Genomic DNA, 112,721 nt, shown 5'->3' with positions numbered 1-112,721 from the left:
CATTGATTGATGTACCTAGAATGATGTTAACATCGCCTGTAGCAGCATTTGCTACGATATCTGAAGCATCTTGAGCTTCAAATAAAGTCATGTCTAATCCACCAGTGATGTTAAGCAAGACTTGCTCAGCTCCATCGATTGATGTTTCAAGAAGTGGAGAAGAAATAGCTTTCTTCGTCGCTTCGATCACACGTTCTTCACCGCTTGCTACACCGATACCCATTAACGCTGTTCCTTGGTTTTCCATAACAGTTTTCACATCAGCAAAGTCAAGGTTAACGTAACCTGGGGCTGTAATCAAATCTGAGATCCCTTGAACCCCTTGACGTAATACATTATCAGCTTCACGGAAAGCTTCTAACATTGGTGTTTTCTTGTCAACTACTTCAAGAAGACGGTTGTTTGAGATAATCAATAATGTATCGACATTTTCTTTCAAACGTGCGATACCTTCAGCAGCAAATCTGCCACGTTTTGGTCCTTCAAAAGTGAATGGTCGAGTTACGACACCGACAGTTAAAGCACCAAGTTCTTTAGCAATTCCTGCTACGATTGGAGCAGCACCTGTACCAGTTCCGCCTCCCATACCTGCAGTAATGAAAATCATGTCAGCGCCATCTAAGGCTTCGCGTAAAGCTTGTTCACTTTCTTCGGCAGCTTTTTGACCAACTTCTGGTTGAGAGCCTGCACCTAGTCCGCGTGTATATTTAGGTCCTAATTGGATAACTGTTTCAGCTTTTGAATTTTTCAATGCTTGGACATCTGTGTTGGCAGTGATGAACTCAACACCTTTTACATTTTCTTCAATCATACGGTTAACAGCATTTCCACCGCCGCCACCGACACCGATGACTTTGATTACTGCGCCGTCATTGATATTATTATCAATTGAGAATTCCATATTTTATTCCTCCCAGGATGAATTAATCAAAAATTTTTGAAAAGAAACCTTTAATTTTAGTTGTTACATCTTCGTCTGATTTCTTTTGTTCAGGTTCGTCGTAGACCGTTTCTTCTGGAACATCATAGCTATCATTATCATATGATGTCACTTCTTGTTCTACAGTTGTGTGATGCGCGACCACTGTTTCACCTGTCACAGCAATTTTAGCCAATTGATAGACTTCACTCAAGTTAGCTGAGTAATCCACGATGCTGATTACATTAGTAAAGACTGGATTACGAAGTCCCATTTGGTTAGGTACATATAGCTTAACATTCACACCAAAAATCTCTTGTGCCAGATCAACAACACCTGGAAGGCTTGCAGCACCACCAGTTAGTACGATACCACCAGGTAACTCTAGTGCTTCGATTTGGTCTAACGCTTCTTTGGCTTTATTGAAAATCTGTTCCATACGGGCTGAAATCACTTCTGATAAATAGCGTTCATCCACTTTGACAGGTTCAGATTGACCGATCACATCTACTGGAAACTCTTCATTTGCAGAAGTACGTTCTGGATAAGCATCCCCATAATTGATTTTTAACGCTTCAGCATTATTGAATGACGTATTCAACACAATCGAGATATCTTTTGTGACGAACTCGCCACCTTCTTGATCTAGACTAGTGAACTTCAATTGTTTGTCATGCATAACAGCTGTTGTCGTTTGTCCACCGCCCATATCAATCACGATCGTTCCAAAATCTTTTTCTCCATCTGAAAGGATTGTTTCTGTTAAAGCTAATAGTGTAATGACTAATTCATTGACAACCAATCCTGCATTTTCTACACATTTACGGATATTATGAACAATCGTCTTTGGCCCAGTAAATAACAAGCCATACATTTCTAATCTGACACCGATCATTCCACGAGGATCTTTGATTCCTTCGAATCCATCAACGGTAAAGTCTTGTGGCAAAATTGATACGATTTGACGTTCAGGAGGAATTGAACGAACAAGGGCAGCTGAAGCCACGTTTCTGACATCTTCATCGGTGATTTCTTTCGAATCCCCGTTTACTGCAATCATTCCTTGGCAATTTTCCACTTCAAGCAAGTTTGCTGGTAGACCAACACTAACCCCTTTGATCTGTATTCCTGCTTTTTCTTCTGCTTGTCTTACTGCTCGTTGTATCGCTTGGACCGTTTTATCGATATCAACGATAATGCCGCGGTTAATCCCTTCTGATTTTGCGTTTCCTACTCCAATAATATTCATTTGGCTGTCGATATATTCAGCCACGACAACTTTGACAGATGTCGTTCCAATATCAAGGCCTACATACATTCCTGTTTTTGCCATGAACGGGATTCCCTCCTACTTACTATTCCATATACAAGCGAACAACTAACGTCCGTTTTTAAATATACTTTAATAGATATATTCACTGCCTTCAATTCTACCATAAATTACCGGTTTTTAGAAAGTAGATTATCACTTTTTAAAGCTGTTTTATTAATTTTCGGTTAAATCTGAAGACGATGAACTTGAATTGTCATCGATTTGGCTAGATTCACTTGTATTCTCTGACTGACCTGCTTGATTTGACTCAACTGATTCCGAAGATTGGTCTGACTGATCACTTGATGCTCCCGATTGTCCTGTGAGATTTTCGGTAGAACTTGTCTGCACAGATGAATCTGTTGCTCCGCCATTCTCCTTCTTGCTTTCACTGTAAGGATAAGAGAAAATCCCTACCTCCATATCAATGACGCCCTTTTCCTTCATCTCTTTAGCGACTTGTGGATAATATTTCATTTGACTGGCTAGATTTTGAATATTGACGATCACTTGGTTCCCATCATTCATATTTAGTTGGATCAAATTTTTATTGCTCTCTTTTGGTGTATATTTGATTTCTGAAATTGCTTTTTGTAATTCTGAAGTTAATTGATTATATTCTTTAACCAATTGACTAATTTTGGCGTTATCTGTGAAATTCTCTAGAATTGGTAAATTCTTAGTCGGATTTGCTACTTTTTCCTTTAAGACTTTCCCATTTTCGATTACTGGAAAATATTCGCCGTCCTTCATCACTAAAGCAATCTCTTTGTATTCTTTGATAGCCAACTCAAAAGTATTGATTGACTTAAAATGCAATTGTGCGCTCTCTACTCTTGGTTGTTCTTTTTTCAAAGTATCAAGATATTGGTTTTTATGGAAATACTGACTCCAAACATTTCCATCAATTGCCAAATGAGAGTCGGCAATGGCTGTTTGACTCGTAATCATTTGGTTCCCTGAAACTGTTATCCCTTGCAGTCGACTATAAGGGGAAACATAATAAATCAAAAAAATCAGTGGGATCGTTAGGATTGAAATAATAAAAGTCAGTCTTCGATAAAGAACTTTATTTCGTTGATTTTTCAGATTCGGTAGCCGATTTAAAAAAGAGCCATTATAAGGACTACCAATTTTTGGTTGTTCAATTTTTTCAAATGACTCAGAGTCTCCTTTTTTCATTGGATCAGAAGCGGTTGCTTCTTGCTTCTCACCTTCCGCTGAGTCTGCTTCTTTAGTAGCGGAAGTGGATGCTGCCGGCTCATTTGTATTTTCATTTTTTTCTTCTTTTTGCTCTTCTTTTTGTTCTTCCTTTTTTTCGTGTTCTGCCAAATATTTCCGGTTGGCCTTTTGCCAAGGAGTTAGATTTTGTTCACCCTCAGATTCATTTGGCAGCTTGTCTGGCTTTTTTTTCTTACTCACTAAGACCACACCACCTTTATTTTTGAATTAATGATTTTACTAGCTCGTACATTCTTTCTGATGCGTCTGGGATTCCTTGCTGTTTAGAAGCTAAAGACATTTGTTTTTGTAATTGATCATTGGTCATGATCTCTTCAATCGCTTGTTTTAGGGAACGTCCATCTAATTCGTCATCTTTGATCATCTTCGCTGCATTGTTTTTGACTAAGCTCATTGCATTTTTTGTCTGATGGTCATTCGTCACATAAGGACTTGGAATTAGAATAGCTGGCAAGCCTAAAGCTGTTAATTCAGCAATCGAAGTCGCACCTGCTCTACCAACCAATAGATCGCTTGATGCCATTACTTCTGCCATTTTATTGATATAAGGCTGTATGCTGACATTGGCACAAGCAGGAACTTTCGTTTGGATATCTTTATAATAGCGTTCGCCTGAGGCATAGAGAACCTGGTATTCCTGATCGAACGACATTAAAAATTCTGTCACTGCCTGATTGATTTTTAAAGCCCCTTGACTACCACCAAAAATCAAGACTGTTTTTTTCTCTGGATCAAGACCATAAGTGGCTAAAATTCTCGATTTATCCATATCCGCCACTTCTTGCGCCCGAGGATTACCGATCAAAGACGATTTTTCTGCAGGAAAAAATGGAGCAGCATCTTCAAAAGAAAGTGCGATTCGATCCACATAGCGACTTAAAAATTTATTGGTGATGCCAGGCACACTATTTTGTTCATGGATGATCGTAGGAATCGCTAACTTAGATGCCGCATAGACTACTGCACCCGACACGTAGCCCCCAGTCCCAATCACCACATCTGGTTTAAATTCTTTTAAAATTTTTTTTGCTTCTCGAATACTTTTTAAAAAAAGTTGGATAGTCTTCAGATTATGTAGCGAAAGTTTCCGCTGAAATCCTTGTATTTCTAGCGTACGAAAAGGCATCCCGGTCTCAGGAACAATCTTATTTTCTAAGCCTCTTTGCGCTCCAACGTACATAAACTCAGTATTCGGCTCTTTTGTTTTTACATAATTGACGAAGGCTAGTGCTGGATAAATATGCCCGCCAGTTCCGCCACCAGTAACCAAAATTTTCATTCATTCTCGCTCGTTTCTACTTTTGTATAGTTAGTTTATTGACAGCTTCCATAAATCGTTCGCCTCTAATTTCAAAATTAGGGTATTGATCCCAACTTGCATTTGCTGGTGACAATAAGATCGAATCACCCTCTTCACTCAATTCAAGGGCGATCGGTACAGCGGCTTCTGCGTTTTCAGCTGTCTTGATCACAGGGATACCTGCTTTCTTGCCCGCATCTGCTAATCTATTTTGAGTTTCCCCAAAAGTGATCAACGCTTTGATGCCTTTTAAAGCTGGTATCAACTCATCAAATGAATTTCCCCGATCCAGACCTCCAGCGATTAATACTAATTGATCTAACTGAAAACCACTTAATGCCATTTTAGTAGCTAAAATATTAGTTGCTTTTGAATCGTTATAAAACTTCCTTCCTTGGAATTCCCCCACATACTGTGTACGATGCGGTACTCCATGGAAATGGTGTAAAGCATTTTTGATCGCTTCATTTGAGATACCATATAATTTAGCAACTGAGATGGCAGCTAGTGCGTTCTCAACATTGTGTGAACCAGGAACACCCAATTCTGTAATATCCATGATTTTTTCTTGGTTATAGTAGATACTGCCATCTAAAGAATAGGCACCTTTAGGTAGTTTTTGTTCCGTGGCAAAAGGTAACACCGTTGCTTTAGTCTTTTTACTGAGTTCTCTTAGCTCTTCTTGATTCCAATTCAAGATCAAATAATCTTTCTCTGTCATATTCTGTTGTAAATGCCATTTTGCTTTTACATATTCTTTTCTCGTTTTGTGGTAATCGATATGAGCCTCATAAATATTGGTTACTACTGCTACATGGGGACGAAAATCAGTGATTCCCATCAATTGGAAACTAGATAGTTCCATAACGATTTTATCGTCAGCTGTTGCTTCTTGCGCCACACTACTAGCTGGATAACCGATATTCCCGGCTAGGCGAGCTGTTCCTGGCAAATCACCAGCATTCAATAACAAGCCTGTCATAGTTGTTGTTGTTGTTTTACCATTTGTTCCTGTAATCCCAATAATCGGACATTCCGCTACCTCGTAAGCTAATTCCACTTCCGTAATTACCGGAATACCCAGTTCTTGTGCTTTTTGAACAAATGGATGACTATACGGAATCCCCGGATTTTTCACCATCAAAGAAAATTCTTCATCCAATAATTCAATCGGATGGCTTCCAGCAATCACTTTGACTCCCAGTGATAGCAACTCTTGTGCTTCTGGATTTTCATCAAACGGCTTTCCGTCATTAACAGTGACAAGTGCGCCCAACTCATGTAACAGTTTGGCCGCACTAAATCCACTTTTCGCTAATCCAAGAACAAGGACTTTTTTGTTTTCATATGTTGAAATTTTTTTCATTTCCTGTCATCTCCTACCAAATGAACCATAGTGTTATTAAAGAAGTTACAATACTTACTAACCAAAAAATGATGTCGATCTTCCATTCCGACCAACCACACATTTCAAAATGATGATGGATAGGAGACATTTTGAAGATACGTTTTCCTGTTAATTTGAAAGAAGTAACTTGAAGCATCACACTTGCTGTCTCCATAACATAAATCAAACCAACTAATAACAATGTCCACTCTTGGTTTAGCATAATAGAAATTGCTGCCAATAATCCACCTAATGCCAGAGAACCAACATCGCCCATGAATATTTTGGCTGGTTTACGATTATAAGCAAAAAAGCCAAGTAACCCACCAAGCACACTTAAACAAATAACTAAGACATCATATTGTTGTTGATGCCAAGCAATGATCCCGTACGTTGCAAAAGAGATCGTTCCTAGTCCAGCAACTAATCCGTCAATCCCATCTGTCAGATTAACCGCGTTTGAAAAACCAACAAGCCAGAAAATAGCAAATACCCCATAGAATAGTCCAAGTGGCAACTCTATTCCAAAGAAATTTAACGTACCAGGATAGCCTTCTGAACGATAGACAAGATAAAAAATGATCCCGCCAATGATCTGCCCTAGCAGTTTTTGTTTAGAGTTTAGCCCCATGTTTCGTTTTTTAAAGATTTTAATGAAATCATCTAAAAATCCGATCACACCATATAAAGCTAAAACAAATAGTAGGATGAAAAGAGTAGGCGTCAACTGATTTTGCCAAGCGCCAACCCAAATTCCGGTTAATATTGCTGCAACTAAAAACACCAATCCACCCATCGTTGGAGTTCCGGCTTTTACATTATGCCATTTTGGTCCTTCTTCACGAATCGCCTGCCCTTGTTTTTTCATTTGAAAATACCCAATAAATAGTGGCATTGCTGCAATAGTCATTGCACAACTACTAACGATAGGAATCAATGCTTGTGTCCACTCCATACTCTTTTTCTCTCCCAATTCTATTCTTATTCTTCTAATGTAAAACTTAATTTTTTATCAGTGATTTTTTCATAGGGTGCTAAACTTTGCTCCTTACAGTAACCATCGCCATGGAAGGTGACTTCAACCCCTAAGATTTTCCCTAACTTCATAATATCTGCTTTGGACCAATCGGTGACATCAGGCATTAGTTTTTCTCCGCCTGTATACAAGATCAGTTTTTCGCCAGAAATCAATTGATCACCATTTGCAGTAGATTGTTTCTTCACTTTTTTCCCATCACCAACAACGATAGGTTGCAATCCACTTTTCTGTGCATCTGCTGCGGCAACGTCAGCACTTAGATTACGGTAATCTGCTACAGTGATTTTTTCTGTTTTTGCTTCTGGTGAATTTTCTTCTTCACTTTCTTGGAAGTCCATCGCACGTTTCATCAATGGATTAGCGATTTTAGCTAAAGCCATTCGATCGTAAGTCTTAGGATGTTTCATCGTAATGTATAAAACATACTCTGGATCTTCAGATGGAACCATTTCGACGATGGAATATAAGTATGCTGTATCACCAGTTTGGTACCCACCTTTATCAGAAGCAATCTGTGCCGTACCAGTTTTAGCTGAAACATTATAACCCGGCACACTATATACCCCATATGCACTACCATAATTTTCGCTTTCAACTACGTCACGCATATATTCTCGTACTTTTTCGGTCGTTTCTTTTGAAAATGGTTGCCCTAATACTTCCGTTTGCGTTGTACGCTCTTCATTCGTTGCAGGATCTACAACTTTACTGATGTAGCGTGGTTGGATCATCGTTCCATTATTTGCGACGGAAGTGAAAGCTTTCATCATTTGGAAATTTGTAACACCAATCGCTTGCCCATAAGAACTCATTGCGCGGTCAACGATATTTTCTGTTGGCAAAGCACCATTTACTTCATCATCTAGACCTGAATGAGTACTTTGACCAAAACCTAATTTTTGTAGGTAGTTGTACCAAGTACCGCCCATTCGTTGCTCCAGCATTACCATCCCAACATTACTTGACCAAGATAACGCTTGTCGCATCGTAAGAACTCCTTTTGCTCCAAAATCGTGGTCGTTGATCGTCGCGTCAGCAACTTTTATTTTCCCAGATTGGTACGTTTCATTCTCATTGAATTTTCCTTCTTGGATCGCTGCTGCAGTCGTGAAGACTTTCATAGTTGAACCAGGCTCATAGCTATCTTGCACTAAGAAATTACGCCAAACAGCATCCTTGCCGGTTAAACCTTCCATCGTTTCAGGATTAAAAGTAGGTCGTTGACCCATTGCTAGAATTTCTCCAGTTTTCGCTTTCATCAACATGGCTGTTAATTCTTCTGGTTGGTATTCTTCATTCACTTGATCCATAAGCGTTTCAAGGTAACTTTGTAAACGACTATCCAACGTCGTATAGATATCTTGTCCGTCAACTGCTTTCACTTCTTCTGCCACTGTTCCTGGTAGAGGATTTTGGTAGTTGTCTTTTTGGTAAACGATCTTCCCATTTTTACCACTTAAAATATCATTATAAGCAGCTTCTAGTCCGAGCTTTCCAACTAAGCCATTTTCATTTTTATCTGGAACAGCATAGCCGATAAAGTGGGAAGCAAATTCGCCGTTAGGATACATCCGTGCGGGATGATCTTCAAAATACAGACCGACTACTCCTGCTTTCTTCATATCGTCTTCTATATTCTGTTTGGTCTCTTGACTGATATTTTTTCCATAAGAACCAAATTCAACTTGATATAGATTATTTTTGGCGCCATCTTTTAAGATTTGTAAGGCATCGTTCTTTTCTATAGAGAGATTTTTATTTAGTATCTCGGCGATTTTGTCAAAGTTCTTTTCTTCGGCATACAATTTTTTGTCACCAGAAGTATAAGTTTTTGAAAGGATTGCTTTGATTGAGTAAGAAGTGGCATCTTCTGCCAAAGCGACCCCATTCCGATCATAGATCGTTCCTCGTTTTGCTTTTACGACCTCGCTCCCTTTGTAAAGTTGTTCGGTCTTTTCTGCCAAAGAGGTTCCTGCCACGTGACCACCGATCACGATATAAGAAAAACGAACGGCAAATAAAAAGAACAATCCAATACTCGTAGCAAATAAAATGATACCTACTTTTTTGCGATTGTTCGTCGGATTTAGATTTTTCTTTTCCATAAACCGCCGGAATTTATTTTTAAGACTCATTTACTTCACTTTCCTTAAATTGTCGTCATTGATTGACAACCCTTTTTCTTCTGCGATTTTTTTGATTCGTTCAGTACGTGATAATTCATTTTTTTCCTGTACTAAACTAGTTTTTTCTTGGTTTTTTTGAGTGATCTCTGTTTGAATCGTTGTGATTGCTTTTTCGACACCACTAATATTTGTTCGTAACATGACTGTTAAGACACATAGTGCGATCACTGAAAAAATAATACTTACTACTGCTAATTTTTCTAAAACAGAAATATGTTTTAGGCGTTTAGCCGGTGATTGAGGGCGTACGATTTCTTGATTTGAATCTGGCAATTGTTGTTCTGGTTGATCAACCACTTCTGGTAAATCATATGGATATTCTTGGACTTTTTTTAATTCTGCCATTACGCTACTCCTCTTTCACTCGTATTTTTTCAGCAATCCGTAATTTTGCACTACGTGATCGATTATTTTCACTTAGTTCTTCTTCTGATGGAAGAATCGGTTTTCGATTAATCAACTTCAGCTCTGGCTGAAATTCTTCAGGAACAACCGGTAATCCGGGTGGTAAATCTTGAACGGTACTGTATTCTTTGAACATACTTTTGACAATTCGATCTTCTAATGAATGGAAGGTGATCACACTGATTCTTCCATTGATTTTTAATAGCCGAATCGCCTGTTCTAATGAGGCTTCTTCTGCACCTAATTCATCATTTACTGCAATTCTTATTGCTTGGAAAATTCGTTTAGCTGGGTGTCCACCTTTTCTTCTTGCTGGTGCAGGAATCACATCTTTAATGATTTCTACTAATTCACCAGTTGTTTGGATCGGATGGATTTTTCTTACTCGTTCAATTTCTCGAGCAATTTGTTTAGAAAATTTTTCTTCGCCATAACGAAAGAAGATTTTTACTAATTCATTATAGGAATACTCATTAACAACGTCATACGCTGACAGAGGTGCTGATTGATCCATACGCATATCCAAAGGAGCATCCTGATGATAACTAAAACCTCGTTCAGCTTCATCTAATTGTGGAGAAGATACGCCTAAATCATACAAAATACCATCGACTTGAGGAACATGCTCTTTTATCTTTGCTTCTAATTCACGAAAATTCGCTTTGATAAAAGTAACCATACCTTTTTCAATGTATGGGGCTAACCGTACTTTTGCATGATCAATGGCTTTTTGATCCTGATCGAATGCATAAAGGTGCCCGTTTGTATTTAATTGGCTCAAAAGATATTCACTATGTCCGGCACCGCCTAGTGTACAGTCTACATAAATGCCATCTGGTTTGATGTTCAAGCCATCTACCGTTTCTTTCAACATGACTGTATAGTGTTGAAATGTCTCAGTCATTAGTCAGCCTCTTCCTATTCTTATAGTCCAAAATCAATCATATTTTCAGCAATTTCATCAAAGTTTTCTGCTGCCACTTCAGAAAATTCTTGCCATCGTGCCTCATCCCAAATCTCGATTCGATTGGATACACCAATGACAACACATTCTTTCGTTAAAGCAGCGTAGTTTCTTAATGTACTGGGAATGTTGATCCGTCCTTGTTTATCTAATTCACATTCAGTGGCCGCCGAGTAAAAAAAACGCACAAAAGTTCGAGCATCTTTTTTCGCTAAAGGCATGTCGTTCAGTTTTGTTTCTAAATTCGCCCACTCTTTCATTGGATAGCCAAAAAGACAGCCATCTAATCCACGCGTGAGAACGAATTGTTCACCTAACTCTTCACGAAGTTTTGAAGGTACGATCATACGACCTTTTGTATCAATATTATGCCGAAATTCGCCCATGAACATTGAAACTACCCCCATCTCTCCACTAACTAAAATTAGTCTACCACAATCCCCCACTTTCTACCACCTTTTATGGGAAATCAGAGAATAACTTTTTTATTAGTAAAAAAAATTTTAAGAATCAAGCTGTAAAAAGTCTTTAAAAAGTCTTTTTACAGCTTGATTGGCTTTTTATCAAAGATACGAGAGAAGATTTAAGACGATTAAAACGACATAAAAACCACTTGTTAACAAGAAAGCTAAGCGCCAAGTCATTTTAAGATAACGTGAATAGATAATTTCATCATAGTAATACGCCTGGAATACAGCGATACAAATCGCCATCAACAAAAGTGAAATCATAAAGAAAGGCAAGAAGGAAACTGTCGCAGAATTGCGTGACAATGCATGCATCCCTCCCCATAAAAAAGGAACGGCAAGATCAGGCGCTTTGATTTTAAAACGACGATCTAATGAAAAAATTTTCACTAAAAAATTACAGCCAAACAACACGATGGCTGGAAAGATATACCAAAATAAAACAAGTGGCGTAAAAGTGCCCATCTAACAAAACTCCCTTTCATAGTTGGTTCAAGTATACCTGATGTATTTTACACAACTATTTCATTTATTTTAAATTTATAAAGTTTTCTACTATTTTTACTTCTTAGATAAAAATCTAATCCAAATTGTATGAGTCCACTCCTTTAATACTACCTTTTTCCTGTTCCTAGCCAATCCCATTTTCCAAGCTCTTTCACTGTGTTCTATTCTGATATTCGTTATAATAGATGAAAGAGCGTATTAGGAGGTTCAAAAATGATCAAGTATTTTTCTATCGAGGATCGACAATTGGTCAATACTCAAAAAGAAACAGCAGAGACGATTTGGTATTGCGTCGAACGTCCGAGTGAAGATGAAATCCAGCAAATCACACACCAATTTCAAATTCCGTCTGATTACATTACTTCTATTTTAGACGATGCTGAAAATTCACGAGAAGAAGAATTTAATCAGACCAAATTAACAAAACCAGCGTTATTATTATTGCAATACCCGTTTCCAAAAACAAGCCCAAGCGGCTATTTTCAAGTAGATACTTACCCTTTTTCTATTATTGTGACACCTAAAAAAAAGCTTATCACAATTACGAATCATGAACCACTCTTTTTGAAAAAAGTATTTAGTCAAGCTTTTGCTGAAAATGATTTACCAGCCAACTTAAATATCTTCATGCAATTATTGTGGCAAATTACTTTTTCTTACAATACTTATCTCAGCACCTTACAATCACAATGCGATGTCTTGGAAAAACAATTGCGTGTCTCAACAGAAAATAGTCAACTTTATCAAATCATGGATATCCAAAAAAGCTTGGTTTATTTCAAAGAAGCAACAACGGCTAACTTGACCACTTTAAAAACCTTAGTAAAAAACAAAACGATTCAAGAAAACCACGCTTTAAAAAATCATCTCCATGATGTGATTATTGAAACCGAACAATCACGCACTACCGCTCGAATTCAATTAAAACTAGTTGAACAAATGAATCAAACCTTTTCAGCGATTGTTTCTAATAATCTAAACAATATTATGAAAATTTTAACTTCTCTAACGATCATCTTGACGATCCCGACCATCATTGGTAGTCTATATGGAATGAATATCAAGCTTCCTATTGCAGGAAGGGACGATGCGTTTTTATGGATTATTCTACTGATGATTTTTATCAGTATCGCTACTGCTTATTATTTAAAAAAGGGAAAGTTTTTGTAACCGTCCCCTTGTGAAGAAAAGTAAAAGGAGTTAAACTAAAGACAACTAAAAAATTTCGAGGTAAAAATTATGCGCGAGAATAAACAAACAAGTACTTTTTCAAAAATCACTAAATTCGTTGTTTGGACCATGTTGATCTTAACGATTGGTTCAGTTGTCTTGACTGCAGTTATGAGTGTCATGTAAGAATGGCTTAAAAACCAACAAGTCCCGCACTTCCCAAAAAGAAGTGCGGGACTTGTTTTTTTACCTTGCTAGGAAAGAATGTTCGCTTGCTAATGGTTCGTTTTTTATAAGAAAGCCAAGTGTCGTTTTAGTTGCTGCCATACAAGTGGCATCTCTGAGTCAAATAACTGTTCATTCTAAGAATCCTCTTCTCTTAGACTGCTCAGGCTTCTACCTATTTTTCTATTTACTTGCTAAGCGTAATAATTCTTTGGCATGCTCGACTGTTAGTGGGGTAATTTCACTTCCAGCTAACATTCGGGCAATTTCGGTTTCTCGTTGTGTGGGTTGTAGTTCGGTAACCGATGTTTGGGTACGCCCATCAATGACTTCTTTTTGAATATAGTATTGAAAATCGGCAACTGCAGCGACTTGCGGTAGATGGGTAATACACAAAACTTGTGAGTGACATGAGATCTGTGAGATCTTATCTGCAATCGCTTGGGCAACTCGGCCGCTTACTCCTGTATCCACTTCATCAAAAATGATACTAGTCACACCTTGTTCTGAAGAAAAAATAGTTTTTAACGCCAACAACATACGTGATAGTTCCCCACCCGAGGCAACTTTTACTAATGGCTTCAATGGCTCTCCAGGATTTGTGGTTATGTAAAATTCCACTTGGTCCAATCCATTAGCATCTAATTGTCCATTTTTTTCAGATGAAAAACGGACTTCAAACTCCGTGTTTTCCATATATAGACTTTTTAATTCCGTTAAGATTGATTTTTCTAGTTCTTTAGCGATTTTTTTTCTTGTTTTATGCAGTGCTAATGCTTGTTCTTGCAAGAACGTTTCTTTTTTAGTTAATTCCAGTTGCATTTTTTCTAGTTGACCTTCTGAGAAATCAGAAGAATCCAGTTCTTTAGTGATTTCTTCGTAATAATCAAGGATTGCTTCCACTGACTCCCCATATTTGCGTTTCAACTGACGAATCAATTCAAGCCGTTGATTGACTTCTTCTAATCGGTTTTCATCCAATTCCAACAGATCGATTTGGCGACTCATGTCACCAATGGCATCTTGAAGTAAATAATAAGCACTTTGAACATTCTCAACGATTGCTTCATATTCATTATCTAGATGAGCAATGCTTTGTAGTTCAGAAACAGCTAAACCAACGTTATCCACACTACTGGGTTCTCCCGCACTCAATGCACTATAACCACTAGCAAAACTATCCACGATCTTTTGATAATTGCTTAATTTTTCTCTTTCCTCGCTTAACTGTTCCTCTTCGCCAACTTGTAAATCAGCTGCTGCGATTTCTTCTTGTTGAAAATGAAGCATGTCGATCCGTTGAACAAATGATTTTTCATTTTGTTGGACTTTCCGCATTTTTCGTTCGAGCTCACGATAGATAGCATACTCTTTTTGATATTTTTTCTTTTGTTGTTGAAAAGTACGATCACCAAAACGATCCAATAAATTTAAATGGGCTTCTGGTTGTAATAGCTCCTGGTGTTCATTTTGTCCTTGAATATCAACTAGATAACTTCCGATCCTTCTAAGGTTTGCCAGCGTAACAATATGTCCATTGACTCGGCAGACATTTTTACCCGTTAATGCCATATCACGACGAACAATCAAGTTATCACCATCTGATTCGATGCCAAGTTCTTCCATCAATTCAGTAAATCCTTCTTGACTTGGCCATTCAAACAACCCTTCTAAGATACACTTATCGGCTCCTTGGCGAATATAATCACTGGAGCCTCTACCACCAGCCAGTAATCCAAGGGCATCAATGATAATCGATTTACCTGCCCCGGTCTCGCCAGTTAGAGCTGTCATTCCTTTATGGAAAGACAAATGCAATTCCGGAATAATCGCAAAATTAGTAATACTGATCTCTTGTAACAAGGCAACCACTCCTCAACTCAAAGGTAATGTAAAAAATCCATTTTCAATGCAACTGCATCTTCTTCTGTTCGTGTGATCATCAACACATTATCGTCATCATTAATGATGGAAAACAATTCTTTTTTATATCGTTTATCAATTAAATTAGCCGCAGCAGAAGCGTTGCCTGGTAAAGTTTTTAAAATGACAAATTTTTCCATTTGATCAACAGCCACAAATGCATCTTTCAATAACTTTTCTAATTTCGTACTAACGTCTTCAGTAGTTTCTGCAGGAAGACTATAGCGATAACCTCCATCAGCTGCAGGAACTTTGATGAGTTTAAGTTCTTTGATATCTCTGGAAATCGTTGCCTGCGTCACTGAAATCCCTTTGTTTTTCAGGATCTCCACAAATTCTTCTTGTTTTCTGATATCATTTTCATTTAGTAGCCGGGTAATCAAACGATGCCGATCTTTTTTTCGCATACGTTCTTCGCTCCTTTACGTATTCTTCCTTACTATGATAGCTTATTTCAAACGCTTAATAAAGAAGAATCCGCTGTCTTCTTTATTGCTTGCCCGACATTATTTGTGGTTAAACTGGTTGTGGGCTTCTTGGACGATCTTTTCGGGCGCCACATCTGGAGATAACGTTCCTTGATCAGAAACTTTTTTCAAATGGGCTAAAAATTCAATGTTCCCCTCTCCACCGGTTATTGGCGAATAACTTAAATCTAATACATCATACCCATGCATCGCAGCAAAGTGTAAAATATCCTCAATCACTTGTACATGTGTTTGAGGGTCACGAACGATCCCATTCTTGCCAACTGCTTCTTTCCCCGCTTCAAATTGTGGTTTGATCAAAGCAATCACTTCGCCACCGTCAACTAAAATTTCGTGTAATGGCACTAACATCAAACGTAAAGAAATGAATGATACATCGATGACGGCAATCTCTGGGGTTCCTTCTTGAAAATCTTCTGGTTTGGCATAACGAAAATTCGCTCTTTCCATTACTACAACTCGTTCATCTTGTCTGATTTTCCAAGCTAATTGATTATACCCAACATCCAGAGCATAACTCATTTTTGCACCATTTTGTAAAGCCGCATCGGTAAAACCACCCGTTGATGCTCCAATATCCAATAATATTTTTCCTTCTACAGATAAATCAAAGACCTTTAGTGCCTTTTCTAATTTCAATCCTCCACGAGAAACATAAGGTAATTTTTTGCCTTTGATCTGTAATTCACTACTTACAGGGATTTTTTCCCCTGGCTTATCGAAACGTTCATTTTTTTCGTTATAGATCAAACCAGCCATAACTGAACGTTTGGCTTGCTCTCTCGTTTCAAACAAGCCTTGCTTGACTGCTAAAACGTCTACGCGTTCTTTTTCCATTTTTTTCTCCATTTCTATACACTGAATTGCTGAACTAATTGACGTAAAAGTTGTCCATCGAATGAACATACCGTTTGTTCTAACTGATCAATCATTCGATTCGCCGCATCAATCTCATTTTCAAGTGCGCTTTTTGTTTCTTCGATACCTAATAAACCTGGATAAGTCGTTTTTTCCATTTTAGCATCTTTACCAGCTGTTTTACCTAATACTTCAGTCGTGCTAACCACATCGAGCAGATCATCACGAATTTGAAAAGCAAGGCCTAGATGACTGGCTAATTTTTGTAGGCTAGCTAAAACTTCCTCCGGTTGGTTTGCTAATACTCCTCCCGCTAATAAAGCGTAGTGCATCAAGCGACCAGTTTTTCTTTCGTGGATAAACATTAATTCCTCTAATGTTAATTGTTTTGTTTCTCCCTCGATATCCGCTGCTTGACCAGCAACCATCCCTTGGGTTCCCGCATTGATTGCTAATTGTTGCAGCAGTAAAAGTTTTGGTGAGTTCGCTAAATGAGCCATACTGATGAGTTGAAAGGCACCTGTCAATAACCCATCTCCTGCTAAAATAGCCAGTGCTTCCCCGTAGATTTTATGGTTTGTTGGTTTCCCGCGGCGTAGATCATCATTGTCCATTGCCGGAAGATCATCGTGAATCAACGAATACGTGTGGATCATTTCCAAAGCAGCTGCTACTTGATAAGTTGTTGTATTGATCGATTCGCCAAACGCAGCTACTGTACTCAGTAAAAGCAAAGGACGAATCCGTTTGCCTCCAGCGCGAACGGAATAAAGCATACTTTCTTTCAACTGTTCATCAGAAGTGTAGTCATTTAGAAAAGAAACAATTTCTTCTTCTACAGAAGATAGATGGATCGTTGAAAAATCAGCCAACTTCATTATGCTTCCTCATTTCCTTCAAAAGTAACTTCTTCATTTGCCTCTGACATCATTTTCGTCAAGGTTTTTTCAGCTTTAGTTAAAGTATCTTGGCAATGCTTACTTAATTCCATTCCTCGTTTAAAAGCATCTAAAGCAGATTCTAAAGGTACATCACCTTGTTCTAATTCCATGACAATTTTTTCTAATTCTTGTAATGATTCCTCAAATGTCGGATTTTCCATATTGATCATTCTCCTTCTTCTACTTCTTGTACCGTAGCATTCACTTGTCCGTCTTGGTAATGGATCGTGATCGTATCCTCAGGCTTCATCTCTGTCACACTTTTCACGACACGACCTTCGATTGTTGTGTAATTGTATCCTCGCCCCATGATTTTCAACGGACTAAGCAAATCTAATGATTGAATCGCTTGTTGGAAACGTTGCTGCTGGCTCTGCATATATTGTTCCATTTTTTCAGCTAACCGCTTCTCTAAGTAGTCTGTTTCTTGCTTGGCAGATTTCACTCGATAAGTCGGTGCAACTTGTGCCAACTGATGGTTCAAGCGAACCGTTTGTTTTTCTTTCAAATGATAAATTTGTTGTGTCGCTTGGAACAAGCGCTGTTTGAACTGATCAAGCTTAATTGTTTGTCCTTCATACAGACGTTCCGGTTGACGGAAAACATATGATTGTTTTGCTCGTTCAAAACGTTCTTGTTTGCGTTGAATTTGACGCAAAAAGGCCTGTTCAAGCCTTGCTTGCCGTTCTTTCAGCTTCAATAATACTTCAGATAAAACAGGAACAGCTAATTCAGCTGCCGCCGTCGGTGTGGCTGCTCGTACATCTGCTGCTAAATCAGCAATAGTAGTATCCGTCTCATGCCCAACTGAAGAAATCACAGGTGTTCGTGCCTCAAAAATGGCACGTGCTACTCTTTCTTCATTAAATGGCCACAAGTCTTCAATCGATCCGCCGCCACGTCCAATGATCATCGTGTCGAAATCTCCCAATTCTTCAACACGACGGATATTTTCAACGATATTGTCAGCTGCTTGATTTCCTTGCACCACCGTTGGGAATAGGACGAGTTGGGCGATGGGGTAACGTCTTTTGACAGTTGTGATGATATCTCGGATAACTGCACCGCTTGGACTGGTCAAAACTGCAATTCTTTTTGGAAAACGTGGAAGAGCTTGCTTATGTTCCGGCTTAAAAAGACCTTCTTTTCGCAATTTTTCTTTTCGTTCTTCTAATTCTTGATATAGCGCTCCTACACCATCAGGTTCCATGTGTTCAACGTAAATCTGATAAGAACCAGAAGCTTCATAAAGAGAAATCCGTCCGACAACTAATACTTTCATCCCTTCTTTAGGTTGAAAACGTAATTTTTGAAATGCACCTTTGAACATGATTGCTGAGATTTTCGCATGGTCATCTTTTAAACTAAAATATTGATGTGCATTTGCTCTCAAACGAAAATTCGAGATTTCACCTGTTAAATAGACCCTTTCAAGATAAGGGTCTACATCAAATTTCCTTTTTAAATACTTGGTTAATGTGGTTACTGTTAAATATTCTTGTGTCATCTACTCACCTGCTTCAGCAGCCAGCACGGTTTGATACATCAGCATCGTAATCGTCATAGGTCCTACTCCTTTAGGGACTGGAGTGATATAGCTTGCTAAAGGTTCTACTTCATCAAATTTTACATCACCGATCAATTTCCCATGCTCATCACGATTCATACCAACATCGATCACCACTGCGCCTGGTTTGATAAATTCCTTAGTAACAAAATGGCCTCGCCCAATCGCTACGACTAAAATATCAGCTTCTTTTGCAAGTTCAGCAAGGTTAGCCGTTTTTGAATGAGCAATCGTTACTGTAGCATCTGCCATCAATAATAATTGTGCCATTGGTTTCCCTACAATATTGCTACGTCCGATTACCAGCGCCCGCTTCCCTGCCAAATCGATATCATAAGCTGCGAACATTTTCATGATGCCATATGGCGTACAAGGAATCTTATCCGGGTTACCAGCTAATAATCGTCCTAAATTCATTGGATGAAAACCATCTACATCTTTTTTAGGATCAATTGCTAATAAGACTTTTTCTTCATCAATGTGTTTCGGCAATGGCAACTGAACAAGAATCCCGTGAAAATTTGGGTCTTGATTATATTTTTCGATTTCAGCTAACAACGTTTCTTCAGAGATCGTGCTTGGGTAACGTTCAACTTTTGAATGGATCCCGATTGATTTTGCGGAACGTTCTTTATTACGTACATAAACCTGACTGGCTGGATTTTCTCCTACTAATAAAACGACCAATCCGGGGGAGATCGATTTTGTTTTTAATTCGCTCACTTTTATCGCAATCTCTGCTTGCATTTTTTCAGCTAGTTCTTTTCCATTAATCAATTCTGCCATACGATCACTCCCAGATTTTTTTGTGCTTTCATTCTACCATAGATAAACAAGCTTTTAGAACCCGTTTCCTTGTTTTCATAGAAAAAAGCTGGGACTATGCCCCAGCTTCAATCTCTTTTAAAACATTAGATAATACACCGTTGACAAACTTACGTGATTGATCATCACTAAAAGTTTTGGCTAATTCAATGGCTTCATTCAATGCGACTGCGGATGGTACATCTTCAATGTACTTCATTTCAAAGATGGCGATACGCAAGATGATCAAATCCATCTTAGAGATACGATTGATGCGCCAGTTTCCTTTGAGGTGCTTCTCAATGGTTTGGTCTAATTCGCCTTTTTTCGCACACACACCGCCAACCAATGTATCTAAATAAACAGGAACAAACTCTGACTCCTCTTCATTGATCATTTCTTTGTGATCCAATTCAATTGCATGGAAAATTGCGTCTTCTTTGGTCAAATCAGCATTAAAATCTAATGGAAATAATGCTTGTAAAGCCATTTCACGAATTTCGTGTCTTGATAATTCTTTATTCATTTTCTTCCTCTTCGTCTTCAAAAAGTTCTTCAATTGCTGGTTGTTCTAGTTTTTCCGGTACGACTGCTACCACATGAACATTGACTTCTGCTAAAGCAATGTCTGTCATGAAAAGAACTTGCTGATTCACGCGTTCTTGCATTTCCATCGCTACTCTGGGAACAGAAACCCCATATTCTAAATAGCAATAAAGATCTACTTTTAACCCATCTTCATCATTTACTAAATAGACCCCTTTACCATGCGCTGCACGCCCTAATAATTCCGTTACGTTGCTGGCAAATGTTCCACGCATCCCATAAACGCCTTCTACTTTTGAAGCAGCGATACCAATAATCACTTCAATGACTTCTGGCGCAATGACAATTTCACCAAGCTCTTGAGTCGCATTCAAAATTAAATTTTTGTCCTCTGCCATTTTATCTATTCCTCCTTTTGCCTCTACACAGATTGTTGCCTACGAATGAACCGTTCTTTCACTTATTCTTCATTCGAAACGTATAAAGGTAAACTGTTCACTTGCCTATTTGAGAGTCTTTTTCTCAAACAAATTACGCTTTGTTTTCAAAGCTTGCTGTCTTCTATAGTGTATCATTAAATCAAGTGATTTTCTATAACAAAGTCTGAGTGAATGATGCTTTAGGCTACGCTCATCATAAAATAATCAACTCTTTTGGTGAATGCGTCAACACGCGATTTCCATCAGAAGTAATCAATAAATCATCTTCGATTCTAACGCCACCGATACCTGGTAAGTAAATGCCTGGTTCGTCGGTAATAATATTTCCTGGAACAAATTGTTTCTCAGCTCGAACTGAAACATTGGGTCCTTCATGGATCTCTAAGCCAATTCCATGTCCTGTTGAGTGTCCAAAAGCTTCGCCATAACCATGTTTCGTAATGTAATCTCTAGCTACAGCATCTAGTTGCTTACCGGTAACTCCTGGTTTAGCTACTTCCAGAACTGCTAGTTGGGCTTCAAGAACGATTTGATAAATTTCTTTTAATTGTTCTCCTGGGTCACCAATCGCAAATGTTCGTGTCATATCAGAAACATAACCTTCATAGTAGCATCCAAAATCTATTGTGATCAAATCGCCTTGTTCAATGATTTTTTTGCTAGCAACTCCATGTGGCATAGCTGAGCGTAAACCACTAGCAACGATTGTTTCAAAAGAAACACCTGACGCTCCAAGTGAACGCATATAAAAATCTAATTGGTTGGCAACTTCGATCTCTGTCATTCCCGGTTGAATCATCTTGAGAATATGGTCATATGCCAAATCTGCAATACTACAAGCTTTTTCAATAATCGCAATTTCTTCTTCGTCTTTGATTTCTCGAAGTTCTTCAATCATGCCCGAAATAGGAATCAGTTGCGCATCAATGATCTCTTCTAATACCGAATATTCTAAGAAGGAAACAGTTGTTTCTTCAAAACCAAGTTCACGTAGTCCTTCTTTTTGAACTAAGTCAGCTACTTCTTCAAAAATCGGTCCTACATTTTTGATGATCTCAAATCCTTGAGCTTGAGCTGCTGCTTGCTCGGTATAACGAAAGTCAGTAATAAAAAAGGCTTTTTCCAATGTGATGACCGCTAAGCCTGTCGTACCAGTAAAATTAGTCAAGTAACGAAGATTGTATGGACTAGTGATCAAAAATGAATCTAAATTTTCTTCTTGCATCTTTTTACGCAATTTTTCTACTCGTAGCATCATAAATGAAATTCCTTCTTTCTTTGCTCTCTTTTTTCTATTATAGCAAATTTTCTTTCTGACACAGCAGATAAAACAAATTTTCTTAATAAACTTAGTAAAACAAAAATAGTTAAGACAAATCAGTTTCAGATCTGCCTTAACTATTTACTTCTATCTGCAAAACTATTGGCTAAGCGTTAATCTATTTGATTATGATCGTTTCCCAAAAAAGAATGAAACAACTGCCACTAAAATAACTGCGCCTAAAATTGATGGAATAAGTGCCATACCAGCTGCATGTGGTCCCCAGTTACCAAAAATTGCTTGACCGATACTTGAACCAATCAATCCAGCAATGATATTTGTGATACAACCCATAGAATTTCCTTTACTGGTAATTGCTCCAGCAATGGCTCCGATGACTGCACCAACGATTAAAGTCCATATCCAACCCATACTAATAACCTCCTTCTTTACAGTTTCATTCTAGCATAGGAAAATTATTAGGAGCAAATGATTGAACCAGCGTTGAAGCTGACCTAGATAATGACACCGCACACAAAAGAAAAAGCGAAACACAAAACAAAACACGAATGACATGCTGCGAAGAGCATCCATTCGTGTTTTTCTACTTGCGTTTGAAGATACTTTTGACACCACGTTTCACTACATCAAAAAAGCTCAAGGATTGAACCATACGACTAGGATCTACGTATTTTCTGATAGCGCGAAGTACTTTTTTGGGTTCTTTAGAAGAAAATGTATATGTACCATTTTTCTTTGTTTGAATGGCATAGCGCGGAATCCATTTTCCTTTGAACATAACGGATGCGATGACGTAATCAATCTCTTCCCAAGGGATTTGAACAAATTTCCGAGTGTCTCTTGCATGATAAAATTCGAATCCTCGGTCTCCAATCATGATTTTCCCATAATCAGTCAAACCAGTAAACGCAGTGGCATCAATTACCAAATCAACTTTTGTATTGATTGATTGAACCATTTAATCACTCCTATTATTTTATCTATCTAGTATACTATCGTTTCAATGTTGAAATCTCAAGCAGCATCCACTTTTTGATAAAAAAAGCTCGGGGCTACGCCCGAGCTAGATTCTTATTATAAAAGACCAACAACATGGCCAACTACACCGACAACAAATAGACCTAAGATAATGACAATTGGAGAAACTTTTTTCTTCAATAACCACATGCATAGTAATGTCAATGCTAAAGCAGCTAACCCTGGGATCAATTGATCTAAGTTATCTTGTAAAGTTGTTACTTTTTCAGGACTAAGTGCTAGACCACTGTTTACTTGTTCAAAAGCACTCTTGATTCCTTCGCCACCAGCAGGTAATTTATCCCACTCAATGTAAGCACCTTTATCTAACTTAACAGTTGATACAACTGGCAAGAATTTAATCGATACCCACCGCTGTACTAAGGCGGCTAATACGAACATCCCTAAGATAGATGCACCTTTTGTTACGTCTTGCAATAATCCACCAGATAAATCATCTGTGATTTTAGAACCAGCTTTATAACCAAATTCTTGTGTATACCACATGAATGACCAACGAATAATGTTCCAACCTAAGAAGAAGATGATTGGTCCAAGAATATTACCACCCATTGCTAGAGAAGCACCAAGAGCTCCTAACATCGGACGAACAGTAAACCAGAATACTGGGTCACCAACACCAGCAAGAGGTCCCATCATACCAACTTTAACCCCTTGGATCGCTACATCGTCAACAGGAGCGCCATTTGCGCGTTCTTCTTCTAATGCTAGCGTAACACCCAAGATAGGTGAAGCAATATATGGATGTGTGTTGAAAAATTCTAAGTGACGTTTAAGAGCTGCTGTGCGCTCTTCTTTCGTTTTGTATAATTTTTTGATTGCTGGGATCATTGAGAAAGCCCAACCACCATTTTGCATACGTTCATAGTTCCATGAACCTTGAATGAAGGTAGAACGCCATGCAACAGCTAAACGGTCTCTTTTAGATAAAGTAATTTTTTCTTCTGCCATTTTTATTTTCCTCCTTCAAGATTAATAGTCATTCAAAATGTCGCCTAGAGGGTCACCTGAGTTGCTTCCTCCGCCACCATTTGAAGAGCCTCCCATTTTAGAAAGGTTCAAGTAGATAAGAGCTAAAGCAACACCTAAAGCACCTAGGGCAATCAATGTTAATTGAGTAATTGCAGCTACAACAAAACCGATAACGAAGAATGGCCATACTTCTTTAGTTGCCATCATGTTGATTACTAATGCGTAACCTACAGCAACAACCATTCCCCCACCAATAGCCATACCGTCTGTTAACCATGCAGGCATTGATTCTAAGAAAGATTGAACAGTTTGAGCTGGGATGAATAATAATGCTCCAGCAGGAATTGCAATACGGATACCTTGTAAACATACTGCAATGATGTGCCACATTTCAACTTTGCGGATGTTACCTTCTTCAGCAGCAGCATCCATCAAGTGAACGATAGGAACAGCGATTGTACGTACGATCATTGTTAAGAACAAACCAGCAACAGCAAGTGGTACTGCGATAGCAATAGCTGATGGAACGCCTCGAACACCTTGACCACCTAATACTAAAATAATTGCAGATGCAACTGATGCCAATGCAGCATCTGGTGCTACAGCAGCTCCGATATTTGCCCAGCCAAGAGCGATCATTTGAAGAGTACCACCTAATACGATACCTGCTTCAAGGTTACCTGTTACTAAACCTATTAATGTACATGCCACTAGAGGTTGATGAAATTGGAATTCATCCAGAATCCCTTCCATCCCTGCTAGAAAGGCAACGAATACGACTAAAATCATTGAAATAATAGACATGATAAGCCTCCTATAAATATTAGTTTTTTGAATTATGCTTTAGATAATTCAGACTTAGCTTTTTTAAGAATTTCGTCCATATTGTCGCGAGAGTCATTTGGTACTTTACGTACATCAAATTTAACTCCTTTGCTTTCTAGTTTTTCAAATGCCTCTACGTCTTCAGGGCCCATTGATAAAACTTTACTTACGACAACTTTCCCAACTGAGTGGGCCATTGAACCTACGTTTAATTCTTGGATGTCAACGCCGCCTTCAACAGCTGTCAACACGTCTTCAGGATTTTCAAACAATAGCAAAGCTTTTGTATTCCCAAATCTTGGATCTTTAGCAACTTCGATCATTTTAGAAATTGGGATAACGTTTGCTTTAACCCCTGGAGGAGCAGCTTGTTCGATCAATTTCTTACGTAAATCATCTTTTGATACAGCATCTGAAACAACGATGATCCGATTTGGTTGAACAGCTTTTGTCCATGCAGTAGCAACTTGACCATGTAATAAACGTGAGTCAACACGTGCTAAAACATATTTAATCTTACCGTCGCCAACTACTGTTCCTTCGGGTAATGCACCTTTAGGTTGTCCATCAGAAACTTCTGCTTTTGGTGCTTCTTGTGGTTCAAGCTCTTCTGGCTTCACTTTCACACCATCTTTTGCTGTTTCAATGATATGTGCTGCAATTTCTTGAGCAGATTCCATTGAAAAACGTGACGCATAAGCTTCGATCAACATAGGCAAGTTCAAACCACTAACAATTGCCCATTTGTCTTTGTGTTCTTCAAACAATGTGTTTGATTGATTGAACGGTGTTCCGCCCCATAAATCAACTAAGAACAATACTTCGTCTTGATTATCAAAAGAAGCAACAGCCTCTTCTAATTTGGCTCTCAAGTCATCTGGACCTTCGCTTGGTTTTAAAATGACTGCTTTGACGTTTTCTTGTTCGCCAAAAATCATTGAACCTGATTGCAAGATACCTTCAGCAAATTGTCCATGACTTGCAAGGATAATCCCTACCATATTTATACCTCCTACTTCTTTTTGTTGTAACAAATCAAATATTAAAATAATTGCTAACCATTACAACAGATGAATTTGACCATTTTCCAACAACAATATTATGCCTTTTTGGCTTTTGCTAGTAATTCCATCAAAAGGATCTTTCTATCTGCGGGTACTTTGCGAATTTCTAATTCTACACCTTGCTGATTCAAGAATTGGAACGATGCAATATCTTTATGGTCGACTGACACAAAATTTGTAATCATCGTCTTCCCCTCAGAAAAACTCATCCCACCGATATTCAATGAATCCAGCTGTACACCACTTAAGACAATTTTCTCAACGTCTTGAGGATTAGTGAATAAAAGCATCACTTTCGTCGTTGCTAGTAAACCGCTTTGATAAACTTGAATCATTTTTTTCACCGTGATCACATTTGCGATGATTCCCGGTGGAGCAGCTTCTTTTAAAAGAAACTTTCTCAATTTATCTTGGGCTACTAAATCACTAATAACAATGATGCGTTCCACGCCGGTCAATTTTGACCAGACCGTTGCAACTTGTCCATGGATCAAACGATCATCTATACGCGCTAACCGAATATCCATCAGCAAATCTCCTTTTGTTAAACTACTTCACAGAAACCCCTCTCATTTTCTGTGTGTATAACCATCTATTGGCACATTTATATAAAAGCAAGAACCGTGCCAACTTTTTATCAATACACTAAAGGGTTTTAAGGCGTTTCGAAGCAATACACAAAAAAGATACACTAACAACAGTGTATCTTTTTTGTGTATTTTTCATTTAGTGTATTCATTTTTTGCCAATTCATTACGAATCAGCTTTAATGAATAATAAACTTCAGATGAAGGTGTTTCAAATCTGATGGTCTTTTCCAACGGGGATAACAATTGTTGGATAGACGAAAACAATGGATCTTCCATCGCTTTTTCCAGTTCGTCTGATTCAACATTCAATGGCTCGTTTAATAAAATCCGTTCAATCATCCCCACTGTGTGTAAAACTAAATTGATTTTAAAACTATATCCATGATTCTCAATCGATAGCTTCTCAGACACTTGATCACTAAAATTCCATAAAGGATCAATCAATTTGGTTCCATTGATAAATGTAAAATTTTGTTCAATAAATTTCACACAAGTCTGTTTTGCAGTTTCTTCACTCAATGGCACTTCTTCTGTTTCATCTAATTCTGCCTCAAGTAATAATTGATCTAAAATCAACTCGATATTTTGATCGATAAACCGCTCCAATGGAATAAATGGCGCAGCAATCTGCGGATCTGTAATTCCAGTAGTCGCAATGACTTGGTAATTTTCGATTAATTTAGGCAATTCTTTTTCCAATTCTAAAACAGAGAGTGCCAAAACAGTCAACTCGACATCTTGCCGTTTACTTACAGAACGTTCGATCAATTCTTTGATTCGTTGTGCGGTTCCTTCACCAGATGCACAAATAGCTAAGATGGCTTTTTTTCTGAGAGCGGTCGGTTCAGGTGTTTTTTCCATCGAAATTTCTGCATAACCACGGAAATTTTTCAAGGAATCGTATAACATATCTAAATCCGTACCTAACACAGAAACTTTGCGAACCGTCTCTAATACCAAAGAGGTCGTCACCATGTCAACTGTCCGCACAGGAATTCCTGTATCTCGCTGAATCTGAGAATTAAATGAAGCAAGCGAACCCATATCCACTAATAAGATCGTTCCACTGCCTTCATCCACCTCTTGCACCATTCGTTCGATCCGACTAAGCGCCGTTTTAGGATCCATATCCAATGGCATATCGACCGCTCGTACATTGTCTGCATCTAATAATTGTTGGACCACTTGAACCATGCTGCTTGCTGTACTATTACCATGTGCTGCCACGACTACCCCAATACGACCGCTTGCTTGATTTGCCCTTAGCGACACAAGCAAGACAGTGAGATAGTAATCTTCGCTATCTGGAATCGTTACTTGGAAATACTCCTCAATATACTTTCTAACTTCTTTCGCTACTTCATATTCCACTGGAAAATCAATTGCCATTTCACGTATATTATCATTCGTATGGCGCTCTTCACCGATATTGATTCTTTTTAAAAAAGAACTGATATGCAGACTCATTGCGTAGATAAAATTTTGCTGAAACTCATATGGCAAGGCATTTTTTACCATTATATATATTTGATTGGTGACTTCGATGATTTTAGGATCAACAAACTCAGCTAGTTTGTTATCGGCATTGAACGAGAATCCATGATCCTTGTAAAAAGATTTCAAATGGATGTTGATATCCGTTGAAATAAAATGATTGATGGCTTCTTGATCTAATCCGTCAGACTTTAATAGTGCTGCTTTGTCCCCAATAATGTCATAAAGATTATAGGGTAGTTCATAAGAATCAGATTGAATCTTCATGATTGTGTCGTTAGGATACACCGTAATTTTGGGCTCCAATAGCTTCGATAGTTCGGACATCGCTACTCGATTACTTGCTAATTGGATCAATCCACTTCTAATCCCTTCCGTCAAATCATCGATCGTAATCGAGATTTCTGGAGAATTGATATGATTTAAAAAACCACGAGCGCAAATCAATTGGATATTCGATTTCAACTGACCGATGTTCCCATAGGTTACACTACCGATCAACGCTTTAACAACATCTTCAGTTAGCGAAATTTGCCGTTGGATACGGTTGGCTTCATGGGCGATCATAATTTTAACCAGGTCGATTTTTTCATTTGCAGGGCGTTTTTCAAAAGATGGCAACTTGATATTGATCGGTATTCTCCGAACAAAGGTCTCTAATAGAGAAGAACCAGGGTCCTCAGTTGTTGCACCCACGATCCGAACATTTGCTTCATGAGATTTTGTTGTTTCTCCTAATCGACTATAGGTACCATGATCCATGAAGTAAAAGATCATTTCTTGCCCTTCAGGTGGTAACCGGTGAATTTCATCTAGGAACAACATTCCTCCATCTGCTTGGTCAATGATTCCGGTTTTTTCCTCTTCTGCTCCAGTAAAAGCACCTTTGACATACCCAAACAAGTGACTCATCAATAATTCCGGGTTATTAGCGTAGTCGGCACAGTTAAAGACGATCAACTCGTTGTCTTCACTAATGACGTGATTGGCTTTGGCAAAATGAAACATCGCATGTGCAAAGTAGGTTTTCCCCGATCCAGTTGGTCCAGTGATCAAACAATTCAGACCTCTCGGCGGATATAAAATGGCGGCTTTCGCTTGCTCAACCGAGTTTTTCATACTCCCATTTGCACCAATGATCTTAGCAAAAATATCTTTCGTATCAATCTGAATCCTTGCTTTTTCTACTGGTACTCTTTCTTCTTTATAGCTTATGACATGTTTGGCGGTCGGTTGTTCATAGGCAACATTTTTTTGATATATGTAACGTACAGGTCGTCCATCGGTTTTCAACAATTTTCCTTCACGTACCAACTGATTCAAATCTTTACTACTATTGGTCCGTTGGATTCCTAAAACCTCAGCTATCTCTTTCGTTGTGACCCCTTGATCATATTCAATCGGTTTTAGATGAGCCGTTTTTTCTTTGACATACGTATAAATTCGATCAATGCGCTTCGCCATTTGGTTTCGCCCCTTTTTCATTAACTGGCTTCAAAACATAATACTATAAATTTAATTCCATTTCGTCAACTATTTACAGTAAATATCTCTTATTAAAAGAAGTATTGACTGGATCAGCTACTCTTTGTCTCATTAGAATTATCCAAAAACGTCCCCTTCAACTTAAAGCTTTTCTTTAAAATAATCGGATCGAAGTGCTTGCGCCGATAAACCATTTTATCTATTGTAATGAAACACAGACAAAAAAAGCTCTCCTCTTAATCAACAAGAGAGAACTTTTTTCATTGAGTTTAGTTCATTGTTTATTCAATTTATTCTGTTTATTGAGTGCTCGGATAAACAATCACTTCCAATTCAATATTTTCTAGTGAACTTTTATTAACTCCGATCGTATAACCTAAACACTTGTCTTCTATAATAATACGCTCATCATACCATCTAATTATTCTTCATTTTTACTATCAAGTATGGTCAAAGTACGGTCATAAAAAAAGCTTTTAAAATACCCATTTCCTTTTACCAAATTATCTGTTTTTTCAGGAACATTAAAATAGAGAATTTTGTTTAACGGCTTATGAACCCACTCCATTCTGCACAAAAAGAAAATACATATAGTTACTATTAGAATCGTAATACTCTGCGGTACACCAAAACTTTTAATAAACAAATCCAAATGAAGTTTATCATTCACTATTCTGACGATAGGTATATGCAACATATATATGATCAAGGATAATTCTCCAAAACTCGTAATAAACAGTCGTTTATTACTTATCAAAGCAACCAAACTACTGATTATAAGGAAGACTGCAATATAGTAAATAAATCGGAAAAAACCACCATAAAGACCTACTAATTCGCTTACATTCGCATAAGCATTTCTACCGGTCAAAAATCCCATCGTCAGTGAGGTGCCATATAACTTAAAATAAACGACAAAAAAACTTCCTGACAAAAGGAACAACGCGCACAACTTGATCTTAAAATTGTTTAGATAATTTGACATTTTTTGATAATCAATTAAGTATCCAGCATAAAAAAATGGAAAGAAAGTTAAGATTCTTGAAGAACATAGAAAATCTCCCAAATTTGCATCATATCCTGCCAAACAACCAATTACAACAGCTATGCCTAGCACCCAGTATTTGTCATATCCATCAATAACCATGCTGATTAATTGAAAAGCAAAAATAGCAAAACAATACCACGGCAGTCCGCTTTCTGTTAAAAAGGAAAAGCTTAAAGAACCTGAAGAGAGAAAAGTGCTAATCAAAAATATAATTTTTAAAATGAAAAACCATTTGAGATATCTAAAACTTTTACGGAAATCCTTGTTACGAATTGTATTCTTGCTGAATAGACCAGAAACAAAGATGAATGCTGGCATATGAAACATATATATCCAATAGTTAATTTTCATTAACAAGTCGCTCTTTTGATTCGCCCGATCAATTAAATGACCTACTACAACCAGGAAAATTAATAAAGCCTTTAAATTGTCCCATTTATACAAACGCTTTGAAACGTTATTTAAATTCATTTTTTCATTCATCACTCCTTTTTAAATCCCAGTATACAATACAACATTCATAAATAGTAGTGATTTTTTCCACTCATATATTGTTATACTTCAAACGAGAAACGTTTTTTATTTTTTTCAAACCGATCATTTAGAATGACGTTCGTTTTTTAATATGTAATTTCCATTTTAACTAATGATAAGCACAGGATTTTGAATAAAAAAGTAAAGAATGGTATTGATTTTTATGTTTAAGCACCTTTTTTGTCAACCGTTTTCATTAAAAGTCATAAAAAAAGCTCTATCCTTTACGTAATAAGGGATAGAGCTAACTGTTCATTAAGCTTCTTGAGCTACTGGATAAACAGACACTTGTTTTTTGTCGCGGCCTTTACGTTCGAAACGTACTACTCCGTCAACTTTAGCAAATAAAGTGTCGTCTCCACCAATACCCACGTTCACACCTGGATAAATTTTTGTACCGCGTTGACGGTAAAGAATTGATCCACCTGTAACTGTTTGTCCGTCAGCGCGTTTAGCACCTAGACGTTTTGATTCTGAGTCGCGTCCGTTAGATGTAGAACCGCCACCTTTTTTGTGGGCAAAGAATTGTAGATTCATTGATAACAACATGGTCTGCACCTCCTATTTATCATTAATTGTTTTAATTTGGATATATTCTGAATTTTCAGCTTCTATCGATTGTAATCCCAACAAGAGATTTTCTAATAGAATCTCGGCAATATTGTTTTGCTCTTGTGTCAATCCTGAAGTGACTTCGGTATATAAATAACCGCCCTCTTCTTCATTCATTTCGACAATTGGTTCAAAACCAGCTAATGAGGCAATCCCATTGACAGTACTGATCGCTAATGCAGAAACTCCTGCACAGACGATATCACTCCCATAAGGACCAGCATCAGCATGCCCTGTCAAAGTAAATGAAACGATTTGACCAGCGTCATTACGTTTAAATGTTCCTTTGATCATTATTCAGGCCTTCTTTCTCAAGCGCTAATTAAGCGTTGATCGCGTCGATAACCACTTTTGTGTATGGTTGACGGTGACCTTGTTTACGGTGTGAATGTTTTTTAGGTTTGTATTTGAAAGTAACGACTTTCTTTTGTTTGCCGTGTTTTTCAACAGTACCTTCAACAGTTGCACCAGAAATGATTGGAGCGCCTACTTTTGTAGTTTCGCCACCTACTAAGATAACTTCGTCAAAAACAACTTTTTCACCTGCTTCAACGTCAAGTTTTTCAACGTAGATTGCTTGTCCAACTTCAACTTTTACTTGTTTACCACCAGTTTTAATAATTGCGTACATGCTATAAAGCACCTCCTTATAATAGACTTAGACTCGCCATCCAGAGTGACAGTTACCTGTACTTACAAACTCGTTCTGTGCGGTTGTAGCTGTGGAGTCCACAATTACAACAGTACTAGATTACCAGAAACTAGCTCATTCGTCAACTCTAGATTCTAGAACTTTTCTTAAGTCAATCAATCGCAATTTTCACTTTTGCTCATTATAATGTTAGTGAAGACGAAGGAGGTAAACGAATGATCTATCCTGATGAATTGGTTCAAGAAGCAACGATTCGTATGCAAGGTCGTGCGGTAGAAGGTTTCGTTGCTGGTCAAGGCCCACTCCACCCAAAACTCATGCTGGTAGGTGAAGCTCCTGGCAAAACAGAAATCGATAATCATATTCCTTTTAGCGGACAAGCAGGCAAAGAACTAATGCAAACTCTTGCTCTAGCTGGTTTGACAAGAGAAGATGTTTATATTACTAGTGCAGTCAGAAGTCGACCTTATCGGACAGTCCAACGACTCAATAAACGAACTCAGCAAGCAGAAACTGTTTATCCGAATCGGACACCAACGAAAGCGGAAGTATTCGCTCATGCGCCGATCCTAGATTATGAAATCGAACATGTCGAGCCCCATTTGATTGCTACATTAGGCAATATCGGTTTGCAACGGTTATTAGGTTCTGCTTATACGATCTCTAAAAATCATGGTCAGCTTTATACTGGGCCTATTTTAAAACTGAATCAACAAAAAGATGCTTACGAGTGGAGTGATAAAAGCTACCAGATCCTCCCGCTTTTCCATCCTGCAGCTATTTTTTACAATCGAACATTGGCTGACGTGATCCGCAAAGACTGGCTTACCTTAGCAAACTATCTCGAGAAAGATCCTAGCAATCAATAGCCACAGCTTCCATAGGTAAAAAATCCCGAAACAGAAAAAAGCTGTTTCGGGATTTTTGAATTTTTATAGCTTATTTTAATTAAACACTGCAAAAACACTTTGTTTGCCCTGTTTCTCAAAGACATTTCTCCTGCTCATGACTGATTACGTATATTGTTCATGCAGCGCTGAGAGTGCATGCGCTACTGTTTGGTGTTGCTCAAAGCCAGCTTTTTGCCATAAATGCTGTAGTTGTTTTTCTACTTCTGGTTGTAGCGAGGTGTAAATAATCGTTTGTTCTCGCATTTCAGCTTTTTCTTGAAACTCATCAAAAACAGCCCGGGCAGTTAAATCAATACTTGGAACACCACGCATAGAAAAAATGATCCCCTCTTTTTGATTTAAATCAGCTAATGTATTTTTTAATTTTTCAGCAGACATAAAAAAGAGTGGTCCACTAATATAGACAACTGTCCAATTATCTAATTTTTTCGTTTCTGGCAAATCCATTCGTTCCCAATCGATTGTTTCAACCGAGATCGTGATTGCCGCACTTTTGATCACAAAGAAAATACAGCCACCGATAATGCCGATGACGATCGCAATACTTAAGTCAAAAATCACGGTACATCCCATAGTAATCAAAAATAATAAGATGCCAGACCAATATCTCTTAGTGAACAAGACGTTGATCGTTTCCCATTCATTCATGCGCCAAGCAGTAACAATCAACACTCCTGCCAAAGCTGGCATAGGAATGTTTGACATAATTGGTGCAAAAATAATCATAGATAAAAACAAAACCAAAGCATGAATGATACCAGCTAAACGAGTCTGTGCCCCTGATTTAATTGCCACACTTGTTCGGGCAATCGCAGCTGTCGCTGGAATGCCTCCAAAAAATGGTAAAACTAGATTTCCGATTCCTTGCGCAACAAGTTCTTGGTTGCTGTCCAATGGTTTGTTTGCCATTCGTCCCGCAGAAGCACCACAGAGCAAACTTTCCACCATGCCAAGCAAGGCAATGCTAATCGCTGGCACCATCACTTCTTTTAAAGAATCAAGATGAAAGGCTGCAAACGTTAAGCGATCGCTACTGATCAACGTCTGTGGAATTTTTCCCACGGTTGCTATCGGCAAGTGAAACAAGAACATCGCAACCGTTGCAAGAATAATTGCCATCAAAGAACTTGGTATAGTTTGAGCCCATTTTTTGGGGTAGATAATCATTCCGATGATCACTAATAATCCCATAATAAAGGAGGAAAAATTTATCGAAAAGCCAAAGGTCTGATAGCTGAGAAACTTCTCAATCACATTTGCACCTTCTGAATGGACACCAAACAAGTTATCCACTTGACCCAAGGCAATGATAATAGCAATTCCCGAAGTAAATCCAGTAATCACTGGAGCTGGAATAAAAGAGGTCAATGTTCCTAATCTAAAAATGCCTGCCACTAGCAATAATAGTCCTGCTAAAAATGTCGCCAGTAACACTCCAGACATCCCTTGAGTAGCTGCAATCGACATCAAGATCGCAGCCATTGCGCCTGTTGGTCCTGAAATTTGATAAAAACCACCTGACAAGCCACCAATAATAAGTCCAGCAATAACCGCTGTAATTAATCCTGCCGCAGCATTTGCACCACTGGAAACGCCAAACGCCAACGCTAAAGGTAAAGCTACTGCAGCTACAGTAATACCAGCTAATAAATCTTTTTGGAATTTTTGACGATCATATCCGTCAAATTCTTCATTTAGTAAAAAAATATACTTTTTGAACAACCTAGAGACTCCTTTTTTATAAAAATTTTACGAAACACGCAACTATTAGAATAGCATATTTTTCTAACTCATGTCAGCTTTTTCACAAAGTTATAGGCGTTTTCATGAAAATTTTTATAAAATAAGATTAACTCAAATCAAAAGAGTTAGTAATCCAATGATTGCCAGACCACCTTGTTTCAAAATAATTAGTTTGTCACTAGTGATACTACCGTAAGCTGCGACCAATACAATATAAATCAATAACAAACTTGCCATTTCTTTTGGTGCAGACGAAATATAAGTGGCATACAATAAACCAATACCTAACAATCCATTATAAACACCTTGATTTTTAAATAACGTTTGTACCGACGAATTACTTAATTCTTTTTGACTCATTTTAAATACTCTGCCAGTTGCTTTAGAAGTTGTAGCAAAGGTTTCTAAATACATGATATAAAAAAATTCAATTGCGACTAATGTAATGATAATTTGTGAAATAATCGACATATTTTCTCCTCCTATTCATTTCTGCCTATCGGCTTAGAATAAGTATAGCCGAACCGTTCAAAAATAAAAAAACAAACACACTTGTAGCTATTATATTATAAGAACCTTGGATCCCCTGATACCAAACATCATCCACCTATAGAGGATGGACTGATTTCTGCTTAAACGAAGTTAAAATACACGAATGTATGAATTTGTAGAGTAAAAATTTTACCTACTCCTTTTACTTAGAAAAACATCCAATATATTCTTTTTTAACACATACCTAGGTCCTACCTGATTAGACTGCGTATCATAAGAATACTTGCTACGTACCCATTTGGTCCAACTACCAGAACAAAGAAAAACCGGTAGAAACTTTCGTTTCTACCGGTTTTGGTTTTTTTTACGTCACAGGAGAACTAATCATAGCTACAACTAATTCTATTTAATTGATAAATAAAGCTTTTCTAATCGGATCTACCAAACAATTTGAATGATTAAAAAAACTATTTGGCACATAATTTGGCACAAGTAAAAAAGCCACTCATTTGAGCAGCAATGAAAAATAACCATTGATTTGTATGATATCCTTCAAAAAAATTCTAGCACAGAACTAACTTAATTACTATATGGACGCTGTAGATTCGAACCTACGACCGGACGGTTATGAGCCATCTGCTCTGACCAGCTGAGCTAAGGGTACAGGTGGTTGCCACAATTCACACTACTTATTCATCAGGAAAGAAAGACCTAATGGCAACAAACCTGTTATCGCATTGACTTAGTTTGTGATTAGCAATGGGTATTATGAATATGCGATAACACATTCATTGTATCGAAGATTTTTTACTATTGTCAATATTGTTATTAATCAAGTAAATCAAGAAAAAATTGTTGACGATTATTTTTATGTACTATAGAATGAACCTGTCAAGAAAAAAAGACCATGCTGTCAACATGGTCTGCAAGTGCTTGCTACAGATATCCAATCTGTTCAATCCCTAGCTTAGTCTTGAATTCTAACTCTATAGAATCCTCAACCTTGCCATTGATTTCCGAGATCAATGGTTTTTTATTGTTTAGATTCTCAATTTCCCATCATCGTAAGCCAGGAAGAAAACTTACTAGGGATACTCAGTTTTTAGTGTGACGTTTGTTATATGAATCCCAGTAACGCTTTGGAGCGTTCACCCATGTGTACCATATAAATGCGGAAAACACAAGGACACTTAGAAATACACACAACCATGGTGGCAATTTTAATAAGTAACTTACGATACCACTAAAAGTGATCGTAGTTCCTTTTTTCAAAAATGCCCTAACATCCATTGAGATATTTATCCTTTCTGAGGACAAATAGACATTACAATAAAAAACATCGTTCATGGCATCATCCCCTTTCTAAGACTAGCAAGGGAATGAACCAATACCGCATATCTACTTGCAAATAATAGTTTAAAATATTAAAAAGAAAAATACAATATATTCTGTTTTATTTTTTATGTACTGCTCCTCGACGAGGAGCTTTTTATTTATAAAGTTAAATAAATATCCTTAATCCGAACATCGTTCACTGCGCCTTCTCCATTTGTCTGATTACAACGACGGAAAATGACATCGATTTTCGTGCCTTTTTTCACCCATCCTAGATCCACTGTGACGTCCATTCCTAAGGCATCGCCACCTTTGTAGCTATAGTTTTTCTTCACATCAGGTCGTTTGATTCCTTGAGAAGCCACACGAGTGATTTCTTCATTTGTGCCATGCTTCATGATCAATATATAAGCAAATTTACCGATTACACCTTCTGGTTTATCTGGCACTAGCCAACCAGCGATTCGAACTTTTCCTTTGCTTGCTTCATTGAACTTGTCTAGTTTCGCCCACGCGTTTCCTTGATGAACAGCTTTACTCTCTGCTACTGCTTTATCATGATCCGAGGGTGTTTTCGGTTTTGATGATACATTTGTAGTGTTCCCGCTTAAAGATTCACCTGTAATAGCTTCAACCATCCCTTTCGCAATTGCATCAAGATTTTTTGTTAGCTCATCAATATCCCGCTTGTTCGTAATGAATCCTAATTCGACTAATCGATAAGAAATACCTCGATTTGCAAAAACATTGCAGTTTAATAGGTCTGATCTTCCTACAACACCAGTAGGTTTCGATGATCCCCACAATCCAACATACTTCTCAATCACTTTCGCAATCGCAAGATCATTACTGTCCGCTTTAAATCGAGCGTTGATAATCACATGGCCATTTTCAGCGTTAGGATTTTCTGATCCATCCAAGTGAAACTCCGTCACAGAAGCATACCCATTTACGCTATAGGCTCCACCTCCAACTTTTGTTTGTTTAAACATATCTAGCGATTCATTGTAAAAGTCGATTTGATTCCTTTTCAATTTAGAAGCCCATGCTTTCAATTTTTGACCTAAAATATTTCTGGTAAACGTTGCTTCTTGATAACCATTCCCCATTGCGCCAGGATCACCTTGACCATGTCCAAATACTATTAAATGTTTACTCATTTTCATCGTCTCCTTCATTGATTTTTGTTTCTTTATAAAGCAATTTTCCGTTAGCCGGTAAATCATAAAAGCCACCCGCAGACATTCCTGCAAGTATCCCTGCCCAGGCATAAATTGCTATATCCCCCTGAACAATCGTTAGGGCGTAGCTAGTGCCGATAATTAACCCAAAAACGACATTCAAAAACGGCAACCACTTATTATTGATTGCCGTCTGCTTTACTATTTGTGTTACGCCTAATACAATGACGCTAATAACCGAAGTTGCTGTCAATATTTCATCCATTATACTTCCTCCTTTGGTGGTTTATGAGGCAAAGCAACCACTTTGTTATACAAAGCCTCTCCTGTCCCATTTCCGCCTAATCCTTTGTACCCTTTCCAGATATATTCTAAATTTTCCAGATCATCAACTGAAATCCAACCTTGTTCAAGAAAAAAACTACATTGTTGGTAAATCATATCATGTAACAAAGCAAGATTTGCTGATTCGATTTTTTTAAACCTTTCTTCTGTTTTTTGACGTTGAAATTTTAATTGTTTAAAAACACGAACAAATAGAGAAATGATACTCCCTGCACCCAACGCCACTAACATACTGTTAATCTCTAATAATTTATCGAACATATACTTCAAACCTTCTTATTTATCGATTCAGAAAACATTCTTTCACTTTTTTCTCTAATTCCATGATCACTCATCTCCTTCTGCTTTAAGTCTTACAATATTCTGGAGAAGATTCAAATGCATCGAGTAGTCGATCATATACTTCTGCATCTATCCCTGATAATTCTTCCGTACATTCATCTAAGATACAATATAGTTCATTCAAGTGGTTGTCGTATGTTCCCTCACTAATTTCTACTAGCTCATCCATCAATAGTTGATGTTCTTTAAGATAATCTTTTACTTTTAAAGGATCAATGACTATTCCACCCCCCTTATCTTTTGGAGCATATACGAAATTACCTGAATCGTCTTTTTCGCCGTATTCTTCAGCTAATGTCATTTCTTCATCAGCTAGTTGTTTTAATTTAACAAATAGAATTTTCACTAATTTTGAACGCGCTCTGCTTTCTTTTCCCTTAAGTTTCAATCGATTTAAAAATTGAATACTCGGACTAATAAATTTATTTTCTATAAAAAAATACATTATTCTCCTCCTAATTACGCTTAAAATTTTAAATCTACCCAATTACCAGTAGAATTTTTCACTCGAATTTGTCCACCTGAACAAAATAATAGAGCAGCTTTTCCGTTCCATAGACGAAAACCTACCCCATGACTACCATCTGAAAAATCATCTTTCTCAAATAATTCAATGTATCTTGAATTTAGTCCACCGTACTGTCCCATTTTTGACAATCGAAAATTCACATCAGTAGCAATTCGCAAATCTTGTTTTCCTTGAAACAAAGTATTCCCCTCAATAGTTTTTATTCCTGTAATCTTATTTCCCTTAATATTGATATCTGCGTGCATGGTTATTGCCGAATGGATAGAAATCGTGCCATCTGTTCCGCTTAAAGAAAAAGATTTTTGGAAACTCGTAGAATCATTTCCTTTATACATAATATTCATATACGCACCACGTTCAACGTTAAATGATATCGCAGGAGTATTCGCTTCAAAATTACGCCCCAGTGTTCCTAATGCTCGAATCTCTCCATTGACTTCCCCATATACAGTTACGCCTTTTTGGTGAAGTTGAAAGGCTCGTTCTCCATTTTCATATAAGATCAACCCCGTACTGTTTATCTTTACATCTTGACTAACGCCGTTCCAGTGAGAACTGATAAAACTGGTGATATTCCCTACCAAATTACTTACGTTAAGATTTATGATGTTTACATCTGCTGCATTTAAAGTTCCCGTATTGATTTTATCGGCCACCAAGCTTTCAATCATCGCACTTTTTATCACGCCATTTTCGATATAGGTTTCTCCAGTGATCTGAACTTTCTCACCAGAAATCAAAATGGATTCGGGACTTACATTGATTAAAGAAATCAGTTCATCTTTTTTCGCAAATAATTGAACCCCTTCTTCAAGTACATTGAGTTGGCTAGTATGCCCTTCAACAGTTGATAGTAAAATACTATATTGATCTGCTAACTGTGTAACTTCTGTTCGATTTGCTTTATTATCCACAATCATTTGAAATCCATCTACTCGTTGCTCCAAAGAAGAAAAAGCAAGTACAGTCGTATAGTCTTCAATAGCTGGATTCCATGTTGTGTTGATTCTTTCTCCTAATCCCACTTTTATTTTAGCTACTCGAAAACCTGTGCTATCTGATTGAGTGGTGAGGCTTACACCTAGCATTAATTTCACATTTCCAGACCTTATAGGAATAAAAGTAATCGTTTGACGTGTTAAGTCTGTTGAAGCATTGGAGACAGGAATGGCCGGAAGTTTTTGATTTCCTACCCCATCTTGATACATTAAGAATGAATAGTCCAAAGAATTTGTACGATAATAATTCCCTACATCCAAACTCAATGTATACGTTTTTCCTCCCTCGACAGAAAAAATTTTTGTCTGTATCCCATAGTTTTTTGTTTCGCTAGTCTTTTTTGTGACCTTGATCAGCTCACCATCAGTTGTTAAAGTCGAGCCGCGATAGGCAATATACCCTTCCAGACTGTCCCCTTTAGAATTCGGAACATAATTTCGACTTTCATAGTTCAGTTGATCTGATTGGACTTTCGCAACTGTCGAAGACAAGCCTTCGGTTTGTAGTTGTAAGTTCGTAATATCAACCGTTTGACCATCTGTTTTTGTGACTAACCCTTGAATAAGTCCACTTTGCGTTAACAATTGTGCTTGTACTTCCTGTTTGTTTTGGTTGAACTGGTCAAGCGTGTTAGCTGCTATATTTTCTACTTGATCCAATCGACCACCCATAAAATCAATTTGTTGAATGGCCTGTTGCGCATTCATGTTTGCTTGGATTGCTTCTTCTTTTGCTTGTTCTGCTTCTTTTTGGGCTTGTTCTGCTTTTTCAGATGCTTCCCTGCTTGTCTTTGTAGAAAAAGCAAATGCCCAGACGCTTCCGTCCCAAAAATAAATTTCTGTATCTTCTCCGTTTGGTTTCCACCATTGGTCATTTACATTCTCAGCAATTGGTTCTGTAGATTGACGAAAAATTTTATTTTTTCCATCTGCGGTAGTTTGAACAACCGCCACCTGTTTCTCTACTTTCTCCATACTTGCATTAATAGTTGTTTGAATCGTTGATGTTAAATTTGTCCTCTTCTCACCAATTTCAATTTCATCATACGAATCTGTTAAGACATTCCACACTGTTCGAATGACTTTCGCTTTTGTATTTACGCCTAGTTTTTCAAAATGAACTGGAACGATATCGCATAGATTTAATTGTTCTAATTCTCCATACACTTGATAATCCAGTGTTTTAGATAAATCAATAAAAGACAAACGAATCGAGACTTTAGGAATCCCGTATTCGTTTGCCTTCATATAAGCAATTGCTTTTGTTCGTAATTTTTCAACAGTAGGTATCTCTTTATCCCCAAAGTCAGAAGAAAAGTCAACTTTTTGAATGACACGTTCAGGAAATTTATTCACATTCTCGCAATCTATTGTCAATTCAGGGAGAGTAAGGATCACCTCATTTTGATTGCCATCTTGATAAGTTGCATAAGGATAGATTGTCGTATAGGTAGATAAAATTTCTTCTTCTTGTTCAAAATCAGTAATATTTCTTCCATAAGCAAGCAAGGTATTTGCGGTTGTTCCACGTTGCTTGAGTAAAGAAATCGTATAGTTGTCGAATTCATATTCTCCACCCCATACATCAAGAATAGAACCTTTTACTCCCCCCAGTGCTTGTCTAGGATTTTCGACTTCCGTTACTTTCCATATCGTACGACCGTACGTCAAGACATCCGAAACAACAGTAAAAGGGGAAGCCTCTGTCAAATTTTTATTCCATGCGTTGAGTGCATCAAACCCATTTCCAGCAACTGTCACACTCGGTTTCAGTGCCATATATTTTGAGCGATAAGAAATATGTTCTGCATACACCCTAACTTTTCCGTCAATTGGTTTTGTAATTTTTTTTATTCGAAAACGTTGCGCCTTTAATTTATGCCCTGCATCAACCTTAATTAGTTTGTCTTTATGCAACAACGAAAAAGCCGGACTATCCACCGGATGAACCATTTCCAATATAAATAACCCGTTTCTTTCTTCTGTGACTGTACAACTAAGCGTGTCATTCAACGGACCTTCACCCAGATTAAAGAACGTTTTCGCAGTTGAATCATATAAAACAGGCGTACTCATACAACCACTTCCCATCTCGGCGTAAGTTCGACCTTTGTTACATCTCCTGTCCAAGTGACACGATGGCGACCAACCGGGAAATCTGGGAAAGGATAAGTATACACTTTGTCATATGCTGGGCGTGAACCATCTAAACTTGTGACAACTTGTGCTTGTAGGTCAACAATAATTCCTTGATCTACTCCTTTTAAACGAATTTGGTTCGAACCAAATTTGATGGTTATGTCCCCTGTTCCTTCAATTCGAAGCAACGGCTTACTTGGTCTGGTTCCTTTATTTGTTAAGTATTGGCCATTTGTAACTTCAATTGGACTTAATGAATCTTTAAAATACTTATACGGTTTAATACGAAATTTCAAAGCTGTTTTCCCATAAAAACTCACAATTCGTTCGACATTATATTCTTCATAATAGAGTGCTCGGTAAATGAACTGAGGATCTGCAGAAAAAAATAAGTCATCCCAAGAAATATCCGTTTTTAACCAATTGGAGATATCAGTTATAACTTCTTCAATCTTTTTATTTGGTGGCAATCGCAATCTGCAAGGAAATATTTTATCTAATCCTTTGATTCGTTGATTAGATACTGCTAAATCACCATCTACTCCAGGTACTTCTTCTAACGAAAGATCATAACTAGCACTTCCAAAGGAAACATTGCCTTCGATAGTAAGAAAAAAATCACTAGATTTTTTTCCTTTGTATTCAAAATAAACCATTATATCAGTCCTCCTTGATCTTCTATTTTTGTTATCCATCCAATTTCTTCCATCGTTCTTCGGATGTCTTCTTTTCCTTCCCACTTAACACTCATTGTTATTAATGGTTGATTATTAATAGTTTTAACAGTGTTTGATGAGTTGTTAATAATCCTACTTCCTAAAGAAGTCGCACCCATCATATTTGTATTTAACGCGAACTCTGGACTAGCAAAGTTGAAATTTGAGAAAGCACTGTCAAATGAAAACTCTTTAGAAATGGAATCTACCATATTAGAAGCAAGATGTTTAACATTCTTAAATCCAGTAATAATCCCTTTCTCTAGTCCAGCCATTAAAGCGGAACCATTATCAATTAAAACTTTTTTATCATAAGGTATAGGACCTTTTAAACTGGCTATAATATCAGCGATGCCACTAACAAAATCTTTAACTTTTTCAAATCCCCACTTTATACCTTTTAGTAATCCTTCCATTAAAGATGTACCCGCATCCCAAAGCTCATCTCCAACAATTGCAGAACCTAAACTATTTACCAATTGTCTTACTGCTTCTCTGGCTTCTTCTTTGTTATTATCGATACCATCCGCTAAACCATTTATTAGACGAATAGCAGCTTTCCACATCCTATCAGAATAACTAATAATGCTTTCCACTAATTTATCAACCAAATCTGCAGCTGCATTTACTAATCTATATAAATTATTCCCAATTCCTTCTATACATTTCACTACCAAATCTGTACCTGCATCAATTATTCGTGATAGATTATTTGAAATGCCCTGTAGCACACTGACAATCAACGTCACCCCAGCGTCTATAATATCCGGCATTCTAGAAGATAACCCATTCAAAAAATTAATCATCAAATTAACGGCCGCACCAATAATATTGTCCATCCTATTACCAATAGCATTAACAAAATTTACTATGATACTAATTGCCTGATCAGTCACATTACCAATGTTATCAGCAAGGCCTTTTAAAAAGTTGATTAGTAGTTCAAATCCAGCCTGTAAAATATCGGGTAAATGATTGTTTAGTTCAGATAGCCACGTAACAATTAAAGTAGCCATACTTTCAACTAATTTAGGCAATTGCTCAGTGATTCCTTGTAATAAAGCATTAATTAAATTTGCACCAGCTTCTATTACTTTTGGTAATGCTTCTGTTAAAGAACCTGAAAAAGTCGTAATGATAGAAGTAGCTGATTCTACTATTGTAGGCATAGCTAACAAAATGCCATCAGTTAAAGATTTGATTATTTGTGCAGCAGACATAGCTATTATCGGTAATAATGTCACTATGCCATTCGTAAATGCCATTATTAACTCTCCAGCAGACACAACAATACTCGGTAGTCCTTGCACAATTCCGGCAACGAATCCAGATATTACCTGTAATGCGCCACTAACAATCCCCGGCAGTGCGTTTGCAATAGCACCTAAAATCCCTTCTAAGGCTGTACCAAAATTCGTACCAAGTTGAGGACCATATTTTTTTATACTATCCACTAGCCCTTTAAACGAACTCATTATTGTATCAATACCTTTATTAACATCTTTGCCACCTAAAGTCTTCGTTAATAATTCGAATCCTTTTATTATTAACCCTACCGGTCCTAACATAGCAAGGATTACCGTTTTCAACACTTTAATACCAACACTAAAAATATCAATAGAATGACCAGCTTTTTCGGTCGGATTAATTAATTTTTTAAATGCATCTATCATATTTTCTATTGTTTTACCGATTTTCATTATATTTTGTTCACCTTTTACAGTGAATGCACCTTCTAAAAAATCACCTAGTTCTGTAATATTTTTAATTGAACCTGAAACGATTTTACCTATTGCTACAATTCCTTGTTTCATATCATTGATTTTCGCCGAGAAATTAATCATTCCTTGCCATAGCTCTTCAGGAAATATTTTAATAAATTGACTTCTAAGTTCAGCGATTCGCTCACTAGGACCGTTGATAAGCATTTCAGCAAATCCCTTAGTTAAAAGCTTTATTCCCTCAAACACTTGATTTATCGGTTTCATAAAGTCTTTTAGACCCGCTACTATGTTATCAACTTTACTCCTGAATGGTTCCGAAGTTTTATAAAAATATATTAACCCAGCTGCCAAAGCTACTATGCCTGCTATAACAAGTGCAAATGGATTAGCCATCATAGCTGTTTTCATTAAAACAAATGCTTTTTTAACGCCCATAATTGCAGATTTTACACTATTCATTATTCCTATGGTTGCTTTAAAAGCGATAAACCCCGCCGCTGTTGCAACTACTATAGAACCTAATATTTTAAAAGCAGTAGAATGCTCCTTTACAAATCCTGTCACTTTCTCAATAACAGGAATTAAGCCATCCATGGCTTTTGTAATCGCTGAAAACGTATTATTTACAATACCTTTTAAGCTATTCAAATTAGCCGCAATACTTTTTCCAGAAACTTTCGTTACGATCTCATCAAACTTAGTTAATACATTTGCCACCCCATTAGTTATGGAGTTTTTTAAGTTTGAAAAAGAAGTAGCTATACCTTCTGTAGTTTTTCGAGCAACTTCTTTTGTTCCGCCTAAACCATCTTGTATATCAATTAGGCCTTGATTAAATTGTTCAACAGTAATCTGTCCGCTCTGCAAAGCTTTATATAAATCTTGTTGTGCTGATTTCCCTGTAAAACCAAACTTTTCAGCTAATTTATCCAAGCCAAAGCCCATCGTTTCTTGTAAAGTCGTATAAGAATCTAGTTCAACTTTCCCAGTACGGAGTATTTTCATATATTGCTCTGTTCCACGTTGTGCTTTTTCGCCACTAGAACCACTAGCAAGTAAAGCATTGTTTAAAGCAAGTGTACTATCAGCCGCTAAATCGGCATCTTTAAAAACACTATACATTTGTTGCGTAGTGTCACTCACATCTTGCAATTTCGTTGGTAGCCCATCAATTCCTTCTTTCAACTTATTCGTTGCACGGGTAGCATCATCTGTACTAGCTCCCATAGCTGTTAAAACTTTAGGAAACTGGTTCAACTTGTCAAAACGTGTAACTGCTCCTTCAATTGAGCCTTTTAAAACATCAAATGCTGCACTGCCCAACTTAACGAGTCCCATCGCTTTGACCATGTCTCCAATGCCTCGACTTGCTTTGGCGGACTTGCCTTCCAATTGGTCTAATTGATTATTTAGCCCTGTGACGTCCTTCCCATTCACATCGACATCAATTACTACACTTCCATCAGCCATCTTCTTCCTCCTCCCTTACGTAATTTGGTAATGCATACCGCCTTTGAAGTTCTCTCATTTGTTCCTTGTGTTCAGTACTTTCTCCTTTTTGTGGTTTCCAGTTCCGAATAGCTCTAATCCTTTGGATAGGCGTTTCATCTGGTAGTGTCACTAACAACGCTTGAAATTCTTCCCATGATAAACGCCCCTGTTCTTCAAATAGATTGATACCTATTTGTCGAAAAGAGGCGTAAATGTACTTTGCATCCAAGGTGATGTCTATATCTTTACTAACAGGTTTCGTTGGCATTACATTCCCTAATTCATCTGTAACTACTTCTGATTGCTCACCGAACATAAGAAAAGTATCATAGATTTGCCAAAACATTATAAATTGAGATTGAGTATCCAGATCTACATCTCCGACTAGAATCTTTAAACAAGTTTCTACCTTGTCTGTTAGATTCATTCCATCATCGGAAAGTACATCAAAAGTATCTAACACGCGATCAAAAGCAAGGTTCAAAGGATACTCTTTTTCTTCAAATTCAAAAGAGGAGGTCAGCGGATCGTTTAACCGCATAGTACTCACCCTTTCTTGCTAACTTTTTTCAAATACTTTTGTTTTAAACGTTCAGATTTTTTTGTTTGTTCATCTTTGAATTCGTCAAGCTGTTCAGCAATACCACTATATAAATCAAAGAAAGCATTTAACCATGCGTTAATATCAGGAATCTCGTCATACAACTTATCGAATGTGCCTTCTCCTAACATGACGTCGTATCCCTTTCCTAATAAATCCTTGTATGACTCTAAATCCAAACTGTCTATATCGTCTTCGTCCGTCACTTCAATTGATTCAACTCCTTTTTCAAACTCCTCATAGTTTTTTTGTACCTCAATTAAATGCTCTGGTGAGCTGTCAAAGAAAAATTCATGCCCTGCTAAAACAATCGGAAAACCTGTACGTTCTACTTTAATCTCTAATGCCTTCATTTAGTTCCCTCCATAAGAAAAAGACAGCATGATAGCTGCCTTTTATGTGTATATTTTATTCATCTATTTCTGACACAATTTCTACAAGTTGCTTCTCTGTAACAACATTATTATTTTTATCTAATCCCTCTGTTTCTACTTCATCACCCACATCAACCCGATCCACAATTGGAATTTCAAATCCTTCTTGTTCAAAATTATCACTTGTTTCTCTTGCTTGACCATTGATATAAACATTTACCTTTTCAATATTTTCAGTACATTCACCTGTAATCACGTTGGCACCCAGTTTATATGTCGCTGAAATCCCGGGCAGTATCTCTACTAGCTGTTTTTCAACCAATACTGTACTTTCTGCACTCAGTCCTTCTAATTCTACTCGATCATTAGCTTTGAACTTATTACGAGCATAAAAAGTGAAGTTACCATCTTTAAAAGTACCTCCGATAACACCAGAATATTGATCATTCACATACATTTTAGTTTTTTTTATTTCACCTGTGTATGTTCCAGTAATATTTGCATCTCCAAATGGATAGGGATTAATGGTCATTGTGGGTTCGTTGGGAGCGTTCAAGTTTAATGTATGCTGGGCAGTGAAATTCCCATCTTCTGTCTTTCCTTCGGTAATATAAGTACCTGCTGGTACAGTCTCATCCCATGTGATTTCACCTGTAGCTGAAACAGCTAAGCCTGCTGTAGCAGGCGTGATTTTATAATTCACTTTTTTATTCGTTGCATTTGAGGGTAAAACAGTTGCTGTGATTTTTCGACTCCCCGCAGTACCTGAATCTGCTGTTGAAGTTTTAGGAGAAAACTCTAATCCGGTAACAGCAATAGGTAATGTTTTAAAAGCTGGTACATCAGTTTTTTCTCCTCCTTCTGCAAACCCTACTTGATACGTTCCTACTGGAACGTTAGTATTCGGATCAACCCCTGTAATTTCTAAAGGGCTTGTACTAGCTGGCACAACAACTTCTTCACCTTTATAAACAATATACTCTCTCGCCATTCTAGATTCCTTCTTTCATGTCAATGATAACCCCAGATGTCGTTGGCGTTAGTTTTCCAACTTCTGGGGCTACGCTTTTGGGTTGATTTCTGGTAAGGTGTCATACTTAATAGAGCAACCAAACTCTTCATATGCTGTCGCATCTCCCGAACCTGCTTTTATATCCGTGACTGTTGCACGACCGATATAAACATCTCCATTAGTTTGTACAATTTTGTGCCATACTTTTCGACCATCACCTAGTTTATATTTTTTACTAGCAATTAGTTTTTGTGCTGGGTCTTCCGTATCATACATTCCTTCTGCCGTATAAGTACCAGACACTGATACCACAGTAGTCTCAGGTGTCCCATCTCCATGATAAAAACCTGTATCGTCTGTTTCTTCATCTGAATCGTCACTAATAGTTGCAATGTATTTTGCTAATCGTAACCATGATGTATCTTCAGTAGAAGGGGTTTCTTCTCCCGGTGTGTATTCAGCAATATAGTGTTCACGTTTCGCATTTTTGTTTCGTGCAAACATTTGAAGATTCATTTTTAATAACATTATTTTTCCTCCTTGAATGTAGTTAATTTTGTTTGAAAATCCAATAAAAAAACGAACCAACCTTGTTCATCTGCATCGTTGATGAAAGGTTTGCTCGTTATAGTTAAATCATTAAATTCAAAAGATCCATCAGAACTAGTAATTTCATTGATTCTTTCCAATGAATCAGATATAAGCCAAAGCGTTTGTTCAATCTTAGAACCATCTTGTGACTTCATCGCAATTTCATAGTTTAGTTGTTCATCTTTCACACCATTATAGTATTCCGTTAGAATTTGACCACCAGGTAATGGATAAATGACTAAACTCTCAACTGCTGAAAGATACCCCTTTTTTATTTTTATTGGGATATCAGGAATATTATTAATTTTATCTTTTATTCGATCAATAAAATCCATTATTTTATTCCAGCCCCTTTCAGATAGGCTTTTTCCCAAGAAGGCATATACAAAGATTTAGCTTTTAAATCCCATCTTGGACCAGTTCCTGGTGTCGTATATTTTTTACCATTTAGATAAAATTGACGCTTCGCATATTTCGTTTCATACAAAATCGCACTAACAGAATTATTAATATGAACGCTTTGTCTAAGTGTATTATCCTTTTTTGGTACAAATGGATTCATATCTGACATTGCTTGATTTGCTACAGCATACCTTCCTCGCTTCATAGCTTGTGGGCTTACTTTAGCTCTAATACCAGTAAGATCAACTTTAACCCCCATCAAATCACCTCTAATTCATAAGAATAAATAGTGTTTGAATAAGCCTCTGAAATTTTCTCAATTTTAGTGATAACGTGTTCTTTGCCATCATAAATAACTAATGATTGTTCTTTAAATTCAGGCAAAGGAGTAGTCAAATCCTTATAACAGAAAATCACTGCATGATAGAGTAATTGTTTCCCACTTGAAGAAAAAGTGTACTGACTTCCTCGATCAATGCGACAATTTTCTATAATTGCATATTCTCCGTAAATAGGTTTATTATAGTCCTCTTCTCCTAAATATTCTCGATAAATAAAAGAATCTACTAAAAAATCTATTGGAGGTATTGGCATTAACATGAGGGAACACCTCGATATAAAAGTCCTGTACCTTCAAGATAGATGTACACATCTTCAGACAACAAAGGTGCACTCCCCCCATTTTCTGGTGACTTATTAGTGATACTCGTACGCCCAGCAGAAAAGCTTTGTGGCGTTTTATTTATACTTTGATAAGTATCCCCTCCGACCTCATCAAAATAGACAATTTGAGAGCAAAGAGCTAATTTGAATTGATTAACACGAAAATCAATCGAATCATCTTTAATATTATGAAATTGGTAAAAGTAATTGGTTTCATTATCCAAAATAGCCGATGCTTTTAATAAATACTTGTCAAAGGAAGATTTAAAGCTATCAGTTTTCCCAGATAATCTTTTGAATTCTTTAAAGTCAATGTAGGACATTTAAATTCCTTCTTTCATTTCGATAATAACCCCAGCTGTTGTTGGCGTTAGTTTCCCAACTTCTGGGGTTATGCTTTTGGGACGTAAGAAACATAGATAGCTTTTTTAGCATTGTCGAATACGATAGCATCATAGTAATCTAAGCCTTTAATCGTATCTCGATAGCCGCTTCGGTCTTGTGATGCTGGTACTGTGTCGACTGTACCAAACTTAACAATAGGTGCCACTGCAGTTAGTGGAGAGATAATGAAGTTAAGTGTGTCTTCAATATTTATTCCAGAAAAGCGATCTTTTGCTACTTTTAGAATAGGAACACCGCCATCAATTTGGGCTACTGTTCTGTCAATTCCATTAATAGACATTTGGTTTGTCGTGAATGTTTTGCTAACACCTTTGGCATTTTTTAATAAACGATAAGTAGCTGCTGATACAAACATTACATAGCCACCAGGAACTTCATTGTCAGTCATATATTCTTCAGCAGCATCATATGCAGTTAAAATATTTTCTTCGGTTAAGGTTTCGTTCACTTTTTTACCTGCATTGTCATACATCACTTGAACAGCAACTTTATCTCTATGCGGAACAGTGATTAAACGTTTGTGTTCAGTTACAATATTGTTAATAGTTAACGCAGCACTTTCAGATTGATCAAGTTGATCTACGTCGTACCCAAACCAATCTTCGTGAGTTAATCTAATCGTTTCTTTTTCAATACTAATTTGATTGCGAGCGTTTTCTCCGTTCCGTTGATATTGTGTCGCATCAACAAATCCCGACATTTTGTTGATACGTACTTCGTTTGCGCCGACAAAGTCTGCTGCAGTGATACTTTTTGCACCTTGAGTTAAGACATCCCACACTTGAGAGTCAGCTCTAAATTCTTTGTCAATGGTTGCTAAATCTTTTGAGTCTAATACTAAAGCCATAATTATTCACCTAATCTTTCTTGAATTTTTTGTACAATCGTTTTATCTTCGCCTTGATTACCAACGGGATTTCCACCAGTAACAATTGTTGGTGTGGATTTGCTATTTTGGTTCGTTTGCTGAAATAAAAATCCTTTATTTTCTTGCAAGCTTTTTAATTGTTCTTCAAAACCTTGCAAGCCATCATCTGTGACTTTGATTGTTTCTCGATCTAACAGATTCAAAACAATATTTTCATCAAGCGCATTTGCTTCTTTTAGAGCTAATTTGATGGCAAAGTCTTTTTGTTGTTCAGCAAGTTTTGTTTCAGAATCAGATTTGACAGCATCAAATTTGTTTTGTAATTCGGCAAGTTGTTGAGTTAAATCTTCATTGCCTTTAGCTGATTCTTTCAGTGCATCCAACTCAGTTTGATTTAAATTTAGTTGTTCTTTAAATTGATCACGCTCTTGCTCTGCAATAGAAAGATTCTTGTTTAAATCGTTAACAGTTTGGCCATGCAATCCCATGACTGAATTAACTTGCTCATCTGTCAAACCTAGTTCTTTTAATTGTTCTCTTTTCATTTTTCTTCATCCTTTCGAGTTTTAACGTGGCAACGACCACGATGGAGCAGTTTGTCTTTAACGCCTTAACAAGCTAAACAAGGCAAAAATAAAAAGCCTGAGTCATTGACTAGGCTTAAAAATCGTCGTATCTAAAATCTTTCAGCAGTGTATTGATCGGTGTATACACTTTCTCGCGAGAATAGTTTCTATTTAAATAATCATTTGAGTCAACTAATTTACGTAATCGGCTTTGTGTAGCTCTGATTTTTCTTGTCCATTCTTTAGCATTTGAATCTTGACCAAGAGCTTCAGAGACCATTTTGTTCTTCTTGTACTTAACAATCTGTCTTTCTAAATACCGTTGTTTCTTAGTTAATTCGGCAACTTTTTTATTTTCTTTTGAATCGAATTTAGGTTGATTATTTGTACTTACACCAGGGATATATGGAATGTGTAAATGTAGACAATTTACACCTCGATGACCTCCTGAAGTTCCATATTCAGCTTGCCAATATGGATCATAGATACTTCGATACTTCCAATTTGATGGCAATTCAGATATTTGCCTTAAATCTACAACATGACCTTGTATTTTAGAACAGGCATGCCTTGCTCCCATATGACTTGTAACTAGTATCGTATGAACCCCATATTCACTCATACGGTCTTTTCTTAGCGTATCATAGGTATTCGCTAGGGTAGACTTTAAAACCGTTCTAACATAGCGTTCTAGGCTCCATGTATGCCCCCCTTTATCGATAAAAGCAGACTTGATACCTTTTTGTGCCCATTGCTGAACTGTCTTTTCCAAAGCTTCCTCAAAGGTAAATAGACCGCTATTGTATGCAGCAGTTGTTTTATTAATAATTTCCGAATACATTTGGGTCGTAGCAGTTCCATATCCAAAGTTAGTGGACAATAGTGTCTGATTCACGTAGTTATCAATTTCAGACCAAACCTGTTCATGATAAGATTTCATGATGCTATCTAAATCATTCGGCAATGGCAACGAATCGTACGGCAACTGGCCATCCACATCTTTTACAATTTTCTCTCCCGAACTCTCAAACATTTTCTTTATTTCAGTTTCAGCAATTCCGGTTATTTGTGAAATAGCCTTAATCGCGTCTTTATTGAAAAGATATAGCTCCTGCAGTTTCTCGCGTTGCCATTCAAGTATATTGGCATGGCCTGAGTTCAAACGCTTTGCTATTAGACGTATCAGTTCGCCCTCTAACGACTGGTAAAGATGAGCCATATTAGAGGACCATAAATCTAATTGATGTGGTGTAATAGCCATTTTGATCACTGCTTTCTAAGTTTTGTTAACGATGTTCCGCCTATTCTTGCGACAAATTCAAATGGATATTTAGGCATTTTATTAATTTCATTACTTATTTGAATTTCTACGTTCACTTGATGTTTATTGTTCTGTAGCCCACTTTCAATAGAAATAGAGCTAGGTATAGATCCAATACTTTCAGCTTTTGAATTAATTAAGTTATTATTCATTCGTCTTCTCCCAATTCTTTTCTCGTCAAAAACGCTTGTGCTTCTTGCGGATCTAACCCTAACTCTTCTTGTTGTATCTTTTGATACCACTTCAAGGCTTCTTCATCCGTTAATTTAAATAGTCCTTTCAACACTTCCGTTGTTGGTATCAATCCAGCGGTTTTAGCTTTACTATAAAATTCCAATTTTTGATCTAAACTTTCAAAAATACCGTCATCGAAGTCCACGCTAATTTCTTCGAAGCTAGGTATCTCTCCGCTATAAAGATTTTTACCATTGTAAACAGTACGTTTCGCCAGTTCTAAAACTGAAACAATTAAACCTTTGATGAATTTTTCAACCTCATTACAATGCATATTTCTAGTCCGATATGTTAATGAATTTTCGCTAGCAACTTCGGTAGCTGTTTTTACCGATTTGCCATCAAAGCTGAATGTTCCAATGCTTAACTGCATCTGCATTTCTAACGTCTTCATAAACTGATTAATCGCTGAAATGTATTGATCTGTTCGTATGTCATGAGTTATGTCTTTTATCATTTCACTATCTTGTTCCATTCTCATCGGACGATAGATATTAACTTCTGGATCGAATACAGGTTGCAAAGATGTTCCTTGTTCATTTGGTCTATAGTCTAAAATATGATCACTAACAACTACTGTTCTTTGTCCCATTTTTATTTCCCAATTAAACTGGTCGAAGGTGTCGTTGATTTGTTTAAGTGTATTTTCTGCATTATCACAAATACCAATCCCTAGAGGACTATACAAACTAAAATTATTAAAGCCTGCTGGTTTCAAATAATTTAATAATGGCTTTTTCATTTCCGCAAGGATTGCTGTCTCAGTTATCCCCTTGTATTGGCCCTTATAACCCAAAGGAACTTGTTTTCCTATTACTGCTTCATCTTCTGAACGGTACAGCTCATTGGTAATTTGCAGCGAGTCTTTAACCCATTCATGAAACTCCAACAAAGTATAGTAAACAGTAGTGTCTCCTTCTACCTGAACAGATTTAAACATCAGAACTCCCTCTGAAATTCCATTGGAAGTTGACCTTAAAGGGTAGAAAGAATTAGCTAATGCCCAAGAAAATTCAACTTCTCCAGTAGACATATCTACGTATGGTCGAACTGCTAAACCTCCAGTAGCGAACATCGGTTCCAAATATTTTGTCATGTTCTTTTTAAAATCGTTATGTTCTAAAACATGATGAATAAATTTATTTGCATCTGGTCCATCAACTTTGATTTCTACTTGCTCGTTGAATACAAGATTAGCCATCATTTCAGCTGTAAGTTTTCGCATGTTTAAAGCCATGTATTTACGCTTTTTAGTTTCGTTGTTTGAATTGATATACGAAATTTCTCCATAGTCATTTCGATATTCTTTAAAGTCTTTCGCAATTCTGTTTAATTCAATCGGATCTATATTTACTTTTGGATGGTCATTAATTGTATTTAACACTTGTCCGTTCAATATATAGCCTCCTCTCTTGAACATATTTTTGATAGAATTTATGAATCCCATGCTGTCACCTACCTTTTTAAGCCCCAATCTCTTGCATTATCTATACAAGCATATTTGAAAGCATCTACCGAGTGGTCAAATTCTTTGATAACTTTCGGATCATCATAGTTCAAATATTTTTCGTCAAACTGATATCGTTTATGCTCTTCTATAAACAGTTTCAAGCTGTCACAGTTTTTTAGTCCTGTTATAAGCGTTGGCTCTAAATAATAAAAACGCCCCTGAGCTAATAAATCATGGACGTAATCAATCATATCTATGTTCTTTTTCTTTGCCACGGGATGCCATCTTTGTCCATAGTCTTTAAAATATTGATTACGCAAACCACCTTCTGCACTATCGATGGTTCGATTAAGAATTGGCGCATTCCCAACTAATTCGTGTCTTGATGTTTTAGTTATAAATTCATGTAGCTCCTTCGATAAATCACTTGGAGCTTTTTTTACGGTTTTTCCTTGCGGTGAATAATAGTACATATTCACTAATATCACGTTGTTCTTAGCCGTTAGTGCAAAGCATAGACAAACAGTAGCAGAAGTCTGATGCCCCACGTCCATTGCATAGTACAAAGAAACTATTCTATCATCTGAGGGGAACTCATCTAGTCTATGAAACAAATCAATATTATAAACATTCGTTCCAAGACCAACTGGCTCACCTAAATATAGGTATCTATAGTAGTCATAATCGTTCTCTTTAATACGGTTAATCTCATCAAGCATTTGCTTAGTTACAAAACCTAACTTATCATCCATGTAACTTGATTCATGGACTAAATAGCCTGATTGCCCTTTTAGAGACTCCGCCCATTCATTTATCCATGAATAAGGATTGCGCGGAGGATTATAGCTCCAAAAAAATTGAACCGTCTCAGCTAAAGGATGTTTCTGACGCATAAACGTTGTGTTTGATTGGTCAAATTCTTCTGAATCCTTAAATTCCGCTGCCTCTTCATACCATACAGCTATAATGTTCCCGATGTCATTTGATTTCAGTTTTTGAAAGTCATCTTGTCCGTAAAAATAAAAAGTTGAGCCAGTTTTATTATGAGTAATTTTGAACGGCGAAACTGTACAAGTAAATTCATTAGTGATTTGGAATTTATTCAATGCCCATTGAATTTTAAGATATACGCTATCCCGTATAGTATTTGCAACTTTGCGTATAACTACCACGTTGGCGCATTCATTCTTGATAACATAACGAATCATCATTAAAACAATTTTAAGAGATATCACAGATGATTTAAAAGAGTTACGTCCCCCTTTTAACACATTGTAAGGTTTCTTAGATTTCCAAACCGTCTTAAAATGAGGATTAACTTCTTTTTGTATGTTGATTTCAGTCATCTGTATCACTCCAAGAATCAATAATCGTAATATTATTAGTCTCAGATCCATTATCACGAATAGAGTCTTTTATTTTTAGAATTCTAGCGTCCATCAATTCTAACTGCTTACGTCTTTCATCTTTTTCGTCAGCAATATTGATGAACTGCTTTATCAAATTGGATAGCGTGCTCATAGCCCTTGATTGTGCATTCATGAAATTCGCTTGCTTGTCCCAAGCATATTGGATAGCGTACTCTTCCGAACTTCCTGCATCACTCGACGTCCACTTAGAAACTTCTTTTGATAAATCTTCTGAACCAGAAACATACATGATTTTCTGCGCTCTGATAATAGCCGTGTACTGGATCATGATATTATTCCATAAGATATCCTCAGGTTTAGAGGTTGCAACCTCATTCATGATTTCTAACGTTTCAGAGGGTAACCAATTAGCAAAAAGACCATGTGTAACAGCATTTTTGTTATTATCTGGTGCTCCCTTGTTATTAGGTGTGGTTGCGTCCTTGGTTGCAACCTTTTCTTGAGACCAGTAACGGGATTTCCATGACTTTACTGTGCTGATGGATACACCATACTTTTCCGCTATTTCTCTATACTTCAACCCTTTTTCATAATCATCTTTAGCTAGTTCGTATTTCTTCACATGTGACACCACCTCGCTTGTTTGCAACATTTGTTTTGTAATCTACACATACTTTGAAAGATTTTCCTGTATGTGTTTATCTGAATAAAGACAATGCCCACAATAAATCAATTTGTAGCGGTCAATCTCATCAGGTGTTGCTTCTCTCCTCATTTCAATGATGGAGTACTTCTTTTTGATTTGGACTGACTGAACCACTCTGATTGGATCATCTGTATTTGGCTGTGGATACCTATTTGTTAGTGATACGTACCAGTAGTTTCTCATCATGCAGTCTCCTTTGTGTTAAATAAAAAGACCACTCAAAGAGTGATCTAATATGTAATGCACAGGCAGGGACGTTTCCGATCCTGTGCTTGAGTCATTTGATGATTCGTTTGTACCGAATCCCAAATCTCAATCTAACCAACTATGTAATAGCAACCAACACACAGACAAGTCTAATACTTCCTGCGCCTACCCACTTCCTCAATACCTCGGTTGCTAACGGTTTTACTGACAGGCAGTTATGGATTACCGTAAACTAAAGTCATTGGCAAGGAATCGAACCTTGCATGGTTGCCGAAGCATTAACCTAGCACACATGCTTAGCGTCTATCCTTTCCGTCACAGTGACAAATTAATATTGTGAAAATAAGTACTAAGTGTATAATTTTAGTTATCAGTGAGTGGTCCGCTGATAATAAAAACAAGGAGTGAACTTAATTTATGAATAAATTAGAACTACAAGCATTTGAATATGCAGTTCATGTATTTAATGAAATACTCGAACTAAGTAACCAAGACTACAGCTTTGAAATTGTTTGGAATACCAAATTTGGTCCATCTTACGCTAATAACATTATTTATAGAAGTGAGCGTACACCCATTATGGAAATAAATTTTAATGATAATTATGGAGGCTATAATTATAAAACGTTTGATGTAGGATGCTATAAAGATGATTTTCTCGCTTTCGTTCGCCACAATGTCTTTAAATATTTTGAAAATTCATTTGATAATGGTTTTTCTGAAAAACTACAGATAGTAGAACAACCATATTACTTAATGAACAAATTATTAGAATTATCAAAAATGGAATCAAACAATGAATTAAAGAAGCCAAGTTACTCATCCGTTTGGAATTTCAAAACATTAGATGGTTCAATTGAGTTACCTTTTATTAATGATGATTCCTTGATTGAATATCCTATTAGTTTGTTAAAAAAATAGTCAAGAATCTTTTAAAACAAGCGAACTATTTTGTATAAAAGTTTTCTCCTATCCTCTATAATAATTTTTTATTATAGCTATCTAATCAAAAAATATGAAAGAGCCACAGATACCAATTAAAAAGTTGGGATATCTTGGCACTTTCATATTTTTTTGACACTAGTAGAATATCATGCTGCTAACAATGTTTACATAGCTACAATGACCTAACATTTAGTGAACATTGTAATTTTAGAATAAAGAGAGCTGTTCTTTGTACTTCTTGCTATTGTAAAAATCAATTTCGTTTTCTTTTTTCAATCGGTCAGCTTGTCTGTGTTCGTACTCATCTAAAAAGTTCAATGTCTTTCTAATTTCTGCATGTCGCTGTCTGACATACGATGAGCTATACCCAACAGATTCAGCAATATCTTCTAAGCTCATTTGATCAACATATTTCATCTTAACAATTTGATTATCAATACCAGAAAAGCTATCTATTAGTAATAGCATTTCTTCCTTTTGATCATTTAATAGTCTCAATTCATTTTCTATCTTTTTGATGTTTTCTTCTAAAGAAGCTGATCTAGAATTTTTTTCGATACGGACGTCTGCTAAATCTCCATTGACCCATCGATTCAATTCAAGCTTACTTTTATTAAGATTCCACTTTAAGTAAAGAATCTGCTCATCAAGTTCTTGATAATCTTTTAACCACTGAAATCTCACAAACGCCACCCCTTATATGATAAAATAGTATTGCGCTGCTATCTCGAAAGAGGTGGCTTTTTTTATTTTTTCTTAGCCGTTCCATTCTGGATTGCCTTTTGTTCCAAACGACGTTTTTTCTTCTTGATTTTCGATTTTGTTTTTCCCATACAAACATCCTTTCTGGAATATATATCGTTCGATTTTTACTGTTTAACAAGAGATGACCAAATTTTATTGTTCGCTTTGAATCATCTCTTTGAAAAAATTTTAGTATTTTTGTAAGACCCCCTAAATCAGCTTTTTTTATTTGATATAATATCTTCACAAGGTATTTTACTTGTAAATTAAATCGAGGTGATAATAATGGAAATTGAAAATTTTGAACAAAAAAAACAGATTTTATCAAATTTATTAATTGATGGTTTTGATAACGCAAACTATTCACATAAACTTTTATTTAAAAGCGAGCTAGATGATGAAAAAGAATTTGATAAGCAAAAAGACTTAATGTGCGCCTTAACGTATTTAAATCAGGCTCACGCCAGCTTCACAAATGCCTACACCTTTATTGCTCTTAACGATGAACTTCTTGGTGGTCGTCAAGAATTTGACAACATATTACATCAGTTCACTGAATTTAATACAGAATTCTTAAATAATGTACGAACCAACCACAGCCATCAATGGAGTGATATAGAATTTAAGCGTTTAGTAGATTTCTTTGAAGCAGCAAGCGGTTTATTAAATGGCCACGAAAGAATTCAAGGTCTGATTAATGAGGCTAGAAAATAGACAATAATTGTTTCCCAGCCGACCTTACACGTCGGCTTTTTTGCTTTTTTTAACATTTCTAACTATTTAGCCGAGCAACTATTATTCGTTACGCGATATTCTTTTTTTATTTATCCCATTTGGTAAAAATCATTGGTTCCGGCATAATCTGATCATCCTTTAGCAACGCATCAGGATATTTTTTCCTTAGCTTCTTATTATTCGTATATGTTTTAAGCAACCATTGACTTGCTTCACTTTTGCTTTCACCGGAAAAATAAATTTTCCCTGTTTGGATGCCTGCAAGTTGAATCATCATTTCCACCTCAAATTAGATTTTTTTCTGCTAAATGGAGCAAAAGTAATCCGACATCAAGAATCTTTTGATCCATTATTTCAGCTACTTTGCTCGGCTTAACTCCTTGAGAAAAGAGCAAGCGTGCTTGCTCTATCTCTTCATGAGTCCAAATAAATTTGGCTTCCTCAAGGATAATTACTGGATCAGTTGCTCTCATTGTTCCTCTGGAAAAATGATGTCTTCCTTATGTTTAGACCAGGTATCTGCATATGGAGCAAAGTATTGTCTAGCTAATTCGATTTGATCAATTAAAGCTGTTTCTGATAATTCATGATCTGCGGCAATTTCATTCATGCTGTCGCCTTCATCTAAACGGATAAGAACGTCTCGAACATTTACAGTTACGTTTTCTGGCAGTTGCAATGTTGTTGCTGTTTTAATAAAATCATCAACGGTTTCTTTTGATACAAGGAATTCAATATTCTCAACTTCTTCCACTCCATCGCCAATATCCAAAGAAGTTTGCTCTTCTTTTAACATTTCAATTGTGCCATCTGAATTCACAACATATTCAATATTTGGTTTCTTCGTTTGCTTGTTTACTGGCACTGTGTATTCGATTGTTTCTGGTTGAATTACTACAGTTACTGTTGAGCCAAGAAATTCAGTTAAATTTTCAGTACTACCTCTCAATGATCCGTTGCTAACAACTAGTAATACTTCTGTGTTCCCATTTGATTTTGATGTTACTTTCTTCAATTCTGGTCTGAAATCCACTTGTTTTGTCATTTTATTTTCCTACTTTCTTTGATATGCTTTTTATTAAGGAGTTGAATAATTGTGTTTAATAAAATTAAAGAATCACTGAAAAAATATTTTAGAAAGATTCGTTATAAAACAGCGGAATCAAAACTCTATAAAAAATTTTTCAATAAACAAACAGACTCTCAAAAAATGAAAAAATTCCTAAAAAGAGTTGCTAATGGTAAATACACTGTAAAAGACAATGTAGGAAAAACTCATCCTAAACTTTACGAAGATTTATTTGTCGTAAAAATAGCAATTGAAAATGAATACGTACGTGGCATCGAATTAGTATATGAAGAAGATATCATTCCAATACTAAACGTGAGTTATCCATCTGTTACTGTTTTAGGAGAAAATTTTTTGCGTAATCAGTCTTTTTACAATAAACATCCTATTTGGTCATCAATTTTAATAGCCATTATTTCGTCGATCTTCACTCTACTCATAAGCGATTTTTTCAAGTAATTAATTTTATAAAGAAGCTTCTTGTTGGAGCTTTTTTTTTCTTCGTTCCGTTTGTCTTTTCCGTTGCTGTCTTGCTGATTCAAAGCAGTCCATTTCAATAAATTTATTGATTTTTGAATCGAACTTAGCAAATGTAATTGGAAAGCCGTATCGATGAGCAAACATCTTCATTTTCAGCATAGATATTGCATCTTGATAACCTTTGACATCAATCACTTTTTTCACTTGGCCATTCTCATAGATTACAAAATCAGCTCGGTAATAAATCGGCGCAATCTTACGATCGTTACATAAATATCCTTCTTGCAATAAAACATTCTCTTGCATTGCGCAATAGGTTTCAGATAAAGGTATAAAGCTCATGCCATTTCGTTTTAGCTTCATGTAGTATCTAGCCTCTGCCTTTGAATCAAACACAATGCCGTCTACTTCATGTTTTTTATTTCCGTATTTGCTTTTTGTCACCATCTGCATACTTCCTTTTTAATTCTTTTAATCGCTCATCATGCTTTCGCCCATTTCTATTGCATACTGGGCAAGGTTCGCAAGTTGACCAGCCAAGCGACGTCTTATACCAAATGACAGTTTCATCATTACACCTTAAACAAGTCATTTTGCACCTCTCATCCATGCCTGATTACCCTTTGGAGTGCATTCCTCTTCCTTTGCTGGCTTAGTTTTAATTTTTGCAAATCGTCGGTCAGGCTTAAACGTTTTGAATATTTCACCACCGCATGTATTTGCAACTAATTCAGCTGCTTCATAGCTCTCATAATGATGTGCTTGTTCAGATGAAATAACGCCTTTTCCGTTTTTGTCTAAATAACACATTTTCTTAATTACAAAGGTCAAACTGGATTCCTCCTTTTGTCTGTCGTTGTTTTGAATACGGCAATGTTCCCTTTTGTTCCATTCATGACACGAGAGAACACTCGCTCGCCGTACGCATGTTTTAATTGCTTTGATGATAAATTAGTCGTGAATATCGTAGCTTTGTTTAAACGGGCTTCTGTGAGCGATGTGAGAACATCAACATCGTATGGTGTTGCTTGATTGTTTTCTTCCATTCGACCTAGCTCCGCACCTAAATCATCAATCACCACAAAATCTGTCTTTTTTATTTCAGCCATCAATGATCCTGTTACAGCTTTTCTTGCTTCTGGATCATTCATTGCGAACTTCAATTGCTCTAATAATTCTCGATAGCTTATAAATGAACAGGCAATTTTATAATTAGATGCTCTCATCACTTCTTTAATCACTGCAGCACCTAGATGAGTTTTTCCGGCTCCTGTTCTACCAGTAATAACCGCGTGAATCGTGCTACCATCTACGATTTTTTTAGCCCATTCTTGAGCCATTCTTTTTATTTGTGCTGTTTCCTGATCAACTACTTTGTATCCATCAAAATCGAAGGTCCATATGGCATCGTCCGTAATCATTGAACTGTTAATCATTCGATTGATGGCATCCTTTTTCATTGCTTCATTTGCTTTTTGGATAGCTTCTTTTTGATTTTTAGTTACCATTTCTCGGTAACCACAAATCTTATTGATACATGTAGGACCGCATCGATCAGTACCATCTTTATTTTTTGTTTTCCAGATATACAATGGATCACCACATTTCGGGCAATTATGATCTGCTGTTTTTAATCCGCCGTAAGGTGCAGCCATTGCACTTAGTTTTTTATTCATTACCAATCCTCACCTGTTTCTGGTAACTCATCATTAGAAATATTTTGTTGTTTTCTTTTGTTTTTTTGGACAGCCATCTTATCAAAATGTTTTCTCAAACTCGTTGGAGATAAGATCACACCTGACCAGAAGTCATTACTAGTAGCCCAAACGATCATGTCTTGTACTTCTTTTCCAGTTCGTTTGTCAGACTCGATTGTTAAACGAATCGTATTCGCCCATTTATCCAAATCAGGTTCCTTGATGTTTTGATTTTTTCGAATGAGTTTTAATAAAAGAATGGCCAATTTTTTATTTGGATCATCATCTGCATACTCTCGCGTTTTTCGAGAGTTGCGAGGATTATTATTATTCTTTTCATTCTTATCATTCTTTTCATTCTTGTTAGTTGTTAGTTGCTTGTGAGTTGCTTGTTGGTTGCTTGTGAGTTCCTTTGTTAGATCATTGTCTTTTGATTGGTAAACCTCCCAGTTGACAATGGTTATAAGCCTATTTTTGTTTGTTGGTTGGTTTGTTAAAAATTCATATTTTTCAAACCTCTTTAGAGCAGTTCTAACATTTTGCAATGAGATACCTTTACCACATTTTTTTCTAATACTATCGAGAGAAGTAACGAATTGACCTGGACTTGCTTTGTACGGTTCGCCTTGCCATTCCCACTCTCTTTCTTCATGATTCGCCATTGAAAGAAGGGTAATTAAGATAACTTTTTGCTCTGGTGTAGATTCTTGCCAAATAGGTTTCTCGAGTAATTGGCGATAAAGCTTTATCCATCCTCCGGTCATTTCATCACCACCACTCTACAAATCGTCCATGCTAGTGAATCCAGTAATTGGAAGATTACCTCTACAGTACTCGCACAAACCGCAATGTTTCGGCTTCTCTTCTCCGTTCTTCACTCTGACAATTCGCTCAATTTTTTCTTTTAATAAGACAAGTTCGTAATTCATTTTGTCTTGTTCAATTGTTATAAGTCTTGCTTCACTTGGTGTTTGTTTAGAAACTGCTGCAATAATCGGTGTGAACGTCTTTCCGTATTGCTGTAAAAGTAACTCCTGATATACAGCCATTTGAAGTACATATCCAAAATTGACTAGGAATGTTTCTCTTGATCCATAATTGTCATTCCATTTACGTTCGTGCATGTCTTTCGTTGTTTTGATATCGACAAAGTATTCTTCTTCTAAATTCAAGCAGTCAATTTTACCTTTCCACTGAGTTTCAAATAATTCACCTATCACAATCGTTTCTTTCTCACCTTGATAAATGTTCATGAAAGCTTCTTCTTGTTTTAATCGATCAATCATCTGTTCAGCAATCTGGAAATCTTTCAATAATCCATACGGCTTGCGACTAGAAAACATTTTGGATTTATTTTCTTCTTTGAACGCTTCGTGTATCTCTTTCGATTCAAAATACGAATGTACATAATTCCCGACTAAAAGAGCTTTAGGATTAGATATCGGTTGCCAATCCCCTTTGAGTTTGGCCAAGGCGGCCGCTTCACATTTTAAAAAGGACTTATATTGTGACGTTGACATGTACTGCCAGTCAGTTTCATTTGAGTAATAATTCTCATCAGAAAGGGTACTCATCGTCTTCAAATTCTGAGACATCATCTGCACCTTCCTCACGTCCGAAATCTGGAATATCTAATAATTCTTCTTGAATCGGTTCGTTCAATGTTTCTTTTTCAATCGGATGAGCTTGTTCAACTTCTGGATGTCCTGGCATATCTGCAATACGAGTATTTTCTTCTTGAATATCGTTAGGAATCACAATCTCTTCTGCTTCTTTTTGAATTGGTTCGACAGTTTTATTTGAAAACAGTTTTTCTTCAAGTGTGGCCACTTTTTCTGCTTGTGGCGTTACATCTTTCCGATCATTGTCAAATTCATTTTCTAACGTATCTTTTGCGGCTTGAACCAACAAATCATTATCGTTGCTTGTGTTGATTAATGCTTTAGCTGCACGATTAATCACTGTTCGTTTAGCCATTTCCTCTGGAAATTCCTTTTGCGGTCCAGAACCTTTCATTTTTGACTTTGCCCAGCTTTGGTCAATTTGCTTTTTCGTCATGACTGTTGTGGTCTCTTTACCATTTGCTAACTTGATAACTACATAAGCAGCAATGATTTCATTGTCTAAATTCTCGAATTTTGTTTCATGCTTTTTGATAACCATGTTTGGTCCATCCATTGCAACTTCAAACTCATCACCTTGTCGAACGACTACAGGCGTAATATCTGCCCCTCCAGTTACACGATCAAGAACCGCCATTGTTCCAAAATACGAACGCATTAGCTGAACCTTGTTTCCGTATTTAATGAAATAGCATTGTTTTTTTGCTGGAGATAACCCTTGAATAGCCATGTCTAAAAGTGCATTAGAAATGGAAGTTTTCATTTCTTGATTGTTTGTAGCCATCTGTAGCAAATTTCCACCTGTATTGTTAGTAAGTTCGAAAAAAGCACTCTTTAACGCATTTTGTGGACTGTAACCTGGTGGCATTTCTAAGCCCTGTTCTTGTAATCGTCCAAGATTACTAATCACCTGCTCGTCTAATGAACGTTGTGTTGTTTGTGTTAAATCGTTTGCCATATTTTATTCTCCTTTGTTTTGCTATACTTATTTTGAAAGTGAGGCGATAAAAATGTATAAGTTAAAAAAAGATACCTATAATGAGCTTTCTGGAATCTGTCGATTAGTTATGCAGAACATTAGAGATCTAGAGGAAGGTAGTAAAATGGACTTATTCGATCCTCGTATTAGTAATGAAGAATATTATTTATACTCATCTGTTCTTAAAAACTATAATTCTTTAGGAAATCAGTTGCTCAATAATTGGGAAACTTTAAAGTTTGACGATATAGACGCTTTTTTCACTAAACTGAGTACGTATATTAAATACTTAGATTTGTTCATCAAAGAACCAACTATAGAAAATCAGTTGAGATTAACGTCTATTTACGACAGTCTCGATAAGCTTAATCAGCGTATTTAAGATCATCATCTGCAAAAGCAATCAGGATCGCATCTGTCAGAATTTGTCCGATATGAAAATTTGCATCGAATCCATCGGATGGAAGTTCTCTTCTGAATTCACTTAACTTTTTGCATAAAAAAGCCAGTTCTTCTTCTTTCATTGAGGGAAGAAGTTCTTTTTTTACTGCTAAAACTTTATTGAAAAACTCTTTGCTTAATTCGCATAATTCTTTTTCTAATTTTTTTGGCAACTCGGGATCGATTGTTAACTCGGCACTTTTTAAATCTTCCCTCGTTACGTTGATATCTTCCTTTTTAGGTTCATTAATTGGTTCAGCTTGCTTTTCTTTAAATGGATTCTCTTTTTTCAATAAATTTTGATAAAAACTCTCATCTACCATAATGAGGGCCTTTCTCGTTTGGTCATAACTTGCCCCATTTTCTTTTACAACCTTTTTTATTTCCTTAAATAGACCTATTGTTTTTTCACCAGCAACAGTAGCTGTATTCCCAACAAGAGAACGTCCAGCGCTAAAACCATCCAAGTTTAACCGTTTAATATGATTCACAATATCTGAATCAATACGTATACTTTTAACCATCTCTAAATTCCTCCTAGTTCAATCTTTGGAAAATATTGTTGTACATATTCCAAAATATCCTCTTCTTGTACATATCCATCTTCGGTTAAGTAGCAAGAGTCACCTGGATATAACGGATTTCCTTGCCAATCAACTCCGACAGGACTAGCTTCATTTGGCGGTTGCTGTCTAGCACCTAAAGAATCAAAATCATTCATCGTAATCACCACGATAATAAATCATTGCTCTCAACTCGCTTTCAAGTACTTCAATCCTTTTCTGAACTGACTTGGAAACAAGCTTACGAATTTCTTCTTGAATGTCTGTGATACCAAGATCACCTTCAAGTTTGACCTTATGCCACCTACTTTTCTCTTCTTGGAAAAAACCTCTTCCTAAAAATTGAGTAGGCACACCGATGGAAATATCAGTCATAAGCTCATTAAGATTATTCAGTGCTGGTGATTTCAAGCTGATAAGTAAATCTTCCGCCTCGTTGATTTGATCAATGACATGCTCCATTTTTAAAATTTGCTTTTTAGCTACATCCTTCACACTCATCATTTACCTCCTAAAATTCCCAAAATAATTTGATGGTGCCATCATCTTGCTTGATGTTTGAAATGCCTTCGCTTTCCAGTGATACGAGAAATGATGGTGTCAGACCTTTTGAATGAACAGTGCAACTCGTTTGTCCATAACTTGCTGCGGTTAGAATTTTTTCTTGGATGTCTTGTTGCGCTTTGTTCATCATTACTTCGAATATTTCATCGCCTAATCCTTTTACTGAAATCATTTATTTCCTCCTGTGGTATAATGGTTTAAAAGATTTTTCTTTTGGACACGATTATGCTTGCCGGCGGTCGTGTCTTTTTTTGGTTTTATACTCAGCTTCATCAAGACCTATGAAGATCCAAACCATGTAAACAATCGTGCCGATTAATGCTTGTCTGCTTCCCCAAAGACCTAAAGCGTAGATCATTAGTGGTGCGCTGAATACTAATGCTCTATTGAATTTACCCATGTTTTTCCTCCTAATCTTTTAAAATCTCCGAGAAATTTGTTTCTAGAAATTCTCTGGTTTTGCTTGCTAAAAATAAATAGTTACCACCAACTCCTTTTGGATATTGAACAAATCCTCCATAATTCACATCTAAAATTTTGCGAAATTTTGGAACATATAAAACATTTTGTTTAAACCATTCGGAACTTCGATTGATTTTTTTTAGAACATCTTTCAATGACCACCAAACGCCAATCTCTGCTTGATCAAGCAGTTCTTCATAATTGATTTTTGAGATAACAACATAATCTTCAGGAATTGGAATTTTTGCGTTCAAATATTGCATGATCTCACTTCCTTTATTTTTCTTTCCAAACTCCATACTTAATAGCGAAATCCTTGACTACAGATAAATAAATTTCTTTTAACCTTTTATCACTTTCGATTACATCTAACTTATTTGTCTTATCTCGCTTGGATTTTGAAACACCTTCGCCAGCCATACGGTTACGTAAATTGGTTAATCTAGTTTTGAGAGAAGAACCTGCTCTACGATCAACTTCTTCATATATCGCTGTTTGAATTTCTTGATAAGCACCGTATCCGCCTTGAGTTTCCGCCATTTTATTTACGAGTTTTCGACATTCTCTACGCCAGTCAGTTGTATTCAACGCCACAATTTCAGTAATATTGTCCATTTGTGTTGCTAAACGTTTTGTCTCTAATTATTGTTTAGCTACTGCATTAAATATTCCTTGGAACATTTGAAGTTCTGGACTTAGCTTTGAAGTATCAAGTAATTGTTGCTTATATTCTTTTTCTACCTGAATAAAATATTGACGAGCTTGTTTCCCTTTTTCTGTTCGTTGGAGCATTGAGATTTTTTTTGCCATATCTAACTTTAAAAAATGGTTTTTCTGAGGTCTTCCACCTTTTACTGATTTTTCAGTAAAACTTATAAAATCAACGTTTTCAGAGAATCCATACTCTCTCATTCTCGGAAACCAATCATTATACCGCTCTTTTACTTCCAAAAATTCATGTAACTCTCTACCACTTACTAACTGCTCATTCTCCTCGTTTGTTATTACTTTGATTAGTTCTTTCATTCGTTTTTCTCCTATCTGATTTTTATTTGCTATAATTCTCATTAGAAAGCGAGGTGTTTTGATGTTTAGCGAAGAAAAAATTTCTAAAGTTTTTGAGCATTATGGAATAGATACTACTAACCAAGATATGGAAAAATTAGTGCTTGCATTAGCTGATTTATTCCAAGAGCTTTAAGAACAATTAAAAAATTGATGTTTTATGTGAAGCTTCAAATCCAATGTTGGGCTTCACTATTTTTACTTCACTATGTTCGATCAAAAACTTAACTTTGCTGAAAATATATCTGTAGGTTTCGTTGAATGCCGGTTCTCCAACATACTTAGTTAACTTCTCTTTGACTCTTTCCCTTAAATTGTTGACAGAAATGTTCTCTTCAATGCATTCTGAATAAATCTGTTTAGCTACTTCGTCAGATAATTCGTTTATCTTTGAAACTTGGTCGATAATACTCATATTTTTTTAACTCCTCTCTTTACAGTTCATACATAGTAATGATCGAATCGATAATTCTATTAGCTTCTGCAGAAGTCTTTTTACCGCTTAAGATTAAAGATAAGTAACTTTTACTAATGCCGAATCTTTCAGCAAGCATGGTGTAAGTTAAGAACTTCGAACTTTCGACATATTCTTTGATTTTTTCTCTATCTCGTTGAGTGATTTCTGCAATGTCTGTCATACTAAAACTCCTTTCTAACCAATTTCCTCTAAATCCATTTGAGGGTAATAGCCCTCTGCGATTAATAAGTTGTAAATAAACACTCGCCCTTTCTGTGTCCATTTGGTATTCATTACAACTTTAGTGCCGCCATCGGCTTTCGGAATCTCACTTGTGTGCGATTTTGTGTATCCTTGGTTCATATGTTTTCGGTAAAGTATCCATTGTCCGCTAACTTTATGTTGAACACCTAACTCGTTAAGCAATTTGTTTAGAGCAATTGCCGACATTCCGTAATCAGCTGCAATTTGAGAAGTCGCTACCGTATCTGTCGATGAAAGAATCGTATCTAAGTAGCTAATCTTTGGTTCGTACTCGGCAATTTGTTGTTCGAGTAATTGGTTCTTTTCTTCTAAATCAGCTGCTAAACGCAAAGCTTGTGCGAAGTTTTGTGGTACATTTGTAAAGCTCCCAGTTTTTCTGATTGTTGGAAGAACTTCACTCGTTACCCAACGTTTGAACTTTTTGGCTTTTGGGAGCTTGGATTTGAGTATCAAACTGTACAAACCAGATTCGTTGATGATTATCATCTCTCTTGATTGACCTGAGGTCGTGATTCGCGACCCCGTCTTATCTTCTAAATCTACATGCCGTGACAAAGCATCTTTAGTGTTCGAATAACCCAAAACACTCGCCACGTCTTTACCCACAAAATATGGTTCATCATTTACTAAAATTGTCCGAACCTCGTTTTGTTCGAAATTGAAAATTTGTGGTGTGTTCATATTTTCATTCCTTTCTTTGGTATAATTTTCTTATCGGTAAGTGGTCTACTGAAATAGCTGATAAGGTGGTGAATGATATGAATAGCGTTATAATTAATTTCAAGGTAAAAAAAGAACAAGTATTTTATGAAATTGATCAAATTATTTTAGATGGTAAAACGTTTGATCCTAAAACTATTACTGCCTCTGATATAAAAAATGCAAAATCATTAAACCTAAAAGGTGATGGCCAAAATGTTGCAATTCAAACAGAAGATATTTTGTCCTTTCAATTTTTAGCTGATTAAAATTTGGCAAGCATTCGTGCTAGTAATAATTGGACCAATGCTTGAGTCTTTTCTAAATCAGCAGGTACTCTATCGCTAAAATAAGATAGGTGATTATCGATTAATTCATCGATTTTTTGAACTTGCGATTGCCCCTTGTTATTCACAGTAACTTGGGGCTTGTTTTTGATTTCATCCATTCTCATTCACTTCCCTTCTCTCTTTTATATTAGTAAACAAATTTAACAACTATTTTCTAAATTCAATTGACAAAGCATAGAGTTTTATTCTATACTTTGTACATAGTTAAATAAGACATATAAACATTGATTTTAAAAGCTTTCTTGACGGTTGGCGTTTAATAATCAAAAGTGTTTTTTGTTGTCTTTTTAGTTGTTAAACTTGTTTACAAGAATAAGTATAGAGTTTTTACTCTAATTTGTCAACGTATAAATAGAGTTTAATTCTATATTTTTCTTGTCAGTCTAGAAAGGTTGACATATCAATGAATCCATACGAAAAAATAAAAGAATTAACAAAGCAAAACGGAATATCTGTAAGAGAATTAGAAAAAAGATTGGGATATTCAAATGGATATTTCAGTAAATGGAAATCAGTATCACCTAACTCCGAAGGTTTGGCAAAAGTATCAGATTATTTTGGTGTTTCTATAGACTATCTACTAGGAAGAGAGAAAAAAGAGACCCCTAAACATGTGGATTTATCAGAAAACGATACTGTATTTTCTTTTGACGGAAAAGAAATATCTAAAGAGACAATGCGTAAAGCGATTGCAATTGCTAAAGCTTTAGAAGAAAATGAATAGTTGGAGTGATGGGTTGCATGTATTTAAAGTTGAAAGAAATGCTGAGTGAGTATAATTTAAAATTAATCTATATGGAAATGGAAGAACCAGGTTTTTATTATCCAAAACCAAGAATAGTATTTTTAAACGAAAAACTACACGAAGATAGTTCTGAAGCTTTTCATTTAGCCCATGAGCTCGGTCATTTCATTGCTTCACATTTTGAATATTCAGCACTGTACGATAACTCTACAACTTTTCATTCAAAGTTCGAAGCTGAAGCTGATAGAATAGCTATTATGATTCTACTTAATATCTTTATTGAGAATGAATTAACAGATGAATCTCAGTTCAAATTGGAAAATTTTATGGAATTCTATGCTATCAATAATAAGTTAAGAACAGAATGTTTTAATGTTTGCCAGTCATATTTCAAGAAAAAATACTCTTATGCACAGTAAAAAAGCCCGTGCTGGCACACGGACAAATAGTACGATAAAAAAGCCATAATTAATGGCAGAAAGGAACTGGATCTTGATGAATGGATGATTTTAAAAAAATACGAACTAGTCCTGTCTTTGCTTTACCAGGGTTAATAATTCCAATTGCCACCTATTTTATTAGTTTAAAATTGGTATCAAAGAAAGATGAATACTTGATATATATTTATGTATCTATAGCTGTATTAATTATAATATTGATTTATTATGTCATTTTTAATTTGAAAAAAGCCAAAAGAATCAAAGAGTTAGAAAAAGAATTGGACGACAGCAAGAAACTACTTGAAAAGGTGAACGGATTAAAAAATGATAGTGATGATAAACTAAAAAAGTTACTTAAATTTAGTAAAGAGTCTATCCGTAGCGTCAGAACATCTTGTGACATGATGAATTTGTCAATTGGTAGACTTAATACCTACAAAAACAAACAAAATGAAGAAGATATAAAAAATATTATCGTTCGATATGAGAACATTAAAGTTGAAATTGATAATCTGGAGGGAAATTTAGATGAGTGAAAAATATTTAAAAAAAGATGGTTATTTTCGTATTATAAAAATAATTTCAAATTCAGAAATAGTTATTAATGGTGGAACCATGGATGGCTTGAATGAAGAGGATGATATAAATATTATTGTTCCAGGAGATATCATAACTGATCCTTACGACTACGATAAAAAACTTGGCAGTCTAGACCTCATAAAAGATATTCTTAAAATTAAAACTATTACCCCATACTATTCTGTTTGTCACAAAGTAAAGAAAAGAGTTGTTAAAGAAGGATTTTTTACCCAAAGCATCGCTTCTGTTGCGGCATCTAGCTTCTCTTCACTAGCCGACAAAGTTATTGAAGAAGAAGTTCCTTTGGATATCATAGAATCAGAAATAACAAATGGATATCCTAAATTAGATGAAGAACGTATAGTAATTGGAGATTATGCTAGAAAAAGATTTTAATTCATAAGTTATTTATTATAGTTCCAGAAACATCAGCAAAAGAAAACTTTTTTTCTAAACTAGCTTCTCTTTCCAATTTTTCAAGTTGTGTTTTATTTTTAGATTCTAGTATAGAATAAACAGCCATAGCTTTTGCGATTCTCAAAGAAGTTTCAATATCTACACATTTCAAATATTTTTTAGTCAGATTTAAATCAGAACGTTTTAGCATACTAACACTTCCTTAAACTAAGTATATTTTTAAACACGCCCCACCGACCAAAGCGAGCGTGTTCTAAGAAAAAACAAACCTACACAATAGGCTTATTCACGTGTCTATTGTATCAGAGAAAGAGAGCTGATTCAATTATGGCAAGATTTGTAAAACGTGGGAATAGCTGGCAATATGAAATTTCATATAAAAGCAAAGATGGAAAATACAAAAAAATGAGAAAATCTGGTTTTCGAACTAAAAACGATGCTAAAGCAGAAGCTACAGAAATGGAAAGCCAGCTAAATAAAGGATACGATCCAGATAAAAAGAATATAACTATTTATGAGTATTACAAAAATTGGATCAATCTTTATAAAAAAGGTTCTGTATCAGATGTTACATACAGAAGATATTTAGATAATCTATCTAACATAAGAAAATATATGCCTTTTGATACATTAGCAGATATGACTAAGCAAAAATATCAAGAAGTATTAAATGAATTTGCTAAAACACATGCTAAAGCAACTACAAAAAGATTCCACACTCACGTGAGATCTGCAATACTTGATGCTTTAGATGAAAAAATTATTTTCACTGATTTTACGCGTAATCCAGTAATTAAAGGAGAAAAAGAAGGAAAGAAAAAAGAAGAAAAGTATTTAAACTATGAAGATTTCAAACGTCTCATGAGAGCCACTGAGAGCCGTTTAGACGTGAGATATACTTCACCTTACTTAATTATCATAGGAGGAGCTACAGGTGCTAGATTCGCCGAACTATTAGGATTGACGTGGAATAACATAAATTTTGAAGAACAAACAATTGATATTAATAAAACTTGGCTACTTCATAAAGGATTTGGACCAACGAAAAATGAATCTTCTGTTAGAAGAATTGATATTGATGAGCATACTGTTAAAATTCTGAAAAAGTACAAACAACAACAATTAGAATTATTGAAACAAATGAATATAAAAAATCAGCATAATCTCGTCTTTTATAATCCTTTAAATGGAATGATTACTTCAAATGCTGTAAATAAGACACTAAAAAAGATTCAAAAGCAGTTATCTATAGATCCCGCTATCACCTTCCATGGGCTTCGCCATACAAATGCTTCTGTGCTGCTCTACGAAGGAATAGATTTATTATATGTATCGGAACATTTAGGGCATAAAGATATTTCGATTACACAAGAAGTTTATTCTCATGTACTCGATGAGTTGAAGCAAAAGAACAAACCTAAAGTTTCTGCTGTACTTTCTTCTATTTACAACTAAATAATAGTCATTTGGCACAAATTTGGCACAAGAACAAATAAAAACCTCTAGAAATCAACATTTCTAGAGGTTTATTTACGTCACAGGAGGGATTCGAACCCCCGACCGTCCGCTTAGAAGGCGGATGCTCTATCCAGCTGAGCTACTATGACAGCTTTTTCGGAACAAAAATAATTATATAGAATCATTTTGGTTCTGTCAATATGAAATAGTTATTTTATCAATAAAAAAGATTGCTCAATAGAAAGCGTTCCTCTTTTACCTAGTGTCCGACAAAAAGCAAGCTTTTTGTCGTAACAAGGTAAATACTCTTAAGGTAGATGAATTTGCTCTTTTTCTTTAGTTATCAAGATCACACCATCACCTAGCGGCACTAATGTGGAAGTCAAGTCTGGATGGGTCATGACGACCTGTAAAAATTCATTTAATTTACGATGAATGGCACGTTTGCCTCTAGGAATCTCTTCATCAGGCAATAAAATCGTTCCGCCTTGAAAAATATCATCAACCATCAATACGCCACCTTTTTTTAGCAGACGTAAACATTCTGGTAAAAACTCAATATATTTCGATTTGGCACTGTCCATAAAAATAAAATCATAAGGCCCAGTTAGTTCTGGTAAAATATCAGCCGCTTGTCCTTCTAGTAAAGTAACTTTTTCGGTTAAGCCAAGTCTTTCATAAGTTGCCTTGGCCTTTTTGATCATAACATCAAAACGATCGATCGTCGTGACGTGACCTTTTTCACTGATTAATTGAGCCATCAAACTAGAAGAAAAACCAATAGCTGCACCAATTTCTAAAACATTCTTTGGTTTTAATTGCCCTAATAAAAACTGCATGAATACGACTGTTTCATGGGGAATGATCGGTACTTCCGCTAAATGGGCTTCTTCTTCAATCAAACCAAGTTCTCCAGACAGTTTTTTCTGTTTTGTCCGCATAAAATCAACTAACTCTTCTTTTACTACCGGACGATGCATCATTTCATTACGCATAATCTGCCTCCTCTTCCAAATTATTATACGAAGAACCTGACAAATCCACAAGTTGCAAACAAATTTACACTCACTTTCCTTTTCGTTGGCTATGAGTAAAAAACCGATTGAAACTTTTCTTTTTTTCAAATTCATCTAGCATATTCCAAGCTGTAATACCGGTCAAACAAAAGGCGATGGTAAAAAATAGCCAGCGCATCCAAGTAAATGCTGACTTTGATAAAAGAATGCCAATATAGGGAATCTGAAAAATGGGCGTTCCAATGATGTATCTTCTCCCCACTACACCGGATTCGGTCTGCGTAGAACTATCTGCTTTAGTATAAAAGTCTTGATGGTCTTTTTCCACTGCGATCACTCGTCGGGTGGTTATTTGCTCTCCTGAGTTTTCATAGTACGTAATCACGTCACCAACCAACAATTCTTCTGGTTTCTTCGGACGTACATAGATCAAACTTCCTTGGCTATAGTAAGGACTCATACCACGATCTTCAATAATATGGGTTGATAGACCAGCTATTTTAGGAAGTAAAATAATGCTCAAAATGATCGCTAAAATAACAATCAGTGTAATTGAACTAATATAGGTTATTTTTTTATAAAATGGCACTAGTTTCCACTCCCTTTACTCATTTCTTATTTCCCATCATATAATAACGATTTAATTTTATCAATTTTAACTCTATTTCTTCTACAATGAATTGAAAGAATTTTAAAAAAAATCTAAAAAATAACTCTGGTTATCTAACTTTATGCAGGTTTATGATTGACTAGAAAACAAAAAACGTTTACCCTAAAAAAAATGTTACTTTTAGAAAGGACACATTATGAACTTTTTTAATAACATTGAATATTTTAAAAAAGCGAACTCATTAAAGATAAAATGGTTTTTCACTATTCTATTATCAACGTTATTTTTAATGATAACAGTATATTTCTTTTATTATATTTTTACTCCTTCTGATAGTGGAAAGGTCAAAGAAATAAAAAATTCATGGGAATTTTACTTAAAAAATGAACCTGATTTTCGTTTTGATAGTCATTATATTAGTTACCTTCCAACAGTTGAAAGAAATGAAACTTTTGTGATGGAAACTATATTAAAAGAAGAGATGGATGATTCGAACTTAGTGATTCGGGGAAACAACCAATGGATAAAAGTTTATTTAAATGATCAACTTTTATATGATCGAACAAATGAACAAGACCAACTTCATCCTGGTTTATCTTTGGCAGTTATTGATCTGCCTACACACTATGCTGGTGAACACTTAAAAATCGAGGTTACTTCACCATATGAAAACTATTCGGGTATTCCACCAAAAGTTTATGTTGGAAATACGGGACCAATCATCAGCTTTATTTTTTCCCAATCTGTTCCTCAAGTAGTTACCATGATCATTGCCATCTTTTTAGGAATTGGGATATTGGTGTACGCCATTTTTAAGCTTTACAAAAAAAAGACACTAGATATTTCACTGATCATTCTCAGTTGTTTTGCGTTAGTCTTAGGGTTTGAATCAATCTCTGAAGATATATTAAGCGGCATCCTTTTTGAACCAATCGTCCATTCGATTTTATCTGATACATTTACTATTTTAACTTCAGTATTTCTGGTATTGTATTATTTATCCCGAATGAAACATTATCAAAAAATATATGGTCTCTTTTGTTTTCTGCAAGTCTCCATCCAAATAGGTGTCCTTATTTATTCATTGATGACAGTAGGAGAATTAACTGAACTAATGCCCATTGTTAATGCGGTTAGTGTAATCAGTACATTAGTTACTTCCCTTGTCTGTGTTGGGGAAGCCTATCGGAATAATCGTTTTTTCATTGCTTGTACACCGTGGATTGTGCTGATTGCCATTTTCCATTGTATGCTTTATATCCAACCATCATTAGGTATTTATAATGCAAATATTAATTGGTCTACTATTCTATTTATGATTATTCTGATTATTATCATTTGTTATAATATTATCGAGTACATCATCAGCTTTGATAAGCATCAGCGAACTGTTAATTTCTTGAAAACAAAATCGGATTTACTTGAACAGCATTATGATCAGCTACGTGATCACATTCAAGAAATCAGTACATTAAGAACTGAGTTTATCCAAACTATGGAAAACTTAGAACACTTGGTCAAGGAAGAAGAAACCGATGAAGTACAAAATTATGTGCAAACTATCTTAACTAATGCTCGAAATTTTGAATTTATTTTCTCTTACTCCTCTCACCAACTCACTAATCTTATTTTAGCTCGTTATCAAGAAATTGCATCAAAGCGAAATATCAAGGTGAAGTTTCAAGCCGAACTACCAGAAGTATTGACCGTCAATGATGATGACTTGACCCAAATACTGATTCATGTCTTAGAACATTCTTTTAGAGAAACACATGCCATTGAAGATCCAATGCATCGAAAAATTTATTTATCGATGCAGGAAAAAGAAAATCAACTATTGATTCGTTGTGAACATAGCGCAAACTATGAAACAAATCTCTTTTCACAAGGAATTACCGAAAACTTTGCTGAACAAGAACAGTTTGATTTAAAAATAATCCAAGATGTGGCGGAACGTTATGCGGGAACGTTGACTCAGGAAAAAGATAGTCAGGTAGATCGTTTAATCATCCAATTGACTAAAACAAATCCCAAGAAAAGCATATAATGTCTTTGGCAGATTGGAAAATTGATTCATTGAATGAAGGTTTGAACGGACAAAATAATATTCGTTCTCTTTCTCAAAAAAAGATAAAAAACAGGGAACACCAATCATTGGTGTTCCCTGTTTTTGACTAATGACTAACATTCGATCAATATAAAAGAGCAAGAAAATCTTCAGCTTCGATCGCACCAAAATACTTTTTGATATCAATCGTTTTTACTACATCACTTAAAACTGATTTATCATATCTTTGTCCAATCAGTTTTTCTTCGACGTCCTTTATCTCTCCTAACCCAAAGAAGTCACCAAATATTTTCACATCATCAATCAAACCATGTGACACATTCAGATGGACTTCGATCGAACCAATCGGATACCGCTTTTGTCTCGAAAAGTTAAAATCAGGTGATTTCCCATAATTCCAATCCCAATTACGATAATAGCGATCAGAGATTTCGTTGATTTTGATCCAGTCTTTGTCTGTTAGCTGATACGTATTAACCTCTGCCAGCGTTGCTACTCCGAATATTTTTAATAGAATTTCATCACGAAATTCTTCTGTTAACATCTCTTGTTTTTCTTTAGGTAAAAATGGTTTGATATTGGTCACACGAGAACGAATCGATTTGATCCCTTTGGACTCGATTTTATCTTTTTTTACTTTTAACGCATTGACCACTTCATTGATGTCAGAATCAAACATGATAGTTCCATGGGCAAACATTCGACCATTCGTTGCATACATTGCATTACCAGAGAATTTCATACCATCAATCACTAAATCATTTCGGCCTTTTAATTCCGCTCCAGATACCCCTAATTCGTGAAGAGCTTGAATAATTGGCTTAGTAACTTTAACAAAATCACGGAAAGAATCGCCATCATCAGGCATGATAAAACTAAAGTTTAAATTTCCAAAGTCGTGATAGACGGCTCCACCGCCACTTAAACGACGAACGACATGGATGCCCTGTTGTTCAACGTAATCTCGATTGATTTCTTCGATCGTGTTTTGATTACGCCCAATAATGATAGATGGTTCATTGATATAAAACAATAAAATCGGTTCATCAACAGGCATTTCTTGGAGTAAAAATTGTTCAATTGCTAGATTGATACGTGGATCATGCTTGTCATTCGGTACAAAAATCATTGTCTTCCTCCTAGATATCAAATACTTTATCGACTTTTGCTAGTGCTACTTCTACTGTATCACCCGCAGCTTGTTGCGCTTCGCTCTGTAATTGTGTAAGATCCCCAAATTGAGGTAAATGGGTCAATACTAGCTTTTTGACTTTTGCTGCTTTCGCAAGTTCCCCCGCTTCTTTTGACGTAAAGTGCGCTTTGTGTCGTTCATTACCAGCAAACAGATAAGTATCTGCTAGAAACAAGTCTGCATTTTCAGCAAATTCTACAAAACTTTCCAAATAGCCGGAATCACCTGTAAAAACAAAGACTTTGCCAGTCGCTTCTTCGACGATCCGCATGGCATAGCACACCACTGGATGGATGGTTTCCATAAACGTGATTAAAAAAGGACCTACTTTCAATTCTTCTGCCTCAAAATAGCCACGTCCTTCTGACACGTTCGGCATTGTTAACTCATCAAAATGAAAAGTATCTTTAGTATGACCATAGATTGGCAAGATAGCTCCTGGTTCTTTTTCAGGATGTAGTTGCCAATAATATTGCAATACACCTAGATCAGCGATGTGATCATGATGGTAATGGCTCAAGATAACCGCATCAAGTTCTAACGGTTCAAGATGCTCTTGTAATTTTATCAAGGTGGCGCTACCAGCATCGATCAGTAGGTTAAAGCCAGCTGACTGCAATAAATAGCTAGTCGTTCCTTGATTTTTATATGGATAGGCGCCTAAGCAACCTAATACAGTTAATTTCATGATCATTCTCCTTTCAGAATCAATGTAATAGAATCCTGTTTTTTCTGTGAAACCTCTCTCATGTTTTATGAAAAATAAGTAGCTGGGGGTTCTTTTTCAAGTCTTGCTTGCTCGTAAAAACCTGCAATGGTCACATTGACATAGGCGATAACCCACAATAAACCAAAGAACAAGGCTAGGGCTCCAACAAGGTACCATCCGATAAATGAAAGTTGTAATAGGATATAAGTACCTAAACGATCTTTTAATAAATACCACGCGTATTGCAAACACTGGATGATTGAAAGTTCTGGGTAATCAAATTTAGTCCAAGCCGCAAATTGAAACAATCCGCCCACAATACTCATCAACAAAAGAGAAACAAAGGTCATGAGCAGGGTGGTCAAAACGTAACTAATGTCCAAAGCATTCCCTGATAACACATCTGTTGAAATTGTGTTTGAATTAAATAGTAATTGTGTATAAGTATTGACACCACCAATCAAAAAACCTGGTAATAAAACAAGGGCATTAATGATCCAATTGATCACAACATTGATCAAATTAATCACTAAAATAGGTCCAAAATATTTTTTTTGAAAGACGGCAAACAATAAATTACTTTTTGCTCTGCCACCACGAACGACTACCAGCGCAATGTAATATAAGGCATATGAAAAAGCAAATAAAAGGAAATTCTCTAGTAAAAAGCTAACTATTTGTTGTTGCGTGCTATCTACGAAAAAAAATCCCTCAAAAAACATTTGGATCAAACCCGCAATAAACATCGAAAGAAAGACTAGCCAAGCATTGATTCCCCATTGTTGCGCAAGGCTAGCTCGAGCTTTTTTGCGATAATCTGAAAGTGATAACTTTGTTTCCATTAATCATAACTCCTAATCTTTTCAACTGTTTTGTGGTCTAATCGCTTCACTAATTCCGTCACTAATTTCACAGTATTCAAATAATCATCTTCATGGATCACTGAAGTATGTGAATGCAAATACCGTACCGGAACAGTAATCGCCACAGACGGTACCCCATCTCTTGTCAAATGCATCTGTCCTGCGTCTGTCCCACCACCAGTAATGACGGTGTATTGGAATGGTATATCCATTTCTTCCGCCACATCAATCACAAAATTCAACAGTTTTTTATGTGGAATCATTGAAGCATCAAAAATCAAGATTTGTGGACCTTTACCCAAAATCGAATCCGCTTCTTTTGGCGTCATCCCCGGTGTATCTCCAGCTGTTCCTGTATCTAAAGCAAAGGCGATATCTGGATTCACTAAGTGTGTACTTGTGCGTGCCCCTCTAAGGCCAACTTCTTCTTGCACATCGCTCCCTGCGAATAAAACATTGGGATGTCCTTCTTTTGCTAAATTCTCAAGAACTCGTAATGAAACAGCTGTACCGATGCGATTGTCCCAAGCCTTAGCTAGTAAAAATTTACCGCCATTCAACCGTTTATACTCAATATATGGGGTTACCATATCGCCAGGGCGAATACCCCATTCTTTTGCTTCTTTATCGCTTGTCGCTCCAATATCAATAAACATATCCTTGATATCATACGGTTTATTTCTTACTTGTGGGGTTAAAACATGTGGCGGTTTCGAACCAATCACGCCATGGATCACTTTCCCAGCTTGTGTTTTGATTTCCACTTGTTGGGCTAACATCACTTGTCCCCACCAACCGCCTAATGTTTGAAATTCCAAAAAACCTTTATCAGTGATCTTAGTTACCATAAATCCCACTTCATCCATATGACCAGAAATAAAAATCTTAGGTCCACCACCAGAACCATGTTTGGCGATAATACTACCTAAACCATCATAAAAAATATCTTCCGCAAAGTCTTTTGCATACTTTTTATAGACTTGTCTCACTTCTTCTTCATTGCCTGGTACTCCTTTGGCTGAAGTCAGATCAATCAATAACTGTTCTTCTTTTTTATCCAAAACGTCTCCCTCATTTCTCGTATTGATAGCTAGATTATACCATTTATTAGGTGTGCTTTTCAGCAGAACGATTTTTTCAGTTAGAAAAAAGCCAGGATTCCTCGAAAGTTTACCGAATAACTTTCAATAATCCTGGCTTTTTTGCATAATGCATACGATAGCAATCGCTATTTTCTCTTAAATGGACTGACAGCAGTAAACGAGCGTTTCTTTTATGCACTTCGTGTTCGAAACTCCATTACTGTTGGTTTTCTTTTAAATCATTTGGTGAATGTTTTTGCCAGTCTTTACTATAAAATGATGGATCCAATTGATAGTGACTTGGTTGTTGTTGGTTTTCTAAAAACGGTCTAATCCGTTGATCTGCTGCTAGCCACCCTTTCCAACCTAAATGAATGGTGTCTTCCATGAAATAAGGTTGATCAGCCATTTTTGTAAAATCTGCGATCCGATCAAAGCCTTGACTCTGCAATTGAAATTTGATTTTCTTTGCAAATCCTTGAAGCATTTCTTGAGATAACCCAGTATAATCACTCCATTTTTGATTCACAGGTGGAATGATGAATAATGCTTCTGCCTGTTCTTGGGCTAATTGCTGTAGGACTAATTGAAAATCTGAAAATTCAGGTGAAAAACGATAATCCCAATTTTTTTGAGAATTTTTCAGCTCTTTTAAGTGATGACGAATGCGCTCTTTATAAAAATCATTTTTTAACTCAAAAGAATTGTCGCTTGTACTTTTTCTCCCAATATTTTCCGCTAGGTTTGCCAGAACTTTTTCTTGATAATTAGCAGGCAACGGCTTCATTGCCTGATCAATTTTGTCTTGTTTACTTTTCAGACCAATATTGCTGAACATTTCATCTTCTCTTTTTAAAATATTCCAGTTCAAGCGCAATTGATTTCGTTTTTCAACAGAAGGAAGTTGACCTTTTTTGATCATTTGTAACATTTCCGTCAATTTTTCATCTTTTTTAACGATAGAAAAATGTAAAAGTCTTCTAGCTAAATAACGGTCAGCAGGAGTGATTTTTTTCAATGAGAACAGCCAGTCAAGGGTTTGTAACTGTGAATAATACGTATCAAAATAATCTTTTTTTACGCCATCTTTGACAAACCATTGTGGAGAAATGATAAAAACGATTTTCTTATTTTTCAAATCATCTCCTGCAGAGCGCATCATCATATACTGACTTAATGATTGTGTCCCAGGTGCCCCTAATAAGAAGGGACGATAATCACGATGGTATTTCTCCGCCAAGACGGATGGGTGAAACGGACTGATCCGACTGAGTTCACTTGAACCAAAAAAAGGAACATATTTTTTTTCAGCTAAGGCTTCGTTTTTGATGGTATCTCCTTTTAACACATTTTCGGACATGGATGTAGAAGCTTTTTTTATGACTGTTGGGTCGGTTAGATCCACACGATACGAAGAAGTGAAAAAAACTGCTATCAATCCAAAAGCTAAAAGGATTGGACCGAAAATAGCAAATAATTTCTTTTTCATTCTCATCCCTTCAATTCTTGTACTTGTGCAATGATTTTATTCGGTGTGCCCCACTGTTCACGATCAAATTCAGAAACAGGGACTTGAACATCTAGTTGTCCATCTAATTCGACTAATAATTGAACAGAAGCAAGTGAATCCAACAATCCTTCACCAAACAAATCAAGCTCTCGATTTTCTCTTATTTCATCTGTTCCTGTAATGTCTTCTAAAATAGTTAAAATTTGTTCTTCCATAATATAATCTCTCCTTAAATAATCATAATGTAAAATAAATCATTTTTAAGTCTTAGATAATCATCTGCTTTACTTAAACAAAAGTTGGTCTAAAAAGCCCGAAAATATCAATAAACTAAAACAAACTGCTTGGAAAGTCATAAAGACAGCAAAAGCGTGAGTAAACCAATTGGATGGTAGTTGTTTTTTATGTTTTTTCTTGAATCGTAGCCAAACGTCGGTTAAGCAAATCAAAGTAGCATGATACAACCCATACACGATGTAATACCAAGTTAGACCATGCCAGATTCCCATCAATAGGAATAATGCATAATAACCAATATTCGAGGTTACAATTTTACTTTTGAACCATTTTTTCTTCATCAAGAAAAACATCAAGCGCATATAAACATAATCTCGAAACCAAAATGATAACGTCATGTGCCAACGATTCCAAAATTCTTTGATATTCCAAGACAAGAATGGTTTGTTAAAGTTGATTGGTGTTTGGTACCCCATCAAGTAACTCGTTCCCACCGCAAACAAACTATAGCCTGCAAAGTCAAAAAACAGATATAAACTATACACATAGGTATATCCTACTAATGACCAAGAAAAACCACCATGTTGCAAGGCAGCTTTGGAAACGATTGGTAACAACACTTGACCCAAATAATAGCCAATAATAAATTTGTATAAAAAACCTAGAAAAATATTTTGGATACCTTTTTCTAATAATGTCAGATATTTCTCAGTTGCAGGCGGCTGACATTGATCCTTTTCAAATCTTCTATAGCGATCGATTGGTCCAGATGAAATCGTTGGAAAAAAGAGTAAAAATTGAATATAACGAAAAGGCTGATAGTTCTTGATCAATCCATCCCTAATTTCCATGATCATCTGAACAGATTTAAAGGTTAGATAGGAGATCCCTAGAAAAGCTAGAAAAGATTCTTTCCCATGGGCAAAAAACGGTGTGACTTTTGTTAAAAATAATGGGAAAATCGCTAGGATCACCGCTAAGTAAAACCAAATACCTTGATTTTTCTTTTGACGGTAAACGAAGTAAGCCCAAACTAATAATGTCTGCCAAACAACATATGCAATCAAGGCTACACCTTGTTGCCAATAGACACCACCAAAACTGATGAATAAGAAAAGCAAGGTGATGAGTGTTTGATAAATTGGCAATCTTTTCCCTCGAATCAACAATGATAGCACGATTGGTACTAAACCGATGATTAACAGCAGAAAATAATAAGGTTCTGCGTACGGGATCATATGTGGAAAGGTCATTGAGGATTCACCTCAGCTATTAATTTTTTCCGATCGATTTTCCCGTTCACCGTTTGTGGTAAAAGATCAATGTAATTGATTTTTTGAGGGACCATGTAATCCATGACCGAATGTGCCAATTTTTCCTTAATTGATTTAGAGAGTTTAAAACTTGGTTCTGGCGAATTTTTTTCTAATACAATAAAAGCAACTAGTTGTTGAACTTTAGTTCCTTGGTATTTTGGAACAACTATCGCTTGTTTAATCCGTTCATCTAACAAAAGCCCGTGTTCGATATCTCCTAATTCGATACGATACCCATGAAGTTTTATCTGTTGATCCATTCGTCCCTCATAGAACAAAAGACCTTCCTCATTAAGAAACCCAGCATCGCCAGTATGATAACTTTGTTGATCCTGTTTCTTGAAAAAAGCAGCTTTGGTTTTTTCTGGATTATTCAGATACCCCTTGGAGACACTAGGACCCAAGATAATAATTTCACCTGTTTGATTGACCGGTTGCACTTTTTGATCATTCACAATCTGAACCTCGGTATCTTCTTTGATATAACCAATCGGTAAACGTTCATAGCGATCTAAAATACCTTGAGTGATTTGGATACTTGAAATAGCAACCGTGGCTTCCGTTGGTCCATACGTATTATAAATACGGGCTTCAGGAAATCGTTTCAATAATTCTTGCGCTGTTTTTTTGGTTAATTCTTCCCCACAGAACAAGAAAGTGGCTAGATCTGGTACATGTTCCGCATCAAAAGTGGGTTCCATCAAACAGATATCGATAAATGAAGGAGTTGACACCCAGACATCTAATTTCAACTTTGCTAAAGTAGAAAATAATTGTCTAAAGTCTTGAATAACCGCTTTTTCTAAGGGTTTTAACATTCCTCCTGTCACAAGTGCTGGATAAATCGAAAAAACAGATAAGTCAAACGAAAATGGTGCTTGTGCTAAGAAACGTAGACCCTGTTCAAGATGAAATTCCTGGATCGTCCAACGAACAAAGCTCAATAAGTTATCATGACTGATTTGCACACCCTTGGGCTCACCTGTAGTACCAGAGGTAAAAATGATGTAATAATTTTCGTCACCTTTAACTGGATGTGTTGCTTCGTATTGACTCTCTTTTTTCGTGATCGTTGCTAATTCTTCCCGAGAAATCACTGGGATACCATCTGTTTCCATCTGCCAGTCACCGACACTAATGATCAAAGCTGGTTTTGCTACTCGAAGAATTGATTCAATTCGCTCATTCGGCGTATGTTCTTCAATCGGAAGATAGGCATGGCCAGCTTTGGTGCCACCAAGAAAAGAAACGATCATTTCAAACTCTAGATTTCCAAAAACCACGATTGGTCCCTGTTTCTGTAAATTTCTGTCTAAATAAGCTGCTAAAGCATCGGACTTTCTTTTTAGCTCCCCATAGGTATGCTCTGTGATTTCTGTCTGATAAACGACCCGATCTGGTTCCGTTTGACCAAAAAAATCAATTGATTCAACGATTGTTTGAATATCCATCGTCTTCCTCCTAAAATTCATTATAGATAAAAGATCCGCCTTGGACATTTTTATAATGGTACAAATAAATCAACATAAAAATAATTGCACTATACAATAATGTTCGTACCACAAACGTGCCCCAGTACCTAAATTGAGGATTATTCCACCAATTTTTCAATTTATATTTCCCTCCTAATCGAATCTCAAAATAATTTTACCCATTCTTTTTAAAAAACAACATTTGTTTTCCTAACAGTAATCGCTTTTCTGCTAACAATTTTGTCACAATTTAGATTAACTACAAAAAGACGGTTATTATAATATAAGCATCACCTCAAATAAATAAAGATTTTTTTTAAAAAAGCTAAAAAGACTTAAACGACCTATGTAACCAATCGTTTAAGTCTTTCTTCATTCAAATTAAAAAAACAGAGTACTCACCTTTTGCTCATTTAAATATAGCTTGATTTACTCCTCAATAATCCTGCAATATAAGACACTTGTGATGTAATAAAACAAGATATAGATCAAGACAAGTGAGCCACAAATCAGATATGCTAACCCATAATTTGCTGTATCGACATATTGAGTAAATACTTCAATGGCAAAAAAGGTATGCATACTCCCCAAAATAATTGGTGGGAAAAACATGATCGCATTTTGCCCAAAGATGACTCGCTTCACTTTTTTTCGAGAAATCCCTAATTTCGTTAATAATTGATAATTCTCTCGTTCTTCTTCTGCTTCTGCTAATTGACGAACCATCAGCATGCTTCCAGTCGTGACAATAACAATTATTCCAATAAAGATCGAAACATACGCCATTAAACCAATTCCTTGTTCAACTGTTCGTTTAAATGGGAAACGTGCAGAAAAGTTAAGACGTGAATCTTCATTATTGTATTCATCAGAAGATTGATCTGAAGCTGCTTTTTCTTGGTGCGATTCATTTTTATGAATCGTTCCAGTTATAGACTCTCCTTTGATCTCATAATCATAATAAATGATGTTCTCATAACTTGTAGGAATCTCTTTAGAAATACGTTCAATGATTTTTTCCTGATCTCCCCCTTGCACATTCCAATTGACCACTTGATAGTTTAGTCCAGATGCTTTAGCAAAATAATCATCACTGACAACGAGTGTCGGACCGAAATACCTCAACGAACCATCTCCTAAAAAATTAGGTAAGGTTGCTTGAATATCTAAAGTTTGATCGGGCAAGTAGAATGTTGAATCATACATTGAAAAATTTCTAAAGATATTTTTCATACTATCTAATACCACAGTGCTGTTATCCGATGTTAAATCAATTTTAGGCATTTTAGGATTGAATTGTCGAAAGGCATGATATTCTTTTTCTGGAATCAAATTTACCAATTGAAATACTTTTTCCTCAGAAATTCCGTCTAACTTATCATTATAGTAACTTCCAATTACTTTGTAATTGATCGTCATTTCTTTTGTGATCGTTTGCCCTTCACTTGCAAGAAGCGGTCGCAGCTTGTCGGCTGTTGCCTTATCCATTTGATAAGATACCGGTGAGACCATCTCCACATTTCGAGACATGATGACAGTCGCACTCATCATTGCGCCAATCATCGTTAAAGCTAGAGCCATGATCAGTGTGATCAACGAATTGATCCGCCAGCTTTTCAGCAGATGGATCTGCGTATTGCCAATCAGCAAGAAGTTGATCCCTCGATACTTAATTCGAGAACGACTCACCAAATCGATTAACACACGTAGGGAAAAACAAAAGAACAGATATGTCCCGATCACACAAAACAGCAGGATCAGAACAAATAATAAGAAAGGAAAGCGAAGATCTTGCGTAAAAATAAAAAGTTTAGCAGCAAATTCCCGATAGTGGACCGCAAAGAAATAACCACTAGAGATCAGCAATAAACCCAGTGTTCCTAAAAAACGATGGCGTGTCCGAACTCTTAACTTGCTACTTTCCAAATGATCGTATTCGCCAAAATTTCGAATCGTCGGATAGCGCCAGATTTTCCATAATGAATACAAAGAAACAACAGATAAAATCAAAAAAAACAACAGAAAGGTTTCAAAAATCGATGGCACGGAAATGAAGAAAAGACTCGTGATTTGCAAGTTCATCATGCGAATCAAGATCATAGAAAATAATTTTGAGAAAATGATTCCTAAAATAATCCCTGCTGTACAGGCGAATAATCCAATAGCCATTGTTTCCAATACATAGATCAGTGAGATTTGGGTTTTCTTCACACCAAACAACTGATAGATCCCAATCTCTCTTTGTCTGCGGTTAAAGAAAAAACGATTTGCACTAATAACAAAAAAAAGTAATACGATTAAGATAATCCAACTACCAATACCAAAAAAAACATTGAATAAAGAATCTTGCTGTGTCCTTCGGTTCAATAATTGATCATAAGAAATCGTACTAAAAGAATAGTAGATCATCGTTGATAACGTTAGACTAAAAAAGTAAACGAGATACCCTCTTGACTGTCGCAGAAAACTTTTCGCAGCCAACTTATAAAGCATTGAGTTTTCCACCTCCCCCAATGGTCGCCTGCATATCAATCACCCGTTCAAAAAATTCGTTTCTTGAACCTCTGCGAACTACTTCAGAGAAAATCACCCCATCTTTGATAAATAAAATCCGATCACAATAACTGGCTGTATACGGATCATGTGTTACTAATAAGATAGTTGATTTTTCTACTCGGTTCATCGTTGTTAAATAATTTAGTAACTCGGTGGCTGATTTCGAGTCCAGAGACCCGGTTGGCTCATCAGCAAAAATGACTTGTGGTTGAATAACTAATGCTCTAGCAGCCGCAATCCGTTGTCTCTGACCAACTGATAATTCATCTGGATAACGTTTTAAGATTTCTTCGATCCCTAATAATTGAGCAACATGCAACACACTTTTTTCCATCTCTTCTTTCGAGATTCGTTCCACCGCTAATGGTAGTAAGATATTGTCCTTCGCATTCAATGTATCGATCAAATTAAATTCTTGAAAAATAAATCCTAATTTTTTTCGACGGAAGTCACTCAATTCATTATTTTTCATTTTAGTGATCTCATTTCCTTGGATCAACACACTTCCCATCGTTGGTAGATTGATCGTCGAAAGAATATTCATCAAAGTCGTCTTTCCAGCACCACTCGGACCCATGATGCCAACAAATTCTCCTTTTTCTACTGTAAAAGAGATATTATCAAGTACTTTTACCGGCGAAAGCTTATTTCCATAGCTTTTACTTACATGTTTTACCTCGATCATTTTATCCATGGCTTTCCTCCTTGGGTTTTGCTTACTCGCCACACTGACACACTTACCAGCATATTAGCATATTCTTTGGTTTTTTTCTCTGATCTTTACAGCATTTGAGCATTTCTTTTTAGATTTTTATCATTTCACAGACATAACCTTTTTTTAAAAAATTTTTATTCATCTATTTTATTCACGAAAGCGGTATATTCAAAATAAAAATCCTATAAACTTACGTTTTCACTTTTTTTCACAAAGGAATATATACAACATATAGTATAGTTGTTCGTTTATACACCTGTTTGCATACTATATATAGCTAGTATTTAGTTGCTCCTTCGTGGATTTTGTTTTATGATAGACAAGAAGAATTTAGCAGGAGTTGAATAAAATGAGTGTACAAATTGAAGAAAAAGTAACAGATCCCCTTCATTCAGAAGTATCAAACATAACAATCATTAAACGAGATGGTCGACGTGTCGAATTTGATGAAACAAAAATCAATGAGGCTTTAGTCAAAGCTGAAAAGAAAATTCATGGCTCATTGTCTCCACTTACTTATGAAAAAATTCAAACGATCGTGGATTTAGTCGTTCAAGAAATCAAACGACGCTTTACCGACAACGTTAAAATATATGAGATCCAAAATATCGTTGAACACATTCTTTTAGAAAAAAACGAATATGAATTAGCAGAAGAATATATCAATTACCGCACAAAACGTGATTTTGCCAGAAGTAAAGCGACAGATATCAATTTTTCGATCAAAAAATTGATCAATAAAGACCAAACAGTTGTCAATGAGAATGCAAATAAAGATAGTAATGTCTTCAATACTCAAAGAGATTTAACCGCTGGTATCGTTGGAAAATCCATCGGTTTGAAAATGTTGCCCCCACATATCGCAAATGCGCATCAAAAAGGCGACATCCATTACCATGATTTAGATTATCATCCATACACACCAATGACAAACTGTTGTTTGATCGATTTCAAAGGAATGTTGAACAACGGATTCAAAATTGGAAATGCTGAAGTGGAATCACCAAAATCAATTCAAACTGCTACTGCTCAAATTTCACAGATTATTGCAAATGTAGCTTCCAGTCAATATGGTGGTTGTTCTGCTGACCGAACAGATGAATTACTTGCTCCTTTCGCTGAACTGAATTATCAAAAACATTTAGCGGATGCAGAAGAATGGATCGAAACACCTGAACGTCGAGTAGAGTATGCGAAATCAAAAACCAAAAAAGATATTTTTGATGCGATGCAAAGTCTAGAATATGAAATCAATACTCTTTTTACTTCAAATGGTCAAACACCATTTACTTCTCTTGGCTTTGGTTTAGGAAAAAACTGGTTTGAGCGAGAAATTCAAAAAGCAATCTTACAAAATCGGATCAATGGCTTAGGCAGCGAAAAGCGGACAGCTATCTTCCCTAAATTGATTTTCACATTAAAAGATGGCATAAACTTGAACCCAACTGATCCTAATTATGACATTAAACAATTAGCTTTGGAATGTGCAACTAAGCGGATGTATCCTGATATTTTAAACTACGACAAAATCGTTGAATTAACCGGTAGTTTCAAAGTACCTATGGGTTGTCGTTCATTTTTACAAGGTTGGAAAGATGAAAATGGCCAAGAAGTGAACGTTGGACGAATGAATCTTGGAGTGGTCACACTAAACTTACCTCGTATTGCCATCGAAGCGAAAGGCGATCAGGAAAAATTCTGGCAAATCCTTTCTGAGCGCTTAGCCATCATGAAAGATGCTTTAGTTTATCGTGTCGATCGTTGTAAAGAAGCGATCCCTGCTAACGCACCAATCTTATATATGTATGGTGCATTCGGTAAACGTCTCTCAAAAACAGATGCTGTCGATGAATTATTCAAAAATCGTCGTGCAACGGTTTCTTTAGGTTATATCGGTCTTTACGAAGTGGCTTCTGCTTTTTATGGTGGGGAATGGGAAAACAATCCCGAAGCAAAAGATTTTACCCTTGATATCGTGAAAGAATTAAAAGCCAAAGCAGATGCTTGGGGTGACGAATATGGATATCATTTCAGCGTTTACTCTACACCTAGTGAGAGCTTAACTGATCGTTTCTGCCGTTTAGATACAGAAAAATTTGGCGAAGTCGAAAACATCACTGATAAAGAATATTACACGAATAGTTTCCATTATGACGTTCGTAAAAACCCAACTCCGTTTGAAAAACTAGATTTTGAAAAAGATTATCCGAAGTATTGTTCTGGTGGTTTTATCCATTACTGTGAGTACCCAATGCTTCAACAAAACCCGAAAGCATTAGAAGCCGTTTGGGATTATGCTTACGATAAAGTTGGCTATTTAGGAACGAATACACCAATTGATCATTGCTACAAATGTGGCTTTGAAGGTGACTTCAAACCAACCGAACGTGGCTTTGAATGTCCCGAATGCGGCAATCATGATCCAAAAACTTGTGACGTCGTTAAAAGAACCTGTGGCTATTTAGGTAACCCACAAGCACGTCCAATGGTTCACGGTCGTCACAAGGAGATCTCTTCACGTGTCAAACATATGAAGTAATCTTTCTCTACTATTTCGTTCTAATTCACTCTAAAAAAAGATAGAGCGATCAGTTATTCCTTAGAAAACAATCCCCTTTCACAGCGTGACTACGATAAATCGAACGGTGTGTGAACCCTGACCGTTCGATTTATTTGCATTTTTTTGAGGCTAGTCCATTATCTTTTCTGAGACTGCTTGCTGTGAAACTGGTTTGAGTTTTAAGTAAATTTTTCATACTTTGATGTTAGAAAGAAGTTTTTTTATGCGAAATCCTAAACCTAAAGAATGGCTGGCACAAGATTACAGCCAAAATTACATTGCTGATTACAAACCATTTAACTTTGTGGATGGCGAAGGTGTAAGAAATAGTCTTTATGTGAGTGGCTGCTTATTTGCTTGTGAAGGATGTTTCAATAAAGCAGCGCAAAACTTCCGCTATGGTAAACCTTTCACACCAGAGCTGGAAGAACAAATCATCACCGATCTCCGCCATGATTACGTTCAAGGACTGACCCTTTTAGGCGGGGAACCTTTTCTAAACACGGACGTCTGTCTCCAAGTCGTTGAGCGTATCCGACAAGAATTTGGTCAGACCAAAGATATCTGGTCGTGGACCGGTTATACTTTTGACGAACTACTTCAAGACTCCGAAGACAAGTTAGCTCTTTTAGCAAAAATCGATATCTTAGTTGATGGACGTTTTGAACTAAGTAAAAAGGATTTAAAACTACAGTTTCGCGGTAGTAGTAATCAACGCATCATCGATGTCAAAAAATCGCTAGCCGAAAATAGAGTAGTGATTTGGGAAAAATGCAGCGATGCTACAGAATCGTATGAACAAATCAAAAAACAGGAGTTCATTTAGGTCCTCCCACTCCTTATTGAATAAAAAACAGTAGAAACGTATGTTGATTTCCAACACGTTTTCTACTGTTTTTTCATTCCCACAAAGGTAACACAATATTCTCATAAGTCATGGGATCTAAATTCGTTAACGTGATCCCCAAGAGACGTATGCCTTGTTCAATCCCTAAAATTTCTTCCCAAATCAAACTTGCTTGATAAAAGAGCGCTTCTTTCTTATAGATATACTCAGGTAAAGTGACTCTTTTCGTGACTGTCGTATAATCCGTATATCTCACTTTTAACACTACGGTTTTTCCATGTTTTTGGACTCTTTTCAACGACTCTTCGACTTTCTCAGCTAATTGTCGTAATTGTGCTAATACCGCTTCTTCCGTTTGTAGTGGCTGACCATAAGTATGCTCTTTTCCTACAGATTTTCTTTCTCTTGTCACATTGACTGGTGCATCATGGACACCTCTTACTTTTCGATAAAGCGAATAGCCCATCTTTCCAAATTGTTGGATCAACATCATCTCTGTACAATTATAAAGATCTTCTCCAGTGAAAATACCAAGTTCATGCATCTTAGGGACGGTTTTTTTTCCTACCCCATGAAATTTATCAATAGGTAGTGCCTTTAGGAACGTCAATGCGTCTTGAGGTGCAACGATAGTAATGCCTTTAGGTTTTTGAAAATCTGAGGCTAATTTCGCTAAAAACTTATTATAGCTCACACCTGCCGAGCAGGTCAGTTTTACCTCTTCCCAAATGTCTCTTTGGATCAAACGAGCAATTTTGATTGCTGATTTACAATTGCGTTTATTGTTCGTCACATCAAGATAGGCTTCATCAATACTGACAGGCTCAACGATATCCGTATATCGGTAAAAAATCTCACGAACAATTTGTGAGATCTCACTATATTTTTGATGATCGCCTGGTTTAAAAATGGCTTGCGGACATAATTCATATGCTTTTTGCGCACTCATCGCTGAATGGATGCCATACTTTCTTGCTTCATAATTCGCTGTAGTAACCACTCCTCGACCACCAGTGTCACTCGGATGTCTGGCAATAACTAAGGGTTTCCCTCTAAATTCTGGATGATCCCGTTCTTCGACAGAGGCAAAAAAAGCATCCATATCGATATGAATGATTTTTCTAGATGTATCATTATGTAAAGGAAACTGTAATTCCATCTCACTCACCCCTATCATGATTATATAGGAACTTTTGTTCGGTGACAAGAAGATGGTTACCCACCGAACGGACCACAAAAAAGAGCCGAAATTTCACAAAAACTGAGACATCAATTTCGGAAATCACGACTTCTAAAATGATCATTCATAACTTGAGACTGTTGAGTAAACCAACCAGGTCACCTGAATCATTCGTTACTCAGTTTCTTCAGTCGCTTGCAAGGATGCATCAGAATGAAGAAAATAAATCAACGTTTGTAATTCATTCGTTAAGTCAACATTTTGAATCAACACGTCTGCTGGCGCATTTAATCGAGCAGAGGTAAAATTCAAGATACCTTTAATGCCCGCTTCAGTCAACCGATTAACTACTTCTTGTGCTCGCTCAGCTGGTATCGTCAATATTGCTACTTCGATTTGTTGGATCTTGATTTGCTCAAACATATCTTCCATAGGGTAAACGGGAATCCCATCCACGATCCGTCCAACGATTGCTTCGTTGACATCAAATGCACAACTTACACGGATACTGTTACTTTGATGGAATTTATATTTTAAAAGGGCACTTCCCAAATTACCGACACCGATCAACGCCACATTAGTCAATTGATCATCATTCAATGTTTTTGCGAAAAAATGCATGAGGTCTTCAACATCGTAGCCATAGCCTCGTTTTCCTAATTCTCCAAAATATGAAAAATCACGGCGAATCGTTGCACTGTCAACTTGAACAGCCTCACTTAATTCAGTTGATGATACTTTTTTCTTACCAGCATTATTTAAGATTCGTAAATAACGGTAATACAAAGGTAGCCGTTTGGCTGTTGCCTTTGGAATAACATGATCTTTCACTTAATTACCTCCACTTTTACTTTAAGTTTACTTTGATTTATCCATCATATCAGTATATATAGGAAAAAATCAATTTGATTGCTTGGATATTGTGAAATTTTATTCTTTATTCATTTTTTTATCATTTCTTTGAACCTCGCAGTATCAAGGAATTTATGGTAGACTACTAGTTGAAAAAGAGATTTATTCTTAGAGAATTCACAAAGTAGAAAAGAGGATTCCATGATATTATTACAAGCCAATCAAATTGCTCGTCACTTCGGTGCGGAGATCTTATTTGAGAATATCCATTTAGAAATCAGCACAGGGGCTCGGATCGCATTAGTCGGCCGTAACGGAGCAGGAAAATCAACACTTTTGAAGATCCTTGCTGGAATCGAACGCCCCGATGAAGGAACAATTGCTAAAAATAAAGCTGCTACTTTAGGCTATCTGGCACAAGATACTGGGTTAGATTCAGCAGAAACAGTCTGGAATGAAATGCTTAAATCATTCGAAACAATCCGTCAAATGGAAAATCGAATGCGCGAACTTGAAATCTTGATCAGTGAAGGAACACCTGATACACCTTCCTATGAGTCACTTTTGAAAGAATACGATAAATTACAACACGATTTTTCAGATAGAAACGGTTATGGCTACGAAAATGAAATACGCTCTGTTTTGCATGGCTTTAAATTTGATCCGTCTTTTTATGATCAAAAAATCAATGAATTGTCTGGCGGACAACGCACTCGCTTAGCGTTAGCAAGAATGTTGCTCCAACATCCAGATATATTGATTTTAGACGAACCAACCAACCATTTAGATATTGAGACTCTCTCTTGGTTAGAAGGCTACCTGCAAAGTTATACTGGTGCCTTACTGATTGTCTCCCATGACCGATATTTCTTAGATAAAGTCGCAACAGAAGTTTACGAATTAAGTCGAAAAAAAATGCGCCACTATAAAGGGAATTATTCGAAGTACCTTGATATGAAAGCTGAACAATTAGCAACTGAATGGAAAGCTTATGAAAAACAACAAACTGAGATCCATAAATTGGAAGATTTTGTCGCACGCAACTTGGTACGCGCTTCTACGACGAAAAGAGCCCAAAGTCGCAGAAAAGTCCTTGAGAAAATGGATCGGATTGACCGTCCTCAAGGAGACGAAAAACAAGCTCACTTTCTTTTCAATGTAGCAAAGCCATCAGGAAATGTCGTATTACAAATCGAAGATGCTGCGATTGGTTATCATAATGAAGTTTTGTCTGAACCGATCAATCTTGATATTCGGCGTCAAGAAGCCATTGCACTGGTCGGTCCCAATGGTATTGGTAAATCCACGCTTTTAAAATCGATCATCCATCAGTTGCCGTTTATCCGTGGAAAAGAACATTTAGGAACCAATGTGACGATCGGCTATTACGATCAAGGTCAAGCGGACTTACACACCAACAAAACTATTTTAGCTGAATTATGGGATGAACATCCAACGACTCCCGAAAAAGAAATTCGTAGCGTTTTGGGTGCCTTTCTATTTTCTGGTGAAGATGTAGAAAAGACCATCCCCTTGCTAAGCGGTGGTGAAAAAGCCCGAGTCGCCCTTGCAAAACTCGCAATGAATCAAGAAAACTTTTTGATTTTAGACGAACCAACCAACCACCTGGACATTGATAATAAAGAAGTATTAGAAAATGCCTTGATTGATTATGATGGTACTTTGTTGTTTGTCTCTCATGACCGTTATTTCATCAATCGGATTGCCACAAAAGTCATCGAATTATCGGAAAACGGTAGTAAAGTTTATTTAGGTGACTATGATTATTATTTGGAAAAGAAACAAGAAGAAGCGGAAATAGCAGAGCTGTTAGCTGAAAAAACACCAGAAGAAGAGCATATTTCTACGAACAAGAAAACCTATTTCCAAAGTAAAGAGCAACAAAAGCTGATACGTAGTTTGCAACGTAAAATCACTCAAATTGAAGAAGAATTAGCTATTTTAGATGAACAGATCGAGGCACTAGAACAAGAAATGGTGTCCCCAGAGAATTTGGATGACCATCTCAAATTAAATGAATTGAATCAAACACTCGAAGCAACTCGCCAATCTCAAGAAACGAAACTTTCTGAATGGGAAGATTTGAGTATTGAGCTTGAAGAATATGAAAATGAATAAAAACAGATAAATGAATATTCATTTCTGCACTAGAAACGCTCTCAAAACAGTACCCGCTGTTTCGAGGGCGTTTCATTTATCACAACGCACACTATCAGAGAAATCTCAAAGTGCTTGTTGATTACCTGACCGGATTATCTTGAATTTTTGTCTCACTAGATTGTGCCTTTGTTTCGATTAAACCGGGGTCCTTTATTTTATCGGTTATACTTTCCATCGTTTGGCATCCATTCGTTTGAGTTTTTTGGTTTGTCCGACTCTCCATCTGATCCCTCCCCTTATTCAATGAGAAATCAGTGATCTTCTTTGTTACTTGAAAATCAATTACCACTTTGTTTCTTTGACAGCCTTTAGGATTTATTCGCCCAAACATTTCTTGATAAGCTTGTTGATTTAGCCTATAATTAGTAATTTCCCCTCCCAAACACCGCGATAAAATTTCACTTTTTATCTTTATATCCTTCGCTAGTTCTTCTTTGATTTCCTTTAAATTTCCTTTCTCGAACATTGTATCCAACTTATATTCCTGTAATTTTGCTTCATTTATTTGTAGCCAGATATTTAAATAATCTGTTAGATAAATCTTTTCTTGACTATGGACTTGTATTTCTTTATGAAAGGCTTCAGTATGAGATTCATAACTGGTTTCACCTTTATTTATTTCTTTTGCATTTTTTTCTCGGTCATACAAGCGGATTAATGCTGTAGTCGCCGGACAAAAGTCTTTCGGTTCATGAATTTTTTTATTTAGCTTAAGTAGCATTTCATTGACTTTTTTATCTTGATTATTTGAAAAATTTTTTCTAAGCCATTGAAACAATCCCATTCTAAACACTCCTATCTATCGCTCTTTTACAAGAATTATATCTGTTATTCTTTTTATTAATAGATCACTTTATTCCTTTCAACCTAAAAAAAACGACTATTACTAAAAGAGAGACTGAGCAAAAATTTTCTCAGTCTCCTCTATTCATTTCCTACTCATTCATACTAGTTGCACCAAAATTCTGTTTGTTTAAGATACTTGATTGAATTCTTGATTTTTCAGTTCATACACTACATCGCAGCCTTTAGCGACATCCTGTTCGTGGGTGACTAAAATAATACATTTCTTTTGCTCATGTGCAATCTCTTGGAAAAGTTTAACGATCTCGCTGGAAGTTGCTTCATCCAAGTTTCCAGTCGGTTCATCCGCAACGATTAGATCGTGTTCACAGCATAGGGCTCTAGTGATTGCTACTCGTTGCTGCTGACCACCAGATAGCATCGTAACTTTTTTATCTGCTAAATCCTTAGTGATTCCGACTTTTTCCAAGTTCGCTAAGGCGTAGGCTTTTTTATCTGTCTGTTGGCTTTGAGCAATCTCCATCGCTGTTACCACATTGTCTACTGCCGATAAATACGGCAGTAGATTATAGGCTTGGAACACAATTGATACATCTTTACGACGATATTCCCGCAATCCAATTTTTTTCAACGATTTGTCGTCATAGAGAATTTCTCCGCTTTTTGGTGTATCTAATCCTGCGATCAGGGATAAAAAAGTCGTTTTCCCTGAACCGCTCGTACCTAAAATTGCATACATTTTGCCTTTTTCAAAAGTTAAATTAACATTTTCGAATAATCGTCGGTTGTCTTCATACCAGTAGCCTAAATCTTTTGTTGATAGTGTCATTAAAAATTCCTCCTTTAATTAGGAAATCAATATTTTCTTCGGATTCAGTCGTAGAATTCCAGCTGATGAAAGGACAATTGAGAATAAACTAATCCCCAGCCCAATTCCTGCAAGACTTAAAATCTCGGTTGGCTGCATTGAAATATTTAGTTCTTGAATTTCTTTTGATTGTGTAAATGGATTGCTTCCCATTTGACCACCACTAGGACCACCGTTTCCGCCACCAGGTGCTTGTCCTTGGTTACCTTGATTTGGACCGCCGTTTCCTGCCGTATTCGCTTCTTCTCCATCTGCATTTTGCGAAGTTGTTTGCTGACTCAACAACTGATTGCCGACTGCATTGCCAACAACATTTCCGCTAGCTGCAGCGATCCCTAAAGCGAAGATCATGCAGACAAAAATCTCAACGAAAAATTGTGAAATAACTTTGACCCGTGATTCACCTAATGAAAGTAATACACCGATCTCATATTTACGTTCACGAATCGACAGCATAATAATCAATGTCAAAATAATGACTCCGGCTACGGCTACTAAAATCACGATATTCTTCGCAAAGCTTGATACATTATTCAACGGCTGAAGCATTTGCTGATACATTTGATCATTGGTTTCTAAGCTGAATGTATCCGTATCGATCAATTTATTCGCTGCTTCTACAAAGCTGTCCATGTCTTTGGGATCATCTAAGTTATAAACTGCCGAATCGATCGTTTTTCCTTCCGATCCAGTTAAGGTGTTAACCAGTGTATAAGAAGAAAAAATCGTGTTCGCTGGATTCATAAAGTTGAAGCGAGCACTCATACTGTTGCCAGAATCACTTGTTTTGTAAATACCTTTAATAGTAACTTCAACATCTTTATCATCGGTATCTTTAATCTTAAATTTGTCCCCGACACTTAGATCGTTTGCTTCCGCTAAACTTTGCTCGATCAGTACATTATTCGTCCCTTCATCATCCGAAGTGATTGCCTTGCCTTCAACTAGGCTAGCTGTTCCTGATGAAAAATCACTGTAAGAATTACTTTCGGAAACACCTTTAATTTGGAAATCCCCTTGACTCATCCCACCAGGTGCTTTCTGTCCACCAAATCCAACAGCTTGTTCATCCGAAGATTCCTCTTCACTGTCACTATCACTCGAGATCGGTGTAATCCCTGTGCCTTTATCCGCTGAAGTACTTGCTTCAAATGAATACGATTTAACATTCGCTAATTCTGCGATTTTTTTTGCATCACTCAAGTTGACGGGTGTCTGTTCAAAGCTACCTGGATCTGGACGACTGCTTTCATCATCTGAATCTGAATTTGATTGCTGTTTGAACATTGCCTCTCGGTTCGTTGATAAGGTGACGGTCGCCCCGACACTTTTTTTCGCATTTGTGGTCGCCAGTTCAGCGCCGCTGCGGATCGTTAACCCCGCTAATACAAAAATTAATATGGCGGAAAAGACGGTGATCATAATGATGCTGCGTCCTTTTTTGGCCCAAAGGCTTTGAATCGCCCGTTTGATATAATTCATTTTGGTTCCTCCTTCATTTGTCTGTTTATAGAATAGGCAAGTTGGCTTAACCGAAGCTTAAACGTGACAAAAAAGTTTTTAAGGTTGTTTTAGGAAAGCGTGGTAAACTGAGTAAGTAATAGATGAAAAAGGAGAAAATCAATGATAAACCTTTTAATAGTAGAAGATGAAGCGACACTTTCAGATAATATAAAAGAAATCTTGTCGGATTTAGGTGAGATCACACAGATCTATGATGGGGAAGAAGGCTTATTTGAAGCAGAAACTGGTGTTTATGATCTAATATTGCTGGACCTGATGCTGCCAGGGAAAAACGGCTACGAAATCTTAGCAGAATTACGGAAAAAAAATATCCAAACCCCTGTGCTGATTCTAACTGCCAAAGATGGCCTAGAAGACAAAATCAATGGATTTCAAAAAGGTGCAGACGATTATTTGACGAAACCTTTTTATCGCGAAGAACTGATTATGCGGGTCAAAGCATTATTGAAGCGTTCGTTAGGATTGTTTTCTGAGAATCAAATCATCTATAAAAATATTACCTGCAACCTTGCGACGAAAGAAGTAAACATCGACGATGAGATCCTATCAATTCAAGGAAAAGAATTTGATCTCTTGGTTTATTTCATCCAAAATAAGGGCGTGATTTTAACAAAGGAGCAAATCTTCGATCGGATTTGGGGCTTTGATTCCGATACGACCATTACAGTTGTAGAAGTATATATGAGTCACTTAAGAAAACATTTGAAGCCGTCAGGTGCAGATCAGTTCTTTAAAACACTGAGAAATGTCGGCTACATCTTACAAAAGGATTAATGCTATGAATACCGAAATATCAAGAAAACAACGATTAAAATTTTTCTTCTTAAATGTAGCCGCTTTTGCAGGTATCTTCCTATTATTAGGATTTATAACTCTACAACTGCTGCAAAGCTCGGCCTACCGCCAAACAGACCTGTCACTAACTCAAATGGCGGAAAATGAACATCTTATTCAGATGGAAATCAACCGGTACCAACAAAGCAATCCCTTTCTGGCACAAATACCGGGCGATCAGCTGAGAGAGAATGGACCAGAAGGCAATAATCAGTTCAATACTCAGATCATTTTATGGTCAAAAGAAGGAACGATTCTCAACAAAGACACGATTGGTGGACGGTTCACTGAACTGGAAAATTTAACCTTAGATAAGAAAAATCTCGATTCTGTTCAAGCATTAAGTTTAAAAAATGCAGGCTATTCTAGCCAAAAACTTTCCTTTCATTCGTATACAATCAAAGCAGATAAAGGAGGAGACATCGCCTATATTCAATTTTTAGCCAATACCAATCAAATCGCAGACTCCATGAAAACCTTCAAGACAACACTGATTATCTGTATGGTCGTTTTTTGGCTGATTTCGATTGGAATAAGCTTTTACATTTCAAAAATGAATATGCAACCCATCATGCTCTCATGGCGCAAACAACAGGAATTTGTTGAAAATGCCTCTCACGAATTACGCACGCCACTAGCAATCATTCAAAACAGCCTGCAGCAATTGTTCACCCGACCCAATCACACCATCTTGGAAGAGTCTGAACCAATTGCCCAAGCCCTGAATGAAACACGGCGAATGAAAAGCCTGACTGAAGACCTGCTAACCTTGGCACGCAGTGATTCCAATCAGTTGCTTCTGCAGAAAGAATCAGTTAATCCCAAAGAATTTATTCGTCAATTAGCCCAGCCCTTCCAGGAAATCGCAGAAATAAACGATCAATATTTTGTCTTGGAAAACTTTGCCGATCAACCAGTGATAGTCGACGAAAAACGTATCCACCAAGTTCTAGTTATTCTGCTGGACAATGCGCTAAAATACACAGAAGCTAAAGAAAAAATCGTCCTGCAATCTGAAATCTCCAACGATAATTGGCTGATTGAAGTCAAAAACAACGGGCCATCTATTAGCGATGAAGACAAAAGACGAATTTTTGAACGCTTCTACCGCGAAGACCGCTCTCGTTCTAAAGAAACTGGTGGCTATGGTCTTGGTCTCGCAATTGCCAAACAGATCATCACTCAGCATAAAGGCAAACTGTCCGTAAGAGACTGGGAACCTAGAGGAGTCGTTTTTCAAATACAATTGCCAATGAAATAGATGACAAAACGAATAAATTGTGATCAGATGATAGATTTTTATACCTGTATATAATTCCTTCTCTTTTGTTTCTATACTTTGTGTGACTGAGCCAAAACTTGTCTCAGTCTCTCCTAGTATCTCTAAAAACGAATAAACGGTGAAAAAAAGACACCTTGAAATCCTTTAGAATTAGTTTAACGAACCAATTCATAGGAGGATTCAAGATGTCTGATACTCAGTTTACCAAACATATCCTAAACATTCTAAACCTGATTATCTATTTCGCGGAAAATTGTTTAACCAAATAAAAAGAACAGAAAAAAGTATTTCTTCTTTCTCTTAGATTCTTCGCATTCTTTCAGTAAGATAAAAGGATTCAGCTTTTTAACACTTAGGCAATTTGCAATGTATCAACTTTAAATTGTTCGTCTACGTATTTGGCATAGGTTTTGTGTTTTTGAACAAGCTCAGCGTGTTTTCCTGAACCGGTTACTTTTCCTTTTTCGATAAAGTAGATTTTATCAGCATCCACGATCGTTGATAGACGATGTGCGATCACTAATGTTGTCCGACCTTTCATCAGATTTGTCAAGGCTTGTTGGACTTTTGCTTCTGATTCAGAATCAAGACTTGCTGTTGCTTCATCCAACATCAAGACCTTTGGATCTCTTAAGAACGCTCGAGCGATTGCCAGTCGTTGCCGTTGGCCTCCAGAAATTTTCGTACCACGTTCGCCCACTTCTGTATCTAAACCATTGGGCATCTCTTCCACAAATTGACGTGCATAGGCTAATTCTAACACTTCCCAAAGCTGCTCATCTGTGTAAGTATCCGCTAATCCATAAGTTAAATTATAACGGATCGTTCCTGCCATAATAGCAGAATCTTGGGAAACATAGCCAATTTGACTACGATAATTGGACAACTTGATCTTTTGGATCTCCGTTGTGCCAAATTTGATCGTACCTGCTGTTGGCTCATAAAAACGTTCTAATAAACTGAATGTAGTCGATTTCCCTCCACCAGAAGGACCCGCAAAAGCAATGATCTCGTTAGGTTTAGCTTCAAAAGACACATTCGTTAAAATCGGTTCCTCAGGTGCATCACTATAAGCAAAGTCCACGTTAGAAACACACAATGTTTTGTTCGATAAATCCACTTCTTCACCAGATTCAAAGTCTTCAGGTACTTCATTCAATAATTCTTGTACACGGCGTGTCGAACCAGCAGCTTTTGCCATTTCAGAAAACAATGTGGCAATCGTTGGCATCGCGCCGATCAGATTGAAGAGATACATGAGAAAACTCATCAATACCCCGATCGTCATCGCTCCAATCGCAATACGATGCATTCCATAAGCTAACAAACCAAAGACCATGCTCATAAAAACCATCATCATGATCGGTTGCATTGCAGCATCAAAGACTGCTTCTTTTTTACCAACGCGAAACAAACGATCGACTTCATTTGCTGCCCGTTCTTGTGCTTGTTGTTCAGCATTCGACGTTTTTACTAAACGAATTTCTGACAACGTTTCTGTTGCGATTCCATTGAAATGACTCATAGCATCCTGACGGATATGACTGATCTTTGAACCAAAGGTCATCACAGGAATCATCAATAGGATAACGACGGGAACAGCAATAACCATGGCTAGCGACATATGCCAGTCCATTCGGATCATCATATAAACAGTCCCGATCACGGTAATGATGCTCGCAATCGTTTGTGGAAACGTCACAGCCAACAGTTGTTTTACCTGGGTCGTATCATTCGTTACTCGGCTGGACATCTCACCCGCCTTCACCGAATCAAAATAGGTGACTTTCAGTATCGTTAATTTATTCCATAAACGTTTTCGCATATTTTGAATGACGTTTTCGCCAAAAATTCCTAAAATCGTCCCACCAATCGCTGAAATTACAGCTGAAAAAACGAACATCCCCACGACTCTTCCTAATAAAGCATAATCGATCCCCTCTTGAAAATGATTAACTAAATTAGCAGCCAATTTAGGAACATAAACTTGCACAGCTGATGAACCTGCTAATAAGATCATCCCAATCGCCAGTAAGGGATAGCGCGGTTTTGTTTGTTTGATTAAACTAAGAAATTCTTTCAAAGAAAATCTTGTATTCGTTTGTTTCATCGAGATACTAACGGGTCTTCCGCCTCCACCTTGTGCCATTATTTTCTACGCCCTTTCTTCCATCCTTCAAAGCCACCGTAATGTCTATCAAATCGTCCATCGAAGGCATCTCGATCAAAGCCACCTCGACCAAAACCACCGAACCCACTGCGATCCATCATCTGTTCACGTGCTCTGCCAAAATGCGCACTCATCTTATTGAAACGTTCCCAGCGTTGATCATCGCCGAAAACTTCAGCTAATTTTTCTTGAAATTCAGGACGATTGATATTTTCATTCATTCGTTCAAGATAGGTATTCAATTGTGCTAACTCTTCTTCTGCAAAACCTTTAAATAAGACATCTTTTAATGTTGTACTGATTGAACCACGCTCTTGCAGACTTTCTCGACCTTTATCAGTAATCTTGACCAAAGTCACTCGGGAATCCGTTGCTGATTTTTCCCGCATGACCGCCCCAGCCTCTTCTAATTTTTTGATGATTTGTGTCACACTAGACGGTTTAATATCTAGCACTTCAGCTAACCGTCCTGCTGTCACATCGTCCTCAGCCACTAAAATTTTTAATGTTTCAAAAGCATTATCTGTCTTTTCTTCCACTTGATAGGCAAAAATCAAAAACGGTTGGTGCGCAATTTCTAACAGATTTTCTAAGATTTCATGATGATTCATAAGATGACCTCCAAAATATTTACTTAGTTTATATCGATATCAACAAAGTAAATGATAAACTATTTATTTTGTTTGTCAACAAATAAACTAATTAAATAGTTAAAAAAATAGTTAGCCAAAAAAATCTAAAATTGACTAACACTAGATAAGTGAGTTGGTTTGTTTTTTTCAATACACATTATCCCTTCTATTTTTTTATTTTCAAACAAAAAAATAGACTCAGTTCTACTTGAATTTTCAAGAAAATAACTAAGTCTATATGCTATAATCATTTGTGACAGTAAAGTTTAATGACGGTGGCTTTCCATTCTGAAAGCGAGGTGGTGCTTATGCACATAATCTCACACTTTAGAGAAAGGAGATGCCTTTTTGTCCGCATACGAGACAATTCAAACCATTCTTGGGTTTGGTATGTTTACCATTTCTTTGATTGGCTTGGTTGTATCTATGCTTAAACATGACAAAAAGAAATAGCCGTCACTTTAGCGAGACGACTGGCTACTTCTTTTTGAAATACCATTGAATTCGCCACCGTCTTTAGCGGTGCTGTCAAAAGGGAACTGTTGACGCAGTTCCTTTTTTCGTATTTATTATAGCATACCTCTATTCTTCTATTCAATAAAAAACAAAAGAACGATTGTTTTTTTAAAGCAATGATCCCTAAGTCTATATGCTACGATCCTTTATGACAGTAAAGTTTAATGACGGTGGCTTTCCATTCTGAAAGCGAGGTGGTGCTTATGCACATAATCTCACACTTTAGAGAAAGGAGATGCCTTTTTGTCCGCATACGAGACAATTCAAACCATTCTTGGATTTGGTATGTTTACCATTTCTTTGATTGGCTTGGTTGTATCTATGCTTAAACATGACAAAAAGAAATAGCCGTCACTTTAGCGAGAAGACTGGCTATTTCTTTTTGAAATATTTAGTTTAATTGCCACCGTCTTTAGCGGTGCTGTCAAAAGGGAACTGTTGACGCAGTTCCTTTTTGCACGATTATTATAGCATGACTCTATTCTTCTGTTCAATGTTAATTTCTAGCATCTTGATTAAAGATTAAAATTGACTTCTATCAATTCATATAAACACCAAAAATTCTGATATCAAGGCATTTTTGAGTAAATAGCTTACTAGCAAACCCTAACTGATCACAGTAGTACGATAGTCAAAGAGGATATTTTTAACTAAATTGATTTATCGTATAGTGTGATAGAGGGAACTAGTTCTACTTACTTATGCAATAAAACATATCTAAAGAGTTTTATTTGAAAAAAATATATTGACATTTTATACTTGAATTATCAAATAAAAAGGACGTGAAGATAAATGTCAAATTTAGAACATAAAGAAGAAAAAACTTTAGACAAAATTATTGCTACGGTTAATAAACTGGATAAAGAATTAGACGAACTTGATACGTTATCTGAAAATCCAGAAAAAAAACATAACCTAAAAAAATGGTTAGTTGAACGAAAAGCGATTCATGAAATTAAAAAAATCCTTCATGAAGCTGGTAAATATGAGAAATATGATGAAAAAGAACTTGATAAAGAATTTAAAGAAATTAATGATTTATTACAATAATTGATTTATACGACTCATTTTGAGTCGTTTTTTATTTATAATAAAGCATTCCTTTCAAGAAGATAAAACAAATGAGAGTCATTGTTTAAGTTTAGTTTGTATATAAAGTCTATAGCTATTTTTAAATTCAATATCTGCTATTTTCATTACTTTTTTCATTGCTTCATCTGAAGAGCCAAAATGGTACCTGTTCTTTTCGAAGCCATCTTCAACTATCGTGTATCGTTCTTGGTCATAACAAATAAATACATAGCGATCTTTTTTGAATGTAAGAATTTTTAAAGCGAAACAGTTCTTTGACTTAAATGTTTTTTTCAAATATTGTTTTAATTGCTTTTTATAAATCATGTTCATTTTACGGCACTTCTACTTTCTTCATCGACTAGCCATTGATTTTTGTTGAATCGATTAACCAACTTATTTACTTCCTTATCAAATAAAAATTTTTTCAACGTTCGACTAATATAAAAAACTTGCACCTTTTTGCCATCTATTCTAAAAGCAATTCGAAAATCTTCCTTTCCTAAATGGATTTTCATTTCATAAATAGAGTATTTTGCAGATGAATGGACAGGTTTGATGCGATAAAAATTATGTGTCAAATACTCATTCACTTTATATACGATTATTTCTTGATATTTTTTTGATTGATTCTCAGAAAATACATCGGAAAATTCCTTGCTGAACTCTACAGAGTACATAACTATACCTTCTTTGTTAGATGATTTATGTAAAGGATAGAATACAAATACAATAGAATGTCTCATACATCACAATATAATTATAGTTGATAAAACAACCTATTTCTATTCATATTCATTATATCAACTATAAAAAATAGCCACCAAAAGGCGACTGAAAAATAGGCTTTTATTTGTAAGTTACCTTACAGGCATTAGATTAACCCAACCAATGCCTATCAAAAACATATCATACTTGTTGCATCACTATTTCATCTATTTTTTCTGGTAGAAAAGATAAAATAACACAAAAAAAGCGCCTAAAAAGACGCTTTTGGTAGAAAATTGGAAAACTGAGTATCAGAAAGTACGTGAAATAGGCTATTTTAAGATTGATTTTCTCCCAATTTCACTAAGTTTTACCAGCTTTTCCGATACATCTTAAACTCTAAGAACAAGTCGTTATAGATTCCTAAGAATTTAGGTCCAAGGTCTTCATAAACTTCTAGATGAGAGATGGTTTCATCAGAGGGATAGAATTGTTCATCTTGGGAAATTTCTTTTGGTAAAAGAGCTTTCGCTTTTTTGTTAGGTGTTGAGTAGCCAATGTATTCAGCATTTTGGGCAGCATTTTCTGGTTTCAACATAAAGTTGATGAAATCATATGCGCCTTCTTTGTTTTTTGCTGTTTTCGGCATCACGATATTATCAAACCATAAATTCGAACCTTCTGAAGGGATCACATAATGAAGATGTTCATTTTCAGACATCATATCTGCTGCTTCTCCAGAAAAAGTTACTGCGACGGATGCTTCTTCATTGATCATATACATTTTGATTTCATCCGCTACGATCGCTTTGACATTAGGGGTTAGTTTGTTCAGTTTATCTGCAGCTGCATTCAATTGATCCATCTCTTTGCTGTTCAGTGAATAGCCCAAACTGTTCAACGATAGCCCCATCACTTCTCTGGCACCATCGATCAACATCAAACTATCTCTTAATTTCGGTTTCCAAAGATCATTCCAGTGCTGGATTTCCTCTTTATTGAAAACTTTATCATTATATACGATACCCAAGGTTCCCCAAAAGTATGGAATCGAATAGGTATTTTGGGGATCAAAGTCTAAATCCAAAAATCGCTCATCAATGTTCGCTAATCCTTTGATCTTGGAATGGTCCAAAGGAAGCACTAGTTTTTCTTTGATCATCTTTTGGATCATGTATTCACTAGGAATGGCTATATCATAATTTGTGCCACCTTGTTGGATCTTAGTAAACATGGCTTCGTTGGAATCAAACGTTTCATAATTGACCTTATACCCATATTCTTTTTCAAATTTTGTGATCAAGCTAGGATCAACGTAATCGCCCCAATTATAAATCGTAACGATTTTTGCTCCACTCATTCCACTTGCTTGTTCTAATTGCCGTACACCAAAGAGCAAGATCAAGATGATCACAACGATACCCACAAACAGTGATTGTAATTTTTTCATCGTAAGCGTGCGACCTCCTCACGTCCTCGGCGATTTTTCCTCAGTTTTTTGGAACGATTTTCTTTACTAATAAAATAATAACCGATCACTAAAACCATCGAAAATAGGAACACTAATGCACTTAACGCATTGATTTCTAAACTGATTCCTTGACGAGCACGAGAATAGATTTCTACTGACAACGTAGTGAATCCATTCCCTGTCACGAAAAATGTCACCGCAAAATCGTCTAATGAATAAGTAAATGCCATAAAGTAGCCTGCAATGATGCCAGGAGACAAGAAAGGTAAAATGATATTTTTTACGACTTGAAAATTATTTGCACCAAGGTCTCTAGCGGCATCAACCATCGAATCATTCATTTCTTGTAATTTAGGTAATACCATCAATACAACGATTGGGATACTAAAGGCAATATGAGAAAGCAAAACACTTTGGAAACCTAATCCAAAGCCTAAAAAAGTAAAGAAAATCAAGAAACTGGCACCAATAATTACATCTGGTGAAACTAATAAAATATTATTCATACTTAGTAATGTCGTTCTTGCTTGACGTTTTTTAGTATAGTAAATCCCCATTGCCCCAAACGTTCCGATAATCGTTGCGATCAGTGCCGATAAAAAGGCTAACATAAAAGTGTTCAATACAATAATGATCAATCGTGTATCTTCAAAAACTGCCTGATAATGGTCCCAAGTAAAACCGGTAAAGTTGTTCATGGTACCACCGTCATTAAAGGAATAGAAAATCAAATAAAAGATAGGCAAATATAATAGTAGAAAAACAATAAAGAGGTAAAGGTAAGACCACTTAAATTTTTTCATCATGCGCGGCCTCCCTTCTTCTTCTCACCCGTCAGCAACATCACAATAAACATTGCAATAATCAAAATAACTCCGATCGTCGAACCCATCCCCCAATTTTGAGTCACGAGAAAATGTTGTTCAATTGCTGTTCCTAAAGTGATCACACGATTTCCACCAATCAGTCGTGTCAACATGAACAATGACAGTGAAGGAATAAACACTGCTTGAATCCCACTTTTTACACCATTCAATGACAATGGGAATACTACTCGGCGAAATGTTTCAAAATTATTAGCTCCTAGATCACGGCTAGCACTGATCAATGACGGATTCATTTCTTCCAATGCATTGAATATCGGCATAATCATAAATGGAATCTCGATATAAGTTGCCACAAATAAAAAACTAAAATCGGTAAACAAAATTTGTCTTGGAGCAATCCCTAAAAATTCAAAAAATTGATTCACACTTCCATGGATACTAAAAATACCAATAAACGCATAAGCTTTTAGTAATAAATTCACCCATGTTGGTAAGATGATCAGCATCAACCACAACTGTTTATGTTTTAATTTAGTTAAAAAATAAGCAGTCGGATAGCTGATGATTAATGTAAAAAAGGTGATCAAAAAGGCATACCAAACAGAATTTAACGCCATGAAAAGATTCGTTCTAGACGTCAAAAAAGTAGCATAATTATTTAAAGTAAAGTGTCCATTCATATCAAAAAAAGATTGGTAAATGATCATCAAAACTGGTGCGATCACGAATAGACCAAGCCAGAGTACATAAGGAACAGAGTAGATTCTACGCATTGCTTTCATTGACTATTCCTCCTTACTCTTCATAACTATCAAGTCGTGCATCAAATTCTTCTTCTGATTCATTAAAACGCATGACATGGATATCTTCTGGATCAAAGGCTAGACCAACTTTGCTACCCTCTTTTGCTTTTTTCGTTGAATGAACCGTCCATTCATTTTGTTGCTCATCGTAACAGACAATTTCATAGTGGACCCCACGAAACAGTTGCGTATCAACAGTCACAACCAGTTTTCCCTTATCAGGGGTAGTAATCGTTAAATCTTCAGGGCGCAAGACGACTTCAACTGGTTCATTGGGACGCATTCCACCATCAACACATTCAAATCGTTTGCCAACAAACTCTACAAGATTATCGTCGATCATCACACCATCAACGATATTGCTTTCACCCACAAAATCAGCCACAAAATGATTGATCGGTTCATCGTAGATATCGACAGGTGTTCCACTCTGCACGATTTTCCCCTTATTCATCACAAAGATTTCATCGCTCATCGCTAAAGCTTCTTCTTGGTCATGTGTCACAAAAATAAATGTAATTCCCAAACGTTGTTGCAGCTCTCTTAATTCATACTGCATATCCGTTCGCAGCTTTAGATCCAGCGCAGACAGAGGTTCATCTAACAACAATACTTTAGGTTCATTAACGATAGCCCGCGCGATAGCCACACGTTGTCTTTGTCCACCAGACATTTCGCTAATTTCTCGATTTTCGTACCCAGGAAGTTGCACCATACGAAGTGCATCTTTGACTTTTTTCTCAATATCGACTTTATTCATTTTTTTGATTTTCAATCCAAAAGCGACATTGTCGAATACATTCATATGAGGAAATAAGGCGTAATCTTGGAAAACCGTATTTACTTGCCGTTTATTAGCTGGCACATCATTTAATCGTTTTCCCTCAAAATACATTTCGCCTTCAGTAGCATCTGTGAAACCAGCAATAATTCGTAAAATCGTTGTTTTTCCACAACCCGAAGGACCTAATAAGGTATAAAATTTCCCTTGTTCGATCTCAAAACTCACTTTTTTCAAAATCGTTTCATCATCATAGCGTTTGACCACCTGATCAAATGAAATAATTGGTTTTCCCACTTTTTACCCCCCTAAAATTACAAGTACGATTCAGTAGCGACAATCAATGCCCTCGTACGTTTTGATTGATGATTCTTCAATTGGTGGTGCTTTGTTGCTTGGTAATAGATCGATTGACCTGCTTTGGCAATATATCGTTCTTCACCTAAGCTTAACTCTAATTCCCCCTCTAACACAAAAATAAACGTTTCTGATAAAGAAGGTTCAAATAATTTATACTCTCCTGCTTCATTGAATGTCAGTAAAACAGGTTCCATTTCTTTTTCATTCGAATCAGAGACCAACCATTCAAGTTGATAACCATTTTCTTCATCTAAATAAACGGTATGATCTTCTTTAGAATAAACAACTTGTAGATTCACTGTTTCTTGATGAAAAAATTCTTCAGGGGAAACACCTAATACTTCAAGAATCGAAAAAAATGTTTCCATGGATGGCGAACTCAAGTCACGTTCTAATTGAGAGATATAGCCTTTTGATAAATCCGTACGTTCACCTAATTCTTCTTGTGTCAAATTTTTCTGGATACGTAAATTTCTTAACTTCTCACCTATTTCCATCTCATTCCTCCTCCATGAAGTTTTCTAATAGTAAACATCAAGTTTACTCTCACTCGTACTAGTATACAAATTTTGATCAAAAACACAACCCTTTTTATTTTAAATTTCAAGAAAAACATCTTTTTTATTTGAAAGAATAAGTTTCACTTTTTTTAGTCACTAATCATCAGCGAATCACCATAAAATAGATTGATTTATGGTATGATAAAAGAAAAATTTTGAGAGGAGTTCTGTTTTTACATGAATAAATTTAAAGCGTTTCAAGTAAATAATGTTCCGCATTTTCATACTTCGATCATTGACCAGGAAATGCCTCTTTTATCAGCGAACGAAGTGTTGGTCAAAGTTGCTTATTCTGATGTTAACTATAAAGATGCACTAGCTAGTAGTGAATCTGGTGGTGTCATCCGTTCTTATCCTATGACACCTGGGATTGATCTTTCAGGAACCGTTGTCGAAAGTCGAGATGAACGTTTCAAAACAGATGATTCTGTTCTCCTAACTGGTTATGGCTTGGGCGTCACTCAACCTGGAGGCTATAGCCAGTACCAGAAAGTTTCTGGTGATTGGTTGATCCCACTTCCGAAAACCTTGTCACTTCGTCAGGCAATGGTATTAGGAACTGCTGGCTTTACTGCACTTTTATGCGTGAACGCCCTCATATCAAAAGGGATGAAATCGAGTGACCGTATTGTTGTAACTGGAGCATCTGGAGGAGTAGGCAGTACTGCTGTAGCAATTTTAAAAAAAATGGGATTTACTTCGATCATCGCTCTTTCACGCAAAAAAGAATCGGTGGAATGGCTGAAAAAATTAGGGGCAAATGAAGT

128 protein-coding genes, 1 tRNA gene, 1 pseudogene and 1 other annotated feature (2 of these 131 cut by a window edge) are annotated in these 112,721 nt (G+C 36.4%); of the genes and pseudogenes, 23 read left to right on the top strand and 107 right to left on the bottom strand.

From position 1 onward, the window contains the following. The 11 genes from ftsZ to AB3I12_RS06000 form a co-directional block, all read right to left on the bottom strand. Positions 1–901, bottom strand: partial view of a cell division protein FtsZ gene (gene ftsZ, locus AB3I12_RS06050; RefSeq protein ID WP_010719775.1) — the 5' portion only. 344 nt of this gene lie to the left of the window's left edge; the window shows 901 of its 1,245 coding nt (coding positions 1–901); the start codon lies at positions 899–901; the stop codon falls past the left edge of the window. Between the two features lie 22 nt (positions 902–923). Further along, a complete protein-coding gene (gene ftsA, locus AB3I12_RS06045; protein WP_368015639.1) occupies positions 924–2,252 on the bottom strand; it encodes a cell division protein FtsA in 1,329 nt (442 codons plus the stop codon). 153 nt (positions 2,253–2,405) lie between these two features. Next, on the bottom strand, positions 2,406–3,653 hold the full coding sequence (locus AB3I12_RS06040; protein ID WP_063626757.1) for a cell division protein FtsQ/DivIB: 1,248 nt from the start codon (positions 3,651–3,653) through the stop codon (positions 2,406–2,408). 16 nt (positions 3,654–3,669) lie between these two features. Continuing rightward, positions 3,670–4,752, bottom strand: coding sequence for an undecaprenyldiphospho-muramoylpentapeptide beta-N-acetylglucosaminyltransferase (gene murG, locus AB3I12_RS06035; protein WP_063626755.1), 1,083 nt, complete (start codon positions 4,750–4,752; stop codon positions 3,670–3,672). Positions 4,753–4,768: 16 nt separating this feature from the next. Beyond that, on the bottom strand, positions 4,769–6,139 hold the full coding sequence (gene murD / locus AB3I12_RS06030; protein ID WP_063626753.1) for a UDP-N-acetylmuramoyl-L-alanine--D-glutamate ligase: 1,371 nt from the start codon (positions 6,137–6,139) through the stop codon (positions 4,769–4,771). 13 nt (positions 6,140–6,152) lie between these two features. Next, positions 6,153–7,115 (bottom strand): phospho-N-acetylmuramoyl-pentapeptide-transferase, encoded by a 963-nt coding sequence (gene mraY, locus AB3I12_RS06025; RefSeq protein WP_010719780.1) that lies wholly within the window; start codon positions 7,113–7,115, stop codon positions 6,153–6,155. A gap of 26 nt (positions 7,116–7,141) precedes the next feature. Beyond that, positions 7,142–9,334, bottom strand: a complete 2,193-nt coding sequence (locus tag AB3I12_RS06020; protein WP_010719781.1) for a penicillin-binding transpeptidase domain-containing protein — start codon at positions 9,332–9,334, stop codon at positions 7,142–7,144. Then, entirely contained in the window at positions 9,335–9,730 is a 396-nt protein-coding gene (gene ftsL, locus AB3I12_RS06015) for a cell division protein FtsL (protein WP_010719782.1), read from the bottom strand. Positions 9,731–9,734: 4 nt separating this feature from the next. Next, positions 9,735–10,694 carry a 16S rRNA (cytosine(1402)-N(4))-methyltransferase RsmH gene (gene rsmH, locus AB3I12_RS06010; protein WP_053766114.1) on the bottom strand — a complete coding sequence of 320 codons (960 nt, stop codon included), beginning with the start codon at positions 10,692–10,694 and terminating at the stop codon, positions 9,735–9,737. A gap of 20 nt (positions 10,695–10,714) precedes the next feature. Beyond that, positions 10,715–11,146 (bottom strand): division/cell wall cluster transcriptional repressor MraZ, encoded by a 432-nt coding sequence (gene mraZ / locus AB3I12_RS06005; RefSeq protein ID WP_014834189.1) that lies wholly within the window; start codon positions 11,144–11,146, stop codon positions 10,715–10,717. A gap of 171 nt (positions 11,147–11,317) precedes the next feature. Then, the gene (locus tag AB3I12_RS06000; protein ID WP_010719785.1) at positions 11,318–11,686 is read right to left on the bottom strand and encodes a DUF3397 domain-containing protein; all 369 of its coding nucleotides are present in this window, start codon (positions 11,684–11,686) and stop codon (positions 11,318–11,320) included. Positions 11,687–11,941: 255 nt separating this feature from the next. On the opposite strand from AB3I12_RS06000, the gene AB3I12_RS05995 reads away from it, so the two are divergent. Both AB3I12_RS05995 and AB3I12_RS05990 read left to right on the top strand, forming a co-directional pair. After that, on the top strand, positions 11,942–12,898 hold the full coding sequence (locus AB3I12_RS05995) for a magnesium transporter CorA family protein (protein ID WP_063626751.1): 957 nt from the start codon (positions 11,942–11,944) through the stop codon (positions 12,896–12,898). A 69-nt stretch (positions 12,899–12,967) separates the two neighbouring features. Next, positions 12,968–13,084: a DUF4044 domain-containing protein gene (locus tag AB3I12_RS05990; protein ID WP_010719787.1), complete on the top strand. Its 117-nt coding sequence runs from the start codon at positions 12,968–12,970 to the stop codon at positions 13,082–13,084. A 222-nt stretch (positions 13,085–13,306) separates the two neighbouring features. Here the strand turns inward: AB3I12_RS05990 and recN are convergent, their stop codons facing one another. The 21 genes from recN to rplU form a co-directional block, all read right to left on the bottom strand. Further along, positions 13,307–14,986: a DNA repair protein RecN gene (gene recN / locus AB3I12_RS05985; protein ID WP_010719788.1), complete on the bottom strand. Its 1,680-nt coding sequence runs from the start codon at positions 14,984–14,986 to the stop codon at positions 13,307–13,309. Positions 14,987–15,003: 17 nt separating this feature from the next. Further along, entirely contained in the window at positions 15,004–15,453 is a 450-nt protein-coding gene (gene argR, locus AB3I12_RS05980; protein WP_010719789.1) for an arginine repressor, read from the bottom strand. 99 nt (positions 15,454–15,552) lie between these two features. Beyond that, entirely contained in the window at positions 15,553–16,371 is an 819-nt protein-coding gene (locus AB3I12_RS05975; RefSeq protein WP_010738204.1) for a TlyA family RNA methyltransferase, read from the bottom strand. 14 nt (positions 16,372–16,385) lie between these two features. Continuing rightward, positions 16,386–17,270, bottom strand: a complete 885-nt coding sequence (locus tag AB3I12_RS05970) for a polyprenyl synthetase family protein (RefSeq protein WP_063626749.1) — start codon at positions 17,268–17,270, stop codon at positions 16,386–16,388. Further along, on the bottom strand, positions 17,270–17,494 hold the full coding sequence (locus tag AB3I12_RS05965) for an exodeoxyribonuclease VII small subunit (protein WP_010719792.1): 225 nt from the start codon (positions 17,492–17,494) through the stop codon (positions 17,270–17,272). The genes AB3I12_RS05970 and AB3I12_RS05965 overlap by 1 nt, the downstream gene beginning before the upstream one ends. Before the next feature lie 5 nt (positions 17,495–17,499). Further along, positions 17,500–18,840: an exodeoxyribonuclease VII large subunit gene (xseA, locus tag AB3I12_RS05960; RefSeq protein WP_034698802.1), complete on the bottom strand. Its 1,341-nt coding sequence runs from the start codon at positions 18,838–18,840 to the stop codon at positions 17,500–17,502. Continuing rightward, positions 18,841–19,686, bottom strand: a complete 846-nt coding sequence (locus AB3I12_RS05955; protein WP_063626747.1) for a bifunctional methylenetetrahydrofolate dehydrogenase/methenyltetrahydrofolate cyclohydrolase — start codon at positions 19,684–19,686, stop codon at positions 18,841–18,843. A 94-nt stretch (positions 19,687–19,780) separates the two neighbouring features. Continuing rightward, the gene (nusB, locus tag AB3I12_RS05950) at positions 19,781–20,230 is read right to left on the bottom strand and encodes a transcription antitermination factor NusB (RefSeq protein WP_010719795.1); all 450 of its coding nucleotides are present in this window, start codon (positions 20,228–20,230) and stop codon (positions 19,781–19,783) included. Further along, positions 20,223–20,648, bottom strand: a complete 426-nt coding sequence (locus tag AB3I12_RS05945; protein WP_063626745.1) for an Asp23/Gls24 family envelope stress response protein — start codon at positions 20,646–20,648, stop codon at positions 20,223–20,225. The genes nusB and AB3I12_RS05945 overlap by 8 nt, the downstream gene beginning before the upstream one ends. 235 nt (positions 20,649–20,883) lie before the next feature. Beyond that, positions 20,884–21,948 carry a Xaa-Pro peptidase family protein gene (locus AB3I12_RS05940; RefSeq protein WP_010719797.1) on the bottom strand — a complete coding sequence of 355 codons (1,065 nt, stop codon included), beginning with the start codon at positions 21,946–21,948 and terminating at the stop codon, positions 20,884–20,886. Between the two features lie 189 nt (positions 21,949–22,137). Beyond that, a complete protein-coding gene (locus tag AB3I12_RS05935; protein WP_010719798.1) occupies positions 22,138–22,383 on the bottom strand; it encodes a GlsB/YeaQ/YmgE family stress response membrane protein in 246 nt (81 codons plus the stop codon). Positions 22,384–22,555: 172 nt separating this feature from the next. Beyond that, complete coding sequence (locus AB3I12_RS05930; RefSeq protein WP_010719799.1) at positions 22,556–22,930, bottom strand: DUF956 family protein; 375 nt, start codon at positions 22,928–22,930, stop codon at positions 22,556–22,558. 116 nt (positions 22,931–23,046) lie between these two features. Continuing rightward, positions 23,047–23,961: a PTS system mannose/fructose/sorbose family transporter subunit IID gene (locus AB3I12_RS05925; RefSeq protein ID WP_010738207.1), complete on the bottom strand. Its 915-nt coding sequence runs from the start codon at positions 23,959–23,961 to the stop codon at positions 23,047–23,049. A gap of 21 nt (positions 23,962–23,982) precedes the next feature. After that, positions 23,983–24,786, bottom strand: a complete 804-nt coding sequence (locus tag AB3I12_RS05920; RefSeq protein ID WP_010719801.1) for a PTS mannose/fructose/sorbose transporter subunit IIC — start codon at positions 24,784–24,786, stop codon at positions 23,983–23,985. 32 nt (positions 24,787–24,818) lie between these two features. Next, entirely contained in the window at positions 24,819–25,808 is a 990-nt protein-coding gene (locus AB3I12_RS05915) for a mannose/fructose/sorbose PTS transporter subunit IIA (RefSeq protein WP_010719802.1), read from the bottom strand. Positions 25,809–25,906: 98 nt separating this feature from the next. Continuing rightward, positions 25,907–26,398, bottom strand: a complete 492-nt coding sequence (locus AB3I12_RS05910; RefSeq protein ID WP_010719803.1) for a mannose/fructose/sorbose PTS transporter subunit IIB — start codon at positions 26,396–26,398, stop codon at positions 25,907–25,909. Between the two features lie 195 nt (positions 26,399–26,593). Further along, positions 26,594–29,419: a sigma 54-interacting transcriptional regulator gene (locus AB3I12_RS05905; RefSeq protein WP_010719804.1), complete on the bottom strand. Its 2,826-nt coding sequence runs from the start codon at positions 29,417–29,419 to the stop codon at positions 26,594–26,596. A gap of 442 nt (positions 29,420–29,861) precedes the next feature. Beyond that, positions 29,862–30,971, bottom strand: coding sequence for an acyltransferase family protein (locus tag AB3I12_RS05900; protein ID WP_063626741.1), 1,110 nt, complete (start codon positions 30,969–30,971; stop codon positions 29,862–29,864). A gap of 306 nt (positions 30,972–31,277) precedes the next feature. After that, positions 31,278–31,571: a 50S ribosomal protein L27 gene (gene rpmA, locus AB3I12_RS05895; RefSeq protein WP_010719806.1), complete on the bottom strand. Its 294-nt coding sequence runs from the start codon at positions 31,569–31,571 to the stop codon at positions 31,278–31,280. A gap of 12 nt (positions 31,572–31,583) precedes the next feature. Beyond that, positions 31,584–31,928 carry a ribosomal-processing cysteine protease Prp gene (locus tag AB3I12_RS05890; protein ID WP_010719807.1) on the bottom strand — a complete coding sequence of 115 codons (345 nt, stop codon included), beginning with the start codon at positions 31,926–31,928 and terminating at the stop codon, positions 31,584–31,586. Between the two features lie 28 nt (positions 31,929–31,956). Further along, the gene (rplU, locus tag AB3I12_RS05885; RefSeq protein WP_010719808.1) at positions 31,957–32,265 is read right to left on the bottom strand and encodes a 50S ribosomal protein L21; all 309 of its coding nucleotides are present in this window, start codon (positions 32,263–32,265) and stop codon (positions 31,957–31,959) included. A 19-nt stretch (positions 32,266–32,284) separates the two neighbouring features. Further along, positions 32,285–32,360: a sequence feature (ribosomal protein L21 leader region), on the bottom strand. Positions 32,361–32,501: 141 nt separating this feature from the next. Here rplU and AB3I12_RS05880 point away from each other — a divergent pair. Then, on the top strand, positions 32,502–33,155 hold the full coding sequence (locus AB3I12_RS05880) for a uracil-DNA glycosylase (RefSeq protein ID WP_010719809.1): 654 nt from the start codon (positions 32,502–32,504) through the stop codon (positions 33,153–33,155). A 144-nt stretch (positions 33,156–33,299) separates the two neighbouring features. Here the strand turns inward: AB3I12_RS05880 and AB3I12_RS05875 are convergent, their stop codons facing one another. The 25 genes from AB3I12_RS05875 to AB3I12_RS05755 form a co-directional block, all read right to left on the bottom strand. Continuing rightward, entirely contained in the window at positions 33,300–34,919 is a 1,620-nt protein-coding gene (locus tag AB3I12_RS05875) for a SulP family inorganic anion transporter (protein WP_034698791.1), read from the bottom strand. A gap of 132 nt (positions 34,920–35,051) precedes the next feature. Further along, positions 35,052–35,411 (bottom strand): DUF1304 domain-containing protein, encoded by a 360-nt coding sequence (locus AB3I12_RS05870; RefSeq protein ID WP_063626739.1) that lies wholly within the window; start codon positions 35,409–35,411, stop codon positions 35,052–35,054. Between the two features lie 1,514 nt (positions 35,412–36,925). Further along, the gene (locus tag AB3I12_RS05865; RefSeq protein ID WP_368015636.1) at positions 36,926–37,927 is read right to left on the bottom strand and encodes an N-acetylmuramoyl-L-alanine amidase; all 1,002 of its coding nucleotides are present in this window, start codon (positions 37,925–37,927) and stop codon (positions 36,926–36,928) included. Then, the gene (locus AB3I12_RS05860; protein ID WP_368015634.1) at positions 37,920–38,213 is read right to left on the bottom strand and encodes a holin; all 294 of its coding nucleotides are present in this window, start codon (positions 38,211–38,213) and stop codon (positions 37,920–37,922) included. The genes AB3I12_RS05865 and AB3I12_RS05860 overlap by 8 nt, the downstream gene beginning before the upstream one ends. Then, on the bottom strand, positions 38,213–38,554 hold the full coding sequence (locus tag AB3I12_RS05855; RefSeq protein WP_368015633.1) for a hypothetical protein: 342 nt from the start codon (positions 38,552–38,554) through the stop codon (positions 38,213–38,215). The genes AB3I12_RS05860 and AB3I12_RS05855 overlap by 1 nt, the downstream gene beginning before the upstream one ends. 85 nt (positions 38,555–38,639) lie before the next feature. Next, positions 38,640–39,080: a DUF1617 family protein gene (locus AB3I12_RS05850; RefSeq protein WP_368015631.1), complete on the bottom strand. Its 441-nt coding sequence runs from the start codon at positions 39,078–39,080 to the stop codon at positions 38,640–38,642. Positions 39,081–39,100: 20 nt separating this feature from the next. Then, the gene (locus tag AB3I12_RS05845) at positions 39,101–42,238 is read right to left on the bottom strand and encodes a phage tail spike protein (RefSeq protein ID WP_368015630.1); all 3,138 of its coding nucleotides are present in this window, start codon (positions 42,236–42,238) and stop codon (positions 39,101–39,103) included. Then, the gene (locus tag AB3I12_RS05840; RefSeq protein ID WP_368015629.1) at positions 42,235–42,957 is read right to left on the bottom strand and encodes a distal tail protein Dit; all 723 of its coding nucleotides are present in this window, start codon (positions 42,955–42,957) and stop codon (positions 42,235–42,237) included. The genes AB3I12_RS05845 and AB3I12_RS05840 overlap by 4 nt, the downstream gene beginning before the upstream one ends. After that, positions 42,957–46,211, bottom strand: a complete 3,255-nt coding sequence (locus tag AB3I12_RS05835) for a tape measure protein (protein ID WP_368015628.1) — start codon at positions 46,209–46,211, stop codon at positions 42,957–42,959. The genes AB3I12_RS05840 and AB3I12_RS05835 overlap by 1 nt, the downstream gene beginning before the upstream one ends. Then, a complete protein-coding gene (locus AB3I12_RS05830) occupies positions 46,204–46,773 on the bottom strand; it encodes a Gp15 family bacteriophage protein (protein WP_368015626.1) in 570 nt (189 codons plus the stop codon). Before AB3I12_RS05830 ends, AB3I12_RS05835 begins: the two co-directional genes overlap by 8 nt. Positions 46,774–46,778: 5 nt before the next feature. After that, positions 46,779–47,186, bottom strand: coding sequence for a hypothetical protein (locus AB3I12_RS05825; protein WP_115357974.1), 408 nt, complete (start codon positions 47,184–47,186; stop codon positions 46,779–46,781). Between the two features lie 55 nt (positions 47,187–47,241). Continuing rightward, positions 47,242–48,198: an immunoglobulin-like domain-containing protein gene (locus tag AB3I12_RS05820; RefSeq protein ID WP_368015625.1), complete on the bottom strand. Its 957-nt coding sequence runs from the start codon at positions 48,196–48,198 to the stop codon at positions 47,242–47,244. 69 nt (positions 48,199–48,267) lie between these two features. After that, a complete protein-coding gene (locus tag AB3I12_RS05815; RefSeq protein WP_368015623.1) occupies positions 48,268–48,747 on the bottom strand; it encodes a phage tail protein in 480 nt (159 codons plus the stop codon). Then, entirely contained in the window at positions 48,747–49,145 is a 399-nt protein-coding gene (locus AB3I12_RS05810) for a minor capsid protein (protein ID WP_368015622.1), read from the bottom strand. Before AB3I12_RS05810 ends, AB3I12_RS05815 begins: the two co-directional genes overlap by 1 nt. Beyond that, on the bottom strand, positions 49,145–49,471 hold the full coding sequence (locus AB3I12_RS05805) for a minor capsid protein (protein ID WP_368015620.1): 327 nt from the start codon (positions 49,469–49,471) through the stop codon (positions 49,145–49,147). The genes AB3I12_RS05810 and AB3I12_RS05805 overlap by 1 nt, the downstream gene beginning before the upstream one ends. Next, positions 49,471–49,812 carry a putative minor capsid protein gene (locus AB3I12_RS05800; protein WP_368015618.1) on the bottom strand — a complete coding sequence of 114 codons (342 nt, stop codon included), beginning with the start codon at positions 49,810–49,812 and terminating at the stop codon, positions 49,471–49,473. The genes AB3I12_RS05805 and AB3I12_RS05800 overlap by 1 nt, the downstream gene beginning before the upstream one ends. Then, on the bottom strand, positions 49,806–50,198 hold the full coding sequence (locus AB3I12_RS05795) for a hypothetical protein (protein WP_368015617.1): 393 nt from the start codon (positions 50,196–50,198) through the stop codon (positions 49,806–49,808). Before AB3I12_RS05795 ends, AB3I12_RS05800 begins: the two co-directional genes overlap by 7 nt. A 68-nt stretch (positions 50,199–50,266) precedes the next feature. Then, positions 50,267–51,127, bottom strand: coding sequence for a capsid protein (locus tag AB3I12_RS05790; protein ID WP_115357980.1), 861 nt, complete (start codon positions 51,125–51,127; stop codon positions 50,267–50,269). Between the two features lie 2 nt (positions 51,128–51,129). Next, positions 51,130–51,693, bottom strand: a complete 564-nt coding sequence (locus tag AB3I12_RS05785; RefSeq protein WP_368015615.1) for a phage scaffolding protein — start codon at positions 51,691–51,693, stop codon at positions 51,130–51,132. 115 nt (positions 51,694–51,808) lie between these two features. Beyond that, positions 51,809–52,975: a phage minor capsid protein gene (locus AB3I12_RS05780; RefSeq protein ID WP_368015614.1), complete on the bottom strand. Its 1,167-nt coding sequence runs from the start codon at positions 52,973–52,975 to the stop codon at positions 51,809–51,811. A 5-nt stretch (positions 52,976–52,980) separates the two neighbouring features. Next, positions 52,981–53,187: a hypothetical protein gene (locus AB3I12_RS05775; RefSeq protein WP_368015612.1), complete on the bottom strand. Its 207-nt coding sequence runs from the start codon at positions 53,185–53,187 to the stop codon at positions 52,981–52,983. Beyond that, positions 53,184–54,665, bottom strand: a complete 1,482-nt coding sequence (locus AB3I12_RS05770) for a phage portal protein (RefSeq protein WP_368015610.1) — start codon at positions 54,663–54,665, stop codon at positions 53,184–53,186. The genes AB3I12_RS05775 and AB3I12_RS05770 overlap by 4 nt, the downstream gene beginning before the upstream one ends. Positions 54,666–54,724: 59 nt before the next feature. Then, the gene (locus AB3I12_RS05765) at positions 54,725–56,065 is read right to left on the bottom strand and encodes a PBSX family phage terminase large subunit (protein WP_368015608.1); all 1,341 of its coding nucleotides are present in this window, start codon (positions 56,063–56,065) and stop codon (positions 54,725–54,727) included. Beyond that, positions 56,058–56,711 (bottom strand): phage terminase small subunit, encoded by a 654-nt coding sequence (terS, locus tag AB3I12_RS05760; protein ID WP_202764710.1) that lies wholly within the window; start codon positions 56,709–56,711, stop codon positions 56,058–56,060. Before terS ends, AB3I12_RS05765 begins: the two co-directional genes overlap by 8 nt. A 42-nt stretch (positions 56,712–56,753) precedes the next feature. After that, on the bottom strand, positions 56,754–56,978 hold the full coding sequence (locus tag AB3I12_RS05755) for a hypothetical protein (protein ID WP_368015607.1): 225 nt from the start codon (positions 56,976–56,978) through the stop codon (positions 56,754–56,756). A gap of 441 nt (positions 56,979–57,419) precedes the next feature. On the opposite strand from AB3I12_RS05755, the gene AB3I12_RS05750 reads away from it, so the two are divergent. Next, positions 57,420–57,923: a hypothetical protein gene (locus AB3I12_RS05750; RefSeq protein ID WP_123840303.1), complete on the top strand. Its 504-nt coding sequence runs from the start codon at positions 57,420–57,422 to the stop codon at positions 57,921–57,923. Positions 57,924–58,154: 231 nt separating this feature from the next. Here AB3I12_RS05750 and AB3I12_RS05745 read toward each other — a convergent pair whose 3' ends face one another. Next, complete coding sequence (locus tag AB3I12_RS05745; protein ID WP_368015606.1) at positions 58,155–58,631, bottom strand: sigma factor-like helix-turn-helix DNA-binding protein; 477 nt, start codon at positions 58,629–58,631, stop codon at positions 58,155–58,157. Between the two features lie 345 nt (positions 58,632–58,976). Here AB3I12_RS05745 and AB3I12_RS05740 point away from each other — a divergent pair, with 345 nt between their 5' ends. After that, entirely contained in the window at positions 58,977–59,405 is a 429-nt protein-coding gene (locus tag AB3I12_RS05740) for a hypothetical protein (protein ID WP_002301747.1), read from the top strand. A 106-nt stretch (positions 59,406–59,511) separates the two neighbouring features. Here the strand turns inward: AB3I12_RS05740 and AB3I12_RS05735 are convergent, their stop codons facing one another. From AB3I12_RS05735 to AB3I12_RS05725, 3 genes are read right to left on the bottom strand one after another with little or no spacing between them, the layout of a single operon-like run. Beyond that, positions 59,512–59,703, bottom strand: coding sequence for a hypothetical protein (locus AB3I12_RS05735; RefSeq protein ID WP_002335802.1), 192 nt, complete (start codon positions 59,701–59,703; stop codon positions 59,512–59,514). Between the two features lie 7 nt (positions 59,704–59,710). Further along, complete coding sequence (locus AB3I12_RS05730; RefSeq protein ID WP_002317594.1) at positions 59,711–59,899, bottom strand: hypothetical protein; 189 nt, start codon at positions 59,897–59,899, stop codon at positions 59,711–59,713. Next, positions 59,896–60,471 carry a hypothetical protein gene (locus tag AB3I12_RS05725; protein WP_368015604.1) on the bottom strand — a complete coding sequence of 192 codons (576 nt, stop codon included), beginning with the start codon at positions 60,469–60,471 and terminating at the stop codon, positions 59,896–59,898. The genes AB3I12_RS05730 and AB3I12_RS05725 overlap by 4 nt, the downstream gene beginning before the upstream one ends. A gap of 51 nt (positions 60,472–60,522) precedes the next feature. Here AB3I12_RS05725 and AB3I12_RS05720 point away from each other — a divergent pair, with 51 nt between their 5' ends. Further along, a complete protein-coding gene (locus tag AB3I12_RS05720) occupies positions 60,523–60,954 on the top strand; it encodes a hypothetical protein (protein WP_368015603.1) in 432 nt (143 codons plus the stop codon). A 6-nt stretch (positions 60,955–60,960) separates the two neighbouring features. Here the strand turns inward: AB3I12_RS05720 and AB3I12_RS05715 are convergent, their stop codons facing one another. The 6 genes from AB3I12_RS05715 to AB3I12_RS05690 form a co-directional block, all read right to left on the bottom strand. Continuing rightward, entirely contained in the window at positions 60,961–61,422 is a 462-nt protein-coding gene (locus AB3I12_RS05715) for a DUF1064 domain-containing protein (protein WP_368015602.1), read from the bottom strand. Between the two features lie 141 nt (positions 61,423–61,563). Further along, entirely contained in the window at positions 61,564–61,806 is a 243-nt protein-coding gene (locus tag AB3I12_RS05710) for a hypothetical protein (protein ID WP_053766689.1), read from the bottom strand. Further along, positions 61,803–62,651, bottom strand: a complete 849-nt coding sequence (locus AB3I12_RS05705; RefSeq protein WP_368015600.1) for an ATP-binding protein — start codon at positions 62,649–62,651, stop codon at positions 61,803–61,805. The genes AB3I12_RS05710 and AB3I12_RS05705 overlap by 4 nt, the downstream gene beginning before the upstream one ends. Continuing rightward, entirely contained in the window at positions 62,651–63,436 is a 786-nt protein-coding gene (locus tag AB3I12_RS05700) for a hypothetical protein (RefSeq protein ID WP_114634693.1), read from the bottom strand. Before AB3I12_RS05700 ends, AB3I12_RS05705 begins: the two co-directional genes overlap by 1 nt. A gap of 15 nt (positions 63,437–63,451) precedes the next feature. Then, a complete protein-coding gene (locus AB3I12_RS05695; RefSeq protein WP_368015598.1) occupies positions 63,452–64,267 on the bottom strand; it encodes a PD-(D/E)XK nuclease-like domain-containing protein in 816 nt (271 codons plus the stop codon). Then, complete coding sequence (locus AB3I12_RS05690) at positions 64,230–65,252, bottom strand: recombinase RecT (protein ID WP_368015596.1); 1,023 nt, start codon at positions 65,250–65,252, stop codon at positions 64,230–64,232. Before AB3I12_RS05690 ends, AB3I12_RS05695 begins: the two co-directional genes overlap by 38 nt. 52 nt (positions 65,253–65,304) lie before the next feature. On the opposite strand from AB3I12_RS05690, the gene AB3I12_RS05685 reads away from it, so the two are divergent. Next, a complete protein-coding gene (locus tag AB3I12_RS05685) occupies positions 65,305–65,655 on the top strand; it encodes a hypothetical protein (protein WP_104660618.1) in 351 nt (116 codons plus the stop codon). Here the strand turns inward: AB3I12_RS05685 and AB3I12_RS05680 are convergent. The 10 genes and pseudogenes from AB3I12_RS05680 to AB3I12_RS05635 form a co-directional block, all read right to left on the bottom strand. Next, positions 65,639–66,238, bottom strand: coding sequence for a hypothetical protein (locus AB3I12_RS05680; RefSeq protein WP_368015595.1), 600 nt, complete (start codon positions 66,236–66,238; stop codon positions 65,639–65,641). The two genes, AB3I12_RS05685 and AB3I12_RS05680, sit on opposite strands and share 17 nt — an antisense overlap. Before the next feature lie 2 nt (positions 66,239–66,240). Then, positions 66,241–66,435, bottom strand: coding sequence for a hypothetical protein (locus tag AB3I12_RS05675; RefSeq protein ID WP_178309266.1), 195 nt, complete (start codon positions 66,433–66,435; stop codon positions 66,241–66,243). Further along, positions 66,428–66,778 (bottom strand): hypothetical protein, encoded by a 351-nt coding sequence (locus AB3I12_RS05670; RefSeq protein WP_181934947.1) that lies wholly within the window; start codon positions 66,776–66,778, stop codon positions 66,428–66,430. Before AB3I12_RS05670 ends, AB3I12_RS05675 begins: the two co-directional genes overlap by 8 nt. A 10-nt stretch (positions 66,779–66,788) precedes the next feature. After that, entirely contained in the window at positions 66,789–67,013 is a 225-nt protein-coding gene (locus AB3I12_RS05665) for a hypothetical protein (protein ID WP_053766684.1), read from the bottom strand. Between the two features lie 51 nt (positions 67,014–67,064). Next, entirely contained in the window at positions 67,065–67,241 is a 177-nt protein-coding gene (locus AB3I12_RS05660; protein WP_207430734.1) for a hypothetical protein, read from the bottom strand. A 10-nt stretch (positions 67,242–67,251) separates the two neighbouring features. Next, complete coding sequence (locus AB3I12_RS05655) at positions 67,252–67,566, bottom strand: DUF771 domain-containing protein (RefSeq protein WP_088762544.1); 315 nt, start codon at positions 67,564–67,566, stop codon at positions 67,252–67,254. 13 nt (positions 67,567–67,579) lie between these two features. Next, positions 67,580–68,329: pseudogene (locus AB3I12_RS05650) on the bottom strand (antA/AntB antirepressor family protein). Positions 68,330–68,510: 181 nt separating this feature from the next. Beyond that, complete coding sequence (locus tag AB3I12_RS05645) at positions 68,511–68,783, bottom strand: hypothetical protein (RefSeq protein ID WP_368015592.1); 273 nt, start codon at positions 68,781–68,783, stop codon at positions 68,511–68,513. 19 nt (positions 68,784–68,802) lie between these two features. Next, positions 68,803–69,006, bottom strand: coding sequence for a transcriptional regulator (locus AB3I12_RS05640; RefSeq protein WP_010718780.1), 204 nt, complete (start codon positions 69,004–69,006; stop codon positions 68,803–68,805). 14 nt (positions 69,007–69,020) lie between these two features. Further along, positions 69,021–69,770 carry a phage antirepressor KilAC domain-containing protein gene (locus AB3I12_RS05635; RefSeq protein WP_368015590.1) on the bottom strand — a complete coding sequence of 250 codons (750 nt, stop codon included), beginning with the start codon at positions 69,768–69,770 and terminating at the stop codon, positions 69,021–69,023. A 77-nt stretch (positions 69,771–69,847) separates the two neighbouring features. On the opposite strand from AB3I12_RS05635, the gene AB3I12_RS05630 reads away from it, so the two are divergent. Continuing rightward, entirely contained in the window at positions 69,848–70,057 is a 210-nt protein-coding gene (locus AB3I12_RS05630) for a hypothetical protein (RefSeq protein ID WP_010718778.1), read from the top strand. Here the strand turns inward: AB3I12_RS05630 and AB3I12_RS05625 are convergent. Next, positions 70,054–70,236, bottom strand: coding sequence for a hypothetical protein (locus AB3I12_RS05625; RefSeq protein WP_241546344.1), 183 nt, complete (start codon positions 70,234–70,236; stop codon positions 70,054–70,056). The genes AB3I12_RS05630 and AB3I12_RS05625 overlap by 4 nt on opposite strands. A 305-nt stretch (positions 70,237–70,541) precedes the next feature. On the opposite strand from AB3I12_RS05625, the gene AB3I12_RS05620 reads away from it, so the two are divergent. The 4 genes from AB3I12_RS05620 to AB3I12_RS05605 all read left to right on the top strand — a co-directional run bounded on the left by AB3I12_RS05620 (position 70,542) and on the right by AB3I12_RS05605 (position 72,298). Beyond that, entirely contained in the window at positions 70,542–70,862 is a 321-nt protein-coding gene (locus AB3I12_RS05620; protein ID WP_016631438.1) for a helix-turn-helix domain-containing protein, read from the top strand. A gap of 17 nt (positions 70,863–70,879) precedes the next feature. Further along, positions 70,880–71,302, top strand: coding sequence for an ImmA/IrrE family metallo-endopeptidase (locus tag AB3I12_RS05615; RefSeq protein ID WP_002329428.1), 423 nt, complete (start codon positions 70,880–70,882; stop codon positions 71,300–71,302). 80 nt (positions 71,303–71,382) lie between these two features. Further along, positions 71,383–71,859 carry a hypothetical protein gene (locus AB3I12_RS05610; RefSeq protein ID WP_368015588.1) on the top strand — a complete coding sequence of 159 codons (477 nt, stop codon included), beginning with the start codon at positions 71,383–71,385 and terminating at the stop codon, positions 71,857–71,859. After that, the gene (locus tag AB3I12_RS05605; RefSeq protein ID WP_368015586.1) at positions 71,852–72,298 is read left to right on the top strand and encodes a hypothetical protein; all 447 of its coding nucleotides are present in this window, start codon (positions 71,852–71,854) and stop codon (positions 72,296–72,298) included. Before AB3I12_RS05610 ends, AB3I12_RS05605 begins: the two co-directional genes overlap by 8 nt. 1 nt (position 72,299) lies before the next feature. On the opposite strand, the gene AB3I12_RS05600 is transcribed toward AB3I12_RS05605, so the two are convergent. After that, positions 72,300–72,509 carry a hypothetical protein gene (locus AB3I12_RS05600; RefSeq protein ID WP_368015584.1) on the bottom strand — a complete coding sequence of 70 codons (210 nt, stop codon included), beginning with the start codon at positions 72,507–72,509 and terminating at the stop codon, positions 72,300–72,302. A 137-nt stretch (positions 72,510–72,646) separates the two neighbouring features. Here AB3I12_RS05600 and AB3I12_RS05595 point away from each other — a divergent pair, with 137 nt between their 5' ends. After that, entirely contained in the window at positions 72,647–73,774 is a 1,128-nt protein-coding gene (locus AB3I12_RS05595; protein ID WP_368015583.1) for a tyrosine-type recombinase/integrase, read from the top strand. Between the two features lie 78 nt (positions 73,775–73,852). Here the strand turns inward: AB3I12_RS05595 and AB3I12_RS05590 are convergent. The 3 genes from AB3I12_RS05590 to AB3I12_RS05580 form a co-directional block, all read right to left on the bottom strand. Continuing rightward, positions 73,853–73,926 (bottom strand) — tRNA-Arg (locus AB3I12_RS05590). Positions 73,927–74,085: 159 nt separating this feature from the next. Beyond that, the gene (locus tag AB3I12_RS05585; protein ID WP_034698785.1) at positions 74,086–74,772 is read right to left on the bottom strand and encodes an O-methyltransferase; all 687 of its coding nucleotides are present in this window, start codon (positions 74,770–74,772) and stop codon (positions 74,086–74,088) included. 70 nt (positions 74,773–74,842) lie between these two features. Then, complete coding sequence (locus tag AB3I12_RS05580; protein ID WP_010719813.1) at positions 74,843–75,382, bottom strand: signal peptidase I; 540 nt, start codon at positions 75,380–75,382, stop codon at positions 74,843–74,845. Positions 75,383–75,599: 217 nt separating this feature from the next. Here AB3I12_RS05580 and AB3I12_RS05575 point away from each other — a divergent pair, with 217 nt between their 5' ends. Then, the gene (locus AB3I12_RS05575) at positions 75,600–77,450 is read left to right on the top strand and encodes a GHKL domain-containing protein (RefSeq protein WP_034698783.1); all 1,851 of its coding nucleotides are present in this window, start codon (positions 75,600–75,602) and stop codon (positions 77,448–77,450) included. Between the two features lie 145 nt (positions 77,451–77,595). Here the strand turns inward: AB3I12_RS05575 and AB3I12_RS05570 are convergent, their stop codons facing one another. From AB3I12_RS05570 to AB3I12_RS05520, 11 genes are all read right to left on the bottom strand, one after another. Further along, positions 77,596–78,600 (bottom strand): lipoate--protein ligase, encoded by a 1,005-nt coding sequence (locus tag AB3I12_RS05570; RefSeq protein ID WP_063626737.1) that lies wholly within the window; start codon positions 78,598–78,600, stop codon positions 77,596–77,598. A gap of 10 nt (positions 78,601–78,610) precedes the next feature. Beyond that, entirely contained in the window at positions 78,611–79,351 is a 741-nt protein-coding gene (locus AB3I12_RS05565; RefSeq protein ID WP_063626734.1) for an MBL fold metallo-hydrolase, read from the bottom strand. 65 nt (positions 79,352–79,416) lie between these two features. After that, complete coding sequence (locus AB3I12_RS05560; RefSeq protein WP_063626732.1) at positions 79,417–80,214, bottom strand: DUF975 family protein; 798 nt, start codon at positions 80,212–80,214, stop codon at positions 79,417–79,419. Then, complete coding sequence (locus AB3I12_RS05555; RefSeq protein ID WP_010719818.1) at positions 80,214–81,296, bottom strand: M42 family metallopeptidase; 1,083 nt, start codon at positions 81,294–81,296, stop codon at positions 80,214–80,216. Before AB3I12_RS05555 ends, AB3I12_RS05560 begins: the two co-directional genes overlap by 1 nt. A gap of 238 nt (positions 81,297–81,534) precedes the next feature. Continuing rightward, entirely contained in the window at positions 81,535–82,806 is a 1,272-nt protein-coding gene (gene dltD / locus AB3I12_RS05550) for a D-alanyl-lipoteichoic acid biosynthesis protein DltD (protein WP_010738272.1), read from the bottom strand. 2 nt (positions 82,807–82,808) lie between these two features. Continuing rightward, entirely contained in the window at positions 82,809–83,042 is a 234-nt protein-coding gene (gene dltC / locus AB3I12_RS05545) for a D-alanine--poly(phosphoribitol) ligase subunit DltC (protein WP_010719820.1), read from the bottom strand. 69 nt (positions 83,043–83,111) lie between these two features. Beyond that, the gene (gene dltB / locus AB3I12_RS05540) at positions 83,112–84,317 is read right to left on the bottom strand and encodes a D-alanyl-lipoteichoic acid biosynthesis protein DltB (RefSeq protein ID WP_010719821.1); all 1,206 of its coding nucleotides are present in this window, start codon (positions 84,315–84,317) and stop codon (positions 83,112–83,114) included. Then, on the bottom strand, positions 84,314–85,831 hold the full coding sequence (dltA, locus tag AB3I12_RS05535; protein ID WP_063626731.1) for a D-alanine--poly(phosphoribitol) ligase subunit DltA: 1,518 nt from the start codon (positions 85,829–85,831) through the stop codon (positions 84,314–84,316). Before dltA ends, dltB begins: the two co-directional genes overlap by 4 nt. Before the next feature lie 10 nt (positions 85,832–85,841). Further along, entirely contained in the window at positions 85,842–85,991 is a 150-nt protein-coding gene (locus tag AB3I12_RS05530; RefSeq protein WP_014834217.1) for a teichoic acid D-Ala incorporation-associated protein DltX, read from the bottom strand. 290 nt (positions 85,992–86,281) lie between these two features. Then, positions 86,282–88,345, bottom strand: coding sequence for an ABC transporter permease (locus AB3I12_RS05525; protein ID WP_010738275.1), 2,064 nt, complete (start codon positions 88,343–88,345; stop codon positions 86,282–86,284). Next, positions 88,335–89,102 (bottom strand): ABC transporter ATP-binding protein, encoded by a 768-nt coding sequence (locus AB3I12_RS05520; protein ID WP_034698771.1) that lies wholly within the window; start codon positions 89,100–89,102, stop codon positions 88,335–88,337. The genes AB3I12_RS05525 and AB3I12_RS05520 overlap by 11 nt, the downstream gene beginning before the upstream one ends. A gap of 370 nt (positions 89,103–89,472) precedes the next feature. Here AB3I12_RS05520 and nrdD point away from each other — a divergent pair, with 370 nt between their 5' ends. Beyond that, on the top strand, positions 89,473–91,662 hold the full coding sequence (nrdD, locus tag AB3I12_RS05515) for an anaerobic ribonucleoside-triphosphate reductase (protein ID WP_010719825.1): 2,190 nt from the start codon (positions 89,473–89,475) through the stop codon (positions 91,660–91,662). A gap of 244 nt (positions 91,663–91,906) precedes the next feature. After that, positions 91,907–92,509: an anaerobic ribonucleoside-triphosphate reductase activating protein gene (gene nrdG, locus AB3I12_RS05510; protein WP_010719826.1), complete on the top strand. Its 603-nt coding sequence runs from the start codon at positions 91,907–91,909 to the stop codon at positions 92,507–92,509. 73 nt (positions 92,510–92,582) lie between these two features. Here nrdG and dinB read toward each other — a convergent pair whose 3' ends face one another. Then, positions 92,583–93,689, bottom strand: a complete 1,107-nt coding sequence (gene dinB, locus AB3I12_RS05505; RefSeq protein ID WP_010719827.1) for a DNA polymerase IV — start codon at positions 93,687–93,689, stop codon at positions 92,583–92,585. Positions 93,690–93,884: 195 nt separating this feature from the next. Next, the gene (locus tag AB3I12_RS05500; protein WP_010719828.1) at positions 93,885–94,541 is read right to left on the bottom strand and encodes a redox-sensing transcriptional repressor Rex; all 657 of its coding nucleotides are present in this window, start codon (positions 94,539–94,541) and stop codon (positions 93,885–93,887) included. 222 nt (positions 94,542–94,763) lie between these two features. Between AB3I12_RS05500 and AB3I12_RS05495 the strand changes: the two genes are divergently transcribed. Beyond that, on the top strand, positions 94,764–96,701 hold the full coding sequence (locus AB3I12_RS05495; RefSeq protein WP_063626729.1) for an ABC-F family ATP-binding cassette domain-containing protein: 1,938 nt from the start codon (positions 94,764–94,766) through the stop codon (positions 96,699–96,701). A 121-nt stretch (positions 96,702–96,822) separates the two neighbouring features. Here AB3I12_RS05495 and AB3I12_RS05490 read toward each other — a convergent pair whose 3' ends face one another. The 3 genes from AB3I12_RS05490 to AB3I12_RS05480 form a co-directional block, all read right to left on the bottom strand. Beyond that, positions 96,823–97,527, bottom strand: a complete 705-nt coding sequence (locus AB3I12_RS05490; protein ID WP_063626728.1) for a hypothetical protein — start codon at positions 97,525–97,527, stop codon at positions 96,823–96,825. Between the two features lie 189 nt (positions 97,528–97,716). After that, positions 97,717–98,376 carry an ABC transporter ATP-binding protein gene (locus AB3I12_RS05485; protein WP_010738281.1) on the bottom strand — a complete coding sequence of 220 codons (660 nt, stop codon included), beginning with the start codon at positions 98,374–98,376 and terminating at the stop codon, positions 97,717–97,719. Between the two features lie 18 nt (positions 98,377–98,394). Beyond that, positions 98,395–99,897 carry an ABC transporter permease gene (locus tag AB3I12_RS05480; RefSeq protein WP_063626725.1) on the bottom strand — a complete coding sequence of 501 codons (1,503 nt, stop codon included), beginning with the start codon at positions 99,895–99,897 and terminating at the stop codon, positions 98,395–98,397. Between the two features lie 141 nt (positions 99,898–100,038). On the opposite strand from AB3I12_RS05480, the gene AB3I12_RS05475 reads away from it, so the two are divergent. Both AB3I12_RS05475 and AB3I12_RS05470 read left to right on the top strand, forming a co-directional pair. Then, a complete protein-coding gene (locus AB3I12_RS05475; protein ID WP_063626723.1) occupies positions 100,039–100,713 on the top strand; it encodes a response regulator transcription factor in 675 nt (224 codons plus the stop codon). 4 nt (positions 100,714–100,717) lie between these two features. Beyond that, on the top strand, positions 100,718–102,034 hold the full coding sequence (locus AB3I12_RS05470; protein WP_063626721.1) for a cell wall metabolism sensor histidine kinase WalK: 1,317 nt from the start codon (positions 100,718–100,720) through the stop codon (positions 102,032–102,034). 373 nt (positions 102,035–102,407) lie between these two features. Here the strand turns inward: AB3I12_RS05470 and AB3I12_RS05465 are convergent, their stop codons facing one another. Together AB3I12_RS05465 and AB3I12_RS05460 are read right to left on the bottom strand one after the other, a co-directional pair. Next, positions 102,408–104,204, bottom strand: a complete 1,797-nt coding sequence (locus AB3I12_RS05465; RefSeq protein ID WP_063626719.1) for an ABC transporter ATP-binding protein — start codon at positions 104,202–104,204, stop codon at positions 102,408–102,410. Then, positions 104,204–104,836 carry a MarR family winged helix-turn-helix transcriptional regulator gene (locus AB3I12_RS05460; protein ID WP_053766136.1) on the bottom strand — a complete coding sequence of 211 codons (633 nt, stop codon included), beginning with the start codon at positions 104,834–104,836 and terminating at the stop codon, positions 104,204–104,206. Before AB3I12_RS05460 ends, AB3I12_RS05465 begins: the two co-directional genes overlap by 1 nt. Positions 104,837–105,205: 369 nt before the next feature. Between AB3I12_RS05460 and AB3I12_RS05455 the strand changes: the two genes are divergently transcribed. From AB3I12_RS05455 to AB3I12_RS05445, 3 genes are all read left to right on the top strand, one after another. Continuing rightward, complete coding sequence (locus AB3I12_RS05455) at positions 105,206–105,310, top strand: putative holin-like toxin (protein WP_014834224.1); 105 nt, start codon at positions 105,206–105,208, stop codon at positions 105,308–105,310. 306 nt (positions 105,311–105,616) lie between these two features. Beyond that, entirely contained in the window at positions 105,617–105,721 is a 105-nt protein-coding gene (locus AB3I12_RS05450) for a putative holin-like toxin (protein ID WP_014834224.1), read from the top strand. A gap of 444 nt (positions 105,722–106,165) precedes the next feature. Further along, positions 106,166–106,423 (top strand): hypothetical protein, encoded by a 258-nt coding sequence (locus AB3I12_RS05445; protein WP_010738287.1) that lies wholly within the window; start codon positions 106,166–106,168, stop codon positions 106,421–106,423. 78 nt (positions 106,424–106,501) lie between these two features. Here the strand turns inward: AB3I12_RS05445 and AB3I12_RS05440 are convergent, their stop codons facing one another. The 7 genes from AB3I12_RS05440 to AB3I12_RS05410 form a co-directional block, all read right to left on the bottom strand. Continuing rightward, entirely contained in the window at positions 106,502–106,777 is a 276-nt protein-coding gene (locus tag AB3I12_RS05440; protein WP_053766137.1) for a hypothetical protein, read from the bottom strand. Continuing rightward, positions 106,774–107,124 carry a type II toxin-antitoxin system RelE/ParE family toxin gene (locus AB3I12_RS05435; RefSeq protein WP_010738289.1) on the bottom strand — a complete coding sequence of 117 codons (351 nt, stop codon included), beginning with the start codon at positions 107,122–107,124 and terminating at the stop codon, positions 106,774–106,776. The genes AB3I12_RS05440 and AB3I12_RS05435 overlap by 4 nt, the downstream gene beginning before the upstream one ends. A gap of 398 nt (positions 107,125–107,522) precedes the next feature. After that, the gene (locus AB3I12_RS05430) at positions 107,523–108,602 is read right to left on the bottom strand and encodes a PotD/PotF family extracellular solute-binding protein (protein WP_010719840.1); all 1,080 of its coding nucleotides are present in this window, start codon (positions 108,600–108,602) and stop codon (positions 107,523–107,525) included. Further along, positions 108,599–109,426, bottom strand: coding sequence for an ABC transporter permease (locus tag AB3I12_RS05425; protein ID WP_010719841.1), 828 nt, complete (start codon positions 109,424–109,426; stop codon positions 108,599–108,601). The genes AB3I12_RS05430 and AB3I12_RS05425 overlap by 4 nt, the downstream gene beginning before the upstream one ends. Further along, complete coding sequence (locus AB3I12_RS05420; RefSeq protein ID WP_010719842.1) at positions 109,426–110,232, bottom strand: ABC transporter permease; 807 nt, start codon at positions 110,230–110,232, stop codon at positions 109,426–109,428. The genes AB3I12_RS05425 and AB3I12_RS05420 overlap by 1 nt, the downstream gene beginning before the upstream one ends. Before the next feature lie 13 nt (positions 110,233–110,245). Continuing rightward, entirely contained in the window at positions 110,246–111,331 is a 1,086-nt protein-coding gene (locus AB3I12_RS05415; RefSeq protein WP_010719843.1) for an ABC transporter ATP-binding protein, read from the bottom strand. 17 nt (positions 111,332–111,348) lie between these two features. Next, positions 111,349–111,891: a helix-turn-helix domain-containing protein gene (locus AB3I12_RS05410; protein WP_010719844.1), complete on the bottom strand. Its 543-nt coding sequence runs from the start codon at positions 111,889–111,891 to the stop codon at positions 111,349–111,351. 240 nt (positions 111,892–112,131) lie between these two features. On the opposite strand from AB3I12_RS05410, the gene AB3I12_RS05405 reads away from it, so the two are divergent. Beyond that, on the top strand, positions 112,132–112,721 hold the 5' portion of the coding sequence (locus tag AB3I12_RS05405; RefSeq protein WP_063626716.1) for an acryloyl-CoA reductase. It continues 400 nt past the right edge of the window; only the first 590 of its 990 coding nucleotides appear in the window; it begins with the start codon at positions 112,132–112,134; the stop codon falls past the right edge of the window.

This window comes from Enterococcus sp. C65, assembly GCF_040887165.1.
Lineage (GTDB): Bacteria > Bacillota > Bacilli > Lactobacillales > Enterococcaceae > Enterococcus_B > Enterococcus_B hirae.
The sequence above is the reverse complement of the archived record's forward strand: the minus strand, read 5'-3'. Positions and strand labels throughout refer to the sequence as shown.

Excerpts from the sequence above, each read along its gene's own strand:
- argR (WP_010719789.1), bottom strand. The coding sequence starts at position 15,453 with ATGCGAAAAAAAGATCGGCATCGTTTGATTACCCGGCTACTAAATGAA.
- AB3I12_RS05955 (WP_063626747.1), bottom strand. The coding sequence starts at position 19,686 with ATGGCAGAATTGATTAATGGAAAAGAACTAGCTGAAAAAATGCAAGCA.
- AB3I12_RS05715 (WP_368015602.1), bottom strand. The coding sequence starts at position 61,422 with ATGGTGACAAAAAGCAAATACGGAAATAAAAAACATGAAGTAGACGGC.
- AB3I12_RS05625 (WP_241546344.1), bottom strand. The coding sequence starts at position 70,236 with ATGGATGAAATCAAAAACAAGCCCCAAGTTACTGTGAATAACAAGGGG.
- AB3I12_RS05675 (WP_178309266.1), bottom strand. The coding sequence starts at position 66,435 with ATGAATGATTTTGATTCTTTAGGTGCTAGACAGCAACCGCCAAATGAA.
- nusB (WP_010719795.1), bottom strand. The coding sequence starts at position 20,230 with ATGAATAAAGAATTATCAAGACACGAAATTCGTGAAATGGCTTTACAA.
- nrdG (WP_010719826.1), top strand. The coding sequence starts at position 91,907 with ATGCGAAATCCTAAACCTAAAGAATGGCTGGCACAAGATTACAGCCAA.
- AB3I12_RS05935 (WP_010719798.1), bottom strand. The coding sequence starts at position 22,383 with ATGGGTTGGATATGGACTTTAATCGTTGGTGCAGTCATCGGAGCCATT.
- mraY (WP_010719780.1), bottom strand. The coding sequence starts at position 7,115 with ATGGAGTGGACACAAGCATTGATTCCTATCGTTAGTAGTTGTGCAATG.
- AB3I12_RS05615 (WP_002329428.1), top strand. The coding sequence starts at position 70,880 with ATGTATTTAAAGTTGAAAGAAATGCTGAGTGAGTATAATTTAAAATTA.
- AB3I12_RS05670 (WP_181934947.1), bottom strand. The coding sequence starts at position 66,778 with ATGAGTGTGAAGGATGTAGCTAAAAAGCAAATTTTAAAAATGGAGCAT.
- AB3I12_RS05845 (WP_368015630.1), bottom strand. The coding sequence starts at position 42,238 with ATGAGTACGCCTGTTTTATATGATTCAACTGCGAAAACGTTCTTTAAT.
- AB3I12_RS05840 (WP_368015629.1), bottom strand. The coding sequence starts at position 42,957 with ATGGTTTATTTTGAATACAAAGGAAAAAAATCTAGTGATTTTTTTCTT.
- nrdD (WP_010719825.1), top strand. The coding sequence starts at position 89,473 with ATGAGTGTACAAATTGAAGAAAAAGTAACAGATCCCCTTCATTCAGAA.
- dltB (WP_010719821.1), bottom strand. The coding sequence starts at position 84,317 with ATGACCTTTCCACATATGATCCCGTACGCAGAACCTTATTATTTTCTG.
- AB3I12_RS05870 (WP_063626739.1), bottom strand. The coding sequence starts at position 35,411 with ATGTCGATTATTTCACAAATTATCATTACATTAGTCGCAATTGAATTT.
- AB3I12_RS05420 (WP_010719842.1), bottom strand. The coding sequence starts at position 110,232 with ATGAAAGCAATGCGTAGAATCTACTCTGTTCCTTATGTACTCTGGCTT.
- AB3I12_RS05425 (WP_010719841.1), bottom strand. The coding sequence starts at position 109,426 with ATGAAAAAATTTAAGTGGTCTTACCTTTACCTCTTTATTGTTTTTCTA.
- mraZ (WP_014834189.1), bottom strand. The coding sequence starts at position 11,146 with ATGTTCATGGGCGAATTTCGGCATAATATTGATACAAAAGGTCGTATG.
- rsmH (WP_053766114.1), bottom strand. The coding sequence starts at position 10,694 with ATGACTGAGACATTTCAACACTATACAGTCATGTTGAAAGAAACGGTA.
- AB3I12_RS05640 (WP_010718780.1), bottom strand. The coding sequence starts at position 69,006 with ATGACAGACATTGCAGAAATCACTCAACGAGATAGAGAAAAAATCAAA.
- AB3I12_RS05785 (WP_368015615.1), bottom strand. The coding sequence starts at position 51,693 with ATGAAAAGAGAACAATTAAAAGAACTAGGTTTGACAGATGAGCAAGTT.
- AB3I12_RS05700 (WP_114634693.1), bottom strand. The coding sequence starts at position 63,436 with ATGACCGGAGGATGGATAAAGCTTTATCGCCAATTACTCGAGAAACCT.
- AB3I12_RS05755 (WP_368015607.1), bottom strand. The coding sequence starts at position 56,978 with ATGAGAAACTACTGGTACGTATCACTAACAAATAGGTATCCACAGCCA.
- AB3I12_RS05835 (WP_368015628.1), bottom strand. The coding sequence starts at position 46,211 with ATGGCTGATGGAAGTGTAGTAATTGATGTCGATGTGAATGGGAAGGAC.
- murD (WP_063626753.1), bottom strand. The coding sequence starts at position 6,139 with ATGAAAAAAATTTCAACATATGAAAACAAAAAAGTCCTTGTTCTTGGA.
- AB3I12_RS05975 (WP_010738204.1), bottom strand. The coding sequence starts at position 16,371 with ATGGAAAAAGAACGCGTAGACGTTTTAGCAGTCAAGCAAGGCTTGTTT.
- murG (WP_063626755.1), bottom strand. The coding sequence starts at position 4,752 with ATGAAAATTTTGGTTACTGGTGGCGGAACTGGCGGGCATATTTATCCA.
- rplU (WP_010719808.1), bottom strand. The coding sequence starts at position 32,265 with ATGTACGCAATTATTAAAACTGGTGGTAAACAAGTAAAAGTTGAAGTT.
- AB3I12_RS05890 (WP_010719807.1), bottom strand. The coding sequence starts at position 31,928 with ATGATCAAAGGAACATTTAAACGTAATGACGCTGGTCAAATCGTTTCA.
- AB3I12_RS05680 (WP_368015595.1), bottom strand. The coding sequence starts at position 66,238 with ATGGTTAAAAGTATACGTATTGATTCAGATATTGTGAATCATATTAAA.
- AB3I12_RS05860 (WP_368015634.1), bottom strand. The coding sequence starts at position 38,213 with ATGGATGAAATATTGACAGCAACTTCGGTTATTAGCGTCATTGTATTA.
- AB3I12_RS05565 (WP_063626734.1), bottom strand. The coding sequence starts at position 79,351 with ATGAAATTAACTGTATTAGGTTGCTTAGGCGCCTATCCATATAAAAAT.
- AB3I12_RS05735 (WP_002335802.1), bottom strand. The coding sequence starts at position 59,703 with ATGATGATTCAACTTGCAGGCATCCAAACAGGGAAAATTTATTTTTCC.
- AB3I12_RS05810 (WP_368015622.1), bottom strand. The coding sequence starts at position 49,145 with ATGGATTTTATTGATCGAATAAAAGATAAAATTAATAATATTCCTGAT.
- AB3I12_RS05965 (WP_010719792.1), bottom strand. The coding sequence starts at position 17,494 with ATGGAAAATCCGACATTTGAGGAATCATTACAAGAATTAGAAAAAATT.
- AB3I12_RS05575 (WP_034698783.1), top strand. The coding sequence starts at position 75,600 with ATGAACTTTTTTAATAACATTGAATATTTTAAAAAAGCGAACTCATTA.
- AB3I12_RS05520 (WP_034698771.1), bottom strand. The coding sequence starts at position 89,102 with ATGGATAAAATGATCGAGGTAAAACATGTAAGTAAAAGCTATGGAAAT.
- AB3I12_RS05480 (WP_063626725.1), bottom strand. The coding sequence starts at position 99,897 with ATGAATTATATCAAACGGGCGATTCAAAGCCTTTGGGCCAAAAAAGGA.
- AB3I12_RS05865 (WP_368015636.1), bottom strand. The coding sequence starts at position 37,927 with ATGAGTAAACATTTAATAGTATTTGGACATGGTCAAGGTGATCCTGGC.
- AB3I12_RS06020 (WP_010719781.1), bottom strand. The coding sequence starts at position 9,334 with ATGAGTCTTAAAAATAAATTCCGGCGGTTTATGGAAAAGAAAAATCTA.
- rpmA (WP_010719806.1), bottom strand. The coding sequence starts at position 31,571 with ATGTTGTTATCAATGAATCTACAATTCTTTGCCCACAAAAAAGGTGGC.
- AB3I12_RS05795 (WP_368015617.1), bottom strand. The coding sequence starts at position 50,198 with ATGTCCTACATTGACTTTAAAGAATTCAAAAGATTATCTGGGAAAACT.
- AB3I12_RS05940 (WP_010719797.1), bottom strand. The coding sequence starts at position 21,948 with ATGATGCTACGAGTAGAAAAATTGCGTAAAAAGATGCAAGAAGAAAAT.
- AB3I12_RS05560 (WP_063626732.1), bottom strand. The coding sequence starts at position 80,214 with ATGGAAACAAAGTTATCACTTTCAGATTATCGCAAAAAAGCTCGAGCT.
- AB3I12_RS05790 (WP_115357980.1), bottom strand. The coding sequence starts at position 51,127 with ATGGCTTTAGTATTAGACTCAAAAGATTTAGCAACCATTGACAAAGAA.
- AB3I12_RS05570 (WP_063626737.1), bottom strand. The coding sequence starts at position 78,600 with ATGATTTTTGTACCGAATGACAAGCATGATCCACGTATCAATCTAGCA.
- AB3I12_RS05945 (WP_063626745.1), bottom strand. The coding sequence starts at position 20,648 with ATGGCAGAGGACAAAAATTTAATTTTGAATGCGACTCAAGAGCTTGGT.
- AB3I12_RS05925 (WP_010738207.1), bottom strand. The coding sequence starts at position 23,961 with ATGGCAGAAGAAAAAATTACTTTATCTAAAAGAGACCGTTTAGCTGTT.
- AB3I12_RS05490 (WP_063626728.1), bottom strand. The coding sequence starts at position 97,527 with ATGGGATTGTTTCAATGGCTTAGAAAAAATTTTTCAAATAATCAAGAT.
- AB3I12_RS05465 (WP_063626719.1), bottom strand. The coding sequence starts at position 104,204 with ATGGCACAAGGTGGAGGCGGAAGACCCGTTAGTATCTCGATGAAACAA.
- AB3I12_RS05460 (WP_053766136.1), bottom strand. The coding sequence starts at position 104,836 with ATGAATCATCATGAAATCTTAGAAAATCTGTTAGAAATTGCGCACCAA.
- AB3I12_RS05780 (WP_368015614.1), bottom strand. The coding sequence starts at position 52,975 with ATGGCTATTACACCACATCAATTAGATTTATGGTCCTCTAATATGGCT.
- AB3I12_RS05750 (WP_123840303.1), top strand. The coding sequence starts at position 57,420 with ATGAATAAATTAGAACTACAAGCATTTGAATATGCAGTTCATGTATTT.
- ftsL (WP_010719782.1), bottom strand. The coding sequence starts at position 9,730 with ATGGCAGAATTAAAAAAAGTCCAAGAATATCCATATGATTTACCAGAA.
- AB3I12_RS05880 (WP_010719809.1), top strand. The coding sequence starts at position 32,502 with ATGATCTATCCTGATGAATTGGTTCAAGAAGCAACGATTCGTATGCAA.
- AB3I12_RS05730 (WP_002317594.1), bottom strand. The coding sequence starts at position 59,899 with ATGAGAGCAACTGATCCAGTAATTATCCTTGAGGAAGCCAAATTTATT.
- AB3I12_RS05600 (WP_368015584.1), bottom strand. The coding sequence starts at position 72,509 with ATGCTAAAACGTTCTGATTTAAATCTGACTAAAAAATATTTGAAATGT.
- dltA (WP_063626731.1), bottom strand. The coding sequence starts at position 85,831 with ATGGATATTCAAACAATCGTTGAATCAATTGATTTTTTTGGTCAAACG.
- AB3I12_RS05445 (WP_010738287.1), top strand. The coding sequence starts at position 106,166 with ATGTCAAATTTAGAACATAAAGAAGAAAAAACTTTAGACAAAATTATT.
- AB3I12_RS05910 (WP_010719803.1), bottom strand. The coding sequence starts at position 26,398 with ATGGATATTCGGTTAGCGCGTATAGATGATCGTTTGATCCATGGACAA.
- AB3I12_RS05585 (WP_034698785.1), bottom strand. The coding sequence starts at position 74,772 with ATGCGTAATGAAATGATGCATCGTCCGGTAGTAAAAGAAGAGTTAGTT.
- AB3I12_RS05430 (WP_010719840.1), bottom strand. The coding sequence starts at position 108,602 with ATGAAAAAATTACAATCACTGTTTGTGGGTATCGTTGTGATCATCTTG.
- xseA (WP_034698802.1), bottom strand. The coding sequence starts at position 18,840 with ATGACACAAGAATATTTAACAGTAACCACATTAACCAAGTATTTAAAA.
- AB3I12_RS05815 (WP_368015623.1), bottom strand. The coding sequence starts at position 48,747 with ATGTTATTAAAAATGAATCTTCAAATGTTTGCACGAAACAAAAATGCG.
- AB3I12_RS05695 (WP_368015598.1), bottom strand. The coding sequence starts at position 64,267 with ATGTCTCAGAATTTGAAGACGATGAGTACCCTTTCTGATGAGAATTAT.
- AB3I12_RS05485 (WP_010738281.1), bottom strand. The coding sequence starts at position 98,376 with ATGACACTATCAACAAAAGATTTAGGCTACTGGTATGAAGACAACCGA.
- AB3I12_RS05775 (WP_368015612.1), bottom strand. The coding sequence starts at position 53,187 with ATGAATAATAACTTAATTAATTCAAAAGCTGAAAGTATTGGATCTATA.
- AB3I12_RS05995 (WP_063626751.1), top strand. The coding sequence starts at position 11,942 with ATGATCAAGTATTTTTCTATCGAGGATCGACAATTGGTCAATACTCAA.
- AB3I12_RS05685 (WP_104660618.1), top strand. The coding sequence starts at position 65,305 with ATGTATAAGTTAAAAAAAGATACCTATAATGAGCTTTCTGGAATCTGT.
- AB3I12_RS05645 (WP_368015592.1), bottom strand. The coding sequence starts at position 68,783 with ATGAGTATTATCGACCAAGTTTCAAAGATAAACGAATTATCTGACGAA.
- AB3I12_RS05915 (WP_010719802.1), bottom strand. The coding sequence starts at position 25,808 with ATGGTAGGGATTATCCTTGCAAGTCATGGACAATTTGCTGAAGGTATC.
- AB3I12_RS06000 (WP_010719785.1), bottom strand. The coding sequence starts at position 11,686 with ATGGGCACTTTTACGCCACTTGTTTTATTTTGGTATATCTTTCCAGCC.
- AB3I12_RS05690 (WP_368015596.1), bottom strand. The coding sequence starts at position 65,252 with ATGGCAAACGATTTAACACAAACAACACAACGTTCATTAGACGAGCAG.
- AB3I12_RS05665 (WP_053766684.1), bottom strand. The coding sequence starts at position 67,013 with ATGATTTCAGTAAAAGGATTAGGCGATGAAATATTCGAAGTAATGATG.
- AB3I12_RS05930 (WP_010719799.1), bottom strand. The coding sequence starts at position 22,930 with ATGGTTCAATCAATCAATACAAAAGTTGATTTGGTAATTGATGCCACT.
- dinB (WP_010719827.1), bottom strand. The coding sequence starts at position 93,689 with ATGGAATTACAGTTTCCTTTACATAATGATACATCTAGAAAAATCATT.
- AB3I12_RS05655 (WP_088762544.1), bottom strand. The coding sequence starts at position 67,566 with ATGCAATATTTGAACGCAAAAATTCCAATTCCTGAAGATTATGTTGTT.
- AB3I12_RS05620 (WP_016631438.1), top strand. The coding sequence starts at position 70,542 with ATGAATCCATACGAAAAAATAAAAGAATTAACAAAGCAAAACGGAATA.
- AB3I12_RS05705 (WP_368015600.1), bottom strand. The coding sequence starts at position 62,651 with ATGAATAAAAAACTAAGTGCAATGGCTGCACCTTACGGCGGATTAAAA.
- AB3I12_RS05635 (WP_368015590.1), bottom strand. The coding sequence starts at position 69,770 with ATGAACACACCACAAATTTTCAATTTCGAACAAAACGAGGTTCGGACA.
- AB3I12_RS05920 (WP_010719801.1), bottom strand. The coding sequence starts at position 24,786 with ATGTCTATTATTTCAATGATTTTAGTCGTATTCGTTGCCTTTCTAGCA.
- AB3I12_RS05470 (WP_063626721.1), top strand. The coding sequence starts at position 100,718 with ATGAATACCGAAATATCAAGAAAACAACGATTAAAATTTTTCTTCTTA.
- AB3I12_RS05805 (WP_368015620.1), bottom strand. The coding sequence starts at position 49,471 with ATGGGGGTTAAAGTTGATCTTACTGGTATTAGAGCTAAAGTAAGCCCA.
- AB3I12_RS05800 (WP_368015618.1), bottom strand. The coding sequence starts at position 49,812 with ATGTTAATGCCAATACCTCCAATAGATTTTTTAGTAGATTCTTTTATT.
- AB3I12_RS05825 (WP_115357974.1), bottom strand. The coding sequence starts at position 47,186 with ATGAAGGCATTAGAGATTAAAGTAGAACGTACAGGTTTTCCGATTGTT.
- AB3I12_RS05435 (WP_010738289.1), bottom strand. The coding sequence starts at position 107,124 with ATGTACTCTGTAGAGTTCAGCAAGGAATTTTCCGATGTATTTTCTGAG.
- AB3I12_RS05610 (WP_368015588.1), top strand. The coding sequence starts at position 71,383 with ATGGATGATTTTAAAAAAATACGAACTAGTCCTGTCTTTGCTTTACCA.
- AB3I12_RS05850 (WP_368015631.1), bottom strand. The coding sequence starts at position 39,080 with ATGTATTTTTTTATAGAAAATAAATTTATTAGTCCGAGTATTCAATTT.
- AB3I12_RS05440 (WP_053766137.1), bottom strand. The coding sequence starts at position 106,777 with ATGAACATGATTTATAAAAAGCAATTAAAACAATATTTGAAAAAAACA.
- AB3I12_RS05900 (WP_063626741.1), bottom strand. The coding sequence starts at position 30,971 with ATGAATGAAAAAATGAATTTAAATAACGTTTCAAAGCGTTTGTATAAA.
- AB3I12_RS05740 (WP_002301747.1), top strand. The coding sequence starts at position 58,977 with ATGGAAATTGAAAATTTTGAACAAAAAAAACAGATTTTATCAAATTTA.
- AB3I12_RS05855 (WP_368015633.1), bottom strand. The coding sequence starts at position 38,554 with ATGTTCGATAAATTATTAGAGATTAACAGTATGTTAGTGGCGTTGGGT.
- AB3I12_RS05905 (WP_010719804.1), bottom strand. The coding sequence starts at position 29,419 with ATGGCGAAGCGCATTGATCGAATTTATACGTATGTCAAAGAAAAAACG.
- AB3I12_RS05525 (WP_010738275.1), bottom strand. The coding sequence starts at position 88,345 with ATGCTTTATAAGTTGGCTGCGAAAAGTTTTCTGCGACAGTCAAGAGGG.
- AB3I12_RS05475 (WP_063626723.1), top strand. The coding sequence starts at position 100,039 with ATGATAAACCTTTTAATAGTAGAAGATGAAGCGACACTTTCAGATAAT.
- dltD (WP_010738272.1), bottom strand. The coding sequence starts at position 82,806 with ATGAAAAAGAAATTATTTGCTATTTTCGGTCCAATCCTTTTAGCTTTT.
- AB3I12_RS05495 (WP_063626729.1), top strand. The coding sequence starts at position 94,764 with ATGATATTATTACAAGCCAATCAAATTGCTCGTCACTTCGGTGCGGAG.
- AB3I12_RS05970 (WP_063626749.1), bottom strand. The coding sequence starts at position 17,270 with ATGAAGTTGGCTGATTTTTCAACGATCCATCTATCTTCTGTAGAAGAA.
- ftsA (WP_368015639.1), bottom strand. The coding sequence starts at position 2,252 with ATGGCAAAAACAGGAATGTATGTAGGCCTTGATATTGGAACGACATCT.
- AB3I12_RS05660 (WP_207430734.1), bottom strand. The coding sequence starts at position 67,241 with ATGGGTAAATTCAATAGAGCATTAGTATTCAGCGCACCACTAATGATC.
- AB3I12_RS05605 (WP_368015586.1), top strand. The coding sequence starts at position 71,852 with ATGAGTGAAAAATATTTAAAAAAAGATGGTTATTTTCGTATTATAAAA.
- AB3I12_RS05410 (WP_010719844.1), bottom strand. The coding sequence starts at position 111,891 with ATGGAAATAGGTGAGAAGTTAAGAAATTTACGTATCCAGAAAAATTTG.
- AB3I12_RS05990 (WP_010719787.1), top strand. The coding sequence starts at position 12,968 with ATGCGCGAGAATAAACAAACAAGTACTTTTTCAAAAATCACTAAATTC.
- AB3I12_RS05595 (WP_368015583.1), top strand. The coding sequence starts at position 72,647 with ATGGCAAGATTTGTAAAACGTGGGAATAGCTGGCAATATGAAATTTCA.
- AB3I12_RS05765 (WP_368015608.1), bottom strand. The coding sequence starts at position 56,065 with ATGACTGAAATCAACATACAAAAAGAAGTTAATCCTCATTTTAAGACG.
- AB3I12_RS05630 (WP_010718778.1), top strand. The coding sequence starts at position 69,848 with ATGAATAGCGTTATAATTAATTTCAAGGTAAAAAAAGAACAAGTATTT.
- dltC (WP_010719820.1), bottom strand. The coding sequence starts at position 83,042 with ATGGAAGAACAAATTTTAACTATTTTAGAAGACATTACAGGAACAGAT.
- AB3I12_RS05725 (WP_368015604.1), bottom strand. The coding sequence starts at position 60,471 with ATGACAAAACAAGTGGATTTCAGACCAGAATTGAAGAAAGTAACATCA.
- AB3I12_RS05820 (WP_368015625.1), bottom strand. The coding sequence starts at position 48,198 with ATGGCGAGAGAGTATATTGTTTATAAAGGTGAAGAAGTTGTTGTGCCA.
- AB3I12_RS05830 (WP_368015626.1), bottom strand. The coding sequence starts at position 46,773 with ATGCGGTTAAACGATCCGCTGACCTCCTCTTTTGAATTTGAAGAAAAA.